The sequence below is a fragment of the Massilia polaris genome (assembly GCF_012927275.1).
GTDB classification, from domain to species: Bacteria; Pseudomonadota; Gammaproteobacteria; order Burkholderiales; family Burkholderiaceae_D; genus Telluria_A; species Telluria_A polaris.
In genome coordinates, this window is record NZ_JABBGG010000003.1 from 230,687 (window position 1) to 346,029 (window position 115,343).

The 115,343-nt window shown below is 65.0% G+C and carries 89 protein-coding genes, 2 tRNA genes and 5 pseudogenes (2 of these 96 running past the window's edge); 35 read left to right on the forward strand and 61 right to left on the reverse strand.

From position 1 onward, the window contains the following. A protein-coding gene (gene cydB / locus HHL21_RS07320; RefSeq protein WP_169464608.1) for a cytochrome d ubiquinol oxidase subunit II crosses the window boundary here: on the reverse strand, positions 1 to 216 show its 5' portion. It extends 798 nt beyond the left edge of the window; only the first 216 of its 1,014 coding nucleotides appear in the window; it begins with the start codon at positions 214 to 216; the stop codon falls past the left edge of the window. Further along, on the reverse strand, positions 213 to 1,604 hold the full coding sequence (locus HHL21_RS07325; RefSeq protein ID WP_370659685.1) for a cytochrome ubiquinol oxidase subunit I: 1,392 nt from the start codon (positions 1,602 to 1,604) through the stop codon (positions 213 to 215). The genes cydB and HHL21_RS07325 overlap by 4 nt, the downstream gene beginning before the upstream one ends. Positions 1,605 to 1,777: 173 nt before the next feature. Here HHL21_RS07325 and HHL21_RS07330 point away from each other — a divergent pair, with 173 nt between their 5' ends. Both HHL21_RS07330 and HHL21_RS07335 read left to right on the forward strand, forming a co-directional pair. Further along, positions 1,778 to 2,437, forward strand: a complete 660-nt coding sequence (locus HHL21_RS07330) for a ribonuclease HI family protein (protein ID WP_169464610.1) — start codon at positions 1,778 to 1,780, stop codon at positions 2,435 to 2,437. 47 nt (positions 2,438 to 2,484) lie between these two features. Then, the gene (locus HHL21_RS07335) at positions 2,485 to 3,720 is read left to right on the forward strand and encodes a TCR/Tet family MFS transporter (RefSeq protein WP_169464611.1); all 1,236 of its coding nucleotides are present in this window, start codon (positions 2,485 to 2,487) and stop codon (positions 3,718 to 3,720) included. Between the two features lie 4 nt (positions 3,721 to 3,724). On the opposite strand, the gene HHL21_RS07340 is transcribed toward HHL21_RS07335, so the two are convergent. Further along, the gene (locus HHL21_RS07340) at positions 3,725 to 5,908 is read right to left on the reverse strand and encodes a TonB-dependent receptor plug domain-containing protein (protein WP_229496170.1); all 2,184 of its coding nucleotides are present in this window, start codon (positions 5,906 to 5,908) and stop codon (positions 3,725 to 3,727) included. Positions 5,909 to 6,062: 154 nt separating this feature from the next. Here HHL21_RS07340 and asd point away from each other — a divergent pair, with 154 nt between their 5' ends. Further along, a complete protein-coding gene (asd, locus tag HHL21_RS07345; RefSeq protein ID WP_169464724.1) occupies positions 6,063 to 6,917 on the forward strand; it encodes an archaetidylserine decarboxylase in 855 nt (284 codons plus the stop codon). 50 nt (positions 6,918 to 6,967) lie between these two features. Here the strand turns inward: asd and HHL21_RS07350 are convergent, their stop codons facing one another. Next, a complete protein-coding gene (locus tag HHL21_RS07350; RefSeq protein ID WP_169464612.1) occupies positions 6,968 to 7,894 on the reverse strand; it encodes a LysR family transcriptional regulator in 927 nt (308 codons plus the stop codon). A 107-nt stretch (positions 7,895 to 8,001) separates the two neighbouring features. On the opposite strand from HHL21_RS07350, the gene HHL21_RS07355 reads away from it, so the two are divergent. The 3 genes from HHL21_RS07355 to HHL21_RS07365 are packed head-to-tail and all read left to right on the forward strand — an operon-like array spanning position 8,002 to position 10,015. Beyond that, positions 8,002 to 8,601: an FMN-dependent NADH-azoreductase gene (locus tag HHL21_RS07355; protein WP_169464613.1), complete on the forward strand. Its 600-nt coding sequence runs from the start codon at positions 8,002 to 8,004 to the stop codon at positions 8,599 to 8,601. Between the two features lie 30 nt (positions 8,602 to 8,631). Next, the gene (locus HHL21_RS07360; protein ID WP_169464614.1) at positions 8,632 to 9,504 is read left to right on the forward strand and encodes a pirin family protein; all 873 of its coding nucleotides are present in this window, start codon (positions 8,632 to 8,634) and stop codon (positions 9,502 to 9,504) included. Positions 9,505 to 9,541: 37 nt separating this feature from the next. Further along, on the forward strand, positions 9,542 to 10,015 hold the full coding sequence (locus HHL21_RS07365; RefSeq protein WP_206085647.1) for a hypothetical protein: 474 nt from the start codon (positions 9,542 to 9,544) through the stop codon (positions 10,013 to 10,015). Here the strand turns inward: HHL21_RS07365 and HHL21_RS07370 are convergent. Then, positions 9,996 to 11,141 carry an acyltransferase family protein gene (locus HHL21_RS07370; protein ID WP_169464615.1) on the reverse strand — a complete coding sequence of 382 codons (1,146 nt, stop codon included), beginning with the start codon at positions 11,139 to 11,141 and terminating at the stop codon, positions 9,996 to 9,998. The two genes, HHL21_RS07365 and HHL21_RS07370, sit on opposite strands and share 20 nt — an antisense overlap. A gap of 131 nt (positions 11,142 to 11,272) precedes the next feature. Here HHL21_RS07370 and HHL21_RS07375 point away from each other — a divergent pair, with 131 nt between their 5' ends. Beyond that, positions 11,273 to 12,250, forward strand: a complete 978-nt coding sequence (locus HHL21_RS07375; RefSeq protein ID WP_169464616.1) for a M14 family metallopeptidase — start codon at positions 11,273 to 11,275, stop codon at positions 12,248 to 12,250. A 43-nt stretch (positions 12,251 to 12,293) separates the two neighbouring features. Here HHL21_RS07375 and sugE read toward each other — a convergent pair whose 3' ends face one another. Beyond that, the gene (gene sugE / locus HHL21_RS07380) at positions 12,294 to 12,611 is read right to left on the reverse strand and encodes a quaternary ammonium compound efflux SMR transporter SugE (RefSeq protein ID WP_169464617.1); all 318 of its coding nucleotides are present in this window, start codon (positions 12,609 to 12,611) and stop codon (positions 12,294 to 12,296) included. A gap of 185 nt (positions 12,612 to 12,796) precedes the next feature. Between sugE and HHL21_RS07385 the strand changes: the two genes are divergently transcribed. Next, the gene (locus HHL21_RS07385; RefSeq protein ID WP_169464618.1) at positions 12,797 to 13,849 is read left to right on the forward strand and encodes an alkene reductase; all 1,053 of its coding nucleotides are present in this window, start codon (positions 12,797 to 12,799) and stop codon (positions 13,847 to 13,849) included. 20 nt (positions 13,850 to 13,869) lie between these two features. Here HHL21_RS07385 and arsC read toward each other — a convergent pair whose 3' ends face one another. Continuing rightward, complete coding sequence (gene arsC / locus HHL21_RS07390) at positions 13,870 to 14,301, reverse strand: arsenate reductase (glutaredoxin) (protein ID WP_169464619.1); 432 nt, start codon at positions 14,299 to 14,301, stop codon at positions 13,870 to 13,872. 190 nt (positions 14,302 to 14,491) lie between these two features. On the opposite strand from arsC, the gene HHL21_RS07395 reads away from it, so the two are divergent. Next, complete coding sequence (locus tag HHL21_RS07395; RefSeq protein ID WP_169464620.1) at positions 14,492 to 15,151, forward strand: 1-acyl-sn-glycerol-3-phosphate acyltransferase; 660 nt, start codon at positions 14,492 to 14,494, stop codon at positions 15,149 to 15,151. Here HHL21_RS07395 and HHL21_RS07400 read toward each other — a convergent pair. From HHL21_RS07400 to HHL21_RS07410, 3 genes are all read right to left on the reverse strand, one after another. After that, the gene (locus tag HHL21_RS07400; protein WP_169464621.1) at positions 15,119 to 15,670 is read right to left on the reverse strand and encodes a GNAT family N-acetyltransferase; all 552 of its coding nucleotides are present in this window, start codon (positions 15,668 to 15,670) and stop codon (positions 15,119 to 15,121) included. The two genes, HHL21_RS07395 and HHL21_RS07400, sit on opposite strands and share 33 nt — an antisense overlap. Positions 15,671 to 15,788: 118 nt before the next feature. After that, the gene (locus tag HHL21_RS07405) at positions 15,789 to 15,938 is read right to left on the reverse strand and encodes a hypothetical protein (protein ID WP_169464622.1); all 150 of its coding nucleotides are present in this window, start codon (positions 15,936 to 15,938) and stop codon (positions 15,789 to 15,791) included. A gap of 15 nt (positions 15,939 to 15,953) precedes the next feature. Next, positions 15,954 to 17,591 (reverse strand): SulP family inorganic anion transporter, encoded by a 1,638-nt coding sequence (locus HHL21_RS07410; protein ID WP_169464623.1) that lies wholly within the window; start codon positions 17,589 to 17,591, stop codon positions 15,954 to 15,956. A 160-nt stretch (positions 17,592 to 17,751) separates the two neighbouring features. Here HHL21_RS07410 and HHL21_RS07415 point away from each other — a divergent pair, with 160 nt between their 5' ends. The 3 genes from HHL21_RS07415 to HHL21_RS07425 are packed head-to-tail and all read left to right on the forward strand — an operon-like array spanning position 17,752 to position 20,041. After that, complete coding sequence (locus tag HHL21_RS07415; protein WP_169464624.1) at positions 17,752 to 18,744, forward strand: SDR family oxidoreductase; 993 nt, start codon at positions 17,752 to 17,754, stop codon at positions 18,742 to 18,744. 38 nt (positions 18,745 to 18,782) lie between these two features. After that, positions 18,783 to 19,778 carry a non-homologous end joining protein Ku gene (gene ku, locus HHL21_RS07420; protein ID WP_169464625.1) on the forward strand — a complete coding sequence of 332 codons (996 nt, stop codon included), beginning with the start codon at positions 18,783 to 18,785 and terminating at the stop codon, positions 19,776 to 19,778. A gap of 8 nt (positions 19,779 to 19,786) precedes the next feature. Then, positions 19,787 to 20,041 carry a hypothetical protein gene (locus tag HHL21_RS07425; RefSeq protein WP_169464626.1) on the forward strand — a complete coding sequence of 85 codons (255 nt, stop codon included), beginning with the start codon at positions 19,787 to 19,789 and terminating at the stop codon, positions 20,039 to 20,041. 123 nt (positions 20,042 to 20,164) lie between these two features. On the opposite strand, the gene HHL21_RS07430 is transcribed toward HHL21_RS07425, so the two are convergent. Further along, a complete protein-coding gene (locus HHL21_RS07430) occupies positions 20,165 to 21,112 on the reverse strand; it encodes a beta/gamma-crystallin domain-containing protein (protein ID WP_169464627.1) in 948 nt (315 codons plus the stop codon). Positions 21,113 to 21,229: 117 nt separating this feature from the next. Then, positions 21,230 to 23,761, reverse strand: coding sequence for a DNA ligase D (ligD, locus tag HHL21_RS07435; protein WP_169464628.1), 2,532 nt, complete (start codon positions 23,759 to 23,761; stop codon positions 21,230 to 21,232). A 173-nt stretch (positions 23,762 to 23,934) separates the two neighbouring features. On the opposite strand from ligD, the gene HHL21_RS07440 reads away from it, so the two are divergent. After that, on the forward strand, positions 23,935 to 24,879 hold the full coding sequence (locus tag HHL21_RS07440) for a D-2-hydroxyacid dehydrogenase (RefSeq protein ID WP_169464629.1): 945 nt from the start codon (positions 23,935 to 23,937) through the stop codon (positions 24,877 to 24,879). A 9-nt stretch (positions 24,880 to 24,888) separates the two neighbouring features. Here HHL21_RS07440 and HHL21_RS07445 read toward each other — a convergent pair whose 3' ends face one another. Further along, positions 24,889 to 26,049: an alpha-hydroxy acid oxidase gene (locus tag HHL21_RS07445; RefSeq protein ID WP_169464630.1), complete on the reverse strand. Its 1,161-nt coding sequence runs from the start codon at positions 26,047 to 26,049 to the stop codon at positions 24,889 to 24,891. Between the two features lie 234 nt (positions 26,050 to 26,283). Here HHL21_RS07445 and HHL21_RS07450 point away from each other — a divergent pair. The 3 genes from HHL21_RS07450 (at position 26,284) to HHL21_RS07460 (ending at position 27,594) form a co-directional block, all read left to right on the forward strand. Then, positions 26,284 to 26,360, forward strand: a tRNA-Arg gene (locus HHL21_RS07450). 168 nt (positions 26,361 to 26,528) lie between these two features. Beyond that, a tRNA-Arg gene (locus HHL21_RS07455) sits at positions 26,529 to 26,605 on the forward strand. Between the two features lie 440 nt (positions 26,606 to 27,045). Further along, positions 27,046 to 27,594, forward strand: coding sequence for an FxDxF family PEP-CTERM protein (locus tag HHL21_RS07460; RefSeq protein ID WP_169464631.1), 549 nt, complete (start codon positions 27,046 to 27,048; stop codon positions 27,592 to 27,594). 53 nt (positions 27,595 to 27,647) lie between these two features. Here the strand turns inward: HHL21_RS07460 and HHL21_RS07465 are convergent, their stop codons facing one another. From HHL21_RS07465 to HHL21_RS07505, 9 genes and pseudogenes are all read right to left on the reverse strand, one after another. Next, a complete protein-coding gene (locus HHL21_RS07465; RefSeq protein ID WP_169464632.1) occupies positions 27,648 to 29,537 on the reverse strand; it encodes a sensor histidine kinase, YfiR-like protein-associated in 1,890 nt (629 codons plus the stop codon). After that, positions 29,537 to 30,121 carry a TOL_0243 family YfiR-like periplasmic protein gene (locus tag HHL21_RS07470; RefSeq protein WP_169464633.1) on the reverse strand — a complete coding sequence of 195 codons (585 nt, stop codon included), beginning with the start codon at positions 30,119 to 30,121 and terminating at the stop codon, positions 29,537 to 29,539. The genes HHL21_RS07465 and HHL21_RS07470 overlap by 1 nt, the downstream gene beginning before the upstream one ends. 232 nt (positions 30,122 to 30,353) lie before the next feature. Further along, a complete protein-coding gene (locus tag HHL21_RS07475) occupies positions 30,354 to 30,584 on the reverse strand; it encodes a hypothetical protein (protein WP_169464634.1) in 231 nt (76 codons plus the stop codon). A gap of 230 nt (positions 30,585 to 30,814) precedes the next feature. Continuing rightward, positions 30,815 to 31,146 (reverse strand): annotated as a pseudogene (locus HHL21_RS07480) (IS66 family transposase); the annotation flags it as partial. A 228-nt stretch (positions 31,147 to 31,374) separates the two neighbouring features. Then, a complete protein-coding gene (locus HHL21_RS07485; protein ID WP_169464635.1) occupies positions 31,375 to 32,478 on the reverse strand; it encodes an acyltransferase family protein in 1,104 nt (367 codons plus the stop codon). 360 nt (positions 32,479 to 32,838) lie between these two features. Continuing rightward, the gene (locus HHL21_RS07490) at positions 32,839 to 33,033 is read right to left on the reverse strand and encodes a hypothetical protein (protein WP_169464636.1); all 195 of its coding nucleotides are present in this window, start codon (positions 33,031 to 33,033) and stop codon (positions 32,839 to 32,841) included. Between the two features lie 188 nt (positions 33,034 to 33,221). Continuing rightward, on the reverse strand, positions 33,222 to 33,470 hold the full coding sequence (locus HHL21_RS07495) for an Imm27 family immunity protein (protein ID WP_169464637.1): 249 nt from the start codon (positions 33,468 to 33,470) through the stop codon (positions 33,222 to 33,224). Further along, a complete protein-coding gene (locus HHL21_RS22105) occupies positions 33,467 to 33,838 on the reverse strand; it encodes a polymorphic toxin type 10 domain-containing protein (RefSeq protein WP_169464638.1) in 372 nt (123 codons plus the stop codon). Before HHL21_RS22105 ends, HHL21_RS07495 begins: the two co-directional genes overlap by 4 nt. After that, positions 33,744 to 34,289 carry a hypothetical protein gene (locus HHL21_RS07505; protein WP_169464639.1) on the reverse strand — a complete coding sequence of 182 codons (546 nt, stop codon included), beginning with the start codon at positions 34,287 to 34,289 and terminating at the stop codon, positions 33,744 to 33,746. Before HHL21_RS07505 ends, HHL21_RS22105 begins: the two co-directional genes overlap by 95 nt. Before the next feature lie 506 nt (positions 34,290 to 34,795). Here HHL21_RS07505 and HHL21_RS07510 point away from each other — a divergent pair. The 4 genes from HHL21_RS07510 to HHL21_RS07525 all read left to right on the forward strand — a co-directional run bounded on the left by HHL21_RS07510 (position 34,796) and on the right by HHL21_RS07525 (position 40,952). Next, positions 34,796 to 35,635, forward strand: a complete 840-nt coding sequence (locus HHL21_RS07510) for a response regulator (RefSeq protein WP_169464640.1) — start codon at positions 34,796 to 34,798, stop codon at positions 35,633 to 35,635. Positions 35,636 to 35,764: 129 nt separating this feature from the next. Then, on the forward strand, positions 35,765 to 36,832 hold the full coding sequence (locus HHL21_RS07515; protein ID WP_169464641.1) for a uroporphyrinogen decarboxylase/cobalamine-independent methonine synthase family protein: 1,068 nt from the start codon (positions 35,765 to 35,767) through the stop codon (positions 36,830 to 36,832). Then, on the forward strand, positions 36,829 to 39,819 hold the full coding sequence (locus HHL21_RS07520; RefSeq protein ID WP_370659681.1) for an ATP-binding protein: 2,991 nt from the start codon (positions 36,829 to 36,831) through the stop codon (positions 39,817 to 39,819). Before HHL21_RS07515 ends, HHL21_RS07520 begins: the two co-directional genes overlap by 4 nt. Before the next feature lie 149 nt (positions 39,820 to 39,968). Then, complete coding sequence (locus HHL21_RS07525; RefSeq protein ID WP_169464642.1) at positions 39,969 to 40,952, forward strand: GGDEF domain-containing response regulator; 984 nt, start codon at positions 39,969 to 39,971, stop codon at positions 40,950 to 40,952. A gap of 185 nt (positions 40,953 to 41,137) precedes the next feature. Here HHL21_RS07525 and HHL21_RS07530 read toward each other — a convergent pair whose 3' ends face one another. Then, positions 41,138 to 41,548 (reverse strand): hypothetical protein, encoded by a 411-nt coding sequence (locus tag HHL21_RS07530; protein ID WP_169464643.1) that lies wholly within the window; start codon positions 41,546 to 41,548, stop codon positions 41,138 to 41,140. A 314-nt stretch (positions 41,549 to 41,862) separates the two neighbouring features. Between HHL21_RS07530 and HHL21_RS07535 the strand changes: the two are divergent. Both HHL21_RS07535 and HHL21_RS07540 read left to right on the forward strand, forming a co-directional pair. After that, a pseudogene (locus HHL21_RS07535) lies at positions 41,863 to 43,485 on the forward strand (response regulator). 80 nt (positions 43,486 to 43,565) lie between these two features. After that, positions 43,566 to 44,348 (forward strand): sensor histidine kinase, encoded by a 783-nt coding sequence (locus HHL21_RS07540; protein WP_169464644.1) that lies wholly within the window; start codon positions 43,566 to 43,568, stop codon positions 44,346 to 44,348. Here HHL21_RS07540 and HHL21_RS07545 read toward each other — a convergent pair. From HHL21_RS07545 to HHL21_RS07570, 6 genes are all read right to left on the reverse strand, one after another. Next, a complete protein-coding gene (locus HHL21_RS07545; protein ID WP_169464645.1) occupies positions 44,314 to 45,612 on the reverse strand; it encodes an NAD(P)/FAD-dependent oxidoreductase in 1,299 nt (432 codons plus the stop codon). The two genes, HHL21_RS07540 and HHL21_RS07545, sit on opposite strands and share 35 nt — an antisense overlap. A gap of 64 nt (positions 45,613 to 45,676) precedes the next feature. After that, on the reverse strand, positions 45,677 to 46,135 hold the full coding sequence (locus tag HHL21_RS07550) for a hypothetical protein (RefSeq protein ID WP_169464646.1): 459 nt from the start codon (positions 46,133 to 46,135) through the stop codon (positions 45,677 to 45,679). A 125-nt stretch (positions 46,136 to 46,260) separates the two neighbouring features. After that, the gene (locus HHL21_RS07555) at positions 46,261 to 46,815 is read right to left on the reverse strand and encodes a hypothetical protein (RefSeq protein WP_169464647.1); all 555 of its coding nucleotides are present in this window, start codon (positions 46,813 to 46,815) and stop codon (positions 46,261 to 46,263) included. 100 nt (positions 46,816 to 46,915) lie between these two features. Further along, on the reverse strand, positions 46,916 to 47,683 hold the full coding sequence (locus tag HHL21_RS07560; protein ID WP_169464648.1) for a LytR/AlgR family response regulator transcription factor: 768 nt from the start codon (positions 47,681 to 47,683) through the stop codon (positions 46,916 to 46,918). Beyond that, on the reverse strand, positions 47,676 to 48,899 hold the full coding sequence (locus HHL21_RS07565) for a sensor histidine kinase (RefSeq protein ID WP_169464649.1): 1,224 nt from the start codon (positions 48,897 to 48,899) through the stop codon (positions 47,676 to 47,678). The genes HHL21_RS07560 and HHL21_RS07565 overlap by 8 nt, the downstream gene beginning before the upstream one ends. Positions 48,900 to 49,091: 192 nt before the next feature. Continuing rightward, positions 49,092 to 50,924, reverse strand: a complete 1,833-nt coding sequence (locus HHL21_RS07570; protein ID WP_169464650.1) for a DUF885 domain-containing protein — start codon at positions 50,922 to 50,924, stop codon at positions 49,092 to 49,094. A 474-nt stretch (positions 50,925 to 51,398) separates the two neighbouring features. Between HHL21_RS07570 and rhlE1 the strand changes: the two genes are divergently transcribed. The 3 genes from rhlE1 to fnr are packed head-to-tail and all read left to right on the forward strand — an operon-like array spanning position 51,399 to position 56,037. After that, a complete protein-coding gene (gene rhlE1 / locus HHL21_RS07575; protein ID WP_169464651.1) occupies positions 51,399 to 52,649 on the forward strand; it encodes an RNA helicase RhlE1 in 1,251 nt (416 codons plus the stop codon). Positions 52,650 to 52,695: 46 nt separating this feature from the next. Beyond that, a complete protein-coding gene (locus HHL21_RS07580; protein ID WP_169464652.1) occupies positions 52,696 to 55,212 on the forward strand; it encodes a cation-translocating P-type ATPase in 2,517 nt (838 codons plus the stop codon). 60 nt (positions 55,213 to 55,272) lie between these two features. Beyond that, entirely contained in the window at positions 55,273 to 56,037 is a 765-nt protein-coding gene (fnr, locus tag HHL21_RS07585; RefSeq protein ID WP_169464653.1) for a fumarate/nitrate reduction transcriptional regulator Fnr, read from the forward strand. A 10-nt stretch (positions 56,038 to 56,047) separates the two neighbouring features. Here fnr and HHL21_RS07590 read toward each other — a convergent pair whose 3' ends face one another. From HHL21_RS07590 to HHL21_RS07650, 13 genes are all read right to left on the reverse strand, one after another. Continuing rightward, complete coding sequence (locus HHL21_RS07590) at positions 56,048 to 56,290, reverse strand: hypothetical protein (RefSeq protein WP_206085651.1); 243 nt, start codon at positions 56,288 to 56,290, stop codon at positions 56,048 to 56,050. After that, entirely contained in the window at positions 56,287 to 56,820 is a 534-nt protein-coding gene (locus HHL21_RS07595) for a FixH family protein (RefSeq protein WP_169464654.1), read from the reverse strand. Before HHL21_RS07595 ends, HHL21_RS07590 begins: the two co-directional genes overlap by 4 nt. Positions 56,821 to 56,835: 15 nt before the next feature. After that, on the reverse strand, positions 56,836 to 58,209 hold the full coding sequence (gene ccoG / locus HHL21_RS07600; RefSeq protein ID WP_229496172.1) for a cytochrome c oxidase accessory protein CcoG: 1,374 nt from the start codon (positions 58,207 to 58,209) through the stop codon (positions 56,836 to 56,838). Next, a complete protein-coding gene (gene ccoP / locus HHL21_RS07605) occupies positions 58,206 to 59,144 on the reverse strand; it encodes a cytochrome-c oxidase, cbb3-type subunit III (protein ID WP_169464655.1) in 939 nt (312 codons plus the stop codon). The genes ccoG and ccoP overlap by 4 nt, the downstream gene beginning before the upstream one ends. Beyond that, on the reverse strand, positions 59,137 to 59,325 hold the full coding sequence (locus HHL21_RS07610; RefSeq protein WP_169464656.1) for a cbb3-type cytochrome oxidase subunit 3: 189 nt from the start codon (positions 59,323 to 59,325) through the stop codon (positions 59,137 to 59,139). The genes ccoP and HHL21_RS07610 overlap by 8 nt, the downstream gene beginning before the upstream one ends. Position 59,326: 1 nt before the next feature. After that, the gene (gene ccoO, locus HHL21_RS07615) at positions 59,327 to 59,941 is read right to left on the reverse strand and encodes a cytochrome-c oxidase, cbb3-type subunit II (RefSeq protein ID WP_169464657.1); all 615 of its coding nucleotides are present in this window, start codon (positions 59,939 to 59,941) and stop codon (positions 59,327 to 59,329) included. Positions 59,942 to 59,959: 18 nt separating this feature from the next. Then, positions 59,960 to 61,387: a cytochrome-c oxidase, cbb3-type subunit I gene (gene ccoN, locus HHL21_RS07620; RefSeq protein WP_169464658.1), complete on the reverse strand. Its 1,428-nt coding sequence runs from the start codon at positions 61,385 to 61,387 to the stop codon at positions 59,960 to 59,962. A 93-nt stretch (positions 61,388 to 61,480) separates the two neighbouring features. Then, positions 61,481 to 61,642, reverse strand: coding sequence for a cbb3-type cytochrome oxidase assembly protein CcoS (ccoS, locus tag HHL21_RS07625; RefSeq protein ID WP_169464659.1), 162 nt, complete (start codon positions 61,640 to 61,642; stop codon positions 61,481 to 61,483). Between the two features lie 2 nt (positions 61,643 to 61,644). Beyond that, positions 61,645 to 64,032, reverse strand: coding sequence for a heavy metal translocating P-type ATPase (locus HHL21_RS07630; protein WP_169464660.1), 2,388 nt, complete (start codon positions 64,030 to 64,032; stop codon positions 61,645 to 61,647). Next, positions 64,029 to 64,778: a sulfite exporter TauE/SafE family protein gene (locus tag HHL21_RS07635; protein ID WP_169464661.1), complete on the reverse strand. Its 750-nt coding sequence runs from the start codon at positions 64,776 to 64,778 to the stop codon at positions 64,029 to 64,031. The genes HHL21_RS07630 and HHL21_RS07635 overlap by 4 nt, the downstream gene beginning before the upstream one ends. Before the next feature lie 10 nt (positions 64,779 to 64,788). Beyond that, positions 64,789 to 66,198, reverse strand: coding sequence for an oxygen-independent coproporphyrinogen III oxidase (gene hemN, locus HHL21_RS07640; RefSeq protein WP_169464662.1), 1,410 nt, complete (start codon positions 66,196 to 66,198; stop codon positions 64,789 to 64,791). Between the two features lie 68 nt (positions 66,199 to 66,266). Then, positions 66,267 to 67,838: a methyl-accepting chemotaxis protein gene (locus HHL21_RS07645; protein ID WP_169464663.1), complete on the reverse strand. Its 1,572-nt coding sequence runs from the start codon at positions 67,836 to 67,838 to the stop codon at positions 66,267 to 66,269. Between the two features lie 85 nt (positions 67,839 to 67,923). Beyond that, positions 67,924 to 70,605, reverse strand: coding sequence for a bifunctional acetate--CoA ligase family protein/GNAT family N-acetyltransferase (locus HHL21_RS07650; protein WP_169464664.1), 2,682 nt, complete (start codon positions 70,603 to 70,605; stop codon positions 67,924 to 67,926). Positions 70,606 to 70,750: 145 nt separating this feature from the next. Here HHL21_RS07650 and HHL21_RS07655 point away from each other — a divergent pair, with 145 nt between their 5' ends. Together HHL21_RS07655 and HHL21_RS07660 are read left to right on the forward strand one after the other, a co-directional pair. Next, positions 70,751 to 71,587: a universal stress protein gene (locus HHL21_RS07655; protein WP_169464665.1), complete on the forward strand. Its 837-nt coding sequence runs from the start codon at positions 70,751 to 70,753 to the stop codon at positions 71,585 to 71,587. A 9-nt stretch (positions 71,588 to 71,596) separates the two neighbouring features. Next, entirely contained in the window at positions 71,597 to 72,055 is a 459-nt protein-coding gene (locus HHL21_RS07660; RefSeq protein ID WP_169464666.1) for a universal stress protein, read from the forward strand. On the opposite strand, the gene HHL21_RS07665 is transcribed toward HHL21_RS07660, so the two are convergent. Then, complete coding sequence (locus tag HHL21_RS07665) at positions 72,052 to 76,029, reverse strand: response regulator (protein WP_169464667.1); 3,978 nt, start codon at positions 76,027 to 76,029, stop codon at positions 72,052 to 72,054. The two genes, HHL21_RS07660 and HHL21_RS07665, sit on opposite strands and share 4 nt — an antisense overlap. Positions 76,030 to 76,190: 161 nt before the next feature. Between HHL21_RS07665 and HHL21_RS07670 the strand changes: the two genes are divergently transcribed. After that, positions 76,191 to 77,033: an alpha/beta hydrolase gene (locus HHL21_RS07670; protein WP_169464668.1), complete on the forward strand. Its 843-nt coding sequence runs from the start codon at positions 76,191 to 76,193 to the stop codon at positions 77,031 to 77,033. Here the strand turns inward: HHL21_RS07670 and HHL21_RS07675 are convergent. Beyond that, a complete protein-coding gene (locus tag HHL21_RS07675) occupies positions 77,030 to 78,316 on the reverse strand; it encodes a diguanylate cyclase domain-containing protein (protein ID WP_169464669.1) in 1,287 nt (428 codons plus the stop codon). The genes HHL21_RS07670 and HHL21_RS07675 overlap by 4 nt on opposite strands. 248 nt (positions 78,317 to 78,564) lie before the next feature. Here HHL21_RS07675 and HHL21_RS07680 point away from each other — a divergent pair, with 248 nt between their 5' ends. Beyond that, on the forward strand, positions 78,565 to 78,885 hold the full coding sequence (locus tag HHL21_RS07680) for a KGG domain-containing protein (RefSeq protein ID WP_169464670.1): 321 nt from the start codon (positions 78,565 to 78,567) through the stop codon (positions 78,883 to 78,885). Between the two features lie 68 nt (positions 78,886 to 78,953). Here HHL21_RS07680 and HHL21_RS07685 read toward each other — a convergent pair whose 3' ends face one another. After that, complete coding sequence (locus HHL21_RS07685) at positions 78,954 to 81,458, reverse strand: hybrid sensor histidine kinase/response regulator (RefSeq protein WP_169464671.1); 2,505 nt, start codon at positions 81,456 to 81,458, stop codon at positions 78,954 to 78,956. A 320-nt stretch (positions 81,459 to 81,778) separates the two neighbouring features. Next, positions 81,779 to 85,069, reverse strand: a complete 3,291-nt coding sequence (locus tag HHL21_RS07690) for an amidohydrolase family protein (RefSeq protein ID WP_169464672.1) — start codon at positions 85,067 to 85,069, stop codon at positions 81,779 to 81,781. A 233-nt stretch (positions 85,070 to 85,302) separates the two neighbouring features. Between HHL21_RS07690 and HHL21_RS07695 the strand changes: the two genes are divergently transcribed. From HHL21_RS07695 to HHL21_RS07705, 3 genes are all read left to right on the forward strand, one after another. After that, a complete protein-coding gene (locus HHL21_RS07695; protein WP_169464673.1) occupies positions 85,303 to 86,199 on the forward strand; it encodes a PilZ domain-containing protein in 897 nt (298 codons plus the stop codon). Between the two features lie 581 nt (positions 86,200 to 86,780). Then, entirely contained in the window at positions 86,781 to 89,909 is a 3,129-nt protein-coding gene (locus HHL21_RS07700; protein WP_169464674.1) for an alpha-1,6-glucosidase domain-containing protein, read from the forward strand. Between the two features lie 85 nt (positions 89,910 to 89,994). Further along, on the forward strand, positions 89,995 to 92,037 hold the full coding sequence (locus HHL21_RS07705; RefSeq protein WP_169464675.1) for a glycoside hydrolase family 97 protein: 2,043 nt from the start codon (positions 89,995 to 89,997) through the stop codon (positions 92,035 to 92,037). A 156-nt stretch (positions 92,038 to 92,193) separates the two neighbouring features. Here HHL21_RS07705 and HHL21_RS22110 read toward each other — a convergent pair. The 15 genes and pseudogenes from HHL21_RS22110 to HHL21_RS07775 form a co-directional block, all read right to left on the reverse strand. Continuing rightward, positions 92,194 to 92,634: pseudogene (locus HHL21_RS22110) on the reverse strand (sulfurtransferase); the annotation flags it as partial. Further along, a complete protein-coding gene (locus HHL21_RS21610) occupies positions 92,520 to 93,044 on the reverse strand; it encodes a rhodanese-like domain-containing protein (protein WP_229496174.1) in 525 nt (174 codons plus the stop codon). The pseudogene HHL21_RS22110 and the gene HHL21_RS21610, both read right to left, overlap by 115 nt. Before the next feature lie 117 nt (positions 93,045 to 93,161). Beyond that, positions 93,162 to 95,360, reverse strand: coding sequence for an outer membrane beta-barrel family protein (locus tag HHL21_RS07720; protein WP_206085653.1), 2,199 nt, complete (start codon positions 95,358 to 95,360; stop codon positions 93,162 to 93,164). A gap of 184 nt (positions 95,361 to 95,544) precedes the next feature. Beyond that, positions 95,545 to 97,746, reverse strand: coding sequence for an NADP-dependent malic enzyme (locus HHL21_RS07725; RefSeq protein WP_169464676.1), 2,202 nt, complete (start codon positions 97,744 to 97,746; stop codon positions 95,545 to 95,547). Between the two features lie 58 nt (positions 97,747 to 97,804). Then, a complete protein-coding gene (locus HHL21_RS07730; protein ID WP_169464677.1) occupies positions 97,805 to 100,102 on the reverse strand; it encodes a sensor domain-containing diguanylate cyclase in 2,298 nt (765 codons plus the stop codon). A gap of 409 nt (positions 100,103 to 100,511) precedes the next feature. Continuing rightward, positions 100,512 to 101,438 carry an alpha/beta fold hydrolase gene (locus tag HHL21_RS07735; RefSeq protein ID WP_169464678.1) on the reverse strand — a complete coding sequence of 309 codons (927 nt, stop codon included), beginning with the start codon at positions 101,436 to 101,438 and terminating at the stop codon, positions 100,512 to 100,514. A gap of 240 nt (positions 101,439 to 101,678) precedes the next feature. Further along, positions 101,679 to 102,308, reverse strand: a pseudogene (locus tag HHL21_RS07740) (SDR family oxidoreductase); the annotation flags it as partial. Next, positions 102,241 to 102,903: a HAMP domain-containing protein gene (locus HHL21_RS21905; protein WP_308640225.1), complete on the reverse strand. Its 663-nt coding sequence runs from the start codon at positions 102,901 to 102,903 to the stop codon at positions 102,241 to 102,243. The gene HHL21_RS21905 and the pseudogene HHL21_RS07740, both read right to left, overlap by 68 nt. A 411-nt stretch (positions 102,904 to 103,314) precedes the next feature. Then, positions 103,315 to 103,437, reverse strand: a pseudogene (locus HHL21_RS22295) (ubiquitin family protein); the annotation flags it as partial. A gap of 12 nt (positions 103,438 to 103,449) precedes the next feature. After that, complete coding sequence (locus HHL21_RS07750; RefSeq protein WP_229496176.1) at positions 103,450 to 104,886, reverse strand: patatin-like phospholipase family protein; 1,437 nt, start codon at positions 104,884 to 104,886, stop codon at positions 103,450 to 103,452. Between the two features lie 8 nt (positions 104,887 to 104,894). Then, positions 104,895 to 106,256, reverse strand: coding sequence for a TolC family outer membrane protein (locus tag HHL21_RS07755; protein ID WP_229496178.1), 1,362 nt, complete (start codon positions 106,254 to 106,256; stop codon positions 104,895 to 104,897). A gap of 11 nt (positions 106,257 to 106,267) precedes the next feature. Next, the gene (locus HHL21_RS07760) at positions 106,268 to 109,321 is read right to left on the reverse strand and encodes an efflux RND transporter permease subunit (RefSeq protein WP_169464681.1); all 3,054 of its coding nucleotides are present in this window, start codon (positions 109,319 to 109,321) and stop codon (positions 106,268 to 106,270) included. Beyond that, positions 109,318 to 110,406 carry an efflux RND transporter periplasmic adaptor subunit gene (locus tag HHL21_RS07765; RefSeq protein ID WP_169464682.1) on the reverse strand — a complete coding sequence of 363 codons (1,089 nt, stop codon included), beginning with the start codon at positions 110,404 to 110,406 and terminating at the stop codon, positions 109,318 to 109,320. The genes HHL21_RS07760 and HHL21_RS07765 overlap by 4 nt, the downstream gene beginning before the upstream one ends. A gap of 184 nt (positions 110,407 to 110,590) precedes the next feature. Beyond that, positions 110,591 to 111,292, reverse strand: coding sequence for a TetR/AcrR family transcriptional regulator (locus HHL21_RS07770; RefSeq protein ID WP_229496180.1), 702 nt, complete (start codon positions 111,290 to 111,292; stop codon positions 110,591 to 110,593). 51 nt (positions 111,293 to 111,343) lie between these two features. Then, positions 111,344 to 112,024, reverse strand: coding sequence for a TetR/AcrR family transcriptional regulator (locus HHL21_RS07775; protein WP_169464683.1), 681 nt, complete (start codon positions 112,022 to 112,024; stop codon positions 111,344 to 111,346). A gap of 125 nt (positions 112,025 to 112,149) precedes the next feature. Here HHL21_RS07775 and HHL21_RS07780 point away from each other — a divergent pair, with 125 nt between their 5' ends. The 3 genes from HHL21_RS07780 to HHL21_RS07790 form a co-directional block, all read left to right on the forward strand. Next, entirely contained in the window at positions 112,150 to 113,049 is a 900-nt protein-coding gene (locus tag HHL21_RS07780) for a VOC family protein (protein ID WP_169464684.1), read from the forward strand. A 164-nt stretch (positions 113,050 to 113,213) separates the two neighbouring features. Then, a complete protein-coding gene (locus tag HHL21_RS07785) occupies positions 113,214 to 114,077 on the forward strand; it encodes a restriction endonuclease (RefSeq protein WP_169464685.1) in 864 nt (287 codons plus the stop codon). Positions 114,078 to 114,265: 188 nt separating this feature from the next. After that, positions 114,266 to 115,343, forward strand: the 5' portion of a protein-coding gene (locus HHL21_RS07790; RefSeq protein ID WP_169464686.1) for a hypothetical protein. It continues 146 nt past the right edge of the window; 1,078 of the gene's 1,224 nt are visible here — the first part of the coding sequence; the start codon lies at positions 114,266 to 114,268; the stop codon falls past the right edge of the window.

Here is a 115,343-nt window from a genome sequence, read left to right on the forward strand (position 1 = left end):
CCAGAGCGTGACGCCGCCCAGCACCAGCCAGGTTTCGTTGCCGTCCCAAAACGGGGCGACCGAATTCATCACCTGGTCGCGCTCAATCTCCTCGCGGAAGAACGGAAACAATATGCCGATGCCGAGGTCGAAGCCGTCGAGCACGATGTACATCGCGACGCCGACGCCGAGCACCAGCGCCAGGATGACCGGCAAGGTATAGGAGAGTTCGTTCATACCGGCTCCTGTTGGGCCTGGGTAGGACGTCCACCGGCAAGCGGCCGGCTCGGCAGCGTTTCCGGGCCCGGCAAGCTCGGCTGCGGCCCCTTCTCGATCATCTTGTTGATGTACCAGATGCCGATCGAGAACACGACGCCATAGACCAGCACGAACAGCACCAGCGACGTCATCACCGCGCCGGCGCTCACCGGCGACACCGCATCCCTGGTGCGCAGCACGCCGTAGACGATCCACGGCTGGCGCCCGATCTCGGTCACCATCCAGCCCGCCAGCAAGGCGATAAAACCAAGCGGCCATGCGCGCGCCAGCGGTTTCATGAACCAGGTGGTCTCATCCAGGCGTTTGCGCCACCAGAGGAAGACGCCGACCACCCCGGTCAGTATCATCAGCACGCCAAGCCCGACCATGATGCGGAAACTGAAGAACACCGGCCACACCGGCGGCCGGTCTTCGCGCGGAAAGTCCTTCAGCCCTTTGAATGTCCCGTCCATGCTGTGCGTGACGATCAGGCTGGCAAGGCCGGGGATCGAGACTTCGGCGATGTTGCGCTCGGCCGTGGCATCGGGCCAGGCGAACAGCACCAGCGGCGCCGGCTTCGAGCCCTCCCAGTGCGCCTCGATCGCCGCTATCTTTGCAGGCTGGTATTTCAGTGTATTCAGGCCATGCAGGTCGCCGACGAAAGCCTGCAACGGGGCAAGGACGGCCAGCATGCCCAGCCCCATATGCAGCATGGTGCGCGATTCAGTGCGGAAGCGTCCGCCCAGCATGTAGCGCGCCCCCGTCGCCGCGACCACCAGCGAGGTCGTCAGGTAGGTCGCGATCATCATGTGCGTGAACCGGTACGGGAAACTCGGATTGAAGATGATTGCGAACCAGCTTACCGGGATGGTGACGCCGTTTTCCATCGCGAAGCCGGCCGGCGTATGCATCCAGCTGTTGGCGGCGAGAATCCAGAATCCCGACAGCGCCGTACCGAGCGCGACGAAGATGGACGCCAGCGTGTGCAGCCACGGCGGAAACCGGTTCCAGCCGAATAGCATGATGCCGAGGAAGCTCGCCTCCAGGAAGAACGCGGTCAGCACCTCGTAGCTGAACAGCGGCCCGAGCGTGTTGCCGAAGACCTGGGCGAAACGGCTCCAGTTGGTGCCGAGCTGGTATTCGAGGACGATGCCGGACACCACGCCCATGGCGAACGACACGGCAAAGATCTTGGTCCAGAAACGCGCCAGCGTGTGATAGTGCGGCTTGCCGGTGCGCATCCACAGCAGCTCAAGCGTGGCGATGAAAGCCGACAGGCCTATGGTGAACGCCGGGAAAATAATGTGGAAAGCGATGGTGAACCCGAACTGGATCCTGGAAAGAAGCAAGGCGTCAAAACCAGCAATAGTTTCCATTCATCACTCCGGCATGTTCACGAGGGACGATTACGACCTGTGTATGGATCAGATCGCAGGCGACCGGGGAAGTTCGTCCTGTTTGAACCGGCGAGCCCAGGCGGCTCAGTGTTGCAAATAAGACCACGAATGTCAATCGTGCGGAAACCGGTTATGCTGCCGGCATGATTGAGCTATCCCAGTTGCACAACGCCGCCTACAAGGCCGAACGAAGCGCCGGCCGCAAGCTCGCGGCAGCTTCCGGTATCACCGAAGACGAAGCGCTCGAACGCATCCTGACCGCAGCCGCCGGCGTGGCCGGACTAGCCTCGCTGCTTGCCGCGCGGCTCGCGCTGCAGCAGGCCGATGCGGCCCGCATCCAGGCCCGCGACCAGCGCAAGGCGGCGCTGGACGCACGCCGCAACGCCAGGCATGAAGGGCCGCCTGCCGCCTGGCGCGCGTGGTTCGACGGCTCGGCCCATCCCAATCCGGGCCGTTGCGGCATCGGCGGCCTGCTTCAGGGACCGGGCGGCGCGGCCATCGAAATCTCGCGCGCTGCCGGATACGGCAACAGCAGCGAAGCTGAATACCAGGCGCTGATCGCGCTGCTCGAAGCGGCCGTCGACAGCGCCGCCCACGACCTCGTCATCTACGGCGACAGCCGGGTCGTGATCGACGATATGAACGGCCCTGCCCTGTATGCAGCGCAGTCGCTGGCCGATTACCGCCAGGCCGCGCACGCACTGCTCGCGAAGCTGCACGGCGTGTCGCTGCGCTGGATCCCGCGCCACAAGAACGCGGCGGCGGACGCCCTGTCCCAGCGCGCTTCGGCGATGCCGGAATAACGACAGTCGCTATCCCGCCGAGCCTGATCCTGCGTTACTATGCCGTCATGACCAGCGCCCCAGCGAGCCCCCTTCCCCGCCCCGGAAACCTGAACTTCGTCCTCGTCTGCATCTTCATCGATATGCTCGGCATCGGCCTGATCGTACCGGTGATGCCGCTGCTGGTCGGCGAATTCGTCGCCGCGCGCGACGAGCAGGCCATGTGGTTCGGCGTGCTGACGATGGTGTTCGGACTGATGCAGTTCATCTTCATGCCGGCGCTCGGCGCACTGAGCGACCGGGTCGGGCGGCGTCCCGTGCTGATGTACTCGATGGCGGGCATGTGCATCAACTTCCTTGTTACCGCGTGGGCGCCCAACCTGGCGTGGCTGTTCATCGCGCGCGTGGTCGGCGGCATGTCGTCGGCCAGCATGTCGGTGGCGTCGGCCTATGCATCCGATATTTCGACCCACGAGAACCGTGCGAAAAGCTTCGGCAAAATCGGCGCGGCGTTCGGACTGGGATTCATCTGCGGCCCGATGCTGGGCGGCCTGCTGGGCGACGTCAGCCTGCACCTGCCGTTCTATGTGGCGGCGTCGCTGTCGGCGGCGAACCTGTTGTACGGCTACCTTGTGGTGCCAGAGTCGCTGCCGGCCTCGCAGCGCTCGCCGTTTTCGCTGGCGCGCATGAATCCGTTCACATCGATCCGCAAGCTGTTCCGCCGCACCGATATTCGTGGCCTCGTGTATGTCTACACGCTGATGGTGTTCGCGCAGATGACGCTGCAGTCGACCTGGGTGCTGTACACCACCTTCCGCTTCGACTGGACGCCGCGCGAGAACGGCATCGCGCTGTTCTGCGTGGGCCTGGCGGCCGCCGTGGTCCAGGCGGGCCTGCTGGGGATCCTGATCCGGCGCTTCGGCGAGGTCCGCCTTGCGCTGCTCGGCCTGACGTCCGGCTGCATCACCTACTTCCTGTACGGGATGGCGTCCCAGGGCTGGATGATGTATGTCTTCATCCTGTGTAACCTGCTGGCCTTCGCCGCCGGGCCGGCACTGCAGGGGATCATTTCGAAAGCTACGCCGGCCAACGAACAGGGCGAGCTGATGGGATCGCTACAGTCGATTTCCAGCGTCGGCATCATTATCATGCCGGTCGCCGGCACCACGATCCTTGGCCTGACCAGCAGCCTGCCGCAGCAGGACTGGCGCGTCGGCAGCACCTTCTTCGCGTGCGCGCTGTTGCAGGCCTGCGCGATCATGCTCGCGGTGCGCTATTTCAGGACGCGCCGGGCCAGGGCTTAGCGGGTCAGAACTTTGCTTCCAGCGTTGCACGCGCCACGGTCGGTCCCGGGTAGATCGACCGCGACCGTGATGAACCGAAGCTGTCTGTGTAGGTCGAATCGCTGATGAAGTCCTGTCCGAGCGCATTCGACACCGCCACGCGCAGCTGGTATGTCGGGTTGAACTTCCAGAGCGCGTACAGGTCCAGGTCTCGCCGCACGCTGGTGTAGCTGCCGATGTTTTCCGAAATGCGCACTGGCCCGCCATTCTTGAACGCGTAGCTCGCGCCCGCTGTCAGCGGACCGGCCTTGTAGTCGATACCGAAGGTCGCCGAGAACGGCGTCTGCGAGTCGAGGCGATTGTTCGGCCCCGGCACCCCATCCACCGACGACCAGTTGCGGCTTACGCTTGCGCGCAGGTCGACTGCAGGCGCGCCCCTCATGGCGGCCTTGAGCGGGAACTTCGCTTCCAGCTCGATACCGCGCGTGTGCGCATCGCCATCGTTGACCGGCAGCGCTACCCAGCGTCCGTCGGTGTCAAGGATCAATCCACGGCGCGTGTATCCCTGGATCTTGCGCATGGAGACGCTGGCCGACAGCAAGGCGCCCTCGCCCCAGTAGTGTTCATATGACGCGTCCACGCCCAGGGCCAGCTCCGGCTTCAGGTTCGGATTGCCCTGGAAGTCGGGCTCGGTGACACTGTTATTCAGTGCGGTGAACCGGCGCGGCACGAGGGCGGAGGTCGACGGCGCCTTGTACGTACGGGTCACCGACAGGCGCACCTGGTCGCCCTTCATGTCAGGAATCTTGTACAGCGTGTGGAACAGCGGACTCCAGACGCTGGTGCGCGAAGTGGTGGTCGCGAAGGTATTACCGGACGTGGTCGTGCGGATGCCTTCCCAGCGCGCGCCGAGGTACACCGACAGCTGCGGCGTGATCGTCCACTCGTCCTGGCCGTACATGGCGAAACGCGCAACCTCGGCAGCGAAATCCTCGTCGGAGTTGATCGGGAAGGCGCCGGCCAGGCCGGTCTCGCGGCGCTGCTTGCCGTCGTCGCGATCGGCGTAACCACCGTCCCAGCCCATCGCGAAGGCGTGGCCCTCGCCGATCGGCGCCGAGTATTTGCCGGTTGTGGTGTAGCCGATTTCATCGGCGTCCGTGATGTTGACGCTGTTAAGCGCCGTGGCGCCTTCCCGGTCGAATGCGATCCTTCGCGTATCGGTTCCGTCGCGCGAGTACGAGGCGCCGGCTTTCACGTCGATGCGCGCGCTGCCAGCGAGCTTGCGTACCCAGTTCAGGTCCGTCCGGTAGGACTCGTTGTCGCTCGACATGAGCGAATCGCTGTCGGGGAACGGCACCACGGGGCCCTCGGCCACTTTGGTGCGCCGTTCGGACGTCATGCTGAACCGGCGCTTGTTCACGAACGAATTCCACGACAGCGTATCGCCGCCGGCGAAGGTCCAGAAAAGGCGCGGCCCGAAATTCAGTGCCTCGCTTTCGCCGATATTGTGTGCGGCGCTTTCGCGCAACGCCGCGCGGCGTCCGGTGAGGTCGAAGCTTTCCTCGATTGATGGGGCGTCCTGCTCGAACTTATTCCGCGACCCGATCAGCGAGACCGTGTACGACATGCTGCCGACCTTGTCCGATAGCTGGACGCTTGCGGATGGACTGACCAGGCCGCGCGACACACCGGCACCCACCGTCACGTTGCGGGAGGCCTTGCTCACCACCTTCTTCAGCACGATGTTGACGGTACCCGCGATCGACTGTGTCGAAAACTCCGCGCTGGCCGCGCGCATGACTTCAATCCGTTCGATCGCATCGGGCGCAAGCGACTCCAGCGAAAAGCCCGACGGCGGGCGTTCGCCGTTGACCAGGAACTGCGTGTAGCCTGCGCCGAGACCGCGCATCCGGACTGCGCCGCCGCTGACCGTCACGCCCGGCAACCGCTTCAGCACATCGAGAACGTTGGTATCGCCGTATTTGATGATTTCCGCGTTGTTGACGACGATCTTGCTGGCCGTATCGTCGCGGCGCGGGTTGTATGCGTCGGAGCTGCCCTTCACCTCGACCTGCTGGATCTTTTCCTCGGCCTGCGTATTCACTGGCTGTGCGGGTTTTTTGGTCAGCTGCCGGGCCTGGGCGGCGGCCATCGTGGCGAAGGCCGCGGCGAGGATGGTCATGCAAAGCGGGATGCGTTGGGTCGTCATATTCAAGGCAAATGTTAATGTAGACAGCATTGTCTACGAAAACATCGCACATGTGTTGCGTCGAGAGAAATATTTTTAATTGATTGCCAGCACTAAATTGGCCATTCGGGCCGAGTAAAGGCATAATTCGGCATTGTCTTGATTACAGGTTGCCATCGTGTCTCGCATCAAAGTCCTGCCGCAGTACCTCCTGCCTAAACAGGCGCTCACCACCCTCGCGGGCCGCGTTGCGGGCGCCAAAGGCGGCTCCATGACCACGGGCCTGATCCGCTGGTTCGTCGGCAAGTACGGCGTCAACATGGACGAGGCGGTGAACCCGGACATCGAGAGCTACAGCAGCTTCAATGAATTTTTCACGCGCCCGCTGCGCGAAGGCGCGCGCCCGCTGGCCGATGCGGACTTCATCTGTCCCGTGGATGGCGCCATCAGCCAGTTCGGCGAGATCGACGACCACCAGATTTTCCAGGCCAAGGGCCACAAGTTCACCACCACGCAACTGGTGGGCGGCGATGCATCGCTGGCGGCGCACTTCCAGCACGGGAGCTTTGCTAACCTTTATCTGAGCCCGAAGGACTACCACCGCCTGCACATGCCGTGCGACGGCCGCCTGACGCGCATGATCTATGTGCCTGGGGCGCTGTTCTCGGTGAATCCGACCACGGCGCGCGGCATTCCGGGACTGTTCGCGCGCAATGAGCGGGTGGTCTGCGTATTCGAATCGCCCGAGCATGGCGAATTTGTGATGACGCTGGTCGGCGCGACCATCGTCGGCAGCATGGCCACCGTGTGGCACGGCGTCGTGAATCCGCCGCGCCAGGCCAAGGTGTGCGAGTGGCGTTACGACGACCAGCAGGTGGTGCTGAAGAAGGGTGAGGAAATGGGCAGGTTCCTGCTTGGTTCGACCATCGTGATGCTGTTCAAGCCGGATACGATCAAGTTCAACCAGGACTGGGCGCCGGAGCGCGGGATTCGCCTCGGCGAGATGATGGGGAATCGTCCGAAGGCTTAAGGTCAAATCGGCGGATAAGCGCTTGCGCGCATCCGCCGTTTTTTGCCTGATTACCGCACCGCCGGCCTGCCTCGCCGCTGCGCATCTTCGCAGCACATCTCTTCCATCATGTCGAGGAATGCCCGCGTCTTGGCAGGCATCAGCCGCCGGCCAGGGAACACCGCCCACCCCGTCGCGACCGGAAGGTCCCACTCCGGCAGCACGCGCACCAACTCTCCCCTCTCCACATACGGCCCCGCGAACAGGTCCGAAGTTGCCGCGATACCCGCACCGGAAAACGCCATCCGCGCCAGCAGGTCGGGCGAATTGGCCGTCATCCGCGCCGGCAGCGGCTTCTCCCAGCGTGTCTTGCCATTGGTGAGCACCCACGGCAAGGCCCCGCCCGTGCGGCTCAGGAGGCATAGCAGGTCGTGCTGCTCAAGTTCGTCCGGGTGCACCGGCATCCCGCGCGCGGCGATATACGACGGCGCGGCATACAGGCCGGTGTGCTCCAGCACCACGCGGCGCGCATTGAGAGTCGAGTCCTCAGGCAGGTCGCCCATCCGGATCGCAATGTCGAAGTTTTCCGACACCAGGTCGACCCGGCGCGGCGACAGGTCGAGCTCGACGTTCACCGCCGGGTAGCGCTCCATGAACTGCTTCATCACCGTCGTCAGGCCGATATTGGCAAAGTCGCCCGGCGCCGAAATGCGCAGGCGTCCGCTCGGCGCCTGCTGGCGGTGCTGGACCAGCGCGCCGGCCGCCTCGACCTCCTCGACCACTTTCTGCGCATGCTCCAGCAGGCTGGCGCCGAACTCGGTCAGCACCAGCTTGCGGGTGGTCCGCTGGAGGAGCCGCTCGCCCAGTTTCGCTTCCAGCAGCGAGATCCGGCGCGATACGGTCGATTTGGGCAGCTGCACCCGCAGGGCAGCCTGGCTGAAGCTGCCGCTTTCCACGATACGGGCGAACAGCAGGAGGTCGTTCGGTTCAACGTCCATTTGATTGTGCCACCTGAGGAACAATGTTATCCATTTTAATGGCTTCCGGATTGGTTTTGGAACACGTAAAGTGTACTTCATCGTACTTCAACCCGTAAAGGACACACATGAACATCCTGCAGATTAATTCCAGCGCCCGTTCGACCGGTTCCGAGTCCACCCGCATCGCCGACGCCATCGTCGCCCGCCTGCAGGCTGCCAATCCCGGCGCCGGCGTAGTACGCCGCGACCTCGCAGCCAACCCGCATCCGGCGATCGACGAAGCGACCCTGGGCGCACTGTTCACGCCAGCCGACCAGCGCACCCCTGAGCAGTCGGCCCGTGTCGCACTCGACGACGCGCTGATCGCCGAAGCCCAGGCAGCAGATGCGATCGTGATCGGCGCCCCGATGTACAACTTCGGCATCACCGTGCAGCTGAAAAGCTGGTTCGACGCGATCGCCCGCGCCGGCGTCACCTTCCGCTACACCGCCGAAGGTCCTGAAGGCCTGTTGAAGAACAAGAAGGTATTCGTCGCACTGTCACGCGGCGGCTTTCACAAGGACGGCGTGAGCGATTCGCAGGTACCGTTCCTGAAGACCTTCCTCGGTTTCGTCGGCCTGACCGATGTCACCTTCGTGTACTCGGAAGGCCACGGTATGGGTCCGGACGCAGTGGCAAAGGCGATAGCAGAAGCTGACGCGCAGGTTAACGAAGCCGTCGCCTGATTAACAGGCGGCGCTGACAAGGAGAATGTGATGGCACAAACAGTGACTGAGGAACGTGTGACCCGTGGCCGTGGCGTGGAACGCCTGGTCAACGGCCAGCCGACGACCGATGGCGCCGGAGTGAAGATCAACCGCGTCCTCACCCAGACGCTCCAGCGCCGCCTCGACCCATTCCTGATGCTCGACGCTTTCGGCAGCGACAAGCCGGGCGACTACATCGCCGGCTTCCCGGAGCATCCGCACCGAGGCTTCGAGACGATCACCTACATGCTGACCGGTAGCATGCGCCACAAGGACAGCGGCGGCAACGAGGGGCTGATCACGGACGGCGGCGTGCAGTGGATGACCGCTGGCCGCGGCGTGGCGCACTCCGAAATGCCGGAGCAGACCGACGGCTTGATGGAAGGCTTCCAGCTTTGGCTCAACCTGCCGTCGAGCGACAAGATGATGGAACCGTGGTACCGCGACATTCCCGCGGGTGACATACCGCGCTTCACCACCGGGTCAGGCGCCGTGGTGCAGGTGATCGCGGGTACGACGCATGGCGTTGCCGGCGCGGTGGAGCGCGCTGGAACCGAGCCGCTCTATCTCGACGTGACGCTCCCGGCCAATGCCGCGTTCGACCTGCAGCTGCCGGCAGGGCACAACGCCTTCATTTACCCGTACCGGGGACATCTGGTCGTGGACGAAGCGTGCGTGCCGGAAGCGCGCATGGCGATCCTGGCGAACGATCCGGAGGCCGATGGCGTACGCATCGTCGCGCCGAAGGAAAGCCGCTTCATCGTGGTGGCCGGACGTCCGCTGAACGAGCCGATTGCGCAGTATGGCCCGTTCGTGATGAACACCCAGGCCGAAATCATGCAGGCGATGGACGACTACCGCGCCGGGCGCTTCGCGGCCTGATTCGTAGCCCGGCGGTGGCATGCGTTAAACTGTCAGCATGCCACTGCTTCCGAAAATCCTTGACGCCCTCGCCTGGGCCAGCCGCGCGTGCGGGTTCGAGACCGTCAGCTCGTTCCCGGCGCGCCATCCATATGCGCGCACGCATTGGAACCCGGCCTACTTCGACATCGCATCCGACCTAAAGCCGGACGCCATCGAGCGCTCGATCTGCGACTCGATCTCCAATACGCCCAGCGTGTTCGCCTACATCGTCAATCCCACGCCCGGCATGCAGCGTGCGCTCATGGCCGTCATCGAGACGCGCATGCGCCGCTCCTGCGGCAATCCGGTCGACCTGGTGGCGATGCTGATCAACGCTTACCAAAGCCCATACACGCAGGAGGCCATTCCCGGCCTGCGCGGCGCGATCGGGCGCGGCGTGCATGACGACCTCGCGACCCGCTCGCGCGACATCCTCGCCTTCCTCGGCGGGATGCACTCCGCCTTCGACGTTATTGAGGCTGAGGCGTAGGCACCGGGCGGGCGAAGTTGGTCGGCACATACCGGTCGCGCAGCGCCATGAACGGCGACTCGACCAGCTTGTACAGCAGCCATCCGAACACCAGCGACAGCGCCATGATGGCGACGATGGCTACCAGCGAGCCGGGCGGGTAACCCAGTTCCTGCATCGGCTCGCGCGCCAGCATTCCGATCTGCTTGTGCGTCAGGTAGATTGCGTACGCCCACAATGCGAGGCTTTCGGCGCCGGGCACACGGACATCGCGCAATACCGAACGCTCGCTTAGCGCCGCGACGATCAGCAAGGCAAAGCCCAGCGCCAGCATCGGGAAGCCCACGACCGTGATCGCAAAGCCTTCACGTTCGTCGAGGAACAGCCAGAAAGCCACCGCGCAAACCGATGCGCCGGCCGCCAGCATCACGTTGCCGTTCGAGGTAAGGCGGCGCCACGCGTCCTGGTGGTAGTTCTTCAGCAGCGCCAGCGCCACACCGGCCACCAGTTCGTCGAAACGGCAGAACGTCGAGTAGTAGATATATTTGTAGTAGTTCAGTCCGGGCTGCGCACTGCCATCGACCAGTTCCTGCCACATCGTCGCGCGCACCGCCATCCCGGCGGCGAACGCCAGCGCCACCGCGAACCATGCCCAGCGCAGCGATCCGCGCAGCGACGCAACCAGCAGCGCCAGCGCCGGCAGCAGCACATAGAACTGCTCCTCGATACACAGCGACCATGCATGCGAAAACGCCGTTCCCGGCGTAAGATCGAGGTTTTGCGTGAAGGTCAGGAACTTCCACATCGGCGGCATCTCCAGCCCCTTGCGGAACCACGGCCACAAGGCATACAGCGCCAGCACGACATAAAAGGCAGGCAGCGTCCGCAGGAAGCGGCGCGCATAGAAGCGCGGCAGCGAGAACCCGGCCTCGCTGCGCATCGCGGCGAAAATCTGGTTGCCGATCAGGTAGCCCGACAAGGCGAAGAACAGGTCGACGCCTACCCAGCCGATCTCGCCGAACCAGCCGAAAGTGGTGTCGGAGCGGCTGACGAACAGGGTGTAGTGGTGCAGCACGACGAGCACGATGGCCAGTGCGCGCAGCGTGTCGAGGCCGAAAAGGCGGCGGGTTGGATGAATGGGGCTCATGAACGGGGTGTAAAAAATCGAGGGCCGATGATGCCATGCCAATTCCACCGATGCCAGCATTTCCCGATAAAATACCGGATGCAGCGGACCACAGGGGCGCCGTCGCACGACCTTTCAGGGAAAGCCGGGCAATGACTTCAGCACGCGACATGCAGTTCAAATCGATCAATTACACCGGCCTGGGCAAAGGTCCGGCCGTCATCATCATGGGCGCGGTGCACGGCAACGAGACCTGCGGCACCAAGGCGATCCGCCGCGTGATGGAAGAACTCGACAGCGGAGCGCTGCAGATTGTCGCCGGCAGCGTCACCTTCGTGCCGATCGTGAACCCGCTCGCGTATGCGCTGAACCGCCGCGCCGGCGACCGCAACCTGAACCGCAACCTGTTCCCCAACGACGACCCGCAAGACTTTGAAGACCAGGTCGCGAACTGGCTGTGCCCGCTGCTCGCGCGCCACGACGTGCTGCTCGACCTGCACTCGTTCAACGCGCAAAGCCAGCCTTTCGCGATGGTCGGCCCGCGCAACAACGACGGTCCGCTGGAGCCTTTCAAGCACGCGGAAAAAGAGCGCGCACTGGTGCGCCGCCTTGGCGTAAAGCGGTTTGTCGACGGCTGGCTGCGCACCTACGGCGACGGCGTGGTGCGCCGCATGGGCCAGGGCGACGCGGCTCAGCTGCAGACCGTGCTGCGTTATGGCGTCGGCACCACTGAATACATGCGCACCACCGGCGGCTACGCGCTGACGCTCGAATGCGGCCAGCACAACGACCCGCGGGCGCCCGATGTCGCCTACCGCGCCATCATGAACACGCTGGCTTTCCTGAAGCTGATCGATGCGCCGGAACCGGAGCCGGTGCCGCTCGAAGAGATGGAAACGCTGTCGATGGTGGCGGTGCACGACAAGCTCGATGCCGGCGACACCTTCAGCCGCGTGTGGAGCAGCTTCGATGACGTGGCCAAGGGCGAGCAGATCGGCGTGCGCGCGGACGGCACGCCGGTGACGGCGGACTTCGACGGCAAGATCCTGTTCCCGGACGTGAACGCCGCCGCCAATTCGGAGTGGTATTACATGACGCGCCGGAATCCTGATTTCGAGCGTTACGAGTAAAGCGGATTACGCATGGGTTCCCGCGGGACGCGGGAACGACGCGTCAGGCGGTGAGCAGTTTAAGGCCCAGGATACCTGCCACGATCAGCGCGATGCAGCCCAGGCGCATCGCGCCTGCCGGTTCGCCCAGCATGATCATTCCCGCGATCGCCGTGCCGACTGTACCGATGCCGGTCCAGACTGCATACGCCGTCCCTAGCGGCAGCTGGCGCATCGCCAGGCCAAGCAGGAACACGCTCGCCGCCATCGACACCAGGGTGAAGACAGATGGAACGAGGCGGGTGAATCCGTGAGTGTATTTGAGGCCGACGGCCCATGCGACTTCGAGCAAGCCGGCGATAAGAAGAATGAACCAGGTCATAAGACGCCTTGATGGGGCAAGGCCGTCCTTGCCATGCTCCGTTGATATGCGGGGTCGTCCCAGCTGGAGCAAAAGGTGGCAGGAGTATAGCATCGCAAGAAAAATTCCGCTGCCAGCAGAATTTTTTCATGTGCTCCATAATCGTCAACTGCACGGACAAACCATTCAAGCGACAGGAGCACATCATGAGTACATTATTCGACCCGATCACCATCGGCGACCTGCAACTGCCAAACCGCATCATCATGGCCCCGCTGACCCGCGCACGCGCGATCGGCGAAGGCCGCGTGCCGAACGAATTGATGGCCAGGTACTACACGCAGCGCGCCACCGCGGGCCTGATCCTGTCGGAAGCGACCGCCGTCACGCCGCAAGGCGTCGGCTATGCCGACACTCCGGGCATCTGGTCCGACGAACAGGTCGAGGGCTGGAAGGTGGTCACCGACGCCGTGCACAAGGCCGGAGGCCGCATTTTCCTGCAGCTGTGGCACGTAGGCCGCATCTCCGACCCGGAATTCCTCAATGGCGAAGCGCCCGTCGCACCAAGCGCGATTGCAGCCCAAGGACACGTCAGCCTGCTGCGCCCGTTGCGCGACTACCCTGTCCCGCGCGCGCTCGAAACGAACGAGATCGCCGGCGTCGTCGCGGCATACCGCAAGGGTGCCGAGAACGCGAAGCTGGCAGGCTTCGATGGCGTCGAAGTCCACGGCGCCAATGGCTACCTGCTTGACCAGTTCCTGCAGGACGGCTCCAACCACCGCACCGACAACTACGGCGGCTCGATCGAAAACCGCGCGCGCCTGATGCTCGAGGTGACCGACGCCTGCATCGACGTCTGGGGCAAGGATCGCGTCGGCATGCACCTGGCGCCGCGCCGCGATTCGCACGACATGGGCGACTCCGACCCGAAGGCCACCTTCGGCTACGTGGCGCGCGAACTGGGCAAGCGCGGCATCGCCTTTATTTGCGCGCGCGAAGGCCTCGGCGACGACCGCCTGGGTCCATACCTGAAGCAGGAGTTCGGCGGCGTCTACATCGCCAATGAAGCGCTGACGCGTGAAAGCGCCGAGGCAGTGGTGAAAGCCGGCGAAGCGGACGCCGTCGCCTTCGGCAAGTGGTTCATCGCGAACCCCGACCTGCCGCACCGCCTGAAAACCGGCGCGCCGCTGAACCCCGTCCGTGCCGACAAGTTCTACCACCCGACGGCCGAAGGCTACACCGACTACCCGCCCCTCTAAAACGTTGGCGAAACTGGCGGTCAGCCGTTCTTCGGAACGCGCTGGCCGTCAGCGTCGATGACAGCTTCGCCATCTTCCTTGGTGAACGCGCCCGCCTGCCGCGACGGCAGTATTTCCAGAACGGCTTCGGACGGACGGCACAGGCGTGCGCCAGCCGGCGTCACGACGAACGGCCGGTTGATCAGGATCGGATGCGCGACCATCGCGTCGAGCAGCGCATCGTCGCCAAGGGCCGGATTGTCGAGGCCAAGCTCGGCGAAGACGCTTTCCTTACTGCGAATCGCCTCGCGCACCGTCAGCCCCGCCTGCGCAATCATCGCCGCCAGCGCGTCGCGCGAGGGCGTCGCCGACAAATAATCCACGACCTCCGGCTCGATACCGGCATTCCTGATCATGGCGAGTGTGTTGCGCGATGTTCCGCACAGCGGGTTGTGATAGATGGTGACGGTCATTGTAAATTCCCCTGGATGACGTGCGAAACGAACATGCTTTATCCTTCGATATTACTCGAAACGTCGAATCCCGGCAAGGCGGTTTTGCTTGTCGGTACACCGGCGGGGCTATAAAATCGCTGCTTTTTCCGCCGCGCAAGTTTCGTTGCCGGCTGCCTCAGACCGGAATGCCCGGGGAAAGTAGAGACTGATGAGTAACCACGAAGTACAGCCTGGCGCCTTGCCGACCCGGGGCCAGCGCGTGGCCTTGCGTATCCTGCGCATGATCGGATGGCGCCTGCTGTACAAACCGTTGCCCGGCCCGCATGGCATTGTGGTGGTTTATCCACACACATCGAACTGGGATGTTGTCATCGGACTACTGGGAAAGTGGGCGCTCGGCCTGCCGTTCAGCTGGCTGGGCAAGGCCTCGCTGTTCCGCGGCCTCACCGGCAAAACGATCGGCGTGCTGCTGCGCCGCTGGCACGGCATCCCGGTCGAACGGCGCACCGCCACCGGCGCTACCGCCCGCCTCGCCCAGAACATGCTCGACTCCGAATGGTGCTGGATCGCGCTTGCCCCGGAAGGCACGCGCAGCTACAGCCCGCACTGGCGCAGCGGTTTTTATCACCTGGCGCTGGCGGCCAAGGTGCCTCTTCTGATGGTGTACATGGATTATCCGAACAAGACCCTCGGTGTGGTCGACACCCTGATGCTGAGCGGCGACGTCGAGCGCGACATGGCCGCCATCGCAGCGGTGTACCAGGGCCATCACGGCCTGCATCCGCAAGACGAAGCGCCGATCGTTCTGGCGCCGCCACGCGCCCTCCACACGGGTTCAGGCCTGACCTTGCCCATTGCGGCTGAATAGCGTCTTGTAATAAATGGCGTTGCTGGTCCAACGACCGCCCGGAGTACATGCGTACTCGGGAATACCACCGATAAAGGTGTAGCCGAGCCCGCGGTACAAGACTTCGGCCGGCGCCCCGGCCTCGGTATCGAGGAACAAAACGCCGCGTTCGCGCGCCAGCGCCTCCTGCTCGACCGCCTTCATCAAGGCACTGGCGACGCCTTGCCGCCGCGCCGCGCCATGTACGATCAGCTTCTGCACCTCGGCCCGGTTGGCGCCGTTCTTGCGCTGGCAAAGGTCCAGCTGCACCGATCCCAGTACCTCCCCTCCCGCCTCGGCTACCAGCAGGAGGCGCGTGCCTTCCGCGACCGCCGCCTCCACGCCGCGCCAGTAGGCGTCGGCCTCGATCGCATCGATACTTGCAAGGAAGCCGATCGATGCGCCAAGGGCGACTGTGTCGAGCAGGAGGTTGGACAGCTGGGAGCGGACTTCGCCGAATGCCTCAGGGGTGATATGCCGGATGGATGTAGTAGGTCGCATGAAATGTAATTAGCAGGACGCATGCCAGCGGCCGTCCAGGCTGGCAGCACTGCCGCCGCGTCCCGCAATCGTGCGCGATGCGCATTTCTGGTGCGCTTGCGCCCTGCCCCGATGCACGCTATCCCCAGATCGATTGCCCGGTCCAGCCAAGCTCGCGCAAATCCTCGGCGCGCGCTTCGCGGTCCATCTCGCTGAAAAATTCGTCAAGCTGTGGCGGCGCGACCGGGTTGTTGTAGGCCTGGGCCAGCAGGCGATGTGACAGCGTCATGCGCACCGCCCGTGTTCACGCCGCCGATGAGATGCCGTCCCACGCCATCGCGGCGCTCAAAAAAATCTCGCCGTTCAGCGCTGCCGGGAAATCGCTGTCCTTCAGGCGGTCCATCACCGGCCCCTTGACCTCGGCCAGGTGCAGGCCAATGCCGTGCTGCTTCAGGCTCTGGTTCAGTTCCGACAGCCCGAACAGCGCCGAGGTATCGATCGAACTGACCGCCGTCATCACCAGCACCAGGTTGCGTGTCGCCGGATGGCTGCGCAGTTCGTCCTCGATGCGCTGGTTAACCGCTTCGACATTCCCGAAAAACAGGTTGGCGTCGATGCGCAGCATCAGCATGTCGGTGCGGGTCTCGGCCGGATAACGTTCGATGTTGCGGAAGTGCTCGGTGCCGGCGATGCGTCCCAGGACCGCGATGTGCGGGCGGCTGGCGCGCCAGATCAGCGTCCCCATCGACAGCACCACGCCGATGATGACGCCGGCGTCGACGCCCATCGCCAGCACGCCGCCGGCGGTGGCAAGCAGCGCCGTCGCGTCGCCGCGGTCGTAGCGCCAGGCGGTGCGCAGAGTCGACAGTTCGAGCATGCCGAGTACGGCGACGACGATGGTCGCCGCCAGTGCCGGCAGCGGCAGCAGCGCCAGCCAGCCGGTCGGCGCCACCAGCGCGGTAGCCAGCAGCGCGGCCGTGATGATGCTGGCCAGCGGCGTGTTGGCGCCGGCCGCGAAGTTGACCGCCGAACGCGAAATGCTGCCTGTGACGGGGAAGCCGCCGCTCAGCGCGCTGCCGATGTTCGCCGCGCCCAGGCCGATCAGTTCGTAATTACTGTTCAGTTTTTCCTGACGCTTCAGCGCCAGCGTCTGCGCCGCCGACATGCTGATCAGGAAAGTCATGAAGCCGATCAGCAGCGCCGGCTGCACCAGGCTGCGCCAGTGTGCGCTTGATGTCGCCAGGTTCAGGCCTGGCAGCCCAGCAGGCACGGCGCCCGTGGTGGCGACGCCGGCGGCCTGGAGGTCGAATCCCACCGACAGCGCGGTCGCGGCGACCACCACCAGCATCGGCGCCAGCCGCACGCCGATATCGGCGGCAGTGGCGCGCACGCCGGCCTTGCGCAGCAATGCGCCAAGGTAGTTACGCGCGAACAGCAAGGCCAGCAGCGACGCGATGCCCATCGCCGCGCTCGGAAGGTGGAAGCGTGGCAGTTCGCCGCCCAGCAGCACCTTGACCTGCGCGAGCGCGATCAGGATCGCCGAGCCGATCGTAAAGCCGCTCATCACGGGGCGCGAGAAGAAATTGGCAAGGAAGCCAATGCGCAGCAGCCCGCATGCCAGCAGGACCGCGCCCGACATCAGCGCCAGCTGCGCCGCCAGCACCAGGTACAGTCCCGTGCCGGAGCTGGCTAACGGCGCCAGCGCGGTGGCCGTCATCAGCGAAATGATCGCCATCGGCCCCACCGACTGGGTCATGCTGGAGCCGAACAGCGCATACAGCAGCGACGGCAGGATGCTGGCATAAATGCCGACCACGGGCGGCAATCCGGCCACCAGTGCATACGCCATTCCCTGCGGGATCATCATCATGGCCACCACGATGCCGGCACTGATGTCCCCGGCCAGCATGGCGCGCCGGTAGCGCCTCAACCACTCAAGCATGTATTCGTCCTGCTGCCAAAACCGCAAGCCTATCACGGGGCCCGGAAAAATTTCTAATTTGCATGATTCCGTCGCGGGGAATCAACTATATGTGTGTAAGCGCACCGTCAAGCAGGCGCGCCGCGCCAATACTTTCTCCGATACAGCCAAGGAGAAATCGATGAGCGAACCGGATGAAACGGGCTTGAACTCGGCCGCCGAAGGCACTGCGGACAAGCAGCGCGCAATCCAGAGCCGGCAGGACCAGAAGGACGCCGCCGGCCAGAAGGAAGAGAGCAAGGAGCCGGTACAGACGGGCAAACAGCAGAAACCGGTGCCGCCAATGCCGGAACAGCACCTGGTCAAGCCAGGTCTGGAGGCCGCGATGGAACTCAAGCCCCAGTTCATGGCCGAGGGCTACCACGGCAGCCGCAAGCTCGATGGCAAGGTCGCGATCGTGACCGGCGGCGATTCGGGCATCGGCCGCGCCATCGCGGTCTTGTACGCGCGCGAAGGCGCCGACGTCGCGATCATGTACCTGAACGAACACGAAGACGCGAAAGAAACCAAACGCTGCGTCGAGGCCGAAGGCGCGCGCTGCGTGACGATATCCGGCGACGTCAAAGACATGGCATTCTGCAAGCAGGCGGTCGAACAGGTCGTCAGGCACTTCGGCAAGCTGGACGTCCTGGTCAACAACGCCGCCTTCCAGGAACACGCGCAATCGCTGATGGACCTGACCGAGGAACGCTTCGACGAAACGATGCGCACCAATATCTATGGCTACTTCCACATGGTGAAGGCGGCCCTTCCCCACCTCAAGCGCGGCGCGGCGATCATCAATAACGGCTCGGTGACGGGGCTGAAGGGCTCGAAGAACCTGCTCGACTACTCGGCCACCAAGGGCGCGATCCACGCGTTCACGATGTCGCTGGCGGCCAACCTGCTCGACCAGGGCATCCGCGTCAACGCGGTGGCGCCGGGCCCCGTATGGACGCCGCTGAACCCGGCCGACCAGTCGCCCGACAAGATCAAGGAATTCGGCAAGAGCACCGACATGAAACGGCCCGCGCAGCCGGACGAAATTTCGCCCGCCTTCGTGTTCCTCGCTTCGTCGGTCTGTTCGAGTTACATCAGCGGCATCGTGCTGCCGATCACAGGCAGCGTGGGCTGATTTTTTTGAAGGACCGGCTCGCCGGCGAAAGGACGCATATGGCTCGCAGTTTATGGAAAGGCGCCATCAGCTTCGGGCTGGTGCACATCCCTGTCGAGATGTACCCGGCAGTGCAGAACCACACGCTGGACCTGACCATGCTCGACCGCCGCGACTTTTCCCCGGTCGGCTTCAAGCGCTACAACAAGAACAACCAGAAGGAAGTGAGCTGGGACGACATCGTCAAGGGCTATGAATACGCCAGCGGCGAGTACGTGGTGCTGTCGGACGAAGACCTGCGGCGCGCCAATCCCGAAGCCACGGGCACCATCGACATCCTGGCGTTCGTCGACGCCGGGCAGGTGCCGCTGCTGTTTTACGAACAGCCCTACTACCTCGCGCCCGGCAAAGGCGGCGACAAGGTGTACGCGCTGCTGCGCGAAACGCTGCGCAAGGCTGGCAAGGTCGGCATCGCGCGCGTCGTCATCCGCGTCAAGCAGCACCTTGCAGCGCTGGTGTGCGTGGGCGACACCATTGTGCTGAACACGCTGCGCTACGCCGACGAAATCCGTGAGGCCGGCGAACTGAAGATACCGGCATCGGACGCCAAGGCGGCCCAGCTGTCGGACAAGGAACTGAAAATGGCGATGGCGCTGGTCGAGGGCATGAGCGAGGAATGGCGTCCCGAGGAATACCACGACACCTACCGCGAGGATGTGATGGCGCTGGTGGAGAAGAAAGTCGCCGCCAACGAAACCAAGGCCATCACCATGCCGGGCAAGGAGAAGGCTGCGCCGTCGTCGGGCAACGTGATCGACCTGGTCGCGCTGCTGCAGCAAAGTATCGGCAAGAAGCCGGGCAAGGCGGCGGCGAACGACGACGACGAGGAAAAAGAGGAGGAAGCAGCGCCAGCGCCGAAGACGCGCAAGGCGCCGGCCAAGTCTGCCTCCAAAACCGCTGCCAAGGCGGCTCCGCGCACGGCAGCCGCGAAACCCAGGACCAGAGCCGCGCCCGCGGCCAAGGCAGCCGCACCGGCACGCCGGAAGTCTGCATAAGGAACTGAATGGCAGAATTTTTCGCACTGCTCGAATGGCCTGCCATGGCGATCAGCCTGGCCGCTGCGTATCTGTTGGCGTCACAGAAGCCGGAGAAGCGCATCATCGCGTTCTGGCTGCTCATTATCGGTAACGTCATGTGGATCGCGTGGGGATGGGGCGAGGATGCGTTGGCGCTGATCGCCCTGAATGTGGGGCTGATGGTGCTGAATGTGCGGGGAATCTTCAAGAACGAACACAGCGCGGAAACCACGGCCGGCTAACTCCGCGCGTCGGATTCCCTGTAGCGAGCGAAATCGGCAGAAAGGCGCGCAGGGCCAGTCAGGTGAATGCTGGCGTGCGCGCCATCCGTGTGCGAATTCATCGGCACCGGCGAGAGCGTTCCCTCATCGCGGATCGCGCCGCAGCGGACGCACGGAGCCGACCCGATCCCGCAGCCCATAGGAGTCCAGGTCGGGAGCGTTCCGGTCCAGCGTGACGCAGCGGCCGGCGAAGTTACTGCCTTCGCACAGCTCCCACTCCCCGCCTTCAATGGCTGCACTCTGCGCACGACTGCCATTTTCCGATAGATATTCCACCGCCCCCCTGAAAGTCGTGGCGGCTCCGCGATAGTCGGGCCGGTCGAACAGGACAAGCGACGTGTCGCCGCCTGACGGAGGAACGGGACGGGCGCGGGGGACCGGTCGCAGCGATGCTACACGCCCGCGCAAATTATGGACGCGGAGATCGGGCACGCTGTTGTTCAGGATGATGCACCGCCCCCGGTAGTTGGGGCGCTCGCAGAGCTCCCACACGCCTCGACCGATGGTCACGCTCTGCACACGCCGGGCGACATTCGGGACCGGCCCCTTGAAGTTGGACGGGCGGCCGCGGTAATTGGGTTGATCGAACAGAACAATGTACCAACCGCGCTGCGACCCTGCTCCGGGACCGTAGCCAGGAACATAAGGAGGAGCAGTTCCGGCGTCGGGAGGGAGGTATTCATCGCCAACCCGTCGTGCCGACGAAATCGTATCGTTCCAGGAACCCCGCTGCAGATCGCGTTCCTCGCCGGCAACGACAACACAGCGCCCCCTGTAAAACGCATCCTCGCACACTTCCCATCGCTCGCCGGGCTCCACCCTCAAGCTGGAAATCGTGTCGTTGATACCGGACCGCCTCAGGTCGGGCTCGTCTTGACGGAAGGTTGCAATTGCGCCGCGAAAATTGACGTCGGTATAGACCGTTAGCCCCACGCCTCCTATCTCGCGTTGCTCCTGGGAAAAGCTCGGCACCGTTGTGCTTATGGCGACTAGTGCGAGCAGGGAATAGACAATCGAACTGATGGTTCTCATCGTTGTTCTCCTCTTGTTCTCTTGCTTGTTTTCCTTACGGTACAACAGGATCAGTTTGGCACAAAACCGGTGATTGTCCAGTTCTGTCCACGGGGCCGGAAAGGGCATCCTGGAGGTCTACTCAGTTACTTTGTACCCCATTTTTTTCATTGCCGCAGCCAGCGTTTTAGCACTCTTCGCATACGCGGCCCACGGCTCATTGCCGCGATCGAGCCTGGTGTGCGCGTTGTGCACGTTCCACTGGTCGCCGGCCTTGACCACACTCAACTCATCCCACGCCAGCGGCACCGAGATGCCCAGTCCCGGACGCACCCGCGCCGACCAGGCACACGCCGTCGTCGCTCCGCGTCCGTTGCGCAAATAGTCGATGAATATCTTGCCAACCCGGTTGCGCGGCCCGCTCTTGAACGCGAACCGGTCCGGCAACGTCATCGCCATGTGCTGCACGATCGCTTGCGAATAGTCCTTGACCGTGTCCCAGTCATACCCGCCCTTGATCGGCACCACCACGTGCAGGCCTTTGCCGCCGCTGGTCTTGAGGAAGCCGGGCAGCCCGAGCTCGTCGAGGAAGGCGCGCATCAGTTGCGCGGCTTCCTGCATCGTCGGCCATTCCACGCCCTCGCCTGGGTCAAGGTCGAACACCATGCGGTTCGGCGTTTCATATGCCCTGCCGGTCGCGTTCTGCGTGTGGAACTCAACCACGTTCCATTGCGCGGCCGAGAGTATCCCCCGGGCGCTGCCGACTTCCAGCATCGGCGGGTGGTCCGGGTCGAGCGCCTGGTCCATCTGCTTCATGCCGGGAAGCTTGCCGACTTCGGCGTGCTTCTGGAAAAACAGCTCCCCGCCCACGCCAGCAGGCGCCCGCACCAGCGATACCGGCCTGCCCTTCAGGTGCTCCATCATCAGCGCACCCACCAGCGCGTAGTAGCGCACCAGTTCAATCTTGGTGGTGCCGCTTTGCGCGTCGATCACGCGGTCTGGATTGGTCACCTTGAGGCTGGCCGGCAGCTTGCCGGCCGGCGCCACCGGTTCAGTCGATTTCGATTGTGCGGCCATGGAGTCCTCCAGGTGTCTGGCTGTTTCGCGTTTGATCCCTTTGGCCGGCTTGTCGTCACGCAGGCCCTGGAAGACGGCGTGACGTACCGATCCGGTCCTGGTCCATTCGGCGAAACTCACTTCCGCGATCAGTTTGGGCTTGACCCAGTGCGGCTTGCGCCCGGCCACCGCTTTGGGCGGGAACGGACTCTTGTCCGTGTCGAGTGCTGCCAGCTGTTTCTTCAGCTCGCGCAAGGTCGCTTCATTGAAGCCGCTGCCTACATTGCCGGCGTACTGCAGCACGCCGTCCTTGTCGTACACGCCAAGCAGCAGCGAGCCGATACCGGTGCGCGAGCCTTGCGGGTCGGTGTAGCCGCCGACGACGAATTCCTGCCGCTGGCCGCATTTGAGCTTGATCCATTCGGGCGAGCGCCGTTCGACATAACGCGAGTCGCGCCGTTTGCCGATAACGCCTTCCAGGCCCATCTTGCAAGCGGCGATGACCAGCTCCTGCGGATCGTTTCCGAATTCGGCGCTGAAGCGCACCATGTCGGAGGGCGCTTTCTCCAGCAGGGACTGCAGCATCGCGCGCCGCGCTTCCAGCGGCACTGCGCGCATGTCGTAGCTGTTGCAATATGGCGCATCAAACACGAAGTAAACGATTTCCGCCGTATTGGAACCGTCGAACGCCAGATGCAGCATGCCGAAGTTCGGTTTGCCGTTTTCGTCGTGGACGACGATCTCGCCGTCGTACCAGCCGTCGGGAAGCGTCATCGCGGCCAGCCCTTTCTGCAGGGTCGGCAGCTTGTGGGTCCAGTCGTGTCCATTCCGCGTAAACAGCCTGACCTGCTTTCCTTCCACGCGCGCCAGCAGCCGGTAGCCGTCGAACTTGATCTCGAATATCCAGTCTTCGGGCGTAGATGGAGGGCTGTCAACCAGCGTCGCCAGCTCGGGCGACAGCATGGAAGGCAGTGCGGCCTTGACCGCTTCAGGCTGCGCCTTTCCACGCGCGGGCTTTGCCGCCGTCGCCGGCCTTACTTTCGCCTTGCCGGCGCCGGGCATCGTCAGCGCCTTGACGCTGTCGGGCATTTCGTCGACCACCGAGAACTCCGTCGCCGGCCGCGCGTAGTCGTCCTTCTCCTTGATCAGCAACCAGGGCTCCTGTTTTTCACCCTTGCCCTTCATCCGAACCAGCACCCATTTGCCGTGCATTTTATGGCCATGGATTTCGAACTTGAGGTTGCCGCTTTCGTAGCCTTCATGCGGATCGCCGAGCGGCTCCCACGTGCCCTTGTCCCAGATGATGACCTTGCCGGCGCCGTACTGCTTCTCAGGGATGGTGCCTTCGAAGTCCGAGTACGAGATCGGATGATCTTCGACGTGGACCGCCATCCGCTTGTCCTTGGTGTCGTAACTCGGGCCTTTGGGAACGGCCCAGCTTTTCATGGTGCCGTCCAGTTCCAGGCGGAAATCGTAGTGCAGGCGGCTTGCCCAGTGTTTCTGGATCACGAAGGTGAGCTTCCCCACCGCCACGTTGCCGCCCGCGGCAGGTTCCGACGTGATCGCGAAGTTGCGTTTGGCTTTGTACACCTTGAGCGGATCGGCGGTTGCCATGGCCTGCCTTGTATTTGACGATATCGCCGAGTCTAGAATCCGCGCGCCGGGAAAACTGTACGTTAGCTAACGGTTCGTCAGTGGTTGTCAAGTTAACGCGGTCTTAGCAGCCGCTGTCGAGTTGGTCTACAATCGGATGCGGTGCATATCGAAACCCAGCCGGCAGAGGCCACATGGAAAAAATCGTTTTTCTCGACCGCGACAGCCTCGACGCCAACGTGCGCCGCCCCTCCTTTGAGCATGAGTGGAGCGAATATCCGGGCACGACGCCCGCCGATGCCGCCATCCGCCTGCAAGACGCCACCATCGCCATCACCAACAAGGTCCCCCTGCGCGCCGCGGATATCGCGCGCCTGCCCGCACTGAAGATGGTCGCCGTAGCCGCCACCGGAACCGACAACGTCGACCTTGCCGCCTGCCGCGAACGCGGCATCGTGGTGTCGAACATCCGCAACTACTCGCTGGTGTCGGTGCCCGAACATGTATTCACCCTGATCCTCGCGCTGCGCCGTAACCTGCTTGCTTATTCCGCCGACGTCGCGGCCGGGCGCTGGCAGGCGCAGGAACGCTTTTGCCTGCTCGACCATCCGATCGGCGACCTGGCGGGCAGCCGGATCGGCATCGTCGGTTATGGCGCGCTGGGGCACAAGGTGGCGCTGCTGGCGCGCGCGTTCGGCATGGAGGTGTGCGTGATGTCGCGCTCGCCGGTGTCGGACCCTGGCGCCACGGTGCTGCCGCTGCCCGAATTGCTGCGCAGCTGCGACATCGTCAGCCTGCACCTGCCGCTGAACGACCAGACCCGCAACATGATCGGCGCAGCGGAACTGGCCACGATGAAGCGCACTGCCCTCCTGATCAACACCGCGCGCGGCGGGCTGGTCGACGAGGCCGCGCTGGCTGCGGCATTGCGCGAAGGCGTGATCGGCGGCGCCGGCTTCGACGTGTTGAGCAAGGAGCCGCCGACGGCAGGCAACCCCCTGCTCGAACTGAACCTGCCGAACTTTATCCTGACGCCGCACGTCGCGTGGGCCAGCAGCGGCGCGATGCAAACGCTGGCCGACATGCTGATCGATAACATCGAAGCCTTCGCCGAAGGCGCGCCGATCAACGTCCTCTGACGGCGGCCCTTACCTGCAGCCTGGCGGGCAGGTCGACGGCAACAGGATCCTCCGGTCGACGCGGGTGACGTCGCGCAGGCCGCAGAATGCCATCGTCAGGTCGAGTTCATTGCGGATGATCTCCAGGCAGCGCGTGACGCCCGCCTCGCCCATCGCGCCGAGCCCGTACAAGAACGGGCGGCCGATGTAGACCCCCTTGGCGCCCAGCGCCAGCGCGCGGATCACGTCCTGCCCCGAGCGGATGCCGCCGTCCATGTGCACTTCGATGCGCTGCCCCACTTCATCGACAATCGCCGGCAAGGCCTCGATGCTGGACTGCGCCCCATCGAGCTGGCGGCCGCCGTGGTTCGACACGATCAGCGCATCGGCGCCCGAGTCGGCGGCGAGGCGCGCATCTTCCGGGTCCATGATGCCCTTGATGATCAGTTTTCCGCCCCAGCGGCGTTTGATCCACTCGACATCGTCCCAAGACAGGGCCGGGTCGAACTGCTGCGAGGTCCAGGATGACAGCGACGACATGTCCGACACATCGCTGGCGTGGCCGACGATATTGCCGAAGCTGCGCCGCTGCGTGCCGAGCATACCCATGCACCAGCGCGGCTTGGTCATCAGGTTGAGGATGTTCGCCATCGTCATCCTGGGCGGCGCCGTCATGCCGTTGCGGATGTCCTTGTGGCGCTGGCCCAGCACCTGCAGGTCGAGTGTCAGCACCAGCGCCGAGCAGCGCGCCACGCGTGCCCGTTCGATCAGGCGCTCGATGAAGGCGCGGTCGCGCATCACGTACAGCTGGAACCAGAACGGGCGCGTGGTGTTGGCCGCCACGTCCTCGATCGAGCAGATGCTCATGGTCGACAGCGTGAACGGCACGCCGAATTTCTCGGCGGCGCGCGCGGCAAGTATCTCGCCGTCGGCGTGCTGCATGCCGGTCAGGCCGGTCGGCGCAAGCGCCACCGGCATCGCGACATCCTCGCCGATCATCACGCTCCTGGTGCTGCGGTCGGCCAGGTTCACCGCGACCCGCTGGCGAAACTTAATCTTCGCAAAGTCCTCGGTGTTGGCGCGGTAAGTCGACTCAGTCCACGACCCGGCATCGGCGTAATCGTAGAACATGCGCGGCACGCGCTTTTTTGCAAGCACGCGCAAATCTTCAACTGTATTAATGATGGTCATGCGGGCGTCCCGGGAGCTGGTTGTAAACAGGTTTCCTGTAATCTACCAGATGAGCCGGGCAAGCCGGAAAAATCGAATGCGAACTTTTGGCAACCGGCTCTGGACAAACTGCGGCCGTCCCCCTACAATGCTGCTTCTTCGGACGCGCAAGCCCGGAGGGCAACAGAGTTTAAGTGCTGAAGTAGAAATTAAAACTTCCGCAAATAAAACGAAGCTGCTACAATGCTTGCCTTCGCGGCTGTAGCTCAGCTGGATAGAGTACTTGGCTACGAACCAAGGGGTCGTGGGTTCAATTCCTGCCAGCCGCACCAGAATCAGGTTAAAAGGCCTGGAGAGAAATCTCCAGGCCTTTTTTCTTTTCTGAAATCGAAACTCCGGGCTCCTGACCGTCAGCGATTATTCCGCAGGGGATGGCCAGAATAGACATGCCGGATGTACCCTTTGATATTTCTGAAACTGCTGCTATAATCTTGTCTTCGGCGGCTGTAGCTCAGCTGGATAGAGTACTTGGCTACGAACCAAGGGGTCGTGGGTTCAATTCCTGCCAGCCGCACCAAGAATCAGGACGAAAGGCCTGGAGAGAAATCTCCAGGCCTTTTTTCTTTGCCTGTCCGTTTCGTCGATCGCTTTGAACGCTTCGATACCTCATCTGTTTGATTCTCCCCTGCCAATTCCCGGCAGCCAGGTCGGGTCGAGCAAACCCGGCCATAACGGCTGCCCCGGAACACCCGCCGTCTCGACGTAGGACCAGACCGACGAACAAATGGCAATCCAGTCAATATTTTCAATTCAGCAATCTAAAACCGGCGCTTCCCCTATGGCGGCGCCCTCCGCGAATTGGGAAATGCAAATCAGTTTACATCTAGAAAACGTAACGACCGTCATGATTGAAACGCGCGTGCTGTCCGATTCCGAACGAGGCTTTGCTAAATTGAAGATCCCCGGTTCTCGATAAACCAAGCTGCAGGACGCGGCTGTATCTCTATGAGGTAACAAATGAAAAAGACGAAATCATTGGTAGCTGCATTCGTGTTTGCCACTGCGTCGCTCGGTTCCGGCGTGGCGCTTGCCCAGGCAGACATCAGCCAGCCGCCAGAGGCGCTGACCTTACTTGATGGCAGCGGCTTCTTTGGCGATTCCTTCGCCATGGACAACATGGGTGATACCTTCTCCGACCACTTCACCTTCTCGGTAACGGAACTGCCGCACAACATCGACGCGATCATCTCGTCCATCAGCAGTTCGGCAAGCACCGGCCTCGACATCACCGGCCTGTCGGTCTACAGCGAGGCTGGTACGCTGATCGCCAATGGCACTTCGCTGATGACCGGCATGAACGATGTCTGGACCTTGTCGACCGATAACCTGGCTTTGGGTAATTACTACCTGCAGGTGAGCGGCGCCATGGTGTCGGATACGTCGGGCAGCTTCGGCGGTGCGGTGATGCTGGTACCTGTGCCAGAACCAGAAACCTACGGCATGATGCTGGCAGGCCTGGGACTGGTCGGCTGGATGGCGCGCCGCCGCCAGAAGACGGCGGCCTGAGCTGCACGCTCCGGTACTTTAAAGGGAAGCCTTGCGCTTCCCTTTTTCGTCGGTCAGCCCCTTACCTTCTTGATCAGGCTGCGGTTGCTCAGGATTTCCTCGATCTGTTCGAAGCGCACCGGCTTGACCATGTGATGGTCGAATCCGGCCTCGAACGCCAGCTGGCGGTCCTTCTCCTGCCCCCATCCCGTCACCGCGACGAGCAGCGTGATCGAGCCGCACGGCAGCTTGCGGATGCCGCGCGCCAGGTCGTAGCCCGACATCTTCGGCAGGCCGATGTCGAGGAAGGCGTAGTCGGGACAGAAGCGCGCCGCGGCCGTCAGCGCGTCGGGGCCATTGTGCGTGATCACCACGCTGTGGCCCATGGCCGACAGCAGTGCGCCGATGCTGTTGACGAAGTCGACGTTATCGTCGGCCAGCAGGATGCGGTAGTTTTCCGCGCTGATGTAGGCGGCGGGCGTGCTTTTGGTCGGCATTTCCGGTTCGACGACGATCGGCAGGCGCACCGTGAACTCGCTGCCGCGCCCGACGCCGCCGCCGCTCGCCTCGATCGTACCGCCATGCAGCTCGACCAGGCGGCGCGCCAGCGACAGCCCGACGCCGAGGCCCGCATTGGTGCGCTCCAGCGTCGAATCGACCTGCACGAACATCTCGAATACATGGTCGAGCATTTCGGGCGCGATGCCGATGCCGTTGTCGGCCACGCACACGGTCAGGATCTTGTCCTCGACCCGCGCGGTGAGGCTGACCCGCCCTCCCCGGTTGGTGTATTTGGCGGCGTTATTGAGCAGGTTCGACAGGATCTGCGCCAGCCGCGTCCCATCGCCGTGCAGGAACACCGGACGGTCCGGCAAATCGATCACCAGTTCATGGCCATGCAATTCGATGTACGAGCGCACCACTTCCAGCGCATCGTTGACGACCGCCTTCAGTTCGACCCGCCCCATCTTGATGGCGAACTTGCCGGTGTTAATGCGCGACACGTCCAGCAGGTCGTCGACCAGCCTGACCATCTGGCGCAACTGGCGTTCCATGATGTCGGTGGCGCGCTGGGTGGCCTGGGCGTCGCCGCTGCGGATGCGCAAGATGTCGAGCCCGGTGCGGATCGGCGCCAGCGGGTTGCGCAGTTCATGCGCCAGCGTCGCCAGGAATTCGTCCTTGCGGCGGTCGGCCAGCAGCAGCGCCTGCTCGGCCCGGTGCCTGACCTGCATTTCGTGCTCCAGGGTCAGGTTCGCTTCCTGCAGGGCGTGTGAGCGGCGGCCGATCTCGGCCAGCATGTCGTTGAACGCCGCCACCAGCACGCCGATTTCGCCGCGTTCATGGCCCGGCACGCGCAGGCTGAAGTCGCGCCGCTGCATCACCTCGCGGGCGACATTGGTCACCGCCTGCAGCGGCGTGGTGATGCCCGTCTGCAGCCGCGACGCCACCAGCGCCGCGATCGCCAGCGCTGCCAGCATCACCGCGCCGAGGATCATGCCGTAATCGAGCATGCGGTCGACCAGCGCATAGCGCGCACGCAGGTAGACGGTGCCGAGCAGTTCGCCGTTCTCGATGATGTTGTGATACACCACCAGTTCACCGCGCTCGATGCTGTAGCCGGGCCGCCCCGGACGGGCCGGATAGCTTGGCTCGCGCGATTGCTGGGTGTAGGCGGCAAAGCGGGTGCCGGCCGCCGTGTAGATGGCGCCCGACAGGATCTGCGGCCGGACCTTCAGCACCGCCAGGTTCTTCTGCGCCGCACTGCTGTCGTTGAACGCCAGCGCGGGCGCGCTGACGCTGGCCATGATGTCGGCCTGGGTCATCAGGTCGTCGACCCAGTATTGCTGGAACGTCCGCAGGTCGTACACCAGCATCGCCATCGATGCCGCCAGCAGCGCCACCAGCGTGGTGGACACTGCCATGATGATGAGTTTGCTGCGAACGGAGCCAGTATCGTGTTGCATCACGGTGCGCCCTTGTGCACATGGTTCGCGACGGTCAGGAGGCGCGAGCTAAGTTTGATCTTGTTCTTGTCGGCCGCGTCGAGCGACACGTCGAAGCGCACGCGCTCCGCGACAATCAGGAAATTGATGACGCTGCCGTACTGGAGGCCGTTCTCGGCCTCGGTCACGATCAGCAACGGGGCCTGCTGGCCGGGTCGCGCCAGGCGCGCCAGCTGTCCTGCATCGCTGCCGCCGACGAACAGCAGGTGCAGCCCGTCCGGCGCATCGCTGTCGCGCAGCGTGCGCACGAGCACCGGACGCCGGTTGACGGTGCGGCCGGCAACCAGGCGCATCAGGTCGCGCGCCATGTCGTCTGCGCCAGCCACGCCGATCACCAGCGGCGCCGCAGGGTCGGCAAAGGCCGAGGCAGGAAATTCGGTAAACATCAGGAACTTATAGAGGAACGCCGCTTTGACACTGCGCTCCAGCCCGGCCCCGCCGCCGTCCGCATGGGCCGCGCCGTGGCCGAGCGCAGCCGCGGCAAGCGCCAGCAGGCCCGCCAGCACGCGGCGGCGCGGCAGCTTTGCAACGGGTGGGCGGGACACGAACATGAGCTAGGCGCGCGCGTACGTCATGGCCGGCGCCATCGCCGGCCCGGTGAACCGCTGCCCGGCCGGACGGGGCATCGGAGGGGTGATCGTTTGTTTGTCACTCATGCTTGCTATCGTAGAACATTTTCTGGACTGCACAAAGCGGTGCATGAGACTGCAAGTAGTTGGTCGTCGTTATTTTTCCGGTTGACACCGGGACGGCCCGGCATCCTTGACGCCGCGCCGGCTATCCCAGGCCGAATTCGGCCGCGGCCTTGGCCGCCCACAGGGCCTCATTGTAGCTGGCATACGGCCGGTCGTAGCTGTCGACTGTGCCGTCTTTATCGACGAAACTGGTCCACCATCCCTCCGGTGTGACAGCGATGGCGATGTCGCCGCCCTTGCAGTAGTCGGCGATCGTTTCGCCCGCCTCGAGCACGACGATATTCACCTTCCGGTGGCACACGACGCTCGCCATTTTGCCTCCTCGATGTATCAATCCGTCAAGTATACAGATGTCTGATAACCGATATCACAAACAATCATTGGCACTCAATGTTGCCATGCGGCATTATTGCACCTGTCTCCTCTATTCTCCTCCAAGAATAGATTCAGCCCGCTCACTGTAGCGGGTTTTTTTTGGCTATGTCCCCGGTAAGTGTTGAACACCTCGTGTAAGCGGCCAACCGCGCCACCTTCCATCTGCACCTAGGCCTGTGTAGAGTTCGCGAACGGTAGCAGCGAGTCGATTTTGCTGTTCGGGCAGGTAGGGAGTTTTTCGAGTGTGTCGGCAAGCCAGCATGCGTGGCGAACAGGCTCTGGATGGCAGCGGCATGGCGACCCGCCCGTTCGGAGCCAGCGAACAGCCAGTTCTTCTTGCTGAGGGCGATGGGGCGGATCGCATTCTCGACCGGGTTGTTATCGATGGGCAGGCTGCCGGACCTGGCATAGCGCTGCAGCGCTGGCCATCGTTTGAGCGCATGTTCGATGGCCTTGGCCGTGCCGCTGGATCGGGCCTGACGGCGCGGCCTAGGTAACCAATTTCAGCATCGTGCCCGGCCCAATTCCCCAGGCGTTCCCATATGGCGGCCAAGTGCTGCGCATTAGCCTGGATTAGGAGCGAGAAACATCGTTCACGCAACGCCCACTCATGCCGGTGGGCGTTGTCATTTCCTGGATTCGTAGTGCTCGCGCCCGGTCTCGGCTCACAGCCAAACAAGCCGCAATCCGCGGCGAATCCGCGCCAAAACGCCACAATAATGGCTGCGCTAAGGCGCTGGGTTGGCACGCACCTTTCTCACGATCGCATCGCACCATTCCGAAAAGACTTGCTTCAGATGTCCCTTGCGCATCTCAGTTACGTTACCTAATCCCCAAATCGCCAGAGCCGAGCTTCCTACCACAACAAGGGCCTGCGCATTCACGTTAAGGTGGCCGTCGGTCACGACAGTGGCGAACTGCAGTAGCGGATAGTGCAATAAATAGATTGCGAAGGTATAGGCAGCTCCTTTTTGTACAGCCGCCCCGAACTTCTGGGCCAACCACGTAAACCTCGGCGCAATCGAAATAAAACCGACTAAATGCAATGTCATGAGTATGCCGACGATGTAGCAGTATAAGAACCGTTTTGACGTCCCGAGAAGTTCAAGATCCTTGCCAAATATTGCCAGCGACCAATCGAACAATCGGGAATGTGCATCGACATACTGCAAGCCAACATAGGCGACGGTCGAGACGATTACCAGAGTCCAGCCAATAAATGCCGTCGGCTTGCGGTCTCGCGTCATGAAGTAGGCTCCCACTCCGAGGAGCCAGACAGGCAGTAAGAGCAGGACTTTTGGCCCGCTGATCAGGCAGGCAATCGTAACGCCAACGTACTTGACCACTGCACTACGGGGATAATACGCAGCAGCAAATATCACGTAATACCATGCCTCATACCCGAGTGACCAGAACGGGATATTGCTCAGAGGTCGAGTCGTACCAAACCACAGTTCATTAACAAAAAGTAAATTGGCAGCGATGCGCCAAACTGGATCGTTCAATAGCCCTTCGTACGGCGCCGGATTAATCATCGCACCGCTGACATCGAGCACAGCTGTAAGTAATAGTGCCGGAACCACAACGCTATATAGCCTGGCGGCCCTGCTTGTTAAATAGGAGGTCAGCGTTAAATCGCGAACTTGCGACACGTACGCAATGACAAAGCCGGACAGTACGAAGAAAGTGGTAACCGCGTCGCCACCCAGTCCCGCAAAGCGCCAGAGAATAGGGAACCCATGTGGCAAGATGTAATGTGCGTGCACGATGAAAACTGCCGCCGCGGCTAATAATCGGATCAGATCGAGGTAAGTGGAGACGGCTTTGTTCATTTTTCCCGCGCTATCAAAAATTCAATGGACTGAATATGCCTTGAAGTGGACTCAAGTGTCAAGACGCGCCCGTCACAGGCGCGTAAATCGCCGACCTTTCATCGTATTCGGGTGAATCGTGAAAATAGGCAGTTCTGATGGTGGAGCCACGTTACCTCCTCGCACCTTCGCGAAATATCGTTTTCAGCTTAAATTAAACCAGATGTAGTCATATTTATCCCCATGGCTTTACCCGGCCAAAAAAGCCTGCCCCTTATGAACCGATCCCGTGCCGCTCCCGTGCTCGTGCCTGAGGCCGCGACCAAATCTCGGCACTCACCCCGCGCCCTGCTGACCCGGTGCTCCGTGCCGTGCCCTGCGTTATTTCTTTTTTGAGAAACAGGTAATTCCTTCACCGTCCAGGCAAATTTTTTGTGAGTGGCCTTCAATTTTAGCCAACCAATAGCCATTGCCCGCCTGCGGTTCAATACCAGCCCACACGATCCCAGAAAAGAGAATTGAGCGGCCAGTGTCATCCTCGACTTTCCAGCGCCCTCGAATCTCATCGACACGCATGCCAGGATACCCAACGCTAAGTGAGTAGTCGCCCCCAGCGTGCATTGTCAGCGTGTTGGACGTCCCGCCTGTGCGGTTTCGGCCTTCCACCACCTATCTGGATTGTGGGGGCAAGGCCTCCGAGATAGTTCCCACCGGTCGCATTGCTTGCCGAATTAAGTCTTGTACTTTACTGCAGCAGCGTCTTGCTAAATGAGAACAAGACTTGGAGGACCTCCACCTTGTAGTTCACTCTCTGGATAAATCAATTCCCAAAATCTGCCGTCACTCGGGTCTTGGTAAAGCGTATCCCACCCGCTCTGATCGTGACCAAACTTTCCTAAATAGCCATTCGCCAAGTCAAGAATTCTTTGATTCGCCTCATCACCAACAATTTTTCCTTGTGGAAAGATGTTATGTCCCGTAATGATCGTTTCATTTGGTTCTATTTTCTTCATCGTACTGTCCTAATAATTGAGTCCAGAGGAAGTGATTGATTTGGAACCACGAATTCTCTTGCTCCTCGCAGCGTCCGACCACCTCCAATAAATCCAGGGGCCGACCTAAAAACTGGGGACGCCATGCCAGATTGCGGCGTCGGAAATTCAATGACTCGGAATCCTGTCGGACTCGACGGAATGGTCAATCGTTCAGCAATCTGCGCAGCATTCAATCCGAGAATGTCATCAGCAGCCGTCACAAACACGTCGGCGGCTCCAGGTCTTCCTCGGCTAATTACTGCCGTCCTTACGGTAAAAGGCCGAGAACGCCAAGTCGCATGCCAGGGTGGTGTCTTGAATATTTTTTCTAGTGCAGGAGAAAGCATCCAACGATACGTCGCCTACGCTGGAATGGACTTGATCAACAAACCTGCGAATCGTCGAGTACGTGCCGGTGGCGGTAAACGCCGCGCGATAACGCAAATAAGGCTGAGCAGCGCCCGCCTCGAGACTAAAAGTAACTTCGGCGAGCGGAAGATTTGTTTCAAGGGCGACATTGCTTAAGACCTGCAAAACCTGGGCACTATTGAAAGGCCGCAAGGTTTCTTGAAGCACTGGGGGCGCTTCTTGCGGATTCGATTTCCGCGCGCCCTGAACTGTCAATGTCCGGTTGAGCGCTTCCGACGCAATTGCGGCGGTATTAGCGGAAGCAAAGGCAATCATCGCCACAACGCAAAACACTGACGCCAGGCTAACCGATATGCATAAAGCTGGCTGGCTTCGTATCACCTTGTGCAATTGGAACGAAAAAACGCGCAGCAGGTGTGCATCAATCATGTTCTATCTCGTCCGGCCTTTACCCGACAAGAACGGGGAAAGGGACTGCTTTGCGCAACGCAGGTGATGCGTAAAACCTATATCAGCACTACGGAAACCAAGATATTCGATAAGAAATTTCCTCGAGAAATTCTTATATTGAGAGCAAGTGTATTGACTGTGTTCAACAATGTCAACAGTTCAATCCTGATACTTGAAACGGCACGGTTAGCGGCCACGCGATAGCACAAGCACGAGCTATATTCGGCCGACAAGGTTGATTACTGCAGGGCCGCCGCCGGCAGCCCTGGATGGATTGATAACGCCATTCAGATGCATTGCCACCGTACCTCTCAGCGAAGCTGATTAGGGAGGATGCTAGTGGAAGCGCATTCCACACTTAACCGTGCCATAGCCTTTTCTTGTCCATTTCAAGCCGCGCGCACGCACGGCATGGCGAATCGGCAAGATCGCGGTGGTTTGGTGTAGGATTCGTTGGTTCTTTCCCTCTCCTAACTATATTACTCATGAGACAGGCTTCTCCGTCAGAACTGGCCACGGGTGCAGCAGCAACCGCCACCTGCGATTGGCAAGCCACCCAGCTCGGCGCCCGCGCCGGCTGGCCCTACGCGCTCAGGCTGAGCGTCGACATCCTGCTGAACACGCCGCTGCCGATGCTGCTCGCCTGGGGCGACGGCCCGGTGGTGGTGTTTAACGATGCGTACGGCCGGTTGGCCGGCGCCATCGCTCCTGGCGCACGCGCTGGCGCGCCAACGGCCCCGCTGGACGCCTGCCCTGACGCCTGGCAGCGCGCCCGCGCCGGCGAAACGGTCCGGCTCGCGCGCCAGGTGATTACATTCAGTCATGCTGACGGGGACCACCAGCAGGCCTTCGATGTCCGGCTGACCCCGCTACGCGACGAGCACGACGCGGTGGCCGGCGTGCTGTGCGCGCTGGGCGACTGCGCGATCGATGAGGGCGAAGCGGTCGGCACGGCGCCGCCTGGGCGGCTGCGCATCCTGGTGGTGGAGGACAATCTCGATTCGCAGTACCTGGTGTGCGAAATGCTCAAGGCCTTCGGCCATCACGCCGACGGCGTCGGCGACGCCGAAGCCGCGCTCGGCATGCTGGACGCCGCCGGCTACGACGTGCTGTTCTCCGACGTGAGCCTGCCGGGCATGTCCGGCGTCGAACTGGCGCGCCAGGGCCTGCTGCTGCAGCCGTCGATGCATATCATCTTCGCGTCGGGCTATGGCGACGCGCTGCTGCGCCACCTGTCCTTCCCGTTTGTGTCGCTCCAGAAACCGTACGAGATGGAGCAGCTGCAGGGCACGCTCGACGAACTGGCGCGCCGGCTCGGCCGCTGAGGTGCGGCCGGCCAACGGTGTGCAACAATCACAATGCGCTGGGCTAGAATCGGTCTCGGTCCTGCCTCGTGCACAGAGCCGGCCTATCCACGCGCATGCGACACGGCATGACAGCCAGGCGCCAGACAAATGATGATCCCGACCGAGCCCATCGGCAGCATTCCACGCCCGCCAGAACTCGTTGCCGCGCTCAAGGCCGGCGATGTCGGCGGCGAACAGCTCGAACACCTGTACGAAGAGGCGGTGCGCGATACCGTGCTGCGCTTCGGGGCGACCGGTTCGCCGGTGATCACCGATGGCGAGCAGCGCAAGTTCCATAATTTCTGGACCTACCCGGTGCATGGCGCCAGCAATACCGAACCCGACGGTTTCCAGATTCCGTTCGCCGCCGGCCACATCCGCCGCATGCCGCGGCTGGCGCGCGCGCCGTTCCGCTACCAGCGCTATGCCGACGACTTCCTGGCGATGGCGCAGCGCTTCGCCAGCGTGCCGGTCAAGCAGGCGGTGATCTCGCCGTCGGCGCTGTCGCTGATGTATCCGCCCGAAGGCCTGCCCGGCTACTCGCGCGACCAGTTCCTGGCCGACCTGCTCGCTGAGCATGAAACCGAAATCCGCCGCTGCCTCGCGCGTGGCGCCTGGAAGGTGCAGGTCGACTTGACCGAAGGCCGGCTGGCCGTCAAGCTCGACCCGAGCGGCGGCCTGCTGACCAGCTTCATCGACCTCAACAACCTGGCGCTGGGCCGCTTCAGCGATGCCGAGCGCCAGCGGATCGGCGTGCACACCTGCCCCGGCGCCGACCGCGATTCGCCCCACAGCCAGGATGTCGATTACGCCGACCTGCTGCCCAGCCTGTTCAACCTGAAGGCCGGCAACTTCTACGTCGCGTTGGCCGGCGAGCCCGATCGGGTGCGCGTACTGAAGCTCATCCGCCAGAACATGAAGCCAGGCCAGCGCGTGTTTGTCGGCGTCACCGCGCCGATCGACCCGGCCATCGAGACGCCCGAACTGGTACGCGATCGCGTGCTGCAGGCGGCCGAATACCTCCCGCTGGACCAGCTCGGCACCACCGACGACTGCGGCTTCGCACCGTTCTGCGACGACCTGTCGACCACCCGCGACACCGCCTTTGCCAAGATCCGCGCGCGGGTCGAAGGCACCGCGCTGGCCGCCGCCATCCTGGAAGGACGCACGCAGTGAGCGCGGACGGCGACGACGAACTCGAACAGATGCGTTCGGTCGCGATGCAGAACGCCAGCAGCGTGCTGCACGCGCGCCAGCGCGCCGAGCAGGAGCTGATCGAGGCCAAGGGCGCGCTGCGCGCCGCCAACGACCGCATGGAACGCATGCTGGAAAGCCTGACCGACGGTTTCTGCGCGGTCGGGCGCGACTGGCGCATCAGCTACATCAACGCGCGCGCACTGCAGCTGCTGGGGCCGCTCGACAAGACGCGCGACACCCTGGTCGGCCAGGTGATTTGGGAAGCCTTCCCCGAGCTGCAGGGCAGCGCGCTCGACAAGCAATGCCGGCGCGCGATGGCGACCCACCGCACCCAGGCCTTTGAATATTACTACCCGCAGCTGCGCACCTGGTTCGACCTGCGCGCCTACCCATCGCCGGACGGCCTGACGGTGTACTTCCAGGACATCACGCGGCGCAAGGCCGACGAACAGGCCCTCAAGGACGGCAACAGCCGCCTGCAGGTGGCGCTCGCCGCCGGGCGCCTGGGCGACTGGCGCTGGGATGCGACCACCAACACGGTCAGCTTCGGCCAGCGCGCCGCCGACATTTTTTCGCTGCCGCCGAAAATCCCGCTCGACATGGCGCAGGTGGTCGCCCGCGTCAACCGAGAGGACCGCGCCAAGACCCGAGCGGCACTGCTGGGCGCGTTCTCCCAGCAGCGCGACCTCGACATTGAATTCCGCCTCGGCGCCGGCCCCGGCCAGCGCTGGATCGCCGCCGTCGGCCGGGTCGACCTCGACAAGGTCAACGGCGTGCTCGGCATGGTCGGCGTGGTGCACGACATCAGCACCCGCAAGAGCGCCGAGGACGCGCTGCGCCAGAGCGAGGAAATGATGCGCGCGCTGGCCAACTCGATTCCCCAGCTGGCCTGGATGGCCGAACAGAACGGCGCGATCGTCTGGTTCAACGAGCGCTGGTACGACTACACCGGAACCACCCCGGAGCAGATGGTCGGATGGGGCTGGCAATCGGTGCACGACCCGGACGTGCTGCCCCAGGTCCTGCAGCGCTGGAACGAGTCGATCGCCACCGGCAAGCCGTTCGACATGGAATTCCCGATCCGCGGCGCCGACGGCGAGTATCGCTGGTTCCTGACCCGGGTCAACGCCGTGCGCGACCGCGACGGCAAGGTGCTCAGCTGGTTCGGCACCAACACCGACGTCGACCAGGTCAAGCGGGTCGAGCAGGCGCTGCGCGAGGAATCGAACGTGCTCGAACTGCTCAACAGCACGGGCGCCGCCCTCGCCTCCCAGCGCGACCTGCGCTCGCTGTTGCAGACCGTCACCGACGCCGCCACCGGGGTCAGCGGCGCGCGCTTCGGCGCCTTCTTCTACCACGGCAAGGACGCCGACGGCGACCTGTTCACCCTGTACGCGCTGGCCGGCGCCACCCCCGACGAGTTCGAGCGCTTCGGCTATCCGCGCGCCACGCCGCTGTTCGGACCCAGCCTGCGCGGCGAGGGCGTGGTGCGCTCCGACGACATCACGCGCGACCCGCGCTATGGCGCCAACAGCCCGCACTTCGGGGTGCCGGAAGGCCATCCATCGGTGCGCAGCTACCTGGCCGTGCCGGTCATCGCGCGCAGCGGCGAGGTGCTCGGCAGCATGTTCTTCGGCCATCCCGAGCCGGGCATCTTCACCGAACGCACCGAGCGCATCGTCGGCGGCATCGCGGCCCAGGCCGCCGTGGCGATCGACAACACCCGCCTGTACGAAGCGGCCCGCCATGCCGCCGAAGAGCGCAAGGTGCTGCTGGAGAGCGAACGCTCGGCGCGTGCCGAGGCCGAACGCACCAGCCAGATGAAGGATGAATTCCTGGCCACCCTGTCGCACGAACTGCGCACCCCGCTGTCGGCGATCCTGGGCTGGGCCCAGGTGCTGCGGCGCGGCTCACGCAACGCTGAAGACCTGCAGCGCGGCCTGCAGACCATCGAACGCAACGCGCGCGCCCAGGCCCAGCTGATCGAGGACCTGCTCGACATGAGCCGCATCACCTCGGGCAAGGTGCTGCTCGACATGCAGGCGGTGCACCCGTCGGTGTTCATCGACGCGGCCATCGAAACGGTGCGCCCGGCCGCCGACGCCAAGAACATCCGGCTGGAAAAAGACTACCACCCCGATGCCGGCCTCATCGCCGGCGACCCGGGCCGGCTGCAGCAGGTGATCTGGAACCTGCTGTCGAACGCCATCAAGTTCACCCCGCGCGACGGCCTGGTGCGGATCGAGGTGACGCCGGCCGACGGCCATATCGAGATCAGCGTGGCCGACACCGGCGCCGGCATCCAGCCGGAATTTATCAGCCATGTGTTCGAACGGTTCCGCCAGGCCGACGCCTCGACCACCCGCCGCCACGGCGGCCTCGGGCTCGGGCTGGCGATCGTCAAGCACCTGATCGAGCAGCATGGCGGCACCGTCGGCGTCGACAGCGAAGGGGAGGACCACGGCGCGCGCTTCACGATCCGGCTGCCGGCCGCCGCGCTGCAGCCGGCGCCGGCGCGCGCCGACCGCGTCGCCTTCAGCCCGCTGCCGCCGCACACGCCGGAGCTCCTGCTGCGCGATCTGTCGGGGGTTCATGTGCTGGTCGTCGACGACGAACCTGACGCGCGCGACCTGATCAGGCGTATATTGTCGGATTGCAATGCCAGTGTCGCGACCGCGGGCAGCGCCAGCGCCGCGCTGGCGGCCTTCCGCGAGACCCGGCCGGACGTGCTGGTGACCGACCTGGGCATGCCGGACGTGGATGGCTTTGAACTGCTGGCACGGGTGCGGTCGCTCGGCCCGGCCGCGGGCGGCGACCTGCCGGCGATCGCCCTGACCGCCTTCGCCCGCTCGGAAGACCGGATCAGGGCGCTGGAGTCCGGATTCCGGGCGCATATCGCCAAACCGGTCGAGCCAAGCGAGCTGATTGCGATCGTCGCATCGATCGTCGCGCGCCGGCCCGGCTGACCCGTAAGAACACTATTCAGGCTCCTACCGCGACACGCGGCGCTGTCCTACAAGAAAGTTTCGACCATTTGCTACACTACGTGAGCTGTGGAACCTGATGTTCCCGTAGTGCCACCGCCGCCGGTTTGGGGCTTTTACCGAGATCACGCATGCCGAGCCGCGACGACATTCTTAACGCCAAAATACTGGTAGTTGACGATTCTTCAGACAATATCGAATTGATGGAAGAGATATTGCGCGAGGAAGGATATACCGGCGTCAGCTCGACCATGCTCCCGGAACAGGTGTGCCCGCTGCACCGCCAGCACAACTACGACATCATCCTGCTCGACCTGCAAATGCCGGGACTGAACGGCTTCCAGGTCATGAAAGGCCTGAAGGAAATCGAGAAAGGCGGCTACCTGCCGGTACTCGCCCTCACCGCCCAGCCGAGTTTCAAGATCGCCGCCCTGGAAGCGGGCGCGCGCGACTTCATCAGCAAGCCGTTCGACCTGCTCGAAGTGCACAAGCGCATCCACAACATGCTGGAAGTACGCCTGCTGTACAAGGAGTTGGCCCAATACAGCAAGACCCAGCAGGAACTGGCGCTGCATGACGCGCTGACCGGGCTGCCTAACCGCCGCCTGCTGGAAGACCGCATCGAAACCACCCTCCAGCACGCCAGCCGCAACCATCACAAGGCGGCCATCATGTACCTGGACCTCGATGGCTTCAAGGCGATCAACGATACTTATGGCCACGCCTACGGCGATGAAGTGCTGAAGATCGTCGCCCAGCGCCTGCTGGCCACGTCGCGCAAGGAAGACACGGTCGCGCGCCTCGGCGGCGACGAATTCATGGTCGTGCTGGGTGAAGTCAACGGCCTGGCCGACGCCCAGGGACCGGCGGCCAAGCTGGTCGAGGCGGTGTCCGAGCCGTTCTTCATCAACGACCTGACCCTGCGCCTGTCGACCAGTATCGGCATCAGCATCTATCCGGACGACGCCGAATCGGTCGAAGCGCTGATCAGCATCGCCGATTACGCGCTGTACGAAGCCAAGCGTGGCGGCAAGAACCGCTTCTGCGCCACCTCCGCCTCCCCGGCCCAGATGGTGCCGCCCTCAAAGCTTGAACTGGTTCCGCTCAGCCGTTAAGGCGGAACCTGAGGTACCTTAGGGCGGCAGCAGCGCTGCGTCCGCCGCGGCCATGACTGCATGCCCAGCCCATGCCGAGCACGAAGCCAAGCGCGGCGGCCAGAACCGTTTCGGCGCCACTTCCGCAGGGTTCGCAGATATAAAAAAAGGCTGCCAGTTTGCAGCCTTCATTACGTCAGAACATATCAGCGGGCTTTTGCAGCAGCCTTGCGCGTGTGTTCTTCCACCTCGCCGGCAGCCTGGTGGTCGACGTGGGCATCGACTTTTTCGGGCGCCACTTCGATACGGGTAATGCCCGCATCGACCGAGATCGGGTCGCTGGCCGGGAAGGTCATTTCGACGGCGTCGTCGAGCAGCGTTTCCTGGGCGATCTGCTGCTCGGTATCGCATTCCTCTTCGGCGAGTGTGCGGATGGCGCTGGCCCACTTGACGAATTTCAGGTCGGCCAGGTCGCCGATGGTGGAAATGCCGAACGCCTGGTGCAGCGCTTTGGCATCCTTGACGGAAACGCCATGCAGCGCCTCCAAGGGCGCATTGCACAGGTCGCGGAAGCACATCCCGCAATATTTCGAGTCAACAATCTTATCGATGTTCATGTCTGTCCTTTCGAGGTTAGTTCCGTTATTTCATCTGCTCTGGCCTAGCCTCCAGGCCCTCGACAACGGTCGATTCCACTATTGCACATCTGCCAGCGCAGGTATGTGCGGCAGCGTACCTTGCACCCCGCCGACCGTGCGCACGCTTGCTTTTGACACGTGATTGCACGATTGCTATGATGCTTCTGCACAACACTGGACATAATTGCAGACAGGCTTCATCCGATGTCTAAAGAACCGCGCGCGCGGTCTGCTATCCTGTGACCGGATATGTTGATTCCCCGTAACCCAACCCATTGCAGCGCAGGATTTACGTGCCCAAAATAGAGAAACCCAAGGTCCTGGTTGTCAATGACGACGCGGCCAGTCTCCTTGCACTGACAAGCTTGCTTGATCAATGGGCTGAAGAATCGAATTACGAGGTCCTGGGCGCGCGTTCCGGGCAGGACGCCCTGCGCCAAGTGCTGCTGCACGATTTCGCGGTGATTCTGCTGGACGTGAACATGCCCGGCATGGACGGGTTTGAAACCGCCGAGGCGATCCACCAGCGCGCGCGCTCGGCCGACATCCCGATCATCTTCGTCACCGCTTTCCTGGCCGACGAGATCGACCGCCTCAAGGCCTACCAGCGCGGCGCGGCCGACTTCATGTTCACCCCGGTAATCCCGCAGATCCGCGTTCCTCGATTTCGCGCGTCAGGCGTTTGTTGGTCGCGGTCAGCTCGGTGGTGCGCTGCGACAGCTTATGGGCCTGGCGGCGCAGTTCTTCGTTCTTGGTGGCCAGGGTGACGAACACCTGCACCTTGGCGACGCCAGGCGGCCGAGCGCAAGAGCCACGCCAAGGACGAATTCCTGGCGATGCTGGGCCATGAACTGCGCAACCCGCTGTCGGCCATCAGCAGCGCCGCCTCGCTGATCGGGCTGGCCGGCGCCGGCCCCGACACGGTCGGGCGCGCCAAAATGATCATCCAGCGCCAGAGCCAGCACTTGTCGCGCATCGTCGACGACCTGCTCGACCTGTCGCGCGCGATGTCGGGCAAGATCCTGCTGGCGCGCCAGGCGACCGACGTGTCGACGCTGGTCGGCGCGTGCCTGGAGACCTTCCGCGCCACCGGCCGCACCGGAAACTATTCGCTCAACGTCAACCTGGCCCCGTGCTGGGTCGACGGCGATCCTACCCGGCTCGAGCAGATCGCCAGCAACCTGATCGACAACGCGCTCAAATACACGCCGCCCGGCGGCACCATCGGCATCCTGATCGCCGAAGACGGCGACGAGGTCGTGCTGACCGTCAGCGACTCGGGCGTCGGCATCTCGCCGGAACTGCTGCCGCACGTGTTCGACGTGTTCGTGCAGGGCGCCATCACGATCGACCGCGCCCAGGGCGGCCTTGGCATCGGCCTGGCGCTGGTGCGGCGGCTGGTCGAACTGCACGGCGGCAGCGTCAGCGCGCGCAGCGACGGCGCTGCGGCCGGCAGCACCTTCGAGATCCGCCTGCCGCGCGCGCTGCCGCTCCAGCTTGCGCAAGACGGCCTGGATCGCGCCGCCCCGGCCGGCAAGCCAACCGTGCTGCTCATCGAGGATAACGACGACGGCCGCGAAATGATGGCCACCATGCTCGACGCCTACGGTTACGCGGTCAGCTATGCCGCCGATGGCGTGCAGGGCGTGGAAATGGCATCCAACAATGCGCCGGACGTCGCCCTGGTCGACATCGGCCTGCCCGGCATCGACGGTTACGAAGTAGCGCGCCGCCTGCGCATGGACCCCGCCACCCGCGGCGTGAAATTGATCGCCCTGACCGGTTACGGCCTGGCCGAAGACCAGCGCCGCGTGCTGGAAGCCGGCTTTGACCTGCACCTGGTCAAGCCGGTCGGCATCGACCAGCTGCTCGAAGCCATCGGCAGCTGGGACCCGCTGGCGGCTGCGGCCAAATAAGGCGGTTGCGGCCGGGCCGCGGCTGGCGCCGGGGCGGCGCCAGCTGTTGTATGATTTTTGAAACTTTCACAGGGCGACCGATGACAGCACCGTCAACACACACCTCCGGCAGCCAGGCCGAGCGTTCGCTGGCCGAGCCTGGTCTGGCCGAGCCTGACCTGGCCGGACGCAATGGCGACCTGGCGGAGCTGCTTGGCCACCTGACGACCTGCTGGGATGACGAGCGCCGCCTGCTGGCGCGCAAGCTGCACGACAACCTTGGCTCGTCGATGACGGCGCTGACGATGCACCTGGCGCTGCTGGCGCAGCAGCTGCCGGCCGAGAAGGCGCTGCAGGACCGCGCCGCCCAGATGAAGCAGCTGCTGGCCGACATCATCAACACCAACCGCGACATGCAGCTGGCCCTGTGGAACGACAAGCTGGAGTTCCTCGGCATCAAGGCCGCACTGCGCGAGCTGGTCGCCGAATTCAACGCCGCACAGGGCATCGCCGCGCGTATCAGCCTGCCCGACGAAGACCCGAGCTATACCCGTGAACAAGGGGTCGCGCTGCTGCGCTGCGTCGAGGAAGGGCTGCGCAATATCGCCGCCCACGCCGGCGCGACCGAAGTCGATGTGATTTTGGATGACAACGGCGAGGAAGTGATGCTGACCGTGCGCGACAACGGCGTCGGCCCGGGCGCCGCCGACCGCGCCGGGGCGGCCGGCTGCCACGGCCTGCGCCTGCTGCGTGAACGCGCCGCCTGGCTCGGCGGCGAGCTGCGCCTGGCCGCCGCCGAAGGCAAGGGTTCGCTGCTCACCGTGGTCCTGCCGAAGCAGGTCGCGCCACTCAGTGGAGCTTCACCAGCGGCGTCGAGCGTTTGATCAGGAAGCGCGCCAGCGCCAGCACGCCGGTTCGCATCGCCCCCAGGATGGCGCGGTGATGCAGCAGGTGCAGGCTGACATACATGGTCCGGGCGAACAAGCCTTCGACGAACCAGCTCAATCCCTTTAACGATCCCATCAGGCTGCCCACCGTCGTGGTCTGGCCGAACGACACCAGCGAACCATAATCCCGGTACAGGTAAGGCTTGCCGCGCGGCGCCTTGCCGGCCGCGGCGCGCGCGAAGCTATCGAGCAGGAAGTCGGCCTGCTGGTGCGCGGCCTGGGCGCGCGGCGGCACCGGCTTGCCGGCGCCATCGACGCAGGCGGCGCAATCGCCCATCGCATACACGCCCGCCACGCCGCGCACCGCCAGGTACTCGTCGACCTCGATCTGGCCGCCCTTGTTGACCGGCAGGCCCAGCGTGGACAGGAACTCCGGCGCGCGGATGCCGGCCGCCCACACGCACAGGTCGGCCGGATAGGTGTTGCCTTCCTTGTCGGTGACCTTGCCGGCATCGATCGCGGTAACCCGGCAGTCGGTGACGACCCCGATGCCGCGCTCGCCCAGCAGCCGGTGGGCCGCGGCCGACACCCGTTCGGGCAGCGGCGCCAGGATGCGCGGCGCGCCTTCGAGCAAGGTGATGCGCACATCGCGGCCCGGCTGCAGGTGCTGGAAGCCGTACGACGCGTACACCCAGCTGGCCTCGCGCAGTTCGGCCGCCAGCTCGACGCCGGTGGCGCCGCCGCCGATGATCACGACATCGAGGCCGCCGGGGCGGTCGTCCGCTATTTGGTGTTCGGTGACGGCCAGCAGCTTGAGCAGGGTCAGGCGGAAACGCTCGGCGTCTTCGGTGGCATTCAGGGAGATGGTGTGTTCGTTGGCGCCGGGCACCCCGAAGTAATTCGAGACGCTGCCGACCGCGACGACCAGCTGCGCATAGCTGACCGCGCGCTCGGGAAGGACCTGCTCGCCGGCCAGCGTGGCGATCGGGCCGACCTTGATGGTTTTTTCCGATGCGTCCAGCCCGGTCATGGCGCCGTACAGGAAAGTGAAGCCGTTGTCGTGCGCCAGCATCTGGTACGACAGGCCTTCCTGGTGCACGTCGAGCGTGCCGGCCGCCACCTCATGCAGCGAGGGCTTCCAGATGTGAAACAGGCGGCTGTCGACCAGCATCACCTTCGAAGGGCCCAGCTTGCGCCCCAGCTTGCAGGCCAGCTCAAGTCCGCCGGCCCCACCGCCCACGATCACGATTTCGCCCCGCAAGTGCTTCTCCCGGTTGTAAATTTAACACCAGTCTAGCATGCGTGACGGTTGTGCTGCGTGAGGGTCAGTGCTTGTCCTTGCCGTGGTGCTTGTCCTTGCCGTGGTGCTTGTCCTTGCCATGGCCGTTGTCGTGGTCGCGGCCATGGTCGTCACGGTCGCGGCGGCCGTCGCCACGGTGGGACTCGCGGTACACCACGGTTTCGCGTACGCGCGGTGCGTAGCTGTTGGCGTACCAGTCGTCGCGCACGAACAGCACGCGCTGGCCGCAGGCGTCATATTTGCGGCAGTGCTTCGCCCAGTTCTTGCGGTGGCCTGGCGGCACGCGCAGGTAGACCGGGTCGGCGCGGTAGCGCGCTTCGCGTTCGATGATCACGGGCTGGGTGACATACACGCGGGGACGAAGGTCGACGCTGTCGATGCGTCCGTAGAAGCCCGGATCGCCGATGCTGATGTTGACGTCGATCTGGGCCAGTGCCGGTACGGCGGCCGCGCACAGGGTGGCGGCGATGAGCAGTTTTTTCATGATTGCCTCTAGTTCTCAATGGTCGGCCGGGCACATGCCCGATCCATGCATTGAAGTTTAGCAGAAGCAACATTTAGAACTGTGCGCCAGCGCACCCCCGTAACAACAGTTACACATGTCCCGGATCAGTCGCGGTCACGTCCGTGGCCGCGGCCATGGCCCTTGTCGTGGTGCTTGTCATGGTGCTTGCCCTTGCCGTGATCGCGGTCGTTGCGGTCATGGCGGTCGTCGCGGTCACGGCGGCCGTGGTGGTGGTCGCGGTCGCGGTACACCACTTTCTGCACTACATAAGGCCGCGGCGCATCGCGGTAGACCACGTGTTCGACGACCGGACGCGGACGGTCGCGGTAGACCTTGCGCACACGCGGGGCATAGGTGTCGGAATACCAGTCATCGCGCACGAACAGCACCGGCACGCCGCAGGCGTCATAACGGTTGCACCACTGGCGCCAGTGCCGGCGGTGCTTCAGCGGTGCGCGCACGTAGACCGGCTCCTGGTGGTAGCGCACGCGCTCGATGATGACCGGCTGGTGGATGTACACCGGCGGTGGCGCGTAGCCGCGGTTGTCGATCATGCCGAAGAAGCCAGGGTCGCCGATGTTGATGCTGACGCGGGTTTCGGCGAAGGCCGGAGCGGCGGCTGCAGCCAACAGTGCTGCGCCAATCAGGAATTTCTTCATATGTCCTCCTTGTGGAAGGCGGGAAGCCGCCAGTTATTTGAAGCGATATTACCCGATCAAAAACTGGTTCCCGTGCGGCCTTACACCTTCGTAACAAGACTTACATATTCTTGAACAATGTCATGAATGGCTGACTGACCGACAATGTTTCCGGCCGTGTGCGCAGTTTGACGATGCCGCGGCCCGACTCGTCGCGCGCCACCGAAGCGATCGCCTTCAGGTTGACGATGGTCGAGCGGTGGATCTGCTTGAAGATGTTCGGGTCCAGCACGTCGAGCAGCTCGCGGATGGGTTTGCGCAGCAGCGACTCGCCCTGCTGCGTCATCACCACCGTGTACTTGCTGTCGGACTGGAAGTAGGCGACGTCGTCGACCATGATCAGGCGCGTCTCGGCGCCGGAACTGGCGGTCAGCCACACCAGCGGCGGCTGGCGCGATGCGGCCGGCAGCGCGCGGCCCAGTTGTTCCAGCAAGGCCGCCAGCTGGGCCGGATCGGCGCCGGCCGGGGCGCGCTGCTTCAGGCGCGCCACCGTGGCCAGCAGGCGCTCGCGCGCCACCGGCTTGAGCAGGTAGTCGACCGCACCGCGCTCGAACGCGTCGACCGCGTACTGGTCATAGGCGGTGACGAACACCACCCGGGTATGCGGGCTGGCTTCGGCCAGCGCCGTGGCAACCTCCAGCCCGGTCAGGCCCGGCATGCGGATGTCGAGGAAGGCGACCTCCGGCTGGTGCGCCGCGATCGCTTCGAGCGCCGAGCCGCCATCCTCGCAGGCCGCCACCACCTCGAGCTCGGGCCAGGCCTCGGCCAGCATTCCGAGCAGGGATTCGCGCAGCAAGGCTTCGTCTTCGGCCACCACGCACTTAGTCATGTCCGTCTCCGGCGATGGCTGGGTAAGGAACGGTGATCGTCGCCGCCACGCCGCTTGGAAAATTCGCCACGATCGCGAACGACGCGGCGTTGCCGTAGGCCAGGCGCAGGCGCTCGCGCACATTGCGCAAGCCGATGCCGGTGCCGCCGCCCTCGGCCGAGAAGCCGCGGCCATCGTCGGCCACCGTCACCGCCACGCCCTGCTCCACCGCGCGCGCCAGGATCCACACGGTGCCGCCGCCCGGCTTCGGCTCGAGGCCGTGCTTGATCGCGTTCTCCACCAGGGTCTGCAGCATCATGGTCGGGAACGGCACCGCCAGCAGCGGCTCGGGAATATCGATCGACAGGCTCAGGCTGGGACCCATGCGGATCTTCAGGATGTCGAGGTAAGCGCGGGCGCGCGCCAGCTCCTCGCCGAGGGTCGACGGCAGGTCCTCGGTGCGCGGCATCGACTGGCGCAGGTACATGATCAGGTTGCCGAGCATCTGGTCGGCCCGGGCCGGATCGCTGCGGGTCAGGATCTGGGCGCTGGCCAGGGTGTTGTACAGGAAGTGCGGCTCGACCTGGGCGTGCAGCAGGCTCAGTTTGGCGACGGTCAGCTCCTTCTCGGTGACGGTCTCGCGCACCGACACCTGCTCCATGCGGCGGCGCTCGGCGACACGGCGCGAGATCGCGCGGCTGATCGCCTCGGCGGTCTCTAAATTGGTACCGAAGTCGACCAGGAACCAGTCGGTCCAGGCGAGGCGCTGCGGCTCGCAGATCACGGTGACGCTGCCGGCGTCGCCGTTGGGCGTGACCGTCACCAGCACCTGGTTGATACGGGCGCGCAGATCCCAAGGATCGGAGCGTTTCAGTTTGGCGCGCACCTGCAGGCTGTCGCGGGCGCTCTCGATATCCTCGACGCCGGGCAGTTCGCGGATCGCCGCCTCGACCATGTCGAACGCCGCGCCAGCTTCGAACGGCACCTCGATCTGGCGGCGCTGGCGGTTGGCAAGGGTGGCGCTATTGACGCTGCCGGCGATCAGGCGTACCCGGCGAAGGTGCGAAAACGCGCTGTTAAAGATCACGAACAGCAGCACCAGCGCAAGGGTAAAGAAGAAGCCGCCGCGCGAATCGTCGGCATCGCCGAGGAAGGCCTCGTTGATGAAGATAACGATCGCCAGGTACGACGCCATCCACACGATCGCCAGGCGGAGAATAAAGAAGGTATTGGTCATGATGGGTTTCCAGGTTCTGATTGGCCTGACTACAGGTTAGCAAAGGTACCTTGAGCAACGCTGGCCTAAGCGACGAAACCCAGAAAGCGGCGACGAAACCCCGAAAGTTGCGCGAATCGGGGACAGGCCACGATTTTGGAAGCTTCCAGAATGGTGTTCTGTCCCCGATTTCGGAACATTACCCTACCGCATTTAGCGCTGGGAGGCGATCCATTCGTCGATCAGCTTGGCGAGCACGTCCATCGGCACCGAGCCGGAACGCAGGACGACGTCGTGGAAGCCGGGCAGCGAGAATTTCGGGCCGAGTTCGGCCTTGGCCTTGTCGCGCAGCTCGAGGATGCGCAGCATGCCGAGCATGTAGGCGTTGGCCTGCCCCGGCCAGACGATGTAGCGCTCGACTTCCGATGGCTTCAGGCCGTAGTCGATCGCTTGCTGGCGCGTCCAGCCCTTGCTGTGCAGCCCGGTGTCGACCACCAGCCGGCGCGCGCGGAACAGCTCTGAACCCAGCGCGCCCAGCAGCCCGGGGATGTCGCCTTCGTACCAGCCCTCTTCCACCGCCAGCCGCTCGGTATACAGCGCCCAGCCTTCCGAGTGCGCGCTGCCGCCGCCAAAGATGCGCATGGTGCGGAACTTCGGCAGGCCTTGCAGTTCCTGCTGGATCGCCAGCTGGAAGTGGTGGCCAGGGACGGCTTCGTGATAAGCCAGGCTGCGCATGCGGATCATGTCGTACACCGGCCCGCGCAGCGGTACCCAGAAGATGCCCGGACGGCTGCCATCCGGTGCCGGCAGGCTGTAGTGCGCCGAGGCGCTGCCTTCGGTCAGCGGCGGCTCGCGCCGCACGTCGACCGGCGACTTCGGCATCAGGTTGAACAGCTTGGTGGAGCGCTGTTCGGCGTCGCGCACCATCGCGTTGTAGCGCTTGATGATTTCCGGGCGCGGGTCAGGCTCGGCCGGCAGCTGGAAGGTCTTGTCGAGCGCGCGCATGCGTTCTTCGATGCTGCCTTCGGCGAAGCCCAGCGTGCGCAGGTGCTTGTCCATCTGGCCTTCGAGGCGCGCCACTTCGCGCAGGCCGATCTGGTGGATCTCGGCCGCCTGCAGTGTGGTGCCGGTGAAATTGGCCAGGGCCTGGCTGTACGCCGCCGCGCCATTCGGCAGGCGGTCGATGCCGGCGGCGTCGCCGGTCTTCGGATGGACCTGGGCGAGGAAGCCGCGCGTGCGTTCATAGGCCGGACGGATCTTGCCGGCGACGATGGCGGTCGCGCTGGCGATCGCCGCCGCGCGTGCCGGCGGCGTCAGGTCCGCCAGCTTTGCGCTGCGCTCGGCCAGCGAGGTGACCAGCACGTTCTGCCCGGGCGCCGGCGTGAGGAAGGCGTCGACCTGCCCTTGCGCGCGCTCGAGGATGAAGCGCGGCGGTGTCAAGCTGCGCTCGGCGGCGCTGCGCGCGCGGGCGGTGGCTTCGTCCAGCCGGGCGCCGACCTGGTCCAGCCGCGCCAGGTAGCTGTCGACGTCGGCGGCGTTGCGGACCGGGTGGGTCTCGGTCATGAAGGTGACCAGCGAGATGTGCGCGCCGCTGAACTGCGAGAACACGAAGGCGTGGTCTTCGAAAGGCTCGTTGGCGACCGTGTTGGCCAGCGACCAGCGCATGGTCTGGGCCGAAATGCGCTGGTTGGCGTCGAGCTTGCCCGCCAGGAAACGGTCGAGGCGGGTAATGCCGTTGCGCGCCATCACCAGGTACTTCTGGCGATGCGCCTTTGTCTGCGGGGCCAGCTGGCGGTCCAGCGCCTGCTGCTCGGCGCCGCTGAAGTATTGCGACCCGGTGGCGCGTTCGGGCGACAGCCGCACCCAGTCGGCCGAGAACTTGTCGGCCCAGGTGTCGAAGGCCGCGTTGCGCTGCTCGGCGCCGGCTGCTGCGACGGTGGCCGGGGCGGCGACCGGCGCAGGCTGGGCCAGCGCGCCGGAGGCGAACAGGAATGGGGTGAGAAGCGCGAGGGTAATCTTCGAGGCGCGACGATAATCAACTGGCATGCAAGGTCTCCGTATTCGTGAATGGCAGGCGCTGCGCGCTCTTGCCGCGTGAGAATCTATCACGGATCAATGCTGCAAACCAGAACGATATGGCCGCATTGCATAGTGTAAAGACGCCAGCCGCCGCGCCGCATTTACCAAAAAGGCACTATGATGGCGTTGTAAAGGGGGAGCCCAATGAACTTTCGCCTCAAGGCTATCGCCGCCCTCGCCTGTCTGTTGTCCCTTGCCGCGTGCAAGGACAGGCATGAACCGCTTAAGCCGACCGTAATCACACCGCATTTCGCCATCGCCTGGCACGCCTGACGCCGGCACCGGCGGCCGGGGCCTTCGCACCCGCCGGCAGCCGGCCAGAGCCCGTTCGCCCTGCGCTCGGCCTATCCTCAACGTCTGCGATTTCATCATTATGGCTGGCGGCCAGGCATAACAAGGTAAACTGTCGCCCTGTTTCCCATTGCTGCAAGGTACCCCCACATGTCGTTTGCTTCGCTCGGTCTGATCGACCCACTGCTGCGCACCCTCGAAACGCTGGACTACAAGACGCCGACCCCGGTGCAGACCCAGGCCATTCCCGCCGTGCTGGCCGGGCGCGACGTCATGGCCGCGGCGCAGACCGGCACCGGCAAGACCGCCGGCTTCGCGCTGCCGCTGCTGCAGCGCCTGACGATGGAAGGCCCGCAGGTGGGCAGCAACTGCGTGCGCGCGCTGGTGCTGGTGCCGACCCGCGAACTGGCCGAGCAGGTCCACGAAAGCTTCCGCGCCTACGGCGCCAGCCTGCCGCTGCGCACGATGGTTGCCTACGGCGGCGTCAGCATCAATCCGCAGATGATGAAGCTGCGCAAAGGCGTCGACGTGATGGTCGCCACGCCCGGCCGCCTGCTCGACCTGCACAGCCAGAACGCCGTCAAATTCAATGAGCTGATCACGCTGGTGCTGGATGAAGCCGACCGCATGCTCGACCTGGGCTTTTCGCGCGAACTCGACGCCATCTTCATGGCCTTGCCGAAGAAGCGCCAGACCTTGCTGTTCTCGGCCACCTTCTCGGACCCGATCCGCACCATGGCCGGCAAGCTGTTGAACGATCCGGTCTCGCTCGAAGCCTCGCCGCGCAACACCACGGTCACGAAGATCCGCCAGTGGGCGGTACCGTGCGATAAGAAGCGCAAGCCGGAACTGTTCCTGCACCTGCTGAAGAAGAACCGCTGGGGCCAGGTGCTGGTCTTCGTCAAGACCCGCCACGGCGTCGAGGAGCTGGTCACGCAGCTGGCCGCGGGCGGCATTGCCGCCGACTCGATCCATGGCGACAAGCCGCAGCCTGCACGCCTGCGCGCGCTCGACCGCTTCAAGGCCGGCGACGTGAAGATCCTGGTCGCCACCGATGTCGCCGCGCGCGGCCTCGATATCGACGACCTGCCGCACGTGGTCAACTTCGACCTGCCGATCGTGGCCGAAGACTACATCCACCGCACTGGCCGAACGGGCCGCGCGGGCGCGTCGGGCGAAGCGGTGTCGCTGGTGTGCGCCGACGAGGTGCGCCAGCTGGCCGCGATCGAGACACTGACCAGGCAAACGCTGGAGCGCATCGAGGAACCGGGCTTCGAGCCGGACCACCGGGTGCCGGTCACCAACGCCGCCGGCGACGTGGTGAAAAAGCCGAAGAAACCGAAGAAGCGCAAAGACCAGGCGATCGTTACCGAAGACGTCCGCTTCAGGCCGCGCTCCTGATATCATTCATGCATTGCCTGCGAGGGCATGCGATGAAGGGCGTGACATGGCGTCGATTCCCGGACACACAGGCCTGAGCAGCTCCGAAGCGGCCGAGCGGCTGCAGCGCAGCGGTCCGAACGCCCTGCCCGGCGGCGCCCGCCGCACCTGGCGCCATATCGCGCTCGACGCCGCGCGCGAACCGATGTTCCTGCTGCTGGTGGGCGGCGGCCTGCTCTATCTGGTCCTCGGCGACCTGCTCGAGGGCGCATTCCTGTTTGCCATGGTGCTGGTCACGATCGGCATGACGCTCTACCAGGAAGGCAAGACCGAGCGCGCGCTCGACGCCCTGCGCGACCTCGGAAGCCCGCGCGCGCTGGTGCTGCGCGACGGCGCCCCGGTCCACATCGACAGCCGCGGCGTGGTGCCCGGCGACGTGCTGGTGCTGTCCGAAGGCGACCGGGTACCGGCCGACGGCGTGCTGTTCGAAGGCGCCGAAGTGCAGGCCGACGAATCGCTGCTGACAGGCGAGTCGGCGGCGGTGTCGAAGCGGCCGGGCACGGCGCCGGACCCGTTGCCGCGCCCCGGCGGCGACGACACCCCCCTGCTCTATTCCGGCACGCTGCTGGTTCACGGCCACGGCCTGGTGCTGGTCACGGCCACCGGCGCGGCGGCCGAAATCGGCCGCATCGGCCAGGCACTGGCGCAGATCGCTCCGGAGCGCTCGCCGCTGCAGAAGCAGACCGCGCGCCTGGTCGCCATCTTCGCCGCGGTGGGGGCGGCCATGAGCCTGCTGCTGGTGCTGTTGTACGGACTGCGCAGCGGCGACTGGCTGGAGTCGCTGCTGGCCGGCATCGCGCTGGCGATGTCGATGCTGCCGGAAGAATTCCCGGTGGTGCTGACCGTCTTCCCCGCCCTTGGCGCGTGGCGGCTGGCGCGCGCCAATGTGCTAACGCGCCGCCTCGCGGCGATCGAAACGCTGGGCGCGACCTCGGTGCTGTGCGTCGACAAGACCGGCACCCTGACAGAGAACCGGATGCGCGTGCACTCGCTGTTCGCCGACGGCGTGGTGCACGCGCTGGACGGCGCGCCGCTGCCCGGCCACCTGCATGAACTGGCGCGCCGCGCGGTGCTGGCCAGTGCGGCCGCACCGTTCGATCCGATGGAAAAAGCCCTGCACGAACTGGCGGTGGCGCCGATCCCCGGCCTGGCGCTGGCGCGCGAGTATCCGCTGTCGCCTGCGCTGCGCGCGATGACGCAGGCGTGGCGGCAGCCGGGCCAGGCCGGCTACATCGTCGCCGCCAAGGGCGCACCGGAAGCGATATTGTCGCTGTGCGCGCTCGACGGCGCCGCCGCCGACGCGGTGCGTGCCGCCACCGACCAGATGGCGCTCGGAGGCCTGCGGGTGCTTGGCGTGGCCAGCGCCGACTGGGCCGGCGAGCTGCCCGCCGCGCAGCACGGGTTCGCGTTTTCGTTTGTCGGGCTGGTCGCGCTGGCCGATCCGCTGCGCGCCGACATTCCCGATGCGGTGGCGGCGTGCCGCGCGGCCGGCGTGCGCATCGTGATGATCACCGGCGACTATCCAGCGACGGCAGCGGCGATCGCCGCCCAGGCCGGCATCGATACCGGCAAGGTGGTCAGCGGCGACACGCTCGACGGCATGGATGACGGCCAGCTGCGCGAGCACCTGCGCGGCGCCGGCGTGTGCGCCCGGATCGCGCCGGACCAGAAGCTGCGCATCGTGCAGGCCCTCAAGGAAGGCGGCGCGATCGTCGGCATGACCGGAGACGGCGTCAACGACGCCCCGGCACTGCGCGCCGCCCACGTCGGCATCGCAATGGGCAAGCGCGGCACCGACGTCGCGCGCGAAGCGGCCGCGCTGGTGCTGCTGGACGACCGTTTCAGCTCGATCGTGCAGGCGGTGCGCCTTGGCCGCCAGATTTTCCAGAACATGCAGAAGTCGATGAGCTATATCCTCGGCGTGCACGTGACGGTGGCCGGCATGGCGCTGGTGCCGGTGCTGCTCGGGTGGCCGGTGCTGCTGTACCCGATGCACATCGTCTTCCTTGAACTGATGATCGATCCGGCCTGCGCGCTGGCGTTCGAAAACGAGCCGGCCGAGGCGCGCATCATGACGACGCCGCCACGCGATCCGAAGGCGCCGCTGTTCGGCGGCTGGACGGTGACGTGGGCCGCACTGGTCGGGCTGGGCAGCCTGGTGGCGGTGCTGGCCGCGTATGGGTGGGCGGTCCGGCACATGCCCGAAGACCAGGCGCGCGCCTTCGGCTTCGCCGCGCTGGTGGCGGCCAACATCGCCCAGATCTTCGCCAACCGCTCGCATACGCGCAGTATGCTGCAGGGACTGCAAACCACCAACCGGCTGGTGTGGATCGTCGCCGGGGTGGCGCTCGCCATGCTGCTGGTGTCAATCTACCAACCGCTGCTGGCCGGCCTGTTCCGCTTCACCGCGCCAGCACCGGGCGACCTCGCCGCGGCCGTGGGAATCGGCCTTGCCAGCATTGTGTGGTTCGAAGCGCTCAAACTGTTGCGTAAGCCCCATACTGGTGCGGCAGCAGCGGGGTAGACTGCCCCGCATTGCGGTTCACGATCTATAATGACCAGCACTATCCTTACGGAAGTTTCCATGCCACAACCCCTTAGCTACGTTGCCGCACCGATCACCGTTGGCGCGCTGAAAGCCAGCTGCGCCGGGTGCAGCATGCACCAGCTATGCCTTCCGATGGGACTCGACGACGAGGACATCACCCGCCTCGACCAGATCATCGGCAAGCGCCGCCGGCTGGTGCGCGACGAGCGTCTTTACCAGATGGGTGAACCGTTCCGCAACCTGTACGCGATCCGTTTCGGGCATTTCAAGACCTATCAGGTCAACGCGGCGGGCGAACAGCAGATCACCGGCTTCCAGATGGCCGGCGAACTGCTCGGCATGGACGCGATCAGCGGCGACCATCATCAGTGCGATGCGGTGGCGCTGGAAGACAGCGAGGTGTGCGAGATCCCGTTCGCGCGGCTGGAAGAACTGTTTGGCCAGGTGCCTACGCTGCTGCGCCACTTCCACCGCATCATGAGCCAGGAAATCACGCGCGAACAAAACGTCATGCTCCTGCTCGGGAACATGCGCGCTGAGCAGCGCTTCGCGGTTTTCCTGATCAACCTGTCGGCCCGCTACGCGGCGCGCGGCTACTCGCCCACCAGCTTCCAGCTGCGCATGTCGCGCGAAGACATTGGCAACTACCTCGGCCTGACTATCGAAAGCGTCAGCCGCCTGCTGTCGCGCTTCAAGAAGCAAGGCTGGATCGCGGTCGACAAGCGCGAGGTCACCCTGCTCGAAGCAGCCCACCTGAAGGCGCTGGCCGCCGGCACCGAGGTGTGCAGCCCGATGAACTGAGCGAGTTGCCTCAGATCCGCGGGTTGTGATCGCCGGGCACGGCAACCAGGTAGCAGGTCAGCATGCTGGCGAGTGCACCCAGCGACCAGAACCCGAAGAAACCCGCCGTGTACACGGCCATGGGGCTCATCAGCCCGGCCCTGGGCAGCTGGCCCGGATCGAACACGGAAAAGAACAGGCCCTCGGCCAGCATCGCCGCGATAAACGACGGCCACAGCACCACCATCGACAGCTTCAGCATCCCCTTCCTCATTTCGCGGCCTCCAGGTCGGCGTGCAGATCCAGAGCGCGCTGCTGCGGCCATTGCCACGTTCCGGCCAGCCGCCAGTCGCCCTTCGGCCCTTCCACCACCACGCGCCAGCGCGCCTGCTCCAGCAGCGGCAGCGCTGCGCTGAAGCGCCCGCCGGGTCCCGGCACGGCTTCGATCACCATGTCCTTGTGCGGCTGGGTGGAGTGCGCGAGGCGGATGCGGAACGGCGTGGCCATCGGCTGGCCCAAGCTGGTCAGCGTTCCTTCCAGCGCACCGGCAGCCGGATCGTGGCGCGCCGAGAACGCCAGCTGCATGCTGCTTGCCACCTTGTCGCGCCGCAGGTCCTGGTTGATCGCCTTGCCCTTCTTGTAGTAGTCGTCCACGACGACGGCGTCTTCGCGGGTCACGGCAAGGTAGCCGGTGATGGCGCCGGCCACCAGTACCAGTGCGGGACCGAGCATCAGCAGCCACGGCCAGCGGTGCGTGTACCAGGGCCGGCGCGCGCCTGCCTGCTCGTTCGGGTTAAGCTTCATCGAATTCTCCTGGGGTTATTTCGGCACGAGGAACACGGCCTTTTCTTCGACACGCAGGGACGGGTCGTCGAGCGCTTCGATGGCGAACGCGATCGGGTTCGAACCCCGCTTGCCGGTGGCGTGGTCGATCCGCACCAGCACAGGCACTGCGCGCGTGGTGGCGCCATCGATGCGCGCTTCAGCAGGCGTTTCGAGCCGGATGGTGTCGATGCCCGATACCGAGATGCGGAAGGTATGCGCCTGTTCCGAGGTGTTCATCACCTGCAGGCGGTAGACATTCTCGATCATGCCGTCGTCGATTTCGCGCCCCATTGCGCCGCGGTCGCGGATCACGTCCAGCATCAAAGGCGTGCGCATGGCCAGCGTGGTAAAGAAGGCGATCACGATCAGCGCCAGCAAGCCGGTGTAGACCAGCACACGGGGGCGCAGCACCCGTGCCGTGATCTCGCGCGTGACCCAGCGCTTCTGCATCGCGTGTTCGGTCGAATAGCGGATCAGGCCAGGCGGCAGGCCGACCTTGTCCATCACCGAATTGCAGGCGTCCACGCACGCCGCGCAGCCGATGCACTCGTACTGCAGTCCGTTGCGGATGTCGATGCCGGCCGGGCACACCTGCACGCACATGCTGCAGTCGATGCAGTCGCCCTTCGCCCTGGCGCCGCGCGGCTCGCCGCGTGCGCTGTCGTAGGTGACGATCAGTGTGTCCTTGTCGAACATCGAGCTCTGGAAGCGCGCGTACGGGCACATGTACTTGCACACCTGCTCGCGCAGCCAGCCGGCGTTGCCGTAGGTGGCGAACGAATAGAACAGCACCCAAAAGGATTCCCATGGTCCCAGCGCGAATACTGCGATGGACCCGAGCAAGGTGTCGATCGGCGTGAAGTAGCCGACGAAGGTAATGCCGGTCCACAGCGCCAGCGCGCCCCATGCCAGGTGCTTGGCCGCCTTTTTCGCCACCTTCCCCGCCGTCCACGGCTGGCGGTCGAGCCGGATGCGGGCGCTGCGCGCGCCTTCGATTTTGCGCTCGATCCACATGAACACTTCGGTGTACACGGTCTGCGGACAGGCGAAGCCGCACCACACGCGCCCCGCCACTGCGGTCACCAGGAACAACAGGTAGGCGCTGATGATCAGGAGCGCGGCCAGGTAGATGAAGTCCTGAGGCCACAGCACCAGCCCGAAGATGTGGAACTTGCGCGCGCCGAGGTCGAACAGCACCGCCTGGCGGCCGTTCCATTGCAGCCATGGCAGGCCGTAGAACACCAGCTGCGTGATCCACACGCAGGCCCAGCGCAAGGCCGCATAGCGGCCCTTCGCTTCGCGCGGGTAGATTTCCTCGCGCGCCGCATACATCCGGATCACATGCTCGGCGGGTGCTGCGCCTTTCATTTTTGCGCCAGTTCAGACTTGTTTGCGCGCGCCGGGTTCGACAGGCTCCAGACATAGGCCGCCAGTACGTGCACCTTCGGTTCGCCGAGGAAGTCGTTAAAGGCCGGCATGCTGTTCGACCTGCCCTTGCGGATGGTTTCCACGATCGTCTCGGCACTGCCGCCGTACAGCCACACCTTGTCGGCCAGGTTCGGCGCGCCCAGCATCGGGTTGCCGGTACCGCCGGCGCCGTGGCAGGCGATGCAGGCTGAGAACTTGCCCTTGCCGAACGCCGTCTTGATCGGATCGGCCGTCGAACCGGACAGGCTCTTGACGTAGTGGGCGACGTTCTCGATGTCCTTCTCCGAGCCGACCGCCGCGCCCATCGGCGGCATGTGGCCGGCGCGGCCCTGCATGATGGTTGCCTTGATCACCGACGGCTCGCCCCCGTACAGCCAGTCGCCGTCGGTCAGGTTCGGAAAGCCCTTGGCGCCGCGCGCGTCCGAGCCGTGGCACTGGGCACAGTAAGTCAGGAACAGGCGTTCGCCGATGGCGTTGGCCTGCGGGTCGGCGGCCACCGCCACCAGGTCCTGGCTGGCGTACTTTGCAAACAGCGGGCCGTATTCGGCCTGCGCCAGTTTCAGCTCCTGCTTGTATTCGCCGCTGGACTGCCAGCCAAGCTTGCCGACGTTGCTTCCCAGGCCCGGATACAGCACCAGGTACACCAGCGCGAATACGATAGTGATGTAGAACAGCCACATCCACCAGCGCGGCATCGGCGTATTCAGCTCGGTCAGGTCGTCGTCCCATATGTGCCCGGTGGTGCCGACCGCTTCGTCCTTCGACCTGACCTTGTGGACCGACTGCGACCACAGCAGGATGCCGCAGCCGAGGATGGACAGGATCGTGATGAGCGAGATGTACAGGTCCCAGAACCCGCTGGTGAAATCAGCCATGGCCATTCTCCCGTGCGTGCATGTCGTCCGCTTCGGCGTCGGCAAACGGCAGCGCCGCCTGGGCGTCGAAGTCGCGGCCCCGGTTGAGGACAAAGGTCCACAGCAAAATGCCGAGGAAGGTGGTGAAGCTGATCACCGTCATTACGCTGCTTGCGCTGTCAAAAATCTGTTCGAGTGCCATGTCAGTTCCTAGTCTTGATCTGGGTGCCGAGGCCTTGCAGGTAGGCGATCAGCGCATCCTGTTCGGTCTTGTCCGCCAGCTGCGCCGGGCCGGCCGCGATTTCTTCGTCGGTGTACGGCACGCCGAGCGTCTTCATCGCGCGCATCTTGGCCGTCACGTCCGCTGGCACCAGCTGGGCGTTGGCCAGCCACGGATACGACGGCATGTTCGACTCGGGCACCAGGTCGCGCGGGTTGTCGAGGTGGGCGCGGTGCCATTCGTCGCTGTAGCGGCCGCCCACGCGCGCCAGGTCCGGGCCGGTGCGCTTCGAGCCCCACTGGAACGGATGGTCGTAGACGAATTCGCCGGCGACCGAGTAGTGGCCATAGCGTTCGGTCTCGGCGCGGAACGGACGGATCATCTGCGAGTGGCAGTTGTAGCAGCCTTCGCGGATGTAGACGTCGCGCCCGACCAGCCGCAGCGGCGAGTATGGTTTCAGGCCGGCGACCGGCTCGGTGGTCGACTTCTGGAAGAACAGCGGGACGATCTCGACGAGGCCGCCGATCGAAATGACCAGCACCACCAGCCCGATCAGCAGCCATGGATTCTTCTCGATCCACTCGTGGGAAAATTTCATGGAAAAGCTCCTGCGGTTTTAAGCGTGAATTGGGGTAAGCGCCGGGATGCGGGCGTCGACGCTGACGGTGTCGCGCATCGTCATCCAGGTGTTCCAGGCCATGACCAGCATGCCCGACAGGTACAGCAGGCCGCCGCCGAAACGGATCACGTAGTACGGATAGGTCGCCTTGACGCCTTCGACGAAGGTATAGGTCAGGGTGCCGTCCGGGTTCACCGCGCGCCACATCAGGCCCTGCATCACGCCGGCGATCCACATCGAGGCGATATACAGGACGATGCCGATGGTCGCTACCCAGAAATGCAGGTCGATCAGGCGGGTGCTGTACATCGCGGTCTTGCCGGCCAGGCGCGGGATCAGGTAGTAGATCGAACCCATCGTGATGAAGCCAACCCAGCCAAGCGCGCCGGCGTGGACGTGGGCGATGCCCCAGTCGGTGTAGTGCGACAGCGAGTTGATGGTCTTGATCGACATCATCGGGCCTTCGAAAGTGGCCATGCCGTAGAACGACAGCGAGACGATCAGGAACTTCAGGATCGGGTCGGAGCGCAGCTTGTGCCAGGCGCCCGACAGCGTCATGATCCCGTTGATCATGCCGCCCCACGACGGCGCCAGCAGGATCAGCGAAAACACCATGCCGATCGACTGGGTCCAGTCAGGCAGCGCGGTGTAGTGCAGGTGGTGCGGGCCGGCCCACATGTAGGTGAAGATCAGCGCCCAGAAGTGGACGATCGACAGGCGGTACGAGTACACAGGGCGCTCGGCCTGTTTCGGAATGAAGTAATACACCATGCCCAGATAGCCGGCGGTCAGGATGAAGCCGACCGCATTGTGGCCGTACCACCACTGGATCATCGCGTCCTGCACGCCGGAGTAGACCGAGTACGACTTCATCGCCGACACCGGGATCACCGCTCCGTTCACCACGTGCAGCACGGCGACCGCCAGGATGTAGGCGCCGAAGAACCAGTTGGCGACGTAGATGTGCTTGACCTTGCGCTTGAGGAGCGTGCCGAAGAAGACCACGGCATAAGCGACCCAGACCACGGTGATCAGGATGGCGATCGGCCATTCGAGTTCCGCGTATTCCTTGCCGCGCGTGAAGCCCATCGGCAGCGAGATGGTGGCGGCGACCAGCACGGCCTGCCAGCCCCAGAACGTGAATGCGGCCAGCTTGTCCGAGAACAGGCGCACCTGGCAGGTACGCTGCACAACATAGTACGAGGTGGCGAACAGGCCGCAAATGCCGAACGCGAAAATCACGGCGTTGGTGTGCAGCGGGCGCAGGCGGCCGTAGGTCAGCCACGGCGTGTCGAAGTTCAGCGACGGCCACGCCAGCTGGGCTGCGATGACGACGCCCATCAGCATCCCGATCACGCCCCAGACGACGGTGGCGATCGTGAACTGCCGGACGACCTTGTAGTTGTAATTTAGACCTGTGTCCAAAATGCTTCTCCTGGATTTGCGATGTGTGATGACAGACTGAAGTTTGGATTTCTGGAGTTCAAAAATCCTTGATGTGAATCAAAATCGACCAGATCAGTGCGTGCCGGGCGAATTTGAATCGTCGTCGTGGAGGATGCGCAGCGCCGGGCCATCGAGGTCGTCGAACTGGCCGCTGTCGGACGCCCCGAAAAAGATCCAGACCGCGACCGCGACGACGATCACGCTGAGGGGAATGAGGAGGAACAGCGCTTCCATTTTCAGTTTTTCGCGCGCCGCAGGCGCAGGGCGTTGATGACGACCACGGCAGACGACAGCGACATGCCGACGCCGGCCATCCATGGGTTGAGCAATCCGAATGCGGCGGCGGGAATCGCCACCACGTTGTAGGCGCTGGCCCACCACAGGTTCTGCCGTATCACTGCCAGCGTGCGCGCGGCCGTATCGGCAGCGTCGCCCAGTGCGGCCAGCCGGCCGCCAAGCAGCACACAGTCGGCGTGGAGCTGCGCGAGCGCCGCCCCGCCGCCCATCGCGAACGACACGTCTGCCGCCGACAGCACCGCGGCGTCATTGATGCCATCACCGACCATCGCCACCACGGCGCCGCCGGCCTGCAGGTCCTGCACGAAGGCCAGCTTGTCGGCCGGGAGCTGCGCGCCGATCGCGCGTCCGATTCCCAGCTCGGCTGCAATCCTCGCGGTGACGTCCTGCTGGTCGCCGCTTAACAGGATGACCTCCTTGCCGGCACGCTGGAACTGGCGCACCAGCGCGAGCGCGTCCCCGCGCAGCGCATCGGCCAGGTCGAAGCGCGCCATGATGCCGTCTTCGTCGCCCAGGTACACGGCGGTCATTCCGGCGGCCGTCGATTCGGACAAGGGGCCGCTGATTGCAGCGACGAACGATGCGCGCCCGAGCCGGTGCAAGCGGCCTTCCACGCGACCTTCAATCCCCTGCCCCACCACGCTGGCCACGTCTTGCGCGTACAGCGGCGGCGCTTCATTGGCAGCGCGGATCGCCGCGCCGAGCGGATGTGCGCTCGACTGCTCCAGCGCGGCCGCCACCTGGAAGCAGCGTTCCCGGTCGGCGCCGCGGAACACCCCGACATGGCGCAGAACCGGCTTGCCCTCGGTGAGCGTGCCGGTCTTGTCGAAGATGATGTGGGTGGCGCGATGCAGCGTTTCCAGCACATGCGGCCGGACCACCAGCACGCCGCGGCGCACCAGCAAATCGGTGGCCGCCGCAAGCGCCGTCGGCGTGGCCAGCGACAGCGCACACGGGCACGACACCACCAGCACCGCAATCGCGACTTCCCACGCACGGGTGGGGTCCGTCAATTGCCAGCCGATGAATACAAGCACGGCCAGCAACAGCAGCGCCGCCACGAACCATGCGGCGACCTTGTCGGCCCAGAGCGCCAACTGGGGCTTTCCCTGCCCGGCCCGTTCGACCATTGCCACCAGGCGCGACAAGGTGCTGTCGCGCGCGCCGCGCACCACCCTGACCACAACCGCCTGGCCCGCATTGACTGCGCCGCCGGGAACCCCGTCGCCCACTTTCCGTTCCTGCGGGCGGCTCTCTCCGGTCAGCAGCGCCAGGTCAAGCTCGGTGACGCCGTCGACAATCACGCCGTCCGCGGCTAGCGCCTCGCCGGGACGGACCAGGATGATGTCGCCTTCGCACAGTTGCGAGGCCGCGACGATTTCCGTCTCACGTGCGCCGGGATAGCCCGGCATGCGCAGCGCCGATGCGGGCAGCGCATGCTGGAGTTTTTCCAGCGCCTGCGCGGCCTTGCGTCGCGCCACCAGCTCGAGGTAGCGGCTGGCCAGCAGCAGGAAGATGAACATCGTGACCGTGTCGAACCAGACGTCGCCCTGCCCGCGCAGCACCGACCAGACGCTGCCCGCGAACGCCGCGCCGATGCCGAGTGCGACCGGCACGTCCATGCCCGGCATGCCCTGCTTCAGGTTGTTCCATGCGCCGCGGAAGAACGGCTGCGCCGAATACAACACCGCAGGAAGCGTCAACAGGAGCGAGGCCCAGTGCATCAGCGCCATCATGTCGGCGTCCATGGTGCCGTCGGTGGCGAGGTAGACGGGGACCGCATACATCATCACCTGCATCATCGACAGGCCGGCGATGAACAGCTGGCGGAACAGTTTCTTGCGCGCTTTTTCGAGCTGTTCCCCGTGGCGCGCACGATCGTAGGGCCAGGCCGTATAGCCCACCTGGCGCAGCGCCTTCAGGATGTCGCTCGGTTTGCACGTGCCTGCGTCCCATTGCACCGACAGCCGTTCGGTCGTGACGTTCATGTAGGCAGACTGCACGCCCGGCACGCGCGCCACGCTGCGCTCGATCAGCCAGACGCAGGCCGCGCAGCGCATTCCTTCAACCGAGAACACAGCATCGGCTTTGGCGGCGTCGTCGTACAGTGCGAGTTCGGCTGGCATGTCGCTGCCCCGTGCACCAAATTCGGTTCGGGAGGTGTAGTAGTCAGCGCAGCCCGCGTCGACGATGCCTTGCGCGACAGCGGCGCAGCCAGGACAGCACATTGGGTGGTCGATACCGTCGATGGCCACCTCCCAGCGGCTGCCCGGCGCAACCGGCAAGCCGCAATGGAAGCAATCTGCAGCGGCGGGGACAGCGCTCATGCGGCGGCTCCGGGAATGCAGAACAGGTCGAGCCAGTGCGCGTGCGTGCCGGCGGCTGCGCGAGCGATACCGAGCAGGCCGAAGCCGAGCACCAGCAGGCCGGCCGCGATGCGCACCGGGCGCCGCTGGATTGCCATCCGCAGGCGCCCGCCCGCCACGCCCATCGCCATCAGCATCGGCAAGGTGCCGAGGCCGAAAGCCAGCATCACGGCGGCGCCGGAAGCCGCCGAGCCGCTCAGCATCGCGGTCACCAGCACGCTGTACACCATCCCGCACGGCAGCCAGCCCCACAGCGCTCCCAGGCCGAACAGTTTGACCGGACCGTCCAGCGGCTGCAGCCGCGCGGTCAGCGGCTTCAGCCGCCGCCACAGGCTGTTGCCAAGCGTTTCTACGCGGGCCAGGCCGCGCCACGCATCCATCAGGTACAGGCCAAGCGCGACGAGCATCAGGTTGGCGAGCCAGTAGCCGCCGACCTGGAACGTGCCAAGGCCGCCGAGGGCACGCGCACCGTTGGCGACGCCTCCCGCGATCGCGCCGGCCAGCATGTAGCTGCCAAGGCGCCCTGCGTTATAGGAAAGCATTCGGGCAGGTGCCGGGGCAGACCGGGTCGCCACCGGGACCGGAAATGCGCGCGCGGCCGGAGGCACCATCGAGAATGCACTGACGATCCCGCCGCACATGCCTGCGCAGTGGACGCTGCCGAACAGCCCGATCAGGAAGACCGGGAACAGGCTGATGCCTTGCATTGGAATCCCGTCAGATGGTCTTGGAGTAGCGCGCGATTTGCGGCGCGGACGTGAGGTAGCGGTCGAACACCATGCAGATATTGCGGATCAGCAGGCGGCCCTTGGGGGTCACTGTCAGCCAGTCCGCGCCCACCGTCAGCAATCCGTCGCCCGCCAGCGCTTTCAGACGCGCCAGCTCCGGGCCGAAATAGCCGCCGAAGTCGATCGGGTAAGCCTGCTCGATCGCCTGCACCGACAGCTCGAAATTGCACATCAGCGTCTGGATGATCGTGCGCCGCAACGCGTCGTCCATCGACAGCCGCGCGCCGCGCACCACGGGCAGCTCGTTCTTGTCCAACGCGTCGTAATAGGCGTCGAGCGTCTTGACGTTCTGGCTGTAGGTCGCGCCCACCGAACCAATGGCGGAAACGCCGCACGCGACCAGGTCTGCTTCCGCGTGGGTCGAGTAGCCCTGGAAGTTGCGGTGCAGGCGGCCCTGCTGCTGCGCCACGGCGAGATCGTCGCCAGGGCGCGCGAAGTGGTCCATGCCGATGTAGGTGTAGCCCGCATCGGCCAGGCGGCGGATGCACAGCGCCAGCATGTCGAGGCGCGCGTCGGCGCTTGGCATGTCTTCGTCGAGGATGCGGCGCTGCGCCTTGAACAGGTGCGGCAGGTGCGCGTAATTGTAGATCGCGATGCGGTCAGGGTTGGCCGCGATGACCTTGGCCAGTGTCTGCGCCATGCTGATGACGTTCTGCTTCGGCAGGCCGTAGATCAGGTCGATGCTCACCGAGCGGAAACCGGCGCTGCGCGCGGCATCGATGATGGCGCGGGTCTCTTCTTCGGGCTGCACGCGGTTGACGGCGCGCTGTACGTCAGGGTCGAAGTCCTGCACGCCCAGGCTGACGCGGTTGAAGCCCTGGCGGCGCAGGCTGTGCACGCGCTCCGGCGTCACTGTGCGCGGATCGATCTCGATCGAATATTCACCATCGGCGTCGGGCGCGAGCTGGAACCAGTGGCGCACGTGCTGCATCAGGTCGCCCATCTGCTCGTCCGACAGGTAGGTCGGCGTGCCGCCGCCCAGGTGCAGCTGCTCGACATGGTTCATTCCCGCGAACAGGCGACCCTGCATCTCGATCTCGCGTTTCAGGTAGCTGAGATAGGTGACGGCCTTGTCGCGCTTCCTGGTGACGACCTTGTTGCAGGCGCAATAGTAGCAAACGGTGTCGCAGAACGGGATATGCAGGTACAGCGACAGCGGCTTGGCCGCCCCGCGCGTGCGCAGCCCGGCCACTGCCTGCAGGTAGTCGCGGTAGCCGAAGCTCTCGCTGAACCGGTCGGCGGTCGGATACGAGGTGTAGCGCGGGCCCGACTGGTTCAGCTTGCGGATGAGGGCGCCGTCGAACTCGACGGTGCGGACGGCAGCTGCGGATACGTTCATTGTTATGCTCCAAACCTGACTATATGAAGCAGTTTATTGATCAGCACCCATAAAATCTTTGCGGTGGATCAAAAACGGCCGAGTCGCTTTGCGGCACCGCCGAAGTGAAAGACCGACAAGGCTTGAACCAGTCCCGCCGCCTGTTCCGCGACGTTCGACGATGCCGCAGCCGACTGTTCGACCAGCGCGGCGTTCTGCTGCGTGATCGCACCGAGTTCGGCGACGGCCTGGTTGACCTGGCCGATGGTGCTGCGCTGTTCCAGGCTGGCGCGCTTGATCCCGGCCATGATGGCGGTCGCGCGTTCGACCGACTCCAGCACGCCGCTCATGGTGCCGCCTGCTTCGCCGACCAGCGCATTGCCGTGGCGGACCTTGTGGACCGAATCGTCGATCAGGTGTTTGATCTCCTTCGCGGCGCCGGCCGAGCGCTGGGCCAGGCTGCGCACTTCTCCCGCCACCACGGCGAAGCCCCTGCCCTGTTCACCGGCGCGTGCCGCTTCGACCGCAGCGTTCAGCGCGAGGATATTGGTCTGGAAGGCGATGCCGTCGATGAGGCCAATGATGTCGACGATTTTTTTGGCCGACGCGCTGATCTGCCCCATGGTGTCGCCAACCCGGTCGACCGCCTTGCCGCCCTGGCTGGCGATGGCCGCTGCGGCCACCACGCAGTCGTCGGCGCGCACTGCGCTGTCCGTGTTGTCGCCCACCGTGACGCCGAACTGCACCATGCTGGTCGCGGTCTCCTCGAGGCTCGCTGCCTGCGCCGCCGTGCGTTCGGCCAGGTCCTGGTTGCCGATCGCGATCTCGCGGGTGGCGATTTCGATTGAGTCGACATTGGTGCGGACGTCGCCGATGATGGCGCGCAGGTTCAGGCCGACCTGGCGCAGGGCCGCCAGCAGCTGGCCCATCTCGCCGCCCGCACTGGCATCCACGGTGGCCGACAGGTCGCCGCCAGCCAGCGCATTGGCGGCGTCGATCGCTTTGCCCAGCGGCGCCGCTACAGACGCCGCCAGCATGCGCCAGACGGCCAAATCAAGCGCGATGCCGGCAAGCGCAAGCCAGGTGGTCCAGCCACCCTGCCCGCCCACGGCAAGCGCCGCGAGCAGCGCCGCCATGGTCCCCATCGCAATCCCGATGCGTGCGCCAAGCGACGCTTCGCGCAAGGCGCGCAGGCGGGCAATCCGGCCGGTGCGCACCACCGCGCCGCGGTGCACCGCCAGGCCCTCGGCCTTGCCCTGCCTGAAGCGCTGGTAAATCGCGCCGGCAGCGGCCACCTGCTCGCGGCCTGGCTTGGTGCGGACCGACATGTAGCCGACCGTGCGGCCTTGCTCCTTGATCGGGGTGACGTTCGCCAGTACCCAGTAGAAGTTACCGTTTTTGCAGCGGTTTTTGACCACGCCGGTCCACGGGCGGCCCTCCTTCAGCGTGTCCCACAGGTCGGCGAAGGCTTCTGGCGGCATGTCCGGGTGGCGCACGATGTTGTGCGGCTTGCCGAGCAGTTCGTCTTGCGAGTAGCCGCAGACTTCGACAAAGCACGGATTGCAATAGGTGATTTTGCCCTTGATATCGGTCTTGGAGACAAGCGACTGGCCATCGCGCAATTCATGTTCGATGCCGGTGACGGGCAGATTGGTACGCACTACACTCTCCTGTTGCCATATAGCATTAAAAGAGTGCAGTGTAGTGGCGCGGAGCCGTCGAAATCCTTGATCTACATCAACTTTACTAGTCTAGCGGCAAGCTCAGGTGGACCGAATCCTCGGCAGGATTCGGCGTAACGACGAAGCCCAGCTTGCGTACCAGCTTGATGACGCGGGTGTTCTGCGGCAGCGCTTCGCCGACGATTTCGCGGGTGCCGCGCTTGCGGCAATAGGCGATCAGCTTCTCCATCAAAATGCGCCCGAGGCCGTGGCCCTTCAGGTCGGAGCGCACCGTGACTGCAAACTCGGCCTGGATATTGTCCGGATCGGCCACCACCCGCGCCACGCCCAGGGTCTGCTCGCCGCCGCCGGGCAAGGCGCGGGTCGCGACGAAGGCCATTTCGCGGTCGTAGTCGATCTGGGTGAACCGGGCCAGCTGCGACGGCTGCAGTTCGCGCACCCGCACGAACATCCGGTAGCGCACGTCGTCCGGCGTCAGCGCCGCGAAAAATTCCAGGTGCGCGGGGCCGTCCTCGGGACGGATTGGCCGCAGCAGTACCGCTTCGCCATTCCAGTCGATCTGCTCCTCCAGTTCGGCCGGATACGGGCGGATCGCCAGCCGGTCCAGCGCGCAGGCGGTATGGTCGGCCAGTTCGACCCGGATGCGGGCGTCGAGTGCGATCACGCCGTCGCTGTCGGCCAGCAGCGGATTGATGTCCAGTTCGGCCAGTTCGGGGATGTCGGCGACCAGTTGCGACACCTGCATCAGCACCCGCACGATGGCGTCGATGTCGGCTGGCGGCCGGTTGCGGTAGCCGGCCAGCAGCCTGGCAACGCGCGTGCGCGACACCATATCGCGCGCCAGCACCGCGTTCAGCGGCGGCAGCCCGACCGCATGGTCGGCCGTGACTTCGACCGCGACGCCGCCCTGGCCGAACAGGATCACCGGCCCGAATACCGGATCGCTGGCCACGCCGACAATCAGTTCATGCGCCTGCGGCCGGCGCGCCATGCTTTGCACGGTGAACCCTTCGAGACGCGCGCCGGGTTTGAGCTGGCCGAGCCGGCGCAGCATGCGCCCGGCGGCGGCGCGCACCGCCTCTTCGCTGTCGAGGTCGAGCGCCACCCCGCCAACATCCGATTTGTGGGTGATGTCGGGCGACAGGATCTTGACCGCGACCGGGAAGCCGATCGCGCTGGCCGCCTGCACCGCCGCGTCGACGTCGGCGGCGGTGCGGGTTGCCACCACCGGGATGCCGTAGGCGTCGAGCACCGCCTTCGCTTCGGGCTCGGTCAGCATCGAACGGCCCGCGGCAAGCACTGCGCGCACCACGCCTGCCGCGGCCGCCCTGCCCTCGGCCACGTTCACCGATACCGCGGGCGGCACCTGCATCAGCAGGTCCTGGTTGCGCCGGTACTGGGCGATCTGCATGAAGGCGCTGATCGCCTCCTCGGGCGTGTCGTAAGCGGCAATCCCGGCGGCGGAGAAGATGCGGCGCGCTTCGGCCACGCCGTCGCCGCCCAGCCAGCAGCCCAGCACGTTGCGCGACGCGGCAGTGGCCAGCGGCGCCACCGCGCGCGCGATATCGGCGCTTGGGACGATGGCGGTCGGTGCATGGATGAACAGCACGGCGTCGTTGTCCGGGTCCTTCAGCAGCACGTCGAGCGTGTCGCAGTATCGCCCGGCCGGCGCGTCGCCGATGATGTCGACCGGGTTGGCGTGCGACCAGGTCGGCGGCAGCACGGCGTCGAGGCTGGCGAGGGTTGCGGGGCTGAGCGCCGCCAGCTTGCCGCCGGCGGCGGCAAGCGCGTCAGCCGCCATCACGCCAGGCCCGCCGCCGTTGGTCATGATGGCGAGGCGTTCGCCGCCGCGCGTACGCGCTCGCGCCAGCGTTTCGACGGCGGCGAACATGTCCTCGGTGGTGAACACGCGCAGCATGCCGGCGCGGCGGATCGCCGCGTCATACACATCGTCGGATCCCGCCAGCGCGCCCGTGTGCGAGGCCGCGGCGCGCGCTCCCTCGGGCATGCGGCCCGCCTTCAGCACCAGCACCGGCTTGCTGCGCGCCGCCGCGCGCGCCGCCGACATGAACTTGCGCGCGTGCCGCACATCTTCCATGTACATCAGAATCGACGTGGTCTCGGCATCGCTTGCCAGGTAGTCGAGCACGTCGCCGAAGTCGACGTCGGCGCTTTCGCCGAGCGAGATGAACTTGGAAAAGCCGATCCCGCGCGACCGCGCCCAGTCCAGCACCGCCGTCACCATGCCGCCCGACTGCGACACGAAAGCGATCCGTCCCGGACTGGCGTCGGAATGGGCGAAGCTGGCGTTCAGGCCGATCCCGGGCACCAGCAGGCCGACGCAGTTGGGGCCGAGCAGGCGCAGCACGTAAGGCCGGGCCGCATCGAGCGCGGCATCTTTCAGCGTGCGCCCGTCGGCGCCGGTATGCGCGCCCATGCCCGCGCTGAGGATGATCGCCGCGCGCGTTCCGGCAGCGCCCAACTGGCGCACGATGCCGGGCACCGTCTGCGCTGGCGTGCAGATGATGGCCAGGCCGGGCGCTTCAGGCAGCGCGTCGACGCCGGAATAAGTGCGCAGTCCGCACAGCGTGTCGTATTTGGGATTAACCGGGTAGACCGGTCCCTTGAATCCGCCCGCCAGGACGTTGCGCAGCACCGTCGCGCCGACGCTATGCGGCCTGATCGAAGCGCCGATGACGGCCACCGAATGGGGCGCAAACAGGTGCTCCAGGTTCCTCACGCTCATTCTCGGCGCCTTCTTATTTTTGCTTAATTGATGTGCATCAAAAACAACAGAAACAGGCCTTGCCTTTGGCAATCCCTGCTGGACGCAGGTGTCTGCGCGACCTAACCTACAGTAACACACGCCATTTCAAGCGAAAGGATTCCCCATGTCGTACCAAACGATACTCGTCCACGCCGACCAGTCGCGCCACGCGGACGAACGCGTGCGTGTCGCCGCCCGCCTCGCGCTGGCCGAGGGCGCCCACCTGGTGGGCACGGCGATGACGGGCATTTCGCGCTACCTGTACCAGGACAGCAGCATCGACCTGACCCGCACCGTGGTGGCGATGCACATGGACGCACTCTACCAGCGCGCCAGCGACTCGCTCGCACGCTTCGAGGAGCTGGCTGCGGCGGTTGGCGTGCCGACCTGCGAGCGCCGCCTGGTTGACGACGAGCCCGAGGGCGGGCTGGCGATGCAGTCGCGCTACGCCGACGTGGTGGTGGTCAGCCAGACCGACCCGGACGACATTGCTGCGCGGCTGACGCCGCGGCTGCCCGGATACGTCATGCTCAACAGCGCGCGGCCGGTGCTGGTGGTGCCCTACGCCGGCGTTTTCGAAACGATCGGCGACAACGTGCTGGTCGCCTGGGACGCCAGCATGGAGGCGACGCGCGCCGTCACCAACGCCATCCCGATGCTCAAGCGCGCGCGCCACGTGACGATTGCGGTATTCAATCCCAGCCCGTTCGACGCCCATGGCGAACAGCCGGGCGCCGACATCGCGCTGTACCTGGCGCGCCACGGCGTCAATATCGAGGTGTCGCTGCAGCAGTCGGGCATCGACGCCGGCAACGCGATGCTGTCGATGGCGGCCGACCGCAACTGCGACCTGATCGTCATGGGCGGCTACGGCCATGCGCGCTTCCGCGAGATGCTGCTCGGCGGCGCCACCGAGACCGTGCTCAGGACGATGACGGTGCCGGTACTGATGTCGCATTAGGGGGCGGCCATGTTCAAGACAATCCTGGTGCCGACCGACGGCTCCGACATCTCGCAGCAGGCGGTGGCGGCGGCGATCGACTACGCGCGCTGCTGCGGCGCCGCCATCGTCGCGCTGTCGGTGGCCGAGCCGTATCCGGTGGTGCCGGTGGTCGACGGCGCGCTGGTGATCGATCCTGGCCTCGACAGCCGCGAACTGCAGGCGCAGGCGCGCGAACGGGTCGACCGGATCGCCGCCGCAGCCGCGGCAGCCGGCGTGCCGTGCACCACGCTGGTGGCGCTGTCGTTCCACCCGCATGAGGAAATCATCGCGGCGGCGGCGCAGCATCATTGCGATGTGATCTTCATGGCCTCGCACGGCCGCCGCGGACTGGGACGCCTGCTGGCCGGCAGCGAGACCCAGAAGGTGCTGGCCTATGCGCAGGCGCCGGTGCTGGTGTTCCGCCCGCCCCTCGCCGAACGCATCTAGGCGGCGGCGGGTCCGCCCCCGCGATAACTGGACAGCCAGGCCCGCGCCGCCGCCAGCGCGGCGTCGAGTTCGGCGCCGGTTTCACCGAACTTGCGCTCCAGCTGCTCGCGCGGATGCGCAGCCCTGATCTCCCGTTCCAGCGCCTGCGACGCCTGCGCGAACCGTTTGGCGCCGATGCTTCCGACGCCGCCGCGCAGCGCGTGCAGCATCCGCGCCGCGGATTCATCGTCGCCGTCGCGCCAGCTGGCGCGCGCCTGGGCAAACTCCCGGCCCGCGTCATCGATCACCCGCTGCAGCAGGTGGGCCACGCCGCCGAGGCGCTCGCGGTCGCCGCGCGCCAGCGCCACCAGCGGCTCGATCCCCAGCACCGGCAAGTTTTCCGGGGCCGCCGCGGGCGCAATGGCGCGCGCCGTCGCCGGGCCGAAGCGCTGGCGCCGGTTCAGGTAGCGCGCGATCACCGCCACCATCTGGTCGGGGTCGACCGGCTTGGCAATCAGGTCGTCCATGCCGGCGGCAAGGTAGCTGGCGCGTTCGGGCTCGGTCACCCCGGCGGTGATCGCCAGTATCGGCAAGCCGGGCCCGAGCTGCGCGCGGATGCGGCGCGTGGCCTCGTAGCCGTCCATGACCGGCATCTGGATATCCATCAGCACCATGTCGAACGCCGCCGGCGCCTCCGCCAGCCGCGCCACCGCCTGGGCGCCGTCGCACACGATCTCGAGCTGCGCGCCGGCCTGTTCCAGGATGCCGCGCGCGACCGCCTGGTTCAATTCATTGTCCTCGGCCATCAGCAGCCGCGCGCCGTCCAGCCGCGCCAATGCGTGGGCCGGCTGCGCAATCCGCTGGCGGCTGGCGCCGCGCACCCGTTCCACCAGAATCTCGTTCAGCGTGTCGTACAGGCTGCTGCCGGTGACCGGCTTGCTGAGGATGGCGTCGGCGCGCGCGGCCGGCGCTGCTTCATCGAGCTTGCCGCGGCTGTAGGCATTGGCCATCAGGACGACCGGCAGGCGCCCGCGCCCGGCGATGTTGCGGATCGATTCCATCGTGCGCACGCCGTCCATGCCGGGCATCTGCCAGTCGACCAGCACCGCGTCGAACGCGGCGCCGCCCTGGCGTACCAGGGCGATCGCCTGTGCGCCGGAAGCGGCGCACTCGGCCTCCCAGCCCCAGCCCCGGATGGTGCGGGCCAGGTAGTCGCGGCTGGTCGGATGGTCGTCCACCACCAGCAGGCGCAGGCCCGCCAGCACGCCGTCCAGGCGCCGGCTGTCGTCGCGCTCGGCCTCGACGCGCAGCGGCAGCGCCACCCGGAACTCGCTGCCGCGCCCCGGTTCGCTGTTGAACGTGATCGTGCCCTGCATCAGGCCGACCAGTTGGCGCGAGATGGCCAGTCCCAGCCCGGTGCCGCCGAAGCGCCGCGTGGTCGACGAATCGCCCTGCGTGAACGGCGAGAACAGCGACGCCTGGTGGGCCGGGTCGATGCCGATGCCGGTGTCGCGCATCCGGAACTGCAAGGTGGCCTGGCCGTTGTCGCGCGCCAGCAGTTCGACCAGCAAGCTGACTTCGCCGTGCGACGTGAACTTGATCGCATTGCCGGCCAGGTTGACCAGCACCTGCTGCAGCCGCATGGCGTCGCCGAACAGCAGGTGCGGCACGTCGGGATCGATGCCGATCGCCAGCTCGATGTCCTTGTCGCCCGCGTTGACGCTCATGATGGTGGCCACCGCGCCGAGCACGTCGGACAGCAGGAAGCGGCCCTGTTCGAGTTCCATGCGCCCGGCTTCCACCTTCGAAAAGTCGAGGATGTCGTTCATGATGCCGAGCAGCGAACGGCCCGAATCGCGGATCATCTCGAGGTAGCGCCTCTGTTCGTCCTTCAGGTCGGTCAGCGACAGCAGGTGGGCCATCCCCAGCACCGCGTTCATCGGCGTGCGCAGTTCGTGGCTCATGTTGGCCACGAATTCGCCCTTGGCGCGGCTGGCCGCCTGCGCGCGGTCGCGCTCGTGCTCAAGTTCGGTCGCGCGCGCGGCGATTTCCGCGCCCAGCCGGCGCCGCTCGCTGATATCGCGCATGAAGGCGTTGGCGACGTAGCCGGCGCCGTTGTGGAAGCCGGCCACCGACAGTTCGACCGGGATCTCGCGGCCGTTGCGGCACAGCGCCATCACCTCGATCCGGATATTGATGATCTTGCCGGTGCCGGTCTGCGCGAAGCGCGCGAAGCCGTCGTTATGGGCCGCGCGCTGCGCGGGCGGGATGATCAGCTCGGCCATGTCCTGGCCGACGGCTTCGGCCTGGCTCCAGCCGAACGTGCGTTCGGCCTCGGTGTTCCAGTCGGTGATACGGCCGTCGATGCCGATACCGACGAACGCATCGTTCGAGTTTTCCAGGATGACCCGGGTGCGGCGCTGTTCACGCACCCGCTGGGCCAGCAGCGGGCGCACCTGGAATATCAGGGCCGAGGCGCCCAGCGCCACCAGCACCGCCAGCGCCAGTACCAGCATGTTGGTGCGTTCGCGCAGCGGCGCGTACAGCGTATCGATGTCGTTCTTGACCACCACCCCAAGCCCGGCGCCGCGCACCGGCGTATAGGAGGCGAGCACCTGGATCCCGCGCAGGTCGCGGGCATTGGCAACGCCGCTGCGGCCCGCCAGCGCATGGCTGATCGGCAGGGTCATGCTGTCTTCGGGCCTGAACATCGGCACGCTGAAAGGCTTTTTGTAGAACCGGGTGGGGGCGCACAAGGCCTCGTCGCCGTCCCGGTGGCACAGCAGGATATCGGATGCACCGGAGGCGCGGATCGACGCCAGCACTTTGTCGAGCAGCACCAGGCGGCGTTCGCCGGCCACCCAGCCCAGCAAGGCAGTCCCGTCGCGCAGCTCGTGCTCGGTCCTGAGCACGTAACCGCCGTCCCACATCAAGCTCGCGGCGCGCCCTTCCACGGCAAGCGGGTGGCGCACATTGCCGTGCGCCCGGACCAGCGCGCCAGCCGCGGCGAGCCGCTCGCCGCCCGCCCCGAACACCTCGACGCCCGCGACGTCCTCGCCCAGCATCGCCTGCGCCAGCTGCTGTACGCGCGCGGCGCTCTCAGGGCTGCCCGGAGCGGCCAGCGCCGCATCGAGCCCGCTGCGCCGGGTGACCTCTTCCATCATGCGGCGCCGCACGTCGAGCGTATTGGCGATCGCCTCGGCGCTGGTGCTGGCGGCGACCATCATGTTGGACGACAGCGAATCCTCATAACTGTCGCGCATCGCGGCAAAGCCGGCGGCGCCGGCGCTGAGCGCGACCACGGTCACGATGCCGAACGCGCGCCAGGTGATGCGCGATTCGCTGCTGGCCGGCCCGCACCGGGCCGCCAGTTGCGCCGCACGCACCGACCACAGGCCGACGCCCAGCATGATCATGGCGATCGCCGTCGGCGCCTGCATGACGTTGGCGGCGGCGATCCGGTACAAGCCCTCGAGCTTGAGTATGTAGCCGAGCAAGGCGCTGACGCCGATCAGGGTGACCGCGAGCGCGCAGGCCGACAGGGCCGCCATCCGCATGCGGGCGGGCCGCACCGCGCGCGCCAGCTGCAGCCCGGCGCCGGCCAGGAGGAAGGCGATGCAGGTGTTGGGCGCCATCCGGCCCGGGTGCGGCGTGTCGGGCGTGGGCGCGGTCGGCACGCGCACGAAATCGATGCCGGGCTCGATGCCGACGATGTGCTGGGCCAGCACCAGCGCGGGCACCGCCAGCACCAGCGCGGCCAGCGCGCGCCACGCCGCATCGAAGGGCGAACCGGCACGGTGCCGGTGCTGCGCGAAATAGCAGCAAAATCCCGCGGCCATGAACAGCACCGGCGAAACGATGCCCATTTTGGCCGAACCCGGAACCAGGGTCGCAATCGTCGCGCTCTGGAACACCCAGCCGATGACGACGACCATCCCCAGCAGGCCGACAAACAAGCCGGCCAGCTGGTCTGCCGAGGTCACCAGTTTTTTCATGTGCGCCGTGCCGATAGCGGTGGAGGAAAAGGTTACCACAGGCATCCGACGGCGCGCGAACTGTTGTATGCAGGCGACTAAACAGCTGGCCTGGCTCAAGGATGCGCGCACGGCTGCGCGCGCCATGGTGCTCAACCGCGAAGGCGGATAGACTGGTGCATATGAACAATTCCAGAAAAGTCGCCAGCATCGCCGGCATCGCCAGCGTGCTGTGGGTCGGTTTGACCGCCGCGATCGCCGCCAGCCAGCGCCGGCTGGTGTTCAATCCGACCATCAAGCGCGAAGTGCCGAGCCCGCGCAGCAGCGGCCACCGCACGCGCCTGGTGAGCTTGCGCACCAGCGACGGCACCAAGCTGTCCGGCTGGCTGATGACGCCGGCCGTGGTCGGGCCGCGTCCGGCGGTGGTGTATTTCGGCGGCCGCTCCGAGGAAGTGTCATGGGTGGCGCGCGACGCCGGCAAGCTGTTCCCCGGCATGACGGTGCTGGCCGTGAATTACCGCGGCTACGGCGACTCGCAGGGCGACCCGGCGGAAAACCATATGGTCGAAGACGGCTGCATGCTGTACGACTGGCTTGCCGCGCGCAGCCGTGTCGACCAGGCCCGCATCGCCGTGGTCGGCCGCAGCCTCGGTTCCGGCGTGGCGGTGCAGGTCGCGCTGCAGCGCCCGGTGCAGTCGGTGGTACTGATCACGCCTTACGATTCGATCCTGGCGATCGCCCAGCGCCGCTTCCGCGCGATGCCGGTCAGCTTCGTGCTGCGCCACCGCTTCGAGTCGATCAAGTATGCCGCCGAACTGAAGGCGCCCACCTACGTGGTGCGCGCGGCCAGCGACGACGTGGTGCCGCATTCGCACACCGACCTGCTGGTGTCCAAGCTGGGCAAGCTGCACCTGGACGAAATCATCCCCGATTCCGACCACTTCAACATCCCCTACCTGGCGGCCACCCAGGACAAGATCGCCGGCTTCCTCAGCACCCAGTTCGCGCAGCCGCGCGTGAGCTAGGCGCCGGCAAAGAAGTGATAGCGATTGCGGCCCGCGTTCTTGGCCGCGTACATGGCCGCGTCGGCGCGGCGCAGCAGTTCGTCGGGACTGGCGGCGTCGCCCGGATACAGCGTGATGCCGATGCTGGCCGAAATGCGCGCTTCCCCCGCCTGCAGCACGAATGGCTTTTCGATCTCCGCCAGCATTTTCGCGCACAGCGCGTCGACCTTGGCCGGCTGCGTCACTTCGGTCAGCACCACCGTGAATTCGTCGCCGCCGAGCCGCGCCACGGTGTCGGTATCGCGCACGCACGCGCTGATGCGGTGCGCGACTTCCTGCAGCAACTGGTCGCCGGCTTCATGTCCGAGCCGGTCGTTGACGTCCTTGAAGCCATCCAGGTCGAGGTACAGCAGCGCCAGCGGCAGCCCGGTGCGGGCCGAGTGCTTGACCTCGTGTTCGATCCGCTCACGGAACAGGCTGCGGTTCGGCAGGCCGGTCAGGTAGTCGTAATTGGCGCTGCGCCGGATCCGGTCTTCGACCTCCTTGCGTTCGGTGATGTCGCGCGCGGTTCCCGCCACCGCCTCGCTGCGGCCGTGCGGATCGAGCACCGGCACCAGCAGGTATTCATAGGTCTTGTAGCGGCCGGGCGCGAGCGTGAAGGTCAGTTCGCCGCGATGGGTGGCCTGGGCGCGCAGCACATGCGCCACGTGCATCTCGATCTCGGGGGCGAAGGTCGTGGCCAGCGCGAAGAAGTCGGAACCCGGCAGCTGGTCGGCCTCGACCCGCATATGCGTGGCAAACGCCCGGTTGGCGTAGATGATGCGCCCGGCCGGGTCGATGATGAAGGCCAGGTCGGGTGAACTCGACAGCAGCGCGTCGAACAGCCGCGACTGGTAGTCGCGCAGCGCCGAGTAGCGCGCCAGCGAATCGGCGACGGCCTGGTCGATCGCCTCGTTGAAGCGGGTGATGTCTTCGGCGGCGTCGCTGCAGTCCTCGCGCTCGGTCCACAGCGTCAGCACGGCGGCGCGCAGCGCGCGGAACTCGGCGACCGCATCGTTGACCGAAAATCCCTGCGCCAGCCGCACCGCGCCGTGGTGCGACGCGTGGCTTTCGACGGCCTCGCCCGGGTCGGCGCCGCCTTGCTCACGTTCGACGTAGAGGGCGATCACCTCCAGCATGCCGCGCGCGTGGTCGCGCAGGGCGACGGCGTCGAGCTCGCGCGCCGACGCCAGCTGCCTGGCATGGCGCTCCCATTCATCGAGGATGGGCTCGATGCCGGAGCGGATGAACTGCGCCAGTTTCATGCTGACCTCGCCATTCTTACCGGAGTGCGGCGCAGCTGCGTTCGAACCCAGCCGTATCGCATGACCGCCCGGCATGATGCAAAAAGACGGCCGCAGCCGTTGCAGCGTCCTACACGTACGCCTCCATTACTCCTACTTTAAACCCAATTTCAATCACTTACCATAATCTCTGCTACGTGAAACCCTGCGCCACAGTTGAACTAACGGGGCCGGCAGCGAGAAAAAGTTAAACGAAACGGGAGAGCAAGATGGCAAAGATTAATCAAGGCGGCAACAAGGGTCCCAACCAGCAGTCGGGTGGCATCCAGGACGGCGGCCGCGGCAACAAACAGAGCGACACCAGCAAGCGCGGCTTCGCTTCGATGGATCCTGACAAGCAGCGTGCCATCGCCTCCCAGGGCGGCCGCGCCGCCCACGCTTCCGGCAACGCCCACGAATTCACCTCGCAGGAGGCGCGCGAGGCTGGCAAGCTCAGCCACGGTGGCGGCAACCGCCAGAGCGGCACCAGCGATTCCGGCGGCAAGGCAGGCGGCGGCAACCAAGGCGGATCCGGCGCCGGTTCGCGCTGATCGCTTCGCGCCCCCGGCCATGCATGGCGCGCCCGCCGGCATGGCTGTGGCCGCTGCAGCGGCGGTCATCACGCCACCATGCGCGCTGCCGAATGCAGCGACGCCAGCAGTTCGAACAGGCTGACCGTGTCGGCCGGCTTGACGAAGTAATGGTCGAATCCGGCGGCCATCGCGCTGTCGCGGTCGTACCTGCTCGAATAGCCGGTCAGCGCCACCAAGGTCGCCTGTCCCGATTCGGCGCGCAGGCGCCGCGCCAGCTCGTTGCCGTCCATGCCGGGCAGCCCGATGTCGAGCAGGCAGGCGTGCGGCGCGAAGTGGGCCGCCTCCTCCAGCGCGCGCACCGCGTCGTGCTCGATCATGACCAGGTAACCGGCCTGGCGCAGCAGCAGCGCCATCGCATTGGCGGCCTCCTCGTTATCGTCCACCACCAGCACGCGCAAGGCAGTGCGGCCAGGCTGGCTGCCGGGCTCGCCGTCGTGGCCCGGCCGGGCGGCCAGGTGGCGCGGCAAATAAACCGAGAAGGTGCTGCCGGCATCCTTGCCGTCGCTGACGACAGTCACGTGGCCGTCGTGCAGCGTGACCAGGCTGCGCACCAGCGCCAGCCCCAGCCCCAGCCCGCCTTGCGAGCGGTCCGGCGAACGCTTGTGCTGGGTGAACAATTCGAAGACATGCGGCAGCAGGTCGGCGCCGATGCCGATGCCGTTGTCGCGCACGTGGATCTCCAGCGCGCCCGCGTGCACGACCACGTCGAGCGCAATGCACCCGCCGGGCGGCGTGTACTTGGACGCATTGTGCAGCAGGTTGGTCAGCACCTGGACCAGCCGTTTGCGGTCGCCCCACACCACCACCTCACCCTCCTCCGGCGCCTGCACCGTGATGCGGTGGCCGCGCTCCTGGATCAACGGCAGGGTCTGCTCGAGCGATTCCAGCACGACCTGGTGCAGGTCGAGGATGTCCTTTTCCAGCACCACCAGGCCGGTATTGACGCGCGACACATCCAGCAGGTCGTTGATCAGGCTGTTCATGTGGTTGACCTGGCGCTCGATGATGACGCTCGACTGCCTGACCCGCGCGACATTGTCGGGCGCCATGCCGAGCAGATGGGCGGCCGCACGGATCGGCGCCAGCGGGTTGCGCAGCTCGTGCGACAGCATCGCCAGGAATTCGTCCTTGTGGCGGCTGGCCTCGCGCAGCGATTCCTCGGCGCGCTTGCGCGCGGTGACGTCGATCGACACGCCGCGGATCCAGCGCGGCACCCCGCCCGCATCGGCCACCACGGTGCCGTACACTTGCAGCCAGACCAGCTCGCCGCTGTCCGGGCGCACCAGCCGGATGATGTCGCCGTAGGTGCCACTTCGCGCCAGTGCGCCCCGGCGCGCCTGGTCCAGGCGCTTCATGTCCTCGGGCACGACCGCGCCCCAGACCTGGTGCATATTGGTCCAGTTGGCGCCGAACAGTTCCGGCGCATTTTCCGAAAAGATGACCTCATTGGTGGCCAGGATCCAGTCCCACACCACCATCCGCGCCACTTTCATGCCCTCGCGCAGGCGCAGCTCGCTGCATTCGAGGGCCTGCTTGGCGAGGACGCGCTCGGTGACGTCGAAGCCTTCGACGAAAATGCCGCTGACTTCGGCGCCGGTGAAGATCGGCTGGTACACGAAATCGCAGTACACCGGGGTCATCGGGGCCCCGGCGGTTTTGTGCAGCAACAGCGTCACATCGCTCGCGGCAAACGGCTTGCCCGACTGGTACACGCCATCGAGCAGTTCGTAGAAGCCCTGTCCCGCGACTTCGGGCAAGGCCTCGCGCACGGTTTTTCCGATCAGTTCGCGGTCGCCGATAAAGCGCGCATAGGCGGCATTGGCGAATTCGTACACCAGGTCCGGCCCGCGCAGGATGCACATGAATCCGGGCGCCTGCTGGAACAAGGCGCGCAGGCGTTCGCCTTCCGACGCATGCTGCCGGTCCAGCGCCTGTTCGGCCTCGATCAGTTGCGCCGCCTGCCGCGCTTCAAGGTGCTGCGCCTGCTCGCGCTGGGCGATCTGCTCGGTCAGCGCATGGTTGACCTGTTCCAGCTCGGCCTTGGCGTTGTGCTGGGCGGTGACGTCGTTACAGACCACCAGCACGCCATGGACGCCATCGTTGTCCTCGACCGGGCTGTAGCCGTAGGTCCACCAGACCTCCTCGCGCTTGCCGTTGCGGGTGACGGGCACCAGCTGGTCTTCGTTCCAGGTCGCGCCTTTGCCGTCCATGACGAATTCGATCTGCGGGCCGATGATCGGCCAGATCTCTTCCCAGCACTCGCGCCCGGGCTGGCCCAAGGCACCCGGATGGCGCTCCGGCCCCATCGTGCGCGAATAGGCGTCGTTGTAGAACTGGACGAGGTCGGGTCCCCACCACAGGAACATCGGGTGGCTGGAGGAGAGCATCACCCGAACGATGCTTTTGAGCAATGGAGGCCACGCTTCAGTCGGGCCGAGGAGGGAATCGTTCCAGTCCCTGGCGCGCATCTGCGCCCCCATTTCCCCGCCATGCGACAGGAAATTAAAGCTCGGACGCTGTGCATTTTCCATGGTCTGTGCTCGTCAGGTAAGGGCGCCCACGTCGACTGCGTCGCGATGTCCGGGGAATCGATACTAACATTATTCAAATAGCATTTGACAAGGAAAGTAGCGTAAAAGTGCCAGTATTTACATTTGTTCGTGCGTCACCTAACGGACCATCGGCGATAGCGATGCCATGCTCGGCGCACGGGCGGCCCGCGCGCCTGTCTGGCGTCCCCTGGACTGTGCCGTCATTCCCGCGAAAGCGGGAACCGCGCGGCAGTGGGGACAAAATGAAAACGGCCCGGGCGAGAATCTCGATCCGGGCCGTTGCATGCTACGGGACGCTGTTAGTGCTGGTCGGCGCCGTGGCTGTGCGTGTTCGACTGCACCGGCGTATTCGCGCCGTCGGCCCCTTCGAAGAAGAACGGCTTGCGCTTCTTCGGCGTGGCGCCGACTTCGTTCATCGTCGCCGACTCATACAGGCGGCCGTTGATCATCACGTGGGTAATGCGGTCCGACTTGCGGATGTCGGCGACCACGTCGCCGTCGATGATCGACAGGTCGGCCAGCTTGCCCACTTCGAGCGAGCCGACGTCCTTGTCCAGGCCCAGGTACCGGGCGCCGTTCAGGGTCGCCGCGCGGATCGCTTCGAGCGAGGTCATGCCGCCGCCAACCAGCGACCACATTTCCCAGTGCGCGCCAAGGCCTTCACGCTGGCCGTGGGCGCCGATGTTGACCGGCACGCCGACACGCTGCAACTCGGTCGCGGTACGGGCCACGCGGAACACGTTGAAGTCCTCTTCCGGCGCCGTTTCGCGGCGCACGCTGCGCGGTTCGAGCACCGACTTCGGCACGTAGCGCGACAGAATAGGATGCTTCCACACATCAGTGCGGGCATACCAGTAGTGCTCGCCGTCGAGGCCGCCGTAGGACACCACCAGCGTCGGCGTGTAGCCAACCTTGGTCTGCGACCACAGCTGCCTGACGTCGTCGTACGCGTTCTCGACCGGAATCGAATGCTCGATGCCGGTGTGGCCGTCGACCACCATCGTCATGTTGTGCTGGAACAGCGAGCCGCCTTCAGGCACCACCATCATGCCGGTCTGGCGCGCAGCTTCGAGGATCTGCTGGCGCTGTTCGCGGCGTGGCTGGTTGTAGCTCTTGACGCTGATGGCGCCGCCGGCCTTCAGGCGGCGCACGTGGGTCATCGCGTCGTCCAGGCTGTTGACAGGCGCGGCGAAGTTACCCTTGGCGCCGTACAGGATGGTGCCGGTCGAGTAGATGCGCGGGCCGACCAGCTGGCCGGTACGCTGCATCTCGCTGTGCGTGAAGATGGTGCCGGTGTCGTTGGATGGATCGTGCACCGTGGTCACGCCGAATGCGAGGCCGGCATAGTCGACCCAGCTCTGCTGCGGCACGATGCCGTCTTCGCCCATGGCGCCGTGCCAGTGCGCGTCGACCAGGCCGGGGATGACCGTCTTGCCGGCCGCGTCGATGCGGGTGGCGCCCGCCGGCGCGGCGACGTCGGACGCCTTGCCGATGGCGGCAATGCGGTTGTCCTTGATGACGATGCGGCCGTTGTCGATCACTTCGTCGCCCTTCATCGTGACGATGCGGGCGCCGTCGATCACCACCGTGCCGCGCGGTACCGATGCCTTGGCCGCGAAACCGATCTTCACGCCTGGCTGTTTCATCACGGCGTCGGCGCGCAGCTTCTCTTTCTTGGCATCCGGGTCGTTCGGCGCGAACGCCAGCTTCAGGTCGCGCGTGTACAGCTGGTCGCCCAGCGAGAAGTGCAGCGCGCTGCTGTCGCCATTCCAGTGCAGGTATTCGCCGGCGTCGACGTCGAGCTGGCGCATCGGCAGCTGCTCGGTCTTCTCGCCGATGGTGACGGCCTTGCCGGCCAGCGGCAGCGGCGTTACCCAGGTGTGGAAACGCTCGCCGTAAGCCAGCCATGCGCCGTCCGGCGACACCGCGAAGTTGGTCACGAATTCGCCCTTGGCGACCACGTTCTCTTCGTACTTGTCGAGGCGGATGCGTACCAGCGAGGTCATCGAATCGACTTCGTTCGAGCGGGCGACGCGGGTGACGTACACGTGGTTGCTGTCGCTGGCGAACTGCGGCGCGCGGCCCTCGTCCGTGATCAGCACAGGCTTGCCCTTGCCGCCAGTCTCGACCTTGTACACGCCCGGCTCCAGGCCGTGCCATGGCGTCATCAGGTGGCGGCCCTCGCCCTTGACGTAGACGACTTCCTTGCCGTCCGGCGAGAACGACGGCTCGAGGTATTTGCCCGGCGCCGTGGTCAGCGTGGTTTCCTTGCCGCTGTTCAGGTCGATCGTACGGATCGAGCCGAGCTTGTCGTCGTCCCAGGTGGCGAACACGACGCGCTTGCCGTCACGCGAAAACTTGGGGAAGTATTCCAGGTGGTCGGACTGCTTCGTCAGGCGTTTCGGCTCGCCGTTCGGCAAATCGCGCACGTACAGGTGGCCCAGCGCGGAGTAGACGACCTTGTTGCCTTGCGGCGCGACGTTGGTCCAGCGCAGCTGGCGCACGTCGAACGATTCCGGCGCGACCGCGTGGCTGAAACGCACCGCTTCGCGGATGTCGCGCGTGTCCTTGACGTGGAAGGCGATGTCCCTGGCCGACCTGGCGAACGGATCGACACGCCAGATCTTGCCCTTGGCCCAGACCACGATCTCTTTGCTGCCCGGCATCCAGCTGAAGGATGGATACACGCCGTGGATCGCCCAGGCTTCCTGCATGTCGCGTTCGAGCTCGCCCCATACCGGCGTTTCCTTGCCAGTGGCCAGGTCTTTCAGGAACAGGGTCGACTGGTTGCGCACGCGGCGCACGAAGGCGAGGTACTTGCCGTCAGGCGAAGGCGTCGGACGCACCGCGCCGCCCGGACCGTCGACGAAGGCTTTGGTCTTCTCACCCTTCAGGTCGCGGCGGAAGATCTTGTAGATCTCGTCGTTCGAGTTTTTGTTGTACTGGAATACGGCGCCTGGCGTGGTGTCCTGCGAGTAATAGATGTACTGGCCGTCCGGCGAGAACGCCGGTTCCCCCAGGTCTTTCTGCCAGTTCGGTTTTTCGTTGAGCTGGACACCGCCGCCGCCCTGCACGTGGTACATCCAGATCTCGCCCGAACCCAGCGAGCGGGTGCCCGAATAGTGCTTGCGCGCGGCGATGTACTGGCCGTTCGGGTGCCATACAGGATTGTTCAGCAGGCGGAATTTTTCCTTGCTGACTTCGCGCGCGCCGGTGCCGTCGACGTTCATCACCCAGATGTTGTCGCCGCCCGCAGCGTCCGACATGTATGCCAGCTGCTTGCCGTCGGGCGAGAAGCGCGCCTGCATTTCCCAGGCCATCGAATGGGTCAGCGGCTTCGCCTCGCCGCCGCCGATCGGCAGGATGTACAGGTCGCCGAGCAGGTCGAACACGATGTTCTTGCCGTCAGGGCTGACGTCGACGCTCATCCAGGTGCCGCTGCGGGTATCGATGCTGACCTTGCCGGCCGCGCCCGGTGGGTTGTTGACGTCCCATTTTTTCTTGTCGTCAGCGGGCGCATCGGCCGCGGCTGCCATGGACGCGGTGGACGCGAGGAATGCAGCGATGGCCGCTGCGCGCAATGTAAACATAGGACTCCCTAAACTCGTTTTGTTATGGCGGCAATAAATGCCGATCTACATTCTACTTCCGTACTGGAACGGAAATGAGATGCATACACGCAAAAATTCACGCAGGCGCGTCTTTTGTGCGTACATACGAGGGTGGCAAGCGCAACCCCCATCTCGGAAGCATGGGTGGAACTGTTGCTAAATCGTTAAATCTTCTGTAGCATCCAAGCAACGCGTACAACAAGCACTCATCAATGGCAGCTACACAGCTCGTCTACCTATTTGCCAGCGACATCCCGGTCGGCGGCGCCCTGCCGTGGCCGGTATTCCTGGCCACCGGAGACCTGCTGGCGCCGGCAGGCTTTGTCGTGCCTGACGAGTTTGTCCAGCAGCGCCTGATCATGTCCACCCCAGTGCGGATCGGCACGGCAGCCGATCGCGGCAGGCCGGCGATCGACATGGACTCCGAGGAACTGAGCGCCAAGATCGCCTCGCACACCAGCGACCCGCTCAAATACTTCAAGCAGAACGCCGAGACCGTCGTGCTGACCTTCAAGCTGCCTGCGGAAGACGACAACCGCACCGTCAATGCCGACTTCTACGGCCGTATCGCGATGTCGTCGCTGATCGTGTCGGCGCCGGTGCTCGGCCTTGGCGACGAGCACAAGTGGAAGAACTTCGAAGGCATGCCGATGACGGTCCAGATCCTGTTCGGCCGCACCTTGTGCATGTTCAAGACCACGCTGATGCGCTACGCGGCGGTGCCGAACGGCCACCTGTTCCTGCGCTACCCGCAAAAAGTGGTGACCAAGGTGTTCCGCCAGGCGCTGCGCGTGACGGCGCGCCTGTCGGTATCCGTGACGCTGGACAATGGTTCTGTCCTGCCTGCGCTGATCACCAACCTGTCGGATTCCGGCTGCGCGATCGAGACCGGGCTCCTGCTTGGCGCAGCCGGGACCGCGTTGACGGTGACCTTCCAGGCCCGGATCACCGACACGGCCCAGCTCATTTCGGTGCCCGGCGTGATCCGCAGCGTCAGGGGCCAGCTGTCGCAGCAGATGCGCTACGGCGTCGAATTCGCCGGGCACATCGACGACTCCACTGCCAAGGCGCTGAAGTCGTTCCTCTACGAGCAACTGGCCGAAGCCTGACTTATTGCGTGGTCAGCGTGACCTCGTCGATGACGAACGAGGTCTGCACCGTCGATCGGTACAGCGTGCCGGCATGGGTCGCGCCATAGCCGTTCAGCCACGCCTTCCAGCTGCCCGCATACGCCGCCTGGCCGGAGTCGGAGGTGCTGCCCCCGTTGCTTGCCGTCCATGATGCGGCTATGCATGACCGGAATATGACGCCACAAATTCGATTTAGCTATCGTATTAATATCGAAAAAATATTAATAAGGTAAATAGAATTTTCTACGTAGAAATGCCCTCCCCTATGAAAGATTTTCACCGCGGACAATCGGCGAACGAGCGCCGCGCCATCCGCTATTTTTCGCGTTGTGGCGGAGAACATGAAAATGTCTGGATATAGACGCTTATAGGCGAAACGTTAAAAAATGCAGCCGATCCGCAGCGCCGATCCATTTTTTACGCCAATGCAAGTAAATTTCTACAACATGCTGTAGTAATATTACATCCAGCATCACCGTTCCCGGCCTTCCCGGCGTCGCAAGAACGACGAATCAAGGACAAGGCGCCGCCAGCCGCACCTCACTCCAAAGGAGTCACACATGAAGTCTCTTGGTAGTATTACTTCGCGGCTGACACAGATTCTGACTGCCGGCGCCGCTGGTGTCCTGCTGGCCGCCTGCGGCGGCAATACCGCGGAACCCGTCGCCCAGCCATCCCAATCATTCACGCAATCGGCCACACGCGGCGCCGTTGCCGCCCAGGCGCCCGGCACCATCCGGATGCACTTCCACCGAGCACAGGGAGACGAGCGCGACTGGGGCGTGTACTCGTGGTGGGGCCCGGCCAACCCGAGTTCGGCCTGGATCACCGACCGCTTCATGATGACCGGCAGCGACGCCTTCGGCGGCTACGTCGACATCCCGCTCGACACCAGCAAGACCTCGATCTGGTTCCTGGTCACCGATGGCTTCGGCAACAAGAACTGCGGCAACGACCAGGGCGTCGACCTGCGTTCGGACATCGCGACCGCCGGCCAGGAAATCTGGATGCTCGAAGGCGACTGCACGATCCACGCCTCGCCTCCGCCGATCAGCTACGGCAACCTGGCCAACGCGTCGGCGCACTGGCTGTCGGCCGGCACCCTCGCCTGGCCGGGCACGCATGCTACCGGCAGCTACAAGCTGTTCTATGCTGCCAATGGCGGACTTGGTTCGGCGCCGGAAGGCGTCACTGGCGCCGATGGCAGCATGGACCTGGCCATCGGCGGCGAACTGTCGCCCGAACTGAAAGCAAAGTACCCGCACCTAGCCGGCCTCACCGCACTGAAGCTGTCGGCCGCTGACGCCGCCGGCCTTGCTGCGAAGGCGAGCAGCCAGTTCGCCATCGCGCAGTACAGCGCCGCGGGCAAGCTGGTGCAGGTCACCTCGCTGCAGGCAAGCGGAATGCTCGACGCGGTGTTCGCCAGCGCCGCGGCTGACGCGAAGCTCGGCGTCACCTTCACCGCGGCAGGCGTACCTACCTTCCGCGTCTGGGCGCCGACCGCCAAATCGGTCTCGCTGAACGTGCATGCGGACGCCGCAAGCGCGACCCCAACCAGCGTGCCGATGTCGAAAGACGCGGCCAGCGGCGTGTGGCACTACACCGCGCCCGACGCGCGCTGGACCAACCGCGCCTACTACACCTACACCGTCAACGTGCTGTCGCGCTGGGCCGGCAACCAGGTGGTCAGCAACATGGTGACCGACCCGTACTCGCTCAGCCTGGACGCCAACGGCCAGCGCAGCTTCGTCGCCAACCTGGACAGCCCCGCGCTCAAGCCGGCCGGCTGGGACAGCCAGCGCATTCCGCGCCTCGACAGCCCGGCCGACATCGCGCTGTACGAGCTTCAGGTACGCGACTTCAGCGCCAGCGATACGTCGGTGCCGGCCGCGCACCGCGGCAAGTTCATGGCCTTCACCGACACCGGCTCCAACGGGATGCAGCATCTGCGCATGCTGCAGCGCGCGGGCCTGACCCACATCCACCTGCTGCCAAGCTTCGACATGGCCAGCGTCAACGAGACCGGCTGCAGCACCCCGGCGGTGCCGGCCGCGGGCCCGAATTCGGACGCCCAGCAGGCCGCCGTGGCGGCAAGCGAAAACAGCGACTGCTTCAACTGGGGTTACGACCCGGTCCACTACACCGCCCCGGACGGCAGCTACGCAACCAACGCCGTCAACGGCGCTGTAAGGGTGCGCGAGTTCCGCGCGATGGTCAGGTCGCTGCACGACGAAGGCCTGCGCGTGACCATGGACGTGGTCTACAACCACACCAGCGGCTCGCAGCAGGGACCGACCTCGGTGCTCGACCGCATCGTGCCGGCCTACTACTACCGCCTCAATGCCAAGGGTGACATCACCAACGACAGCTGCTGCGCCGATACCGCCTCCGAGAACGCGATGATGGCCAAGCTGATGATCGATTCGGCCGTCACCTGGACCAGCCAGTACAAGGTCGACAGCATCCGCTTCGACATCATGGGCATGCACCCGCTGGCGCTCATCAAGCGCCTGCAAGCTGCGGTCAACAAGGCGGCCGGTCGCGAGATCTACCTGTACGGCGAGGCATGGAACTTCGGCGCCGCGGCCAACGACGCGCGCTTCGTGCAGGCGCGTCAGTCGAACATGGCCGGCACCGGCATCGGCTCGTTCAACGACCGCCTGCGCGATGCGGTGCGCGGCGGCGGGTGCTGCGACGGCGGCACCGCCCTGGTCAGCCAGCAGGGCTTCATCAACGGCGTGTACTACGATCCGAACGCGATGAGCACGCAATCGAAAGACGACCTGTTGCGCCTGGGCGATTTGGTCAAGGTCGGCCTGTCGGGGACCCTGCGCGAGTACAGCTTCACGGACCGTTTCGGCGCGCTGCGCAAGAATTCGCAGATCGACTACTTCGGCCAGGAAGCGGGCTTCGCTGCCAGTCCCGCCGAGACCATCAACTACGTCGAAGCGCACGACAACCAGACCCTGTTCGACCTGAACGCCTACAAGCTGCCGCAGTCGACCAGCCTGGCCGACCGCGTGCGCGTACAGAACCTGGGCGCGGCGATCAACATGCTGTCGCAGGGCGTGCCATTCTTCCATGCGGGCCAGGAGATCCTGCGCTCGAAGTCGATGGACCGCGACAGCTACAACGCCGGCGACTGGTTCAACCGCCTCGACTACAGCTACCAGGACAATAACTTCGGCGTCGGACTGCCGATGGCTGGCCCGAACAGCGGCAACTGGGAGCTCATGTCGCCGATCCTGGCGAACCCGCTGGTCAAGCCGAACCGCGCCGCGATCCTCGGCGCGCGCGACTACTTCATCGAGCTGCTTGAAATCCGCAAGGACACCTCGCTGTTCCGCCTGCGTACGGCGCGGGACGTCATCGATCGCGTCCGCTTCCACAACACCGGGCCGCAGCAGGTCGCGGGGCTGGTCGCGATGAGCATTGACGGCCAGCGCTACCCTGGCGCAAAGTACAAGAGCGTCACGACCTTCTTCAATGTCGACAAGGTGGCGAAAGAACTCTCCATCGCCGACATGAGGGGCCGCAAGCTGGCGGTGCACAAGGTGCATCGCAAGTCCGGCAGCGACACACTGGCAAGGACTGCCAGCTTCGACGCGGCCACCGGCACCTTCCGCATTCCGCCGCGGACCACCGTGGTTTTCGTCGAAAACGGCAATGGCAGCGGCAACGACGACTGACAAGTGGCGCAGCAAGCGCCGCCCTCGCGGATACGGGGGCGGCGTGTTTAAGATGACCTCATTTAACGACGAAGAGAATCGACCCATGCACATCAAAGCCGGCCTGATTTCGGCCATCCTTGCCGCCTCTTGCTTGGCGCCACCTGTATGGGCCGACGAGCTTGTCGCAAGCGCCGCCTCGCCTAACAATATCCTGAATGTCGACGTCAGGATCGAAACCGGCGGCAAGCTGGCCTACGCAATCAAGCGGCGCGGCGAAGACGTCATCACCTGGTCGCGCCTCGGCTTCATCCTGACCAACGCGCCCAAGTTCGACGGCGGCTTCTCGCTCGAAAAAAAGACCCTGGCTTCGCATGACGACACATGGGAACAGCCGTGGGGCGAGCGCCAGTTCGTCCGCAATCATTACCAGGAACTGCGGCTGGACCTGGTCCAGAAGGATTTCAGGAACCGCCGCATCGCGGTGGTATTCCGCGTCTACGACGACGGCGTCGGCTTCCGCTACGAGTTCCCGAAACAGGAACAGCTGAAGGACGTGAAGATCAGCGACGAGCTGACCGAGTTCGTGGTCGCCAAACCCGGCACCGCCTGGTGGCAGGTTGCTGGCGAAGTAGCAGCACTCGAACACCCGGTGCTGAAAACCCCGGTACGCGAAGTCGGCACAGCCAACACGCCGATGACGGTGAAAACGGAGGACGGCACCCACATCGCCTTCCACGAAGCGGCGCTGGTCGATTACGCGTCGATGTGGATGCGCCGGGTCGAAGGCCAGAAATTCCGCGCCCACCTGACGCCATCGGCGACCGGGCCGGCGGTCGAACGCCGCGCGCCCTTCTCGACGCCGTGGCGCACCATGCAGATCGCCGGCGACGCCGCTGGCCTCTACATGTCGGACCTGATCCTGAACCTGAATGAGCCCAACAAGCTTGGCGATGTTTCATGGGTCAAGCCGTCGAAATTCGTCGGTGTGTGGTGGGAGATGCACCTGAATAAGAGCAGCTGGGGCAGCGGCGCGAAGCACGGCGCCACCACGGCGAACACGCGCCGCTGGATCGACTTCGCGGCTGCCAACGGCTTCCGGGGCGTACTCGTCGAGGGCTGGAACATCGGCTGGGACAGCAACTGGGCCGGCGGCGGAGCGGACTTCAGCTTCACCAAATCCTATCCCGACTTCGACCTGCCGGCGCTGAGCGCGTATGCGATCAGCAAGGGCGTTCGGCTGATCGGCCACCACGAGACCGGCGGTAACGTCGCCCACTACGAAAAGCAGATGGACGCGGGCTACAAGCTGTATGCGCGCCATGGCATCGACAGCATCAAGTCGGGTTATGTGACCGACGCCGGCGCGGCGCTGTTTGCCGGCCCGGGCAACAGCACCCACTTCGCGTTCACCGACTCGCAGGAAGCATCGCGCCACTTCCTGACAGCGGTGCGCGAGGCGGCCCGCTACCGCATCGCCATCGATACGCACGAACCGGTCAAGGACACCGGCCTGCGCCGCACCTATCCCAACTGGCTGTCGCGTGAAGGCGCGCGCGGCATGGAGTACAACGCGTGGGGCAATCCGATCAACAGCGTCGACCATGAGGCGAACCTGGTCTTTACCCGCATGCTGAGCGGACCGATGGACTACACGCCCGGCATCCTGAGCCTGGAAGGCGTGGACGGCAAGCCGATCCACTCGACGCAAGCGAAGCAGCTGGCGAACTTCGTGCTGATCTACTCGCCGATCGTGATGGCCGCGGACCTGATCGAGAACTACGAAAAGTACCCGGCAGCGTTCAAGTTCATCAAGGACGTGCCGACCGACTGGGCCGACACGCGCGTGATCCACGGCGCGGTCGGCGAATACGCGACCATCGCGCGCAAGGACCGCCGCTCGGCCGACTGGTACGTGGGTTCGGTGACCGATGGCGCGGCCCGCACGCTGTCGCTGCCGCTCGGCTTCCTCGCGCCGGGCCAACGCTACGTCGCCGAGATCTACCGCGACGGCGACCAGGCCGACTACCGCACCGCGCGCCGCTTCGACCTGGTGGCCGAACAGCGCACGGTGGATGCGAACGATGTGCTGCAGCTGAAGCTCGCTCCGGGCGGCGGCCAGGCGATCCGCCTGAGCCCTGTTCCCTGACGGCGCCCCGCCCCACTCCCCCGGGCCACTGCTCCTCGAGGTGCCAATGCCGTCGACTGGAATCGCTGTCCGGCACACCACGGGATTTGCGGCATCGCGGCTCCATTCGCACCAGCCGCCATCATAGACGGCAATGCGCTCCCAGTTCATCAGCCACGCATAGAAGAACGCCAGGGACGCGCGCCAGCCGGTGCCGCAATAAAACGCCGTGCGGCGGTCGGCGTGAATGCCGGCGGCGGACCACATCCGGCAGATTTCCGCCATGGGTTTCATGCGTCCATCGCGGCGGTTGAACTCGGCCATGCAGTTGACGTCATCGCCAGCGCCTGCGCCTGCGCGCCCCCATCGGGCGCCGGGGATATCGCCCCTGGCGTCGATGTAGCGGTATCCGGAAATCTTGCCACTACATTCGTTCCAGGTGCGGATGCTTGCCAGTGTGCCGTCGGGCTGGTCGATCAAGCTGCGTGCCTGGAACATGTCCATCATGTATTCGGGGAGCCCCGGAAAGGGCGCCCCGGAAAGGCCGCGCCGAAATCGGCCGCTGCGTCGTAGGTCTGCGGAAGCCCCTGCGCAACTGCCAACCCTGCCCCGGTCCATGCGGCGAAGCCGCCGTCGAGCAGGCGCACGTCGACGACGCCGGCGTACCGCAGCAGGTGTGCGGCGCGGGCGGCCGCCAGGGAATTGCGGCTGTACAGAACCACGGTAACGTCGTGGCGGATGCCATGGCCTAACAAAAGCTGTTTCAGTTCGGCGTCGGGCACCTTGTTCCAGAGCGGAGCACGTTCGAGCTGCGCCGTATCGATGTAGCCGGCGCCGGGAATGTGACCGCGCGCGAACGCCTCCGCAGCGCCGAAACCGATTTCGAACAGTCGCCACTCGCCAGCGGGTGCCGCGGTGATTGGCGCGCCCGTGACCAGTCCGGCCACCCACGCAGACGGGACGAGCTGGCGCCAGCGCGGCAAATCGCGGCGAAAGCCAAAGGGAGCGATGATGGCGGCGCTGTTCAACTGGGCGGAGGTGTGGCGGGAATGCGGGTGCGGGCGCGCAAGCGCCACTCGGATGCAGCATTATATCGCGGAAAACATAAGCTCCCTTGCTGGAGCTTTGCTCGTGATATTGGCGGATTAGCCGCCGCCCGGAGGACCGCCCGGCCCCGGTCCGGCGCGTCCAGCGCCGCCAGGCCCACCAGGCCCACGCGCGCCGGCTCCTCCGAACGACCCGAAGCGATATGACAAGCCCGCAAACACCATCCGACCGTTAAAGCGCCGCAGGCTCTGCTCACGCAGGCTGGCCGTTTCGGTGACCGTCTCGATCTTCTGCGAATCGAACAGGTCGTTGACGTTCAGGACGAAGCTCAGCGCCTGGGTCAGGTTGCGGCGGTAGTTCAGGTCGGCGGTGCGGGTCGGCTTGCGGTAGCCCTCACCGAACAGCTGCTTGCCGGTTGCATTCAGGGACAGGCTGAGATTGTTCTTTGAATCGATCTGGTAGCCGAAACGGGCGCGCCCCGTCACCGAGGCCGCGCTGCGGCGGCCGTCGCCACGGTTGTCGCTGCCCAGCACCGACTGGTCGCTGTAGCCGACATTCCCGCTCGCGTTGATGCTCAGTTTCTGGGTCGCCTTGCCGCTGAAGGTGAACTCGATGCCGGCAGAGCGGCTGTCGCCGGCGTTGTCGCGCGTCGTCAGCAGCACGTCGTCCTCGAGGAGGAAGCGCCGTTCCGAGATCAGGTCGGCATCGCGGCGCGCATACACGCGCAGGTTGGTATCCACCTTGCCCAGCTTGGTTTCCATGCCGAGTTCGAGCGAGTCGGTCCCGCTCGGCTTCAGGTTCGGGTTGCCCGACGAAACGTTCAACTCGTCGCGGTAGAGCACGAAGGGATTCAGTTCGCCCGCGTTGGGACGGCGGATGCGGTGTGCATAGCTCAGCCGCAGCGTGGTGTCGTCCGACAGGCCGTAGGTGACGAAGGCGCTCGGGATCAGGTCGGTGGAGCTGTTGGTGGCGTGGATGCCGCTCGTCACCTGATTTATGTCCAGTTCGTTGTACTCGGCACGCAGCCCGCCCAGCACGCTCCACTGGCTGTCGATGCGGTACTGGTAGGAACCGTACAGCGCGAGCGTGGTGTCGTCCAGTTCGAAGCGGTTGGTGCGCGTCCGGTTTATCGTCTCGGCCAGCGTGCCGGGATCGGTGTTGAAGAACATGGTATCGAAGCTGTTGCCGGTGCGCGCCAGCTTGTAGCCGAGCTTGAGCAGGCCGGGGCCGAGCGGCCGCTCGTAGTCGCCGGTGAAGTCGGCCAGGGGGGTATCGGTCGCGTTGTCCTGGCGCGTCAGGCTGTCGAGCGCACCGGATGGACGCACGGCGTACCGGCTGGCGAAGCGGGCATCGTTGTCGGCATCGGTACTGGACACGCGCAGGTCGACCTTGAAGACCTCGCCCGGCAGGCTGCCCTTGTGGTCGAGCCGTCCACCAAGGCTGTAGTTCTTGCTGACGCCTTCACGCGAACTCGCGCGCGCGTATTCGCTGTCGATCATGCCGCCTGCGCCGGCGCTGCGGTAGCGTTCGAGCGAGTCGCCATCGCTGCCGAATTCGCTGTAGCTGGCGGTCACTGCCACCACGTCGCGCTCGCCCAGGTTATAGCTGAGCGAGCCATTGAATCCAGTGGCATCGTTGCGGGACTCGCCTTGCGATGACTGGGTGCTGCGCGCCACTGCGCCAGTGACCGGGTCGATGCGCTCGCGCGCCGTCTCGCCAGTCGAGCCGCGGCTGTCGTGGCGTCGGTTGATGCTGCCATGGAGGCTCATGCGCCCGGTCGTGTAGCTGCCGAAGGCCATGCTGTTATAGCGCCCGGACGTACCGAGGTTGACGTTGACGGTGGCAAAACCGCCCGGAGTACGTTCGCGCCGCATGACCAGGTTGATGATCGGACCGCCGCCCCCCTCGTTGCCAAACTGGGCGCCGGGATTGTTGATGACTTCGACCGATTCGAGGTCGCCCGCCGGCAAGGCGTTCAGCGCTGCGGCCCGGTTCTCGCCCTGCATCATGGCCGACGGCTTGCCGTCCACCAGGATCTGCACATTGCTCTTGCCGCGCAGCGTCACGTTGCCGTCCGGGTCGACCGCGAGCGAGGGCACCTTGTTCAGGGTATCGGCCACCGTGTCGTTTGACGTGGCCGGGTCGGCCTTCACGTCGTACACTTGGCGGTCGATGCGGTTGGACTGCCTGGCTGCGGTGACCGTGACTGTGGCCAGTGGAGCGCCCTGTTCGGGCGCCTGCTTCGGCGCCGGCTGCGTCGTCGCGATTTGCTGCGCGTTCCGGGTTTGCTGGGCCATGGCCGGGGCGGCTGCCACGACGGCGCCGGCCAGCAGCGGAATCAATTGAGCAGTGTGACGAATGCGTGGCGTGACGATATCAGTTCTCCGGGAACGGGGGTCCGAACAAAGGGAATGCCTGCGCGCGGCGGCGCGCAGGTGAAACGAATCGGCCGGCGCATACGGCCGGACCAGCACGAGCCGGTCAGTTCATGCCAGCGACTGCCACTGCCGTCATGTTGACGATGCGCCGCACAGTCGCGCTCGGACTGAGGATGTGCACCGGCTTGGCGGCGCCAAGCAGGATTGGTCCGACGGTGACGCCCTTGCCTGCCGCGACCTTGAGGACGTTGAACAGGATGTGCGCGGCATCGAGCGACGGCATCACCAGCAGGTTGGCGCTGCCGGCGAAGCCGCTGTCGATCTTGTAGATGTCGCGGATTTCCTGCGAAAGCGCGGCATCGCCATGGACTTCGCCGACCACCGACAACTCGGGCGCCACCTGCGCCAGCAGTTCGCGCGCTTCGCGCATGCGGCGCGCCGACGGGCGTTCGGACGAGCCTTGCGAGGAATGCGACAGCAGCGCCACCTTCGGCTCAAGGCCGAACTGGCGCAGCGTGGCGGCGGCCAGCTGCGTGATTTGCGCCAGTTCCGCAGCGGTGGGCTGGTCGTTGACATACGTATCGGTGATGAACAGCGTCAGCTTGTCGAGCACCAGCGCATTCATCGCAGCCAGCACGTTGACGCCGGGCGCGGTGCCGATCTCGTTCTTCACGTGCTCGAGGTGGCTGTCGTAGCCGCCCTTCATGCCGCAGATAAGCGCATCGACCGCGCCGGACTTCAGCAGGCGCGCGCCCTGCAGCGTGGTGTCGCCGTCGGCCTCCACCAGCGTGTAGTCGACATCGCGCCGCAGCCTCAGTCCCGCTTCGCTGATCGCGCGTTCGACGCTGGCGCCCTGCCCGATCAGCACCGGTTTGGCCAGCCCTTCGTCGACCACCGTCTGCACGGCGCGCAGGACGCGCCGATCGTCCGCCTCCGCGTACGCGACCCGGCGCGCTTGGGCCTTGGCCTTGGTGAACACCGGTTTCATGAAGAAACCGGTGTGGTAGATCATCTCCGCCAGCTTGTCGCGGTAGGCCGCCATGTCCTCGATCGGGCGGGCCGCAACACCGGACGCGGCGGCGGCTTCCGCCACTTTCGGCGCGATGGCCGCCAGCAGGCGCGGGTCGAACGGTTTCGGGATGATGTAGTCGGGACCGAACGACAGGTCCTGGCCCTCGTAGGCCGAGGCCACCATATCGCTGGCCTCCGCTTCGGCAAGCTCGGCGATCGCGGTCACGCAGGCGAGCTTCATCTCGTCGGTGATGCGCGTCGCGCCGCAGTCGAGGGCGCCGCGGAAGATGTAGGGGAAGCACAGCACGTTGTTGACCTGGTTCGGGTAGTCCGACCGGCCGGTCGCAATGATGCAATCGGGCCTCGCCGCACGCGCGGCTTCCGGCCGGATTTCCGGTTCGGGATTGGCCAGCGCCAGGATCACCGGCTGCGAGGCCATGGCCTTGACCATCTCGCCGGTCAGCACGCCCGCCGTCGAGCAGCCCAGGAACACGTCGGCGCCGTCGACGATGTCGGCAAGCTGGCGCGCTTCGGTCGCCTGCGCATAGCGCGCCTTGTTGGCTTCCATGTTGGCCTCGCGGCCCACGAAAATAACGCCCTTCGAATCGGTCACGAAGATGTTTTCGCGCTTCACGCCCAGCAGCACCATCATGTCGAGGCAGGCGATCGCCGCCGCGCCGGCGCCCGATACCGCCAGCTTCACCTCGCCGATGTTCTTGCCGACCACCTTGAGCGCATTCAGCAGCGCCGCGGTCGAGATGATCGCGGTGCCGTGCTGGTCATCGTGGAACACGGGGATATTCATCCGCTCACGCAGCTTTTTCTCGATATAGAAGCATTCCGGCGCCTTGATGTCTTCAAGGTTGATGCCGCCCACGGTCGGCTCGAGCATCGCGATGGCGTCGACCAGCTTGTCCGGATCCATCTCGTCCAGTTCGAGGTCGAACACGTCGATCCCGGCGAATTTCTTGAACAGGCAGCCCTTGCCCTCCATGACCGGCTTGGATGCCAGCGGCCCGATGTTGCCCAGGCCAAGCACCGCGGTGCCGTTGGTGATCACCGCGACCAGGTTGGCGCGCGAGGTGTACTCAGCGGCCATGTTCGGGTCGGCGGCGATTTCTTCGCAGGCATACGCAACGCCCGGCGAATAAGCGAGCGACAGGTCGCGTTGATTGGACAGCGGCTTGGTGGCGACGACCTCGATCTTGCCGCGCGTCGGGCTGCGGTGGTACTCGAGCGCATCCGCGCGCAGCTGGGTGTCTTTATCTTCGTTGTTGTTGCTTTCGATGCTCATGTTCTCTCCACGTGATTGCCAGGTTCTTTGACAGAATGATAGCAAACCTGGAGGCCGGCTACCTGGCGATGTCCGCCATTGCCGGAAGGGAAGCAATCTGGAAGCGGTCGCGGCCCGCGCGCTTGGCGCTGTACATCGCCTGGTCGGCACGGCGGATCAGCTCGTCGGGGCCCATGCCGGGTTCGAAAAATGCGATGCCGATACTGGTGCTCACGGCAACGCAGCGCTCGCCGATCCGGAATGGTCGCCGCACTGCGTCGACCAGCTTCGAGCCGATGCGTTCGGCCTCCGCGCGATTCGGCAAGTCTTCCAGGATCAGCGCAAACTCGTCGCCGCCCAGGCGCGCGAAGATGTCCAGTTCGCGGACGGTGTCGGTGACCCTTTCCGCGAACGCGCGCAACAGCGCGTCGCCGGCATCATGTCCGTACGAATCATTGATGGCCTTGAAATGATCGACGTCGAGGTACATCAGCGCCAGCGGTGCATGGCGGCGCCGGTTGGACACCGCGCGCTCCAGGTGGCTCAGGAAGAATGTCCGGTTGGCCAGGCCGGTCAGGGTGTCGTAGTGCGCGAGTTCACGCAGCTTGTTCTCCATCTTCTTTCGTTCCGTGATGTCCTCGTATAGTCCAAGCAAGGCAATGGTGTTGCCGTCCATATCGGTAAGCGGAATCTTGCTGGTCCGCAGCCAGCTTGAGCTGCCATCTTCGCGATACTGGGGCTCCTCGTAGTTGACCTTCGCGATCCCGCTGCGCAAGGTTTCGATATCGTCCTGGCGGTACTGCGGCGCGCTCTCGCTCCAGGCCAGCTCGAAGTCGTTACGCCCGATGATGTCGTCCGGTTGGGCGACGCCGGCATCCGCCGCGGCGGCCTTGTTGCAGCCGAGGAAAGCGAAGCTGGTGTCCTTCCAGAACACGCGTTGCGGAATGTTGTCGATCACCAGCTGCAGCATCTTGCGCGACTCCTGCATACGCCATTCACGCTGCTTTTGCGCAGTGATGTTCTGGGCGATCACCAGCACGCTGACCACCGCGCTGCCGGCCTTCACCGGGATCATGATCACGCTGATCTCCACTTGGGCACCGGCGCCGTCGATCACGGCCGAATTGTAGGAAACGGCGTTTCCGCGACTGGTCTCGTCGAACAGTTTGCGGGCGGCCTCCTGCTTGTCGCGCACGATGAAACGGTCGAATGCTGTGCCGATCAGGTCCGCCTTGTTGGCTTTGAATTCCTTCAATGCCTGGGCGTTGGTATTCAGGATCCGCCCCTCCAGGTCGATGGAACATACGGCCGCCGGATGGCCCTCGAACACGGTGTCGAACTCCAGCTGCGCTGTGCGCTCGGTCCAGCGCACCTGGGAACGGCGCGTCCAGTTCAGCATCATCGCCGCAAGCGCCGCAGACAAGGCGAAGCCGACCACCAGTATCGCCGCGCCGTTCCAGCTATCGTAGCGTTCCACATACACAGGCGTGGAATAGAACAGCAGCTGCCAGGTGCGGCCGGCAATATCGACGTTGGCCCGGTGCGCCAGCGGCAGGTCGGTAACCTTCAGCAGGGCATGCGCCCGTTGGTCGCCGTCGTACAAGATAGTTTCTGCGCGGACCTCGCCGTCATAGATTTCAAGATCGAACAGGTCGTGGAAATCCTTGCCCATCACCTGCTCGACCATTTCGCCGATGTAGTAGATCGAATAGATATATCCGCGCACGGCGATGCGGCGCTCGGCCACCGTCGAAGCGGGGAGCTTCTGGTCATAGATCGGCGTGAACAGGGCAATCACCGGGATGTGGGAAATCCCGGCGATCGGCAGGTGCCTTGCCGTTGCAACGCTGCGCCCGCTGTCGCGCGCCTGCTGGATCGCGCTCCAGCGCTCCGGGAGCGTGGCATAGTCCAGTCCCGCGAGGCTGCGCCCGCGCGTATTGTCGGGGAAGACGAAAAGGTAGGGGTAGGTGTACTCCCGATCCGGACCGCGACTGGCGCGGTTGCCCTGCGCGCCAGTGGTTGAAGCGGAGCGCTTGTTGGGCCGGATGTAGCCGATGTAGCTCATGCCAGGATTCTGGCGCAGTCCGTCGGCCGACCGCATGTAGGCTTCAAATGCCGCGACGCCGTCTTCGCCTGGGGCGGCGTCCAGTGCGCTGAAGTGCGCCGCCAGGCTGCGGTTCAGCGCCATGTAGGAGTCGATGCCCTGCTGCAGCGTGCGCTGGAACTGGGTCGCGGCGGCCGAGGCGTGCAGCGCGGCGCGGTCCTTCGCATGGCGCTGCTCGACCAGGCTGACCATGATCGTGAGGAGCATGCAGACCAGCAGGACAACGATGGCGGGCGCATGGGGACGCACCTTGGCAACTATGGAATGGTTCATCTGGACACCCAGCAAAACGCGTCGACGCGGGAGGCGGCGCAGGCGGCGCCGGGCTTCAACGAGGACAGTTATGAGTTGCGCGCCAGGATGCGATTTTTAGACAGGATTGGGGCAGCAAGTTGTGAACGCGCGCGGGCATGGTCCGTTTGTTGGGGAGGCGACCTGGAATAAATCCATTCGCAGCCATACCGGGCGGCAAGCGTTATAAGCGTATCTTCGCACATCTGTTCAGATTATGCTTACCGGACGGCAATTTTGACAACGCGAATTGCCGTTCTGACAATGACTCCGTTGTATTTGCGGAAGCCGCGCCAGTTCGTCGGGCCCAGCTCCGCACTGCCCTTACCCCGATTGATCGACGACAGCGATGGTGGTTAATTTATGGTGTGCTCCTGATTGGTGGGTAAAGTTAGCGGTTCAGGAAGTCGACCAGCTTGGGGATGACAACGGTGGGCGCTTCTTCCATCAGCCAGTGACCGGCATCCTTAACGACCATGCCCTCGACATTGGTGGCGACCAGCTTGCCCTGGTTTACCAAGGATTCACCGGAGGCCTTCTCCCCCGCCAACACCAGCATCGGCATCGGCAGCGGCGTTTTGGCGAATACGGCAAATTCCTTGGCATCCTGCTCGAAGTTGCGGAAATACTCCATGCCGGCTTTCATATGCCCGGGCTTGGCGTATTCCTTTGCATAAAAACGGCGGTCGGCCTCGGACAGGGACTTGGTCTTGTTGGCTGCGAAATCGTTCCAGAAGTGTTCGAAGTAGAGACGTTCTCGGCCCGACACAAGCGCCAGCGGCGTGGTGCCGTAAAAATGGAAGTGCCACAGGTCGCGCAGCAGCCAGACGTCCTTCCAGTTTCCGACGCCGGGCAAGAAAGCGTCCATCAGCACGATGCGTTTGACTTCGGCGGGATACTGCGCCGCGTAGGCGTAGGCCACCATGAGACCAATATCGTGTCCTACCAGTTTGACTGGACCGAGCTTCAGGGACGTGGCAAGCGCATGTATGTCCTTTGCCAGTGCGGCCTTGCCGTAGCCGTCCGCCGGGGCAGCCGACGATCCCGCGCCGCGCATATCCGGAGCAATTACCAGATGCGTTTTTGCCAACTCCTTGATCAGCGGACGCCACATGTGCGACGTCTGGGCGTATCCATGCAGCAGGACCATCGGCTCGCCCTTTCCTGCGACCAGATAGTGCAAGCGTACACCGTTGGCTTCAGCGAACTTGCTTGCAATCGCCTGCGCCGAGGCGCTTCCAGTGACGACTGTTGCAAGCAAAAACATCAGGCACGCGGCCATGCGGCTGCAGCGCTTTAGAAAGTTCAATGTACTCATCACGGGGTCCCTGTAAAGTGACGGAGAGTGAGCGAGGCGATCAGGTTTGGCTGCAAGCAGGAACTGCGTCGCTGAAATTCATTATCGTTCAGGCATCACCAATGCGCGAGTAAATCGGCTGACGAGCAGCGCGACAATGTCCAGCGCATTTTGTTTCCCTAACTTCCCACGCTCGGAGAGCGTGTGAGAGCTTGGAAGGGCCGCAAGTTTTCTGTGCCCCGCCACTCCCTATGGTAGCGATTAGAGCTGACTCATACCGCCGTCGACGATTAACTCGGTACCGACGATAAACGCGGCGTCGGCAGAAGCGAGGTATAAGACGGCGCTCGCCACTTCTTCCGACGTACCAAAACGCTTAAGCGGAATTTGCTCCTGAATAGCCGCAGCCATTTCATCCAGTTGCTGGGAAGGCATTCCAAGGCGTCCGTACAAGGGCGTGGCGACCGGACCAGGGCTGACCACGTTCACGCGCACGCCGCTGGCGAGCAACTCAGAGGACAGCGTTTTTGACAACGAAATGAGGGCCGCCTTACTTGCCGCGTACACCGAGGAGGTTGGCATGCCGATCCGGGCATTGATCGACCCGTTCAGCACAACTGAAGCTCCCTTGTTCAGGATCGGTGTCAGCGCCTGGATCAGGAAATAAGGTCCTTTGACATTCACATCGAAAGTGTCGTCCCACATCGTTTCAACGACGTCGGCAAACGGGGCGAACTTGGCGACACCAGCGTTGATGAATACGGCGTCGAGGGAAAGGCCCTTGGACGCCAGTGTCGCGGCAAGCAATTTGTCGTCGTCCACGTTACCCTGGTCGTTTCGCATAGCGAGCGTCTGCCCGCCGATGAGTTCCCTGGCGCTGTCGAGCGTCGAAGGCGATGCCGTCGATCAGGCCGATGATGTCCTCGATGCGCTTGCCGGCCTTGCTGATCGCGCCCATCGTCTCGCCCACCCGCGCCACGGCCTCGCCACCGCGCGTCGCCACCACCGTGGCCTGCAACACCAGCCCGCTCGTCACCTTGGCGTTGCCGGCGTTCTGGCGCACCGCCCGCGCCAACTGCTCCATGCTGGAGGCGGTTTCCTCCACCCCGGTCGCTGGCCGTTCCGTGCGCGCCGACAGATCCGTGTTGTCGGCAGCAATGTCGCGTGTCGCGGCCGACATCGTATCCACATTGCCGCGCACGTCGCCGATCATCGCCACCAGGTTCAGGTTCATCTGCCGCATGGCGCGCAGCAATTGCCCGACATCATCGCTGCGGGTCGTGCCGATCTGGCAGCTCAGGTCGCCGCCCGCGATGGCGCGCGCCGCCTGGATCGCCCTTTGCATCGGTATGCCGACCGAGTGCCGCACGGTGAATTCCAACAAGGCGATGACGACCACGCCGAGCGCGCCGGCGCCGGCAAACAGCGCCCCAAGGGGCCCGCCGAGCAGCGTCAGGCCGGCCACGCCGATCGCTGCGAACAGCATTGCGATTGCCACCAGGGCGCCCGCCACCCGCAAGCGCAGCGACGAGCCCAGCAAGCGGGATGCCAGTCCCGCCAGCCCGCTACGCACCAACTGTCCCTGGCGGAAGGCACTTCGTAAACGGAAGGGGATTCCCACTGCTGGCGTCTGATGCCCCAGACGGAAGCCGGACTGAAAGTAGCCCAGCTTCTTATTCAATCCGCAGGATATCTCTCGACCTCGCCAAAGGCGACTGAGGATCGGAAAAAACGGTACAGGTGACTCATGCCCCAGCGCGCAATCGCATACTGAACCACTTATGGAGTTTGACCATGTCCCAACAACAAAGTTCAAAACATTTTTTCACTTGGACGGCTGCGGGCGCTACGCGCCCGGCTCCTTTCACTCCCTGCCCTGAAGGACAGGGTTTCTCGGAGCAATTCTGATGAAATACGGATTCACATAGGTGATCCGGCCTTTCAGGTCCGTTTTGGACACGATGTACCTGCCATCTGCCAGCGGGTACTCGACGGCGGTGACGGGAAGATTCTGTCGCATGCTGCTCTCTTGTTATTTGGTTGAATGGATGATGCCCTGCTCCGGTGCGCCCGCGTCCGCGTCAGCCAGGCTGGCGCGCAGGCGCTGGAACTCGGCCGAGGAGCGCAACGCGGCGCGGCCCGCTTCCTGCAGCTTGTCCACCTGGACCGGCAGGATGGTCAGCGCGGTCGGCACCTGCAGCAGCGCCGAGCGCGCCTTCGGATCGTGGACGTCGCGCAGGCTGACGCTGATGATATGGATGTCGGCGTCCGCCGCGAACGGGCTGCCGGCGGTGCCGCGCACCGCTTCGAGTTCCTCGCGCCAGCGCTGGGCGCTGTCGCTCATGGCCTCGAGGGTTTCGCCGGTGGCGCGCGAACCGGCGCCGAACACCAGCGCATCGAGCACCTGGCCCGTATCGGGCACGCGGGCGCTGCGGTCGATGCGGCTGCCGATGTCGCGCTCGGAATTGACGCTGATGAGCACGATCTTGCGCACCGCGCCGGCCGGCAGGTGCTGGAAGCTGGCGTCGAGCGAGCCGCCCGCTACGGTGCGCACCAGCAGGCCGCGCACGCCGAGGTTGTCGATCAGGCCGCCGTCGGCCAGGTGCAGGTAAGGTCGCTCGGCGGCGTCCAGGTAGCTCTGCACGCTCGCATGCAGCAGGCGCGCCTGCAGGTTGTCGGCGCCGCGCGCGGCCGCCGCGGCCTGACGCGACTGCGGGCAGCTGCCCGCATAGTTGCGCACGGTGACAGGGCTGAGCAGCAACGGCACCGACGAGGATGCGGCCACGGCAAACGACAGCGGCACGCTGTTCAGGTCCGAGCAGATCAGCGCGAACTGTTCCGGCGTGAATTCGAACGGGGCGCCGGTGGTCAGGTCGCTGGCCGTGACCAGCAGGCGCGGGCCAATCCGCCGCGACTGCAGGTCGGCGAAGGTCTTGCCGCGGTACAGCTTGTCCAGTTTTTCCGCCAGCAGGTTGCTGCGCCCGTACCACGGCGAGCTGATGCGGTACAGGGAGCGCGGCGACAGCGCATGGGCGATCAGGCCGGCCTGGAAGTCCTGCATCAGGAAATCCGGCTCGAAGCGGGTGAAGGTTTCGTCGCCGAAGGCCACGTAATAGGTTGCCAGCACGCTGCCGCCGGATACGCCGCTGACCAGGCCCATCTCGTCCATCAGGGTGGTCTGGCGCCCTTCCCACGCGAAGCCGGTGGCTTTCAGTTCCTTCAGCACGCCCAGGCCGAAGGCGGCGGCGCGCGCCCCGCCGCCGGACAGCGTGACGGCGCCGATGATCGAGTGCGGACGGCCGTCCGCGCCGGCAGGCACCAGCGCCGCCGGCGCCGGCGAAGTGCCGGTGATCGGCTGGTTCAGCCAGGGGCGCGCCGTCGAGCAGGCGCCCAGCAGAACGGCAAGGCCGGCCGCCAGCAAGGTGCGCGCCAGGCGCGCCGCCGGAGTTTGCAGGAGGGGTCGCATCATGCCATCCCTCACAGCGCAAGCCACGGCCGCAGGCTGCGCAGGCTGTCTTCGTCCAGCTCGCCCGCCGCCAGCGCCAGCCGCAGGCGGCCCAGCAGATAGTCGGCGCGGCCCTGCACCAGCTCCAGCTCGGCCCCGTACAGGCGCTGCTGGGCGTCCAGCACGTCCAGCGCCGTGCGGCTGCCGACATCGCGCCCGCGCGTGGTGGCATCGAGCGCGCTGCTCGCCGAGGTCAGCGCCTGCTGCTGGGCGGCGATGCGCGATACCCCCGTGGTGACGGCCAGGTAGCCTTCCTGCACCTTCAGGCGCACATCGCGCCGCGCCGCCGCCAGTTGATTGTCGGCCTGGCCGAGGCGGGCCACCGCCTCGCGCTGGCGCGAGTCGAGCGCGCCGCCGGCGTACAGCGGCACGTTCAGCACCAGTCCGATCGCGCCGGTGCGCTCGCCGTCCGGCGCCACCAGCGGCGACAGTCCGCCGCTCTGCTGCTTGGCGCCGTAACTGGCCACCACATCGATCGTCGGGCGGCTTGCCAGGCGGTTCTTCGACAGCTCGGCATTGGCGATCGCCCGCTCCGACTGCCTTGTCAGCACCAGCGTGCTGCGGCTTTCGCCGCGCGCCTGCCAGTCGGCCAGCGCGGCCGGCTGCGGCAGCTGCGGCGCAAAGCTCGGCGACAGCGGCGCCAGGCCGTCCGGCGCAGCGCCGGTGGTTTCGCGGAACTGGGCGCGCCGCAGTTCGAGCATCGACTGGGCCGACACTTCGCGCGTCCTGACCCCATCCAGCCGCGCCTGCGCCTCTTGTACATCGGTGATGCGGTCCTGGCCGACGCTGAAGCGGGCCTTGGCGCGCTCGTGCTGGCTACCCACGGCGGCCAGCTCGGCCTGCACCACGCGCAGGGTTTCCTCGGCCACCAGCACGCCGAAGTAGGCTTCCGCCACGCGCAGCGCCAGCTGCTGGCGCGCGGCGGCGAACTCGGTCTGCGCCAGCGTGGTCTGCTCGCGCAGCTGGCGCCGGCCGGCCGTGGCGCCGCGGTCGTACAGCGGCTGTACCATCTGCACGGTGGCCTCGCGTGCGGTGCCGCTGCTCGATTCCGACAGCAGCTGCGACGCCGTCTCGCCGCTGTGGTGGCGCAGGCGGGTCACGCTGGCCTGCAGGTTGACGCGGGGGCGCAGCAGGGCGTCGCCCTGCACCGCTTTCTCGCGCCCGGCCTCGAGGGCCTGGTCGGCCGCCAGGCTGGACGGATCGTAGGCCAGCGCCTGGCGGTAGGCGTCCGACACATCCATGGCCCACGCCGGGCCGCCGTGCAGCGCCAGCAGCAGGACCAGCAGCGCCGGCAGCGTTTTCAGTTTCACGTTCAGTTTCATTTGCTTGTTCATTTATATTCTCCTCAGGCGGCTTGCGGGCGCGTGGCGCCGTAGCAGGCCGCGTACAGGGCGGGAAGGAAGATCAGGGTCAGTACGGTCGCCACGGCCAGGCCGCCCATGATGGCCCAGGCCATCGGGCCCCAGAACACCGAGCCGGTCAGCGGCACCATCGCGAGGATCGCGGCCAGCGCGGTCAGCACGATCGGGCGCAGCCGGCGAACCGCCGATTCCACGATGGCATCCCACAGCGGCGCGCCATTGGCCACGTCTTCGTCGATCTGTACCACCAGGATCACCGAGTTCCGGATGATCATCCCGGCCAGCGCGATCACGCCGAGCATCGCCACGAAGCCGAATGGAATCTGGAACGCCGCCATCACGATGGCCACGCCGATCAGGCCCAGCGGCGCCGTCAGCAGCACCAGCCCCATCTTTTTCATGTCCTGCAGCTGGATCATCAGCAGCAGCAGCACGACCACGGCGGTGACCGGCATCACGGCAAACACCGAGGCCTGCGCCTTGGCGCTCGATTCCAGCGCGCCGCCGATCTCGATGCCGTAGCCGAGCGGCAGCGACTTGTTTAGCGGTTCCAGCTTGGCCCACACGGCGTTGGTGACGTCCGGCGCCTGGGCGTTGGCGATGTCGGCGCGTACCGTCAGCGTCGGGATGCGGTTGCGGCGCCACAGCACACTTTCCTCGCTGTCCAGGGTCAGGCGCGCCACCTGCGACACCGGCACGAATTTGCCTTCGCGCAGGTAGATCTTGGCGTCCTTCAGGTTGTTCAGGTCGGTGCGTTCGGAGGCCACCAGGCGCGCGGTGACGGCAATTGCCTGGTCATCTTCGCGGTAGTGGGTGATCGGCGTGCCCGACAGCGACGCTTCCAGCGCCGCCTTGATCTGGACCGAGCTCACGCCGAGGGCGCGTGCCTTATCCTGGTCGACGTCGACGCGCACCCGCTTGACGCGCTCGCCCCAGTCCTGGTTGACCGCACGCACATGCGGGTTGCTGCGCACGATTGCGTTCACCTTGGCGGCGATTTCGCGCACCTTGACAGGATCGTTGCCGTACACGCGGAACTGCACCGGATAGCCGACCGGCGGACCGTTTTCCAGCCGATTGACCCGTCCGCGCACATTGGCGAAACGCTGGTCGAGCAGCTTGCGCAGCTTGACAACCACCCGCTCGCGCGCCTCGCCGCCCTTGGTCATCACCATCATCTCGCCCAGGTTCAGGTTCGGGGTCTGCGCGTCGAGCGGCAGGTAGAAGCGCGGTGCGCCTTCGCCGACGAAGCTGGTGACCGCTTCGATGTCCGGGTCGCCCTTCAGCTCGCGCTCCAGTTCGCGCACCTCGCGCTCGCTGGCCTCGAAGGTCGATGCCTCGGGCATCCACAGGTCCACCATCAGCTCGGGACGGTCGGAGGACGGGAAGAACTGCTGCGGCACAGTCTTGAACAGCGCCAGCGAACCGCAGAAAGCCACCAGCGTGATGCCAATCACCCAGCCGCGGCGGCGCAGGCAGAAGTCGACGACGTTGCGGAACTTGACGTAGAAGCCGCGCTGGTACACGGCGTTCTCGTCGTGGTGGGCGTGCGGTTCTTCCTTGAGCAGCTTGAAGCCGATCCACGGGGTGAACAGCACCGCCACCACCCACGACAGGATCAGCGCGATGCCGACCACCTGGAACAGCGAATACACATACTCGCCGGTGCCCGACTTGGCGAAGCCCACCGGCAGGAAGCCGGCCGCGGTGATCAGCGTACCCGTCAGCATCGGGAAAGCGGTGGCCGTGTAGGCATAGGTGGCCGCGCGGGTCTTGTCCCAGCCCTGCTCCAGCTTGAGCGCCATCATTTCCACGGCGATGATGGCGTCGTCCACCAGCAGGCCCAGCGCGATGATCAGCGCGCCCAGCGAAATGCGCTGCAAGTCGATCCCCAGCAGGTACATGGCGAGGAAAGTCATGCCGAGCACCAGCGGAATGCACAGCGCCACCACCAGGCCGGTGCGCATGCCGAGCGAGAAGAAGCTCACCGCCAGCACGATCAGCACCGCTTCGGCCAGGCTCTTCTTGAATTCATGTACCGATTCCTCGACCACGCGCGGCTGGTCGCTGACCGAGTGGATCTGCACGCCGACCGGCAGGCTGGCCTGGATGCGCGCAACCGTCGCATCGAGCTGCTGGCCGAGGCGGATCACGTCACCGCCCTTGCGCATGCTGACCGCGAGGCCCAGCGCCGGCTGGCCGTTGAAGCGCATGCGCATCACGGCCGGCTCGACGAAGCCACGCCGCACTTCGGCAATGTCGCCAAGGCGGAAGGTGCGCTGTCCGGCGCGGATGCCGATCGAACGGATCCCTTCCACCGAATCGAATTCGCCGCTGACGGTCAGGCGCACCTGCTCGGCGCCGGTCTGTACGCTGCCGGCAGCATGCACCGCGTTGGCCTGGGCCAGCGTGGTGGCGATCAGCGCCGGGTCGACGCCCAGCGAGGCCAGCTTGGCGGTCGACATTTCGACATAGATTTTTTCCTCCTGCTTGCCGACCAGCTGCACCTTGTTGACGTCGCCCACGCGCAGGAATTCATTGCGCGCGTCGTCGGCCATCTTGCGCAGGTCGGCGTAGTTGAAGCCGTCACCGGTCAGGGCGTACATATTGCCGTAGGTGTCACCGAATTCATCGTTGAAGAACGGCCCCTGCACGCCCTGCGGCAGCGTGTGCTTGATATCGGCCAGCTTCTTGCGGACCTGGTACCAGACGTCCGGTATTTTGGACGGCGGCACCGCGTCGCGCAGGTTGATCTTGATCTGGGTCTCGCCCGGCTTGACGTAGGTCGACATGTAGTCGATCTCGGCCACGCCCTGGAGCACGCGCTCCATCGGGTCGGTCACCTGGTCGGCCATCTGCTGGGCTGCACTGCCCGGCCAGTTCGCCTGCACCACCATGGTCTTGATGGTGAAGTCGGGGTCTTCCTTCTGGCCCAGGCTGCGGTAGGCCAGGATGCCGGTCACCGTCAGCAGCAACAGCAGGAAGGCAATCATCTGCTGGTGCTTGAGCGCCCATTCGGACAGGTTGACGTTTTTCATTTCGCGCCTCCACCCAGCCGCACTTGCTGGTTCGGCTGCAGCATGTGCACGCCGGCGGTTACCACGGTCTCGCCGCCGGACAGGCCGGCCGTCACCAACACGCTGTCGTTTTGGGCGCTGCCCAGCTTGACTTCACGCGCGGCCACGCGCTGCGACTTGGTATCGACCACCCACACGCTGCGCTTGCCGCCGCCGTCGACGATCGCCGTCAGCGGCAGGCGGATGGCGCGCTTGCCATCGACATCGGGCGCCAGCACCGACGCGGTCATGCCGAGGCGCAGCAGGGTCATGTCCGGCTGGGCGATGGCGACGCGCGCCGAATAAGTGCGGGTGACGCTGTCGGTGTCCGGCGCCAGCTCGCGCAGCGAGCCGCTCCAGCGTTTGCCCGGATGGGCCCACACCGACACGTCCAGCTGGCGCGCCTGGCGCAGCTCGTCGACGCGCGATTCGGGGATGCTGATGACCACTTCGCGTTCGCCATCGGCGGCCACGGTGACTACCTGCTGGCCGGCTGCGACCACCTGGCCCGCTTCCGCGTGCAGGGCGCTGACCACGCCGGTGCGGTCGGCCACCAGGGTGGTGTAGCCGCGCTGGTTGACGTTCAGCTGCTGGCGTGCCGAGGCCGCGCGCAGCTGCGCCTCGGCCTGCTGCAGCGCCAGGCGCTGGTGGTCGACTTCCACCTGCGAGGCGAACTGGCGCGCCAGCAGGGTCTCGGCGCGTTGCAGGTCGACCTTTGCCTGCGCCACGCGGCTGCGGGTGCCGTCCAGCTCGGCGCTGGCTGCGGCCAGCTGCAGGCTTTCCTGCGCGGTATCGAGCTGCAGCAGCGGCTGGCCGCGCTGGACATGGCTGCCCACCTCGACCAGGCGCGCCACGATCTTGCCGCCGGTGCGGAAGCCGAGCTGGCTTTCATAGCGGGCGCGGATCTCGCCCGAATAAGTGGCGCCCACGGTGCCATCGCTCAGGCCGGCGACGACGGTGCGCACCGGGCGCACCTCCTCATGCTGGGCAGGCGGTGTCTTGGAACAGCCGGCGAGCAGGCTTGCTACCGCGATGGCAAGGGCGGCCTTTTTAAATTTCAGGTTCACTTCAGATGTCCTCCAATGTCAGGTGAAACAGAATATACACCAAAACGACGTTGGTGTCATTATGACGGTTAATTCAAACTGACATTGGGTACTTTTTGACGAAAAAACGCAACACGGCCGGCGCCCCGCAGGGGCGCCGGCCAGGTAGATCAGGGTGGGAAAGTAGGAAGGAAGGCGGGGTGAATCAGGCGGCGGCGGGCGCCTGCGCGTCGGCGCGGGCCTGGGCGCGCGCCAGCAGCGAGTCGGCAGCCGGCGTCAGCTTGGGCAGCGGCCCCGCGGTCAGGCGCTCGGCCTCGGCCACGCCCATGCCGAGCATGCGCAGCATCGCGGCGGTAACCGCGTCTGGATAAGCCTTGCGGGTGCGCACGCGCGCCATGCGGTCCAGGGCGGCGATGCCGGCCCCGCCGATCAGGTCCAGCGCAATCTCGAGCGGTACGTCGGCAAACACGCCCTGCTTCTGCCCCTCTTCCAGGTCGGCCGGCAGGTAGCGGAAGGTGGCCTGGTACTGCACAGTCATGCGCAGCCCGGCGGCGGCCAGGAAGCGCGCCAGCAGGCGGTGGCCGCGCGCCAGGTTCAGGTAGCAGCGGATGGCGGTAGCCACGCGCAGCGCCGGGTCGGCGATGTCGCCCACCACCGGCTCGATCAGCCGCACCATCTCGCCGCTCAGTTCATTGGCGACCGCCGCCAGCAACTCTTCATTGCTGCGGAAGTAGTTATAGAAGGAGCCCTGCGACACCTCGGCCGCCGCCACCACGTCGGGAATCACGCTGGCGCCAACGCCCTTTTCGGCAAATACGATCATGGCGCTTTCGATCAGGCGCTGGCGCATGCGCTCGCGCCGCTCGGCGGCCACGCGGGGACGATGGTCAAGGGACTTGGCGGGCATAGTCGGTCCGGTCTGTGGGAAACGCCGCGATGATACCAGATTGCATGTGTGTCAACCGTTGAACAACTGGGTGCGCCGCAGCAGCGAGTCCGGCGGTAGTTCGAAGGCCGGCAGCGGCAGCGCCGCCAGGCGCGCCGCTTCCGCCTCTCCCAGGCCCAGCGCACGCAGCATGGCGCGCGCGCTGGCGTCCGGATAGTCCGGTTCGAGCGGCTCGCGCGCCACCGAATACGCTGCGCTCAGCACCAGTCCCGCCAGCATGTCGCTGCCGACGCGCTGGCCGATGTCGCCAAAGCGGCCCGCCGCCATGCCCGCGGCCACGTCGCGCGCCAGGAAGTGCGTCCCCAGCAGGCTGTTATTCGCGGCCGGGAAAGGCAGGCGCGCCATGAAGCTGCCGTACAGCGGGAAGCGCCGCGCCGCGTGCAGCATCAGCCGGGTGCCGCAGGCAATCCGCTCGGCTGGATCGTCGCAGCGCAGCACCACCGGATCGATCGCGCGCAGCAGCTCCTCATTGATTTCCCCGGCCACTGCCGCCAACAGTTCTTCATTGGTGCGGAAGTAGTTATAGAACGACCCGCGCGCCATACCCGCGTGGGCGATGACGTCCTCGATGACCGCGTGCGGGCCCTTCTGCGCAAACACCAGCAGCGCGCTTTCCAGCAATCTGGCGCGGGTCTTCTCGCGCCGGCTGGCCGCTACGCGGGTGCGGTGATTCTCTTTATCTTCAGTATTCATAATCGTCCTTGCGGTCCATTGTACGCAGATTCTTGTTGACACACCAGTCATGCTGACGATAATGTCAGCATCATAGACAAAACGGACGGCCTTTACTGTGCCGCCAAATGAGACTGGAGACCCCAATGAATGACACTTCCCCGGCCGGGCTGCGCACGCCGCCGTCCTATCCGGAAAGCGCGCTGCCGCCCGGCATCCAGAAGCTGCAGCGGCCGACGGCGCTAATCAAGGCGCAGTCCCTGGCCTTCCTGATGTTCGAGAAGCCCGACCTGCCTGCCACGAAAGCCTTCCTGGACGACTTCGGCATGCTGCAGGTAGCCGGCGGCGGCGAGCAGCTGACCATGCGCGGACATGGCAGCGCCCCGGCGATTTACGTGGCCCGGCGCGGCCGCCGCGCGCGTTATATCGGCGCCGCGTTCACCGTCGCTTCAAAAGCCGAACTGGAACGCCTGCAGGCCGACGCCGGTGCACGCCGCCTGGACAGCGCCGACATCCCTGGCGGCGGCAGCGGCGTCGAACTGATGGACCCGGCCGGCAACCTGCTGTGGCTGGTGACCGGCCAGCGCCCCTCCATCCCCCGGCCGCTGCGCGCCCCGCTGCACCCCTACGCCAACTGCCATGGCGAGGTGCGCCGCGTGAATGCCACCGTGCGCCCGCCGCTGGTGCCGGCCGCCGTGGTCGGCTTGGCCACGTTGTGCTGCAGACGGTCGACTTTGCCGGCTTGCGAAAAACGTCTTACGGCCTTTACGTTTTCGGACATGGCACCACGCCACGTTATCGACGCGACTGGAGAAGGGTTCACTCTGTCGCCAGAGCACATGGCATTCTCTCCGCTCAGCAGCAAGAAGCGGTGGACCAAAGCAGCTATCATTGACCTCTACAACAGCCAAAAGGGACCTGACCAATCAGATTATCCGGCCACATCCCTCGGCAATAAAAGCATGGAGAAGGTGGTCAAGGACATCGTGGAACTTCTCACCGCTCGAAGGAAGGTCGATGGCGCCACCGAGCGGGGAATAAGTTAAATCGTTTATACGATATATGCCCCCCTTGCGAAGCGCGGTTAATCTTTCCAAAAAACCCGTGCGTCTTACGGAAGATACTGGCAATTTAAAACCACTGGTATCGCGTCGCACTGTTCAACCGTTACAATCACCCGTCTAAACGTAACGCCTTCCGATAAAAATCCATGGCCAAGAAAAAGCAGTCCTTGTTCGAAGACATCGCCCATATTGCTGCCAAGCTGCCGTGGCAGGTTTCACTAATTCTAGCTAGCGCCGCGTACTTCGGGTTCCATCACGTTGCCGCCATGCCGCCAACACCAGTGCAGACTGGGACCGCCAACATTGGAGCCGCATTGACCGGCGTTCTGCTGCGAACTGCTGGAAGTGTCCTGCAGTACGTGGTGCCCCTTGCATTCGCTTTGGGAGCCATGATTTCGGTATTCAAACGGCGTAAGCATTCCGAACTTCACAACACGGTTGCCGCAGCGCCCCACCGGGGGGCGCTGGAGAAGATGTCTTGGCGTGAGTTCGAGGACCTAACAGCGGAAGTATTCCGGCGAAACGGTTTCAAGGTTATCGAGCGAGGTGGTGCGGGGCCAGATGGCGGTGTTGACGTCGAGCTGCGGATGGGGTCAGACAAATATCTAGTTCAATGCAAGCAATGGAAGTCACTGAAAGTTCGCGTCGCTACTGTCCGGGAGCTCTACGGAGTAATGGCGGCCGAAGGCGCCGTTGGCGGATTCGTCGTTGCGTCCGGAGACTTCACCAGTGATGCCCTCAGCTTCGCCGAGGGGCGCGCCATCAAGCTGGTGCACACGGCAGAGATGCTTAGGATGGTGGCTGAGACCCGAAAGGAGGAGACCTCGGGGCTGACGCCGGCGGTGAAGCCAAATCAGGGTAAGGCCCCAGCAGCGATAATGACTCCCCTCTGTCCAAAGTGCGGGGTGCCCATGGTTCTGCGGAGCTCAAAAAAAGGCGGCGCAGCCGGCAATGCGTTTTGGGGATGCTCGAAGTTTCCCGGATGCCGGGGCGTCTTGAAGGCGGCGTGAAACCATTCGCGGAGATGGCTGTAGGAACTATATAGCGCGTAAAGTTCGCGTTATACGATGCTTACTCGCCTGGTTCCAAGTAATGGGAGAGCTAAAATTATGCATAAGAAAGCCGCCTTCAGTGGGCGCTTAGCGACCTCACCAGTGGCACATCTCAATGCCAATCACTCAGCATCCACCATCGACTCATGAGCACATACAAATGGCAGTTCGCCCCCCGCTTCCGCCGCAACGCCTTCGGCTGGAAATCGGACACGCCAATCCAACGCATCAAAGAAGCGCTCACTGAAATCAAAGCTGTCGCGAAGAAGGAGCCGGTCCTGGCCGCCGAGGGGGCCGTGCTGTTCCTAGAGAAGCTAGCGCCGGCGATTGAGCGAGTCGACAGCTCTTCGGGCGGCATTGGCTCTGCGGTCAACCGCGCCATCGAGACCCTCGTCCCAATCATTGCAAAGGCCGAGGTCAGCCGTGCGGTGCGAGAGAAATGGCTGGACCGTCTGTGGGACGCCCTTCAGGAGGACGACATCCCGTACCTTGAGCACCTTGGAGAGCTTTGGGGCGACATGTGCGCGACGCCAGAAATCGCGGCACATTGGGCTGATTATCTGTCGCCGACGTTGACGACAATGTGGGAGCACTGCGCAAGCAGCAGCGAATATGGATATTTCAAGGGGACCACCGCCTGCCTAAGCGCGCTGTTCGCGGCCGGGCGTCACGACGAGCTGCTCGCATTGATAGCGAAGTCCGAGTACAAGAACAAATCCTGGCACTTCCGGATATGGGGTGCGAAGGCATTGGCTGCCGCCGGCAAGCCCACGGAGGCCATCCGCTACGCGGAGGGCTCAAAAGGGTTGAACGCGCCTCTGACGGCCATTGCGGCGTTCTGCGAAGCTGTTCTGTTGGACTCGGGGTTTGCAGATGAGGCGTATGCGCGATACGCCGTCGAAGCGACGTATGCGACGACCAACCTGGCGACATTCAAGGCAATCGTGAAGAAATATCCGCACATGCCACGGGAGACCATTTTGCGTGACCTAGTTGCAAGCCAGCCAGGGAATGAAGGCAAGTGGTTCGCTGCTGCCAAGGATGCGGGCTTTTTTGAGCTGGCCATCGAGCTCGCGAAGCGGAGCCCATCAGACCCGCGGACACTGATACGCGCCGCCAGGGACTTTGCCGAGGAACGACCGGAGTTCGCGCTCGCGGCCGGCATGACGGCGCTGCGAGGTATCGCGAATGGGTGGGGTTACGACATTACAGGCATCGACGTGC

What these genes read in the sequence shown, in the direction of transcription:
- HHL21_RS07595 (WP_169464654.1), bottom strand. Translation starts at nt 56,820, where the DNA reads ATGAAGCTTAACCCGAACGAGCAGGCAGGCGCGCGCCGGCCCTGGTAC.
- HHL21_RS07375 (WP_169464616.1), top strand. Translation starts at nt 11,273, where the DNA reads ATGACTTCAGCACGCGACATGCAGTTCAAATCGATCAATTACACCGGC.
- HHL21_RS07415 (WP_169464624.1), top strand. Translation starts at nt 17,752, where the DNA reads ATGAGCGAACCGGATGAAACGGGCTTGAACTCGGCCGCCGAAGGCACT.
- HHL21_RS07705 (WP_169464675.1), top strand. Translation starts at nt 89,995, where the DNA reads ATGCACATCAAAGCCGGCCTGATTTCGGCCATCCTTGCCGCCTCTTGC.
- HHL21_RS07720 (WP_206085653.1), bottom strand. Translation starts at nt 95,360, where the DNA reads ATGGCCCAGCAAACCCGGAACGCGCAGCAAATCGCGACGACGCAGCCG.
- HHL21_RS07460 (WP_169464631.1), top strand. Translation starts at nt 27,046, where the DNA reads ATGAAAAAGACGAAATCATTGGTAGCTGCATTCGTGTTTGCCACTGCG.
- HHL21_RS07355 (WP_169464613.1), top strand. Translation starts at nt 8,002, where the DNA reads ATGAACATCCTGCAGATTAATTCCAGCGCCCGTTCGACCGGTTCCGAG.
- HHL21_RS07695 (WP_169464673.1), top strand. Translation starts at nt 85,303, where the DNA reads ATGGCAGCTACACAGCTCGTCTACCTATTTGCCAGCGACATCCCGGTC.
- HHL21_RS07510 (WP_169464640.1), top strand. Translation starts at nt 34,796, where the DNA reads ATGAGACAGGCTTCTCCGTCAGAACTGGCCACGGGTGCAGCAGCAACC.
- HHL21_RS07580 (WP_169464652.1), top strand. Translation starts at nt 52,696, where the DNA reads ATGGCGTCGATTCCCGGACACACAGGCCTGAGCAGCTCCGAAGCGGCC.
- ccoS (WP_169464659.1), bottom strand. Translation starts at nt 61,642, where the DNA reads ATGGAAGCGCTGTTCCTCCTCATTCCCCTCAGCGTGATCGTCGTCGCG.
- HHL21_RS21905 (WP_308640225.1), bottom strand. Translation starts at nt 102,903, where the DNA reads ATGCTGTTCGCAGCGATCGGCGTGGCCGGCCTGACGCTGCTCGGCGGG.
- hemN (WP_169464662.1), bottom strand. Translation starts at nt 66,198, where the DNA reads ATGAACGTATCCGCAGCTGCCGTCCGCACCGTCGAGTTCGACGGCGCC.
- HHL21_RS07760 (WP_169464681.1), bottom strand. Translation starts at nt 109,321, where the DNA reads ATGAAAAACGTCAACCTGTCCGAATGGGCGCTCAAGCACCAGCAGATG.
- HHL21_RS07515 (WP_169464641.1), top strand. Translation starts at nt 35,765, where the DNA reads ATGATGATCCCGACCGAGCCCATCGGCAGCATTCCACGCCCGCCAGAA.
- HHL21_RS07690 (WP_169464672.1), bottom strand. Translation starts at nt 85,069, where the DNA reads ATGTTTACATTGCGCGCAGCGGCCATCGCTGCATTCCTCGCGTCCACC.
- HHL21_RS07350 (WP_169464612.1), bottom strand. Translation starts at nt 7,894, where the DNA reads ATGGACGTTGAACCGAACGACCTCCTGCTGTTCGCCCGTATCGTGGAA.
- HHL21_RS22105 (WP_169464638.1), bottom strand. Translation starts at nt 33,838, where the DNA reads ATGCTTTCTCCTGCACTAGAAAAAATATTCAAGACACCACCCTGGCAT.
- HHL21_RS07610 (WP_169464656.1), bottom strand. Translation starts at nt 59,325, where the DNA reads ATGGCACTCGAACAGATTTTTGACAGCGCAAGCAGCGTAATGACGGTG.
- HHL21_RS07755 (WP_229496178.1), bottom strand. Translation starts at nt 106,256, where the DNA reads ATGAACAAGCAAATGAAACTGAACGTGAAACTGAAAACGCTGCCGGCG.
- HHL21_RS07530 (WP_169464643.1), bottom strand. Translation starts at nt 41,548, where the DNA reads ATGAACATCGATAAGATTGTTGACTCGAAATATTGCGGGATGTGCTTC.
- HHL21_RS07565 (WP_169464649.1), bottom strand. Translation starts at nt 48,899, where the DNA reads ATGACCAATACCTTCTTTATTCTCCGCCTGGCGATCGTGTGGATGGCG.
- HHL21_RS07675 (WP_169464669.1), bottom strand. Translation starts at nt 78,316, where the DNA reads ATGAAACTGGCGCAGTTCATCCGCTCCGGCATCGAGCCCATCCTCGAT.
- HHL21_RS07650 (WP_169464664.1), bottom strand. Translation starts at nt 70,605, where the DNA reads ATGAGCGTGAGGAACCTGGAGCACCTGTTTGCGCCCCATTCGGTGGCC.
- ccoO (WP_169464657.1), bottom strand. Translation starts at nt 59,941, where the DNA reads ATGAAATTTTCCCACGAGTGGATCGAGAAGAATCCATGGCTGCTGATC.
- HHL21_RS07440 (WP_169464629.1), top strand. Translation starts at nt 23,935, where the DNA reads ATGGAAAAAATCGTTTTTCTCGACCGCGACAGCCTCGACGCCAACGTG.
- arsC (WP_169464619.1), bottom strand. Translation starts at nt 14,301, where the DNA reads ATGACCGTCACCATCTATCACAACCCGCTGTGCGGAACATCGCGCAAC.
- HHL21_RS07475 (WP_169464634.1), bottom strand. Translation starts at nt 30,584, where the DNA reads ATGGCGAGCGTCGTGTGCCACCGGAAGGTGAATATCGTCGTGCTCGAG.
- HHL21_RS07700 (WP_169464674.1), top strand. Translation starts at nt 86,781, where the DNA reads ATGAAGTCTCTTGGTAGTATTACTTCGCGGCTGACACAGATTCTGACT.
- HHL21_RS07330 (WP_169464610.1), top strand. Translation starts at nt 1,778, where the DNA reads ATGATTGAGCTATCCCAGTTGCACAACGCCGCCTACAAGGCCGAACGA.
- HHL21_RS07555 (WP_169464647.1), bottom strand. Translation starts at nt 46,815, where the DNA reads ATGAAGAAATTCCTGATTGGCGCAGCACTGTTGGCTGCAGCCGCCGCT.
- sugE (WP_169464617.1), bottom strand. Translation starts at nt 12,611, where the DNA reads ATGACCTGGTTCATTCTTCTTATCGCCGGCTTGCTCGAAGTCGCATGG.
- HHL21_RS07395 (WP_169464620.1), top strand. Translation starts at nt 14,492, where the DNA reads ATGAGTAACCACGAAGTACAGCCTGGCGCCTTGCCGACCCGGGGCCAG.
- HHL21_RS07680 (WP_169464670.1), top strand. Translation starts at nt 78,565, where the DNA reads ATGGCAAAGATTAATCAAGGCGGCAACAAGGGTCCCAACCAGCAGTCG.
- HHL21_RS07550 (WP_169464646.1), bottom strand. Translation starts at nt 46,135, where the DNA reads ATGAAAAAACTGCTCATCGCCGCCACCCTGTGCGCGGCCGCCGTACCG.
- fnr (WP_169464653.1), top strand. Translation starts at nt 55,273, where the DNA reads ATGCCACAACCCCTTAGCTACGTTGCCGCACCGATCACCGTTGGCGCG.
- HHL21_RS07465 (WP_169464632.1), bottom strand. Translation starts at nt 29,537, where the DNA reads ATGCAACACGATACTGGCTCCGTTCGCAGCAAACTCATCATCATGGCA.
- HHL21_RS07750 (WP_229496176.1), bottom strand. Translation starts at nt 104,886, where the DNA reads ATGATGCGACCCCTCCTGCAAACTCCGGCGGCGCGCCTGGCGCGCACC.
- HHL21_RS07685 (WP_169464671.1), bottom strand. Translation starts at nt 81,458, where the DNA reads ATGGAAAATGCACAGCGTCCGAGCTTTAATTTCCTGTCGCATGGCGGG.
- HHL21_RS07385 (WP_169464618.1), top strand. Translation starts at nt 12,797, where the DNA reads ATGAGTACATTATTCGACCCGATCACCATCGGCGACCTGCAACTGCCA.
- HHL21_RS07335 (WP_169464611.1), top strand. Translation starts at nt 2,485, where the DNA reads ATGACCAGCGCCCCAGCGAGCCCCCTTCCCCGCCCCGGAAACCTGAAC.
- HHL21_RS07370 (WP_169464615.1), bottom strand. Translation starts at nt 11,141, where the DNA reads ATGAGCCCCATTCATCCAACCCGCCGCCTTTTCGGCCTCGACACGCTG.
- ligD (WP_169464628.1), bottom strand. Translation starts at nt 23,761, where the DNA reads ATGGCAACCGCCGATCCGCTCAAGGTGTACAAAGCCAAACGCAACTTC.
- ccoG (WP_229496172.1), bottom strand. Translation starts at nt 58,209, where the DNA reads ATGAAAGGCGCAGCACCCGCCGAGCATGTGATCCGGATGTATGCGGCG.
- HHL21_RS07770 (WP_229496180.1), bottom strand. Translation starts at nt 111,292, where the DNA reads ATGCCCGCCAAGTCCCTTGACCATCGTCCCCGCGTGGCCGCCGAGCGG.
- ku (WP_169464625.1), top strand. Translation starts at nt 18,783, where the DNA reads ATGGCTCGCAGTTTATGGAAAGGCGCCATCAGCTTCGGGCTGGTGCAC.
- HHL21_RS07665 (WP_169464667.1), bottom strand. Translation starts at nt 76,029, where the DNA reads ATGAAAAAACTGGTGACCTCGGCAGACCAGCTGGCCGGCTTGTTTGTC.
- HHL21_RS07430 (WP_169464627.1), bottom strand. Translation starts at nt 21,112, where the DNA reads ATGAGAACCATCAGTTCGATTGTCTATTCCCTGCTCGCACTAGTCGCC.
- HHL21_RS07485 (WP_169464635.1), bottom strand. Translation starts at nt 32,478, where the DNA reads ATGAACAAAGCCGTCTCCACTTACCTCGATCTGATCCGATTATTAGCC.
- HHL21_RS07340 (WP_229496170.1), bottom strand. Translation starts at nt 5,908, where the DNA reads ATGACGACCCAACGCATCCCGCTTTGCATGACCATCCTCGCCGCGGCC.
- HHL21_RS07725 (WP_169464676.1), bottom strand. Translation starts at nt 97,746, where the DNA reads ATGAGCATCGAAAGCAACAACAACGAAGATAAAGACACCCAGCTGCGC.
- HHL21_RS07785 (WP_169464685.1), top strand. Translation starts at nt 113,214, where the DNA reads ATGGCCAAGAAAAAGCAGTCCTTGTTCGAAGACATCGCCCATATTGCT.
- HHL21_RS07660 (WP_169464666.1), top strand. Translation starts at nt 71,597, where the DNA reads ATGTTCAAGACAATCCTGGTGCCGACCGACGGCTCCGACATCTCGCAG.
- ccoP (WP_169464655.1), bottom strand. Translation starts at nt 59,144, where the DNA reads ATGGCTGATTTCACCAGCGGGTTCTGGGACCTGTACATCTCGCTCATC.
- HHL21_RS07730 (WP_169464677.1), bottom strand. Translation starts at nt 100,102, where the DNA reads ATGAACCATTCCATAGTTGCCAAGGTGCGTCCCCATGCGCCCGCCATC.
- HHL21_RS07630 (WP_169464660.1), bottom strand. Translation starts at nt 64,032, where the DNA reads ATGAGCGCTGTCCCCGCCGCTGCAGATTGCTTCCATTGCGGCTTGCCG.
- HHL21_RS07655 (WP_169464665.1), top strand. Translation starts at nt 70,751, where the DNA reads ATGTCGTACCAAACGATACTCGTCCACGCCGACCAGTCGCGCCACGCG.
- HHL21_RS07400 (WP_169464621.1), bottom strand. Translation starts at nt 15,670, where the DNA reads ATGCGACCTACTACATCCATCCGGCATATCACCCCTGAGGCATTCGGC.
- HHL21_RS07495 (WP_169464637.1), bottom strand. Translation starts at nt 33,470, where the DNA reads ATGAAGAAAATAGAACCAAATGAAACGATCATTACGGGACATAACATC.
- HHL21_RS07540 (WP_169464644.1), top strand. Translation starts at nt 43,566, where the DNA reads ATGACAGCACCGTCAACACACACCTCCGGCAGCCAGGCCGAGCGTTCG.
- HHL21_RS07365 (WP_206085647.1), top strand. Translation starts at nt 9,542, where the DNA reads ATGCCACTGCTTCCGAAAATCCTTGACGCCCTCGCCTGGGCCAGCCGC.
- HHL21_RS07445 (WP_169464630.1), bottom strand. Translation starts at nt 26,049, where the DNA reads ATGACCATCATTAATACAGTTGAAGATTTGCGCGTGCTTGCAAAAAAG.
- HHL21_RS07560 (WP_169464648.1), bottom strand. Translation starts at nt 47,683, where the DNA reads ATGACTAAGTGCGTGGTGGCCGAAGACGAAGCCTTGCTGCGCGAATCC.
- HHL21_RS07670 (WP_169464668.1), top strand. Translation starts at nt 76,191, where the DNA reads ATGAACAATTCCAGAAAAGTCGCCAGCATCGCCGGCATCGCCAGCGTG.
- HHL21_RS07590 (WP_206085651.1), bottom strand. Translation starts at nt 56,290, where the DNA reads ATGAGGAAGGGGATGCTGAAGCTGTCGATGGTGGTGCTGTGGCCGTCG.
- HHL21_RS07775 (WP_169464683.1), bottom strand. Translation starts at nt 112,024, where the DNA reads ATGAATACTGAAGATAAAGAGAATCACCGCACCCGCGTAGCGGCCAGC.
- rhlE1 (WP_169464651.1), top strand. Translation starts at nt 51,399, where the DNA reads ATGTCGTTTGCTTCGCTCGGTCTGATCGACCCACTGCTGCGCACCCTC.
- HHL21_RS07505 (WP_169464639.1), bottom strand. Translation starts at nt 34,289, where the DNA reads ATGATTGATGCACACCTGCTGCGCGTTTTTTCGTTCCAATTGCACAAG.
- HHL21_RS07735 (WP_169464678.1), bottom strand. Translation starts at nt 101,438, where the DNA reads ATGAGTACATTGAACTTTCTAAAGCGCTGCAGCCGCATGGCCGCGTGC.
- HHL21_RS07525 (WP_169464642.1), top strand. Translation starts at nt 39,969, where the DNA reads ATGCCGAGCCGCGACGACATTCTTAACGCCAAAATACTGGTAGTTGAC.
- HHL21_RS07780 (WP_169464684.1), top strand. Translation starts at nt 112,150, where the DNA reads ATGAATGACACTTCCCCGGCCGGGCTGCGCACGCCGCCGTCCTATCCG.
- HHL21_RS07635 (WP_169464661.1), bottom strand. Translation starts at nt 64,778, where the DNA reads ATGCAAGGCATCAGCCTGTTCCCGGTCTTCCTGATCGGGCTGTTCGGC.
- HHL21_RS07570 (WP_169464650.1), bottom strand. Translation starts at nt 50,924, where the DNA reads ATGCCAGTTGATTATCGTCGCGCCTCGAAGATTACCCTCGCGCTTCTC.
- HHL21_RS07360 (WP_169464614.1), top strand. Translation starts at nt 8,632, where the DNA reads ATGGCACAAACAGTGACTGAGGAACGTGTGACCCGTGGCCGTGGCGTG.
- HHL21_RS07405 (WP_169464622.1), bottom strand. Translation starts at nt 15,938, where the DNA reads ATGACGCTGTCACATCGCCTGCTGGCCCAGGCCTACAACAACCCGGTC.
- HHL21_RS07425 (WP_169464626.1), top strand. Translation starts at nt 19,787, where the DNA reads ATGGCAGAATTTTTCGCACTGCTCGAATGGCCTGCCATGGCGATCAGC.
- HHL21_RS07410 (WP_169464623.1), bottom strand. Translation starts at nt 17,591, where the DNA reads ATGCTTGAGTGGTTGAGGCGCTACCGGCGCGCCATGCTGGCCGGGGAC.
- HHL21_RS07490 (WP_169464636.1), bottom strand. Translation starts at nt 33,033, where the DNA reads ATGCGTGTCGATGAGATTCGAGGGCGCTGGAAAGTCGAGGATGACACT.